Below are 89,255 nucleotides of genomic sequence, written 5' to 3'. Positions count from 1 at the left end.
AACGCGGGCCTCGTCGAGGCCCTGTGGGAGCTGGTCTGGGCCGGGCTCGTCACGAACGACACCCTGGCGCCGCCGGTCGAGCCGACGAGGGTGCGCAGCGGCGCCAGGGTGTCGTTCGTGACGAGCCCGGCCCAGACCAGCTCCCACAGGGCCTCGACGAGGCCCGCGTCGTCGGTGGAGCCGACCGCGTCGGAGAGCTGGCGGAAGAAGTAGCCGCCGCCCGAGCCGAGCACGCCGACGATCTCCTGCTGGAGCTCGGTCAGGGTCACGGACTCGGCGGCGGGGACGGGGAGGGTCAGCCCTGCCGTGTCGGCGAGGTGGAGGCTCACCCAGCCGTCGTTGCCGGGCAGGGTGCCCGCGCCGGCCCAGAGGACCTCGCCGGTCGCGGTGAGCTCGTCGAGCATCGCGGGGGAGTAGTCGCGCACCCGGGCGGGCAGGATCAGCGACTCCCAGGCGGACGCGGGGATGGGCGCGCCGGCCAGCTGGTCGATCACGGAGGCCACGCCGTCGATGCCGCGGAGCGAGCCGCCGACGTGCTGCCAGGCGGGGAGGAAGCGGGCGTACGCGGCCGCGTCCACCGGCTCCACCTCCTTGCGGAGCGCGGCGAGAGAGCGGCTGCGCAGGCGGCGCAGCACCTCGGCATCGCACCACTCGGTCCCGGTGCCGGTGGGGCGGAACTCGCCCTCCGAGACGCGGCGCTCGCCCGCGAGGCGGCGCAGGGTGTCGGTGACGACCGCGACGCCGAGGCCCAGGCGGGTGGCGACGGCGGCGGCGGTGAAGGGGCCGTGGGTGCGCGCGTAGCGGGCGACGAGGTCGCCGAGCGGATCGCGGACGGGGTCGATGAAGGCGACGGGGACGCCGATCGGCAGGGGCACGCCGAGAGCGTCGCGGAGCCGGGAGGCGTCCTCCATCGCGGCGTACCGCTGCTCGCCGCCGAGCCCGACGGGCAGGACACGCTTCGCTTTCACGAGCGCGGCGACGTCGGCCTCGAGCACCGCACGCTCGATCGCGGGCGCCTTCGCGACGTCCGCCGAGGCGACCGACTCGTCGACCAGGCGCGCCCCGAGCTCATCGAGCGTCAGCGGGCCGAGCAGCCGGAGCAGGTCGGCGGCGCCCTCGAGCCCGCGGAGGCGGCGCTCGGGCTCGACGCGCTGCAGCTCGCGCTCGATCTGCGCGAGGACGGCCGGGTCGAGCAGCTCGCGCAGCTCCGCCCGGCCGAGCAGCTCGCCGAGGAGCGTCGCGTCGACCGAGAGCGCCGCCGCGCGGCGCTCGGCGAGCGGGCTGTCGCCCTCGTACATGAAGGCAGCGACGTAGCCGAAGAGCATGGACCGCGCGAACGGACTGGCGGTCGGCGTCTCGACCTCGAGGATCCGCAGCTCGCGCCCGTCCAGCCGTGCGGCGAGCCGGAGCAGCGCGGGCAGGTCGTAGACGTCCTGGAGGCACTCGCGGACGGTCTCGAGGATGATCGGGAAGGTCGGGTAGGTGCGGGCGACGTCGAGGAGCTGCGCCGCCCGCTGCCGCTGCTGCCAGAGCGGGGAGCGCTTGCCCGGGTTGTACCTCGGGAGCAGGAGCGCCCGCGCCGCGCACTCCCGGAACCGGGCGGCGAAGAGGGCGGAGCCGCCGACCTCGCTCGTGACCAGCTGCTCCAGCTCCTCGCGCTCGAACAGGAACAGCTCGGAGCCCGGCGGCTCAGACTCGGTGTCGGGGATCCGCACGACGATGCCGTCGTCCCCGGCCATCGCCGCTCCGTCGACGCCGTGCCGCTCGCGGACGCGAGCGCCGATGGCGAGCGCCCACGGCGAGTGCACCTGCATCCCGTACGGGGAGTGCAGCACCAGCCGCCAGTCGCCCAGCTCATCGCGGAAGCGCTCGAGCACGAGGGTGCGGTCGTCCGGGATCTGCCCGGTGGCCAGGCGCTGCTCGTCCAGGAAGGAGAGGAGGTTGCTGGTCGCGTACTCGTCGAGCCCGGCCGCCGTGCAGCGCTCGCGGGCCGTCTCGGGGGCGGCGGCGCCCACCTCGCGGGTGAACGCCCCGATCGCCTCGCCGAGCTCGGCGGGGCGCCCCTGCGAGTCGCCCTTCCAGAACGGGAGGCGCCCGGGCTCGCCGAACGCCGGCGTCACGATCACGCGGTCGTAGGTGATCTCCTGGATGCGCCAGCTGGTGGCTCCGAGCGCGAAGACGTCGCCGACGCGGGACTCGTAGACCATCTCCTCGTCGAGCTCTCCGACGCGGTTGCCGGTCGAGCCCGGCTCGCCGACCATGAACACGCCGAAGAGCCCGCGGTCGGGGATGGTGCCGCCGCTGGTGACGGCGAGGCGCTGGGCGCCGGGCCGGCCGGTGAGCGTGTTCGCGTCGCGGTCCCAGACGAGGCGCGGCCGCAGCTCCGCGAACTGGTCGGAGGGGTAGCGGCCCGAGAGGAGGTCGAGGGTCGCCTCGTAGGCGGAGCGGGGCAGGGACACGAAGGGGGCGCTGCGGCGGACGGTGTCGAACCAGTCATCCACGTCGAGGCTCTCGAGAGCGGTCGCGGCGACGGTCTGTTGCGCGAGGATGTCGAGCGGGTTCGCGGGTACGGCGATCGCCTCGATCAGGCCCGAGCGCATCCGCTCCGTCGTCACGGCGGAGTGGAGAAGGTCGGCCCGGTGCTTGGGGTAGAAGGACCCGCGCGAGACCTCGCCGACCTGGTGGCCGGCTCGACCCACGCGCTGCAGGGCGCTCGCGACCGAGGGCGGCGTCTCGACCTGGACGACGAGGTCGACCGCGCCCATGTCGATCCCCAGCTCGAGGCTCGAGGTCGCGACCACGCAGCGCAGGCGGCCGGACTTCAGGTCGTCCTCGATGATCGCGCGCTGCTCCTTGCTCACCGAGCCGTGGTGGGCGCGGGCGAGCAGCGGCTCCTCGTCGGGCGCGGACTGCCCGCTGCCGCTCGTGCCCCCGGCCGCTCCCATCGCCTCGGCCGGGGAGCGGCGGACGGAGGAGGAGGCCGCCTCGGCGAGCAGGGCCCCGACGGCGACGGGCTCGCCCGCCTCGCGCGCCCGCTCCGCGGCGAGCTCGCGGCGCTCGGCGTAGATCTCGTTGAGCCGGGCGGTCAGCCGCTCGGCGAGACGGCGGGAGTTCGCGAAGACGATGGAGGAGGTGTGCGCGAGGACCCGGTCGACGATCGACTCCTCGACGTGCGGCCAGATCGACCCGCTCTGCGGACCGGTGGCCCCCATCGTCGATCCGTCCTGCGGAGCCGCCGTCCCCAGCTCGGACATGTCCTCGACCGGGACGACGACGCTGAGGTCCCACTGCTTCTCGGACGCCGGAGCCACGATCGCGACCGGGGAGCGGCCGGCGAGGAACCGGGCCACCTCCTCGCGCGGGCGCACCGTCGCCGAGAGGCCGATGCGCTGCACCGGCTTCGGGAGCAGGGCGTCGAGCCGCTCGAGGGAGACGGCGAGGTGCGCCCCGCGCTTGGTCGACGCGACCGCGTGGACCTCGTCGACGATGACCGTCTCGACGCCGCGGAGCGACTCGCGCGCCGCCGAGGTGAGCATGAGGTAGAGCGACTCGGGGGTCGTGATCAGGATGTCCGGCGGCGTCTTCTGCAGCACGCGCCGCTCGGCGGCGGGCGTGTCTCCCGACCGCACCCCGACGGTGACCGTGGCCGGCGCGCTGCCGATGCCCTCGGCGCTCAGCCGCAGCGCCGTCTGGGTGACGCCGACGAGCGGCGAGCGGAGGTTGCGCTCGACGTCGACGCCGAGAGCCTTCAGCGGCGAGACGTAGAGCACGCGCGTGCGGTGCTGCGGATCCTCCGGCGGCGGGCCCTGCACGAGCCGGTCGATCGCCCAGAGGAAGGCCGAGAGCGTCTTGCCGGAGCCGGTGGGAGCGACCACGAGGGCATGCGCTCCACTCGAGATGGCCGACCAGGCGCCCTCCTGGGCGGCGGTCGGCGCCGGGAACGCGCCCTCGAACCACGCGCGCGTGGCGGGGGAGAAGCGCTCGAGGACGTCCGGCATGCACCCATCCTCCCTGCCACCTCCGACATTGCCGGGGCCGCGGCCCGGGGGCGAGCCCTTGACGCGGGGGAGTCCGCCCGTCAGGCGAAGCCGAGACGCACGAACGTGCCGATGTCGGCGAGCTCGGCCTGCCCGACTCCGTGGGCGACGCCCTCGTAGACCCGGGCGTCGAGCGCCGTGTGCTCCGGGAACCAGGCCGCTGCGTCCCGCACGAGCTCCTCCGGGATCACCGTGTCGAGCGTCCCGCGGCCCCAGAACACCGGCGGACGCTCGCGGGCGAGCCGCTCGTCCGCGTCGTCGCCCTCGGCGAGCGGGACCACGAACCCGGACAGGGCGACCGCGAAGGCGAAGCGGCCAGGCGCGCGCCGCAGCAGCTGCACCGCCAGCGCGGCGCCCTGGGAGAAGCCCAGCAGCCCCACCGGGCCCGGGTGCTCCAGACCGTCGAGCCACTCGATCACACCGGCCGCCGCCGCCTCGACGGCCTCGGGATCGGCCCGCGGCTCGTCCGGCACCAGCGGGACACGGAGGGGCCACCACGCGTTCGCCCCGCCGCCCAGGGCGAGAGGCGCCCGGAGGGACGCGAGGACCGGCTCCAGCGGCAGGTAGGCGCCGAGCGAGAACAGGTCCCCCTCGTGCGAGCCGTAGCCGTGCAGCAGCACCAGGAGGGGCCTGCCGACGCGGTCGCGCTCGGAGGAGGACCACAGGACCGCGTTCGCGTCGATTCCCATCGCACCATCATCCCCCTGAGTGCGGGATCGCCGCCGCCGGTCGGAACACCAGCCGCGAAGGGTGAGAATGGCTGCATGAGCGTGCGCACCCCTGACCCGAACTCCGGGTGGCTGTCCGACGACGAACTCGCCGAGATCCGCCGGCGGCTCCCGCTGCTGTACGTGGAGGCCGTGCCCGTCCGGGTCGACGGGCTCGGGCAGGTCACCGAGGTCGGCGTGCTCCTGCGTGCGACCTCCTCCGGCCAGATCACCCGCACGATCGTGTCGGGCCGCGTGATGTACGGCGAGACGCTGCGCGACGCGCTGTTCCGCCACCTCGAGAAGGATCTCGGCCCGATGGCCTTCCCCCTCCTCCCGGCGAGCCCGCTCCCCTTCCACGTCGCCGAGTACTTCCCGATGCCCGGCATGGGACCGTTCACCGACGACCGCCAGCACGCGGTCTCCCTCGCCTACGTCGTCCCCGTCACCGGCACCTGCGACCCCCGCCAGGACGCCCTCGAGCTCACCTGGATGACCCCCGACGAGGCCTGCTCCGACGCGATCTCCGCCGAGATGGAGGGCGGGCGGGGCGCGCTGATCCGCGCCGCGCTCGCTTCCGTCGGCCGCCTGTCCTAGCGGCGCGGATCGGCCGCGGTGCTTCCTGCGCCGATAGCGGCGCGCCGCGGTCGGCTCGCAGGGACAGCAGGCCGGCTGGAGCATCGTGCGTCCGCCTGGACCGATCCGCCGGCACGCGACTCGGCCGTTCGGCTCGTGGATCCGGCATCCACGGGACCTCTGTGACCGGGCGAGGAGAGGCGGCGCCCCTGCCCGAGGACGGCGCAGCAGGGGATCGCCTGATCAGGACGCGGTGAGGACTTCCGGAGCTCCCTGCGCGGGACTCCGCTCGAAGAGGTGAAGCGTGAACGACGAAGGGCCGGGGCCCGCGACCAGTAGTCGCGGGCCCCGGCCCTTCGTGATGTCGGCGTCCTGATCAGGACGAGCGCTGAGGTGCGATCACCGAACGCTCAGCCCCCGGACCAGCCGCTCCCCGCGAGGCGAACGGTCGATCCGCGTGTGAGCGGATCGGCCCAGCCGGTCGCGACACGCTCTGCGCGTCGCGACCGTGCTTGAAGCCGACCGCGGTGCGCCGCTCAGCGGCTGCCCACGAGGCGAACGGTCGATCCGCGTGTGAGCGGATCGGACCTAGCCGGTCGCGACACGCTCTGCGCGCCGCGACCGTCCTTGAAGTCGACCGCGGTGCGCCGCTACGCGGCGCACAAGACGGTTCAGCCCTGCGCGCGCCGGCCGCCGCGGCGGGCGCCGCCGCCGGCGGACTCGCGGGCGGGAGCGGCCGAGGCTGCTCCGCCGGTCGCGGTGCTGTAGAACGAGCGCGATCCGCCCGAGGTGGAGGGGGCGCCGGCGGCCGAGCGGCTGCGGCCGCCGCGGGCGCCGCCGCGGGCGGGTCCCTCGGCGGCGGTGCGGTCGCGGCGGGGGCGGTCGCCTCCGCCGGTCGCGGCACCCGTCGAGCGTCCACCGCGGGGTGCGGCGGTGCCCTCGGTGCGGGCCGCGCGCTTGCGCTGCGCGTTGGCGCCCTGCGAGCGTCCGCCCTGCGACTGGCCGCGGACGGGCTCGACGACGGCGCTGGGGGTGACGTACGGAGCGACGTCGCCGACGAGCTTCGCGACGGCGGCCGAGTCGGCCGTCACCTGCTGGGGCGCGACCTGGATCGCGGCCTTGCGGAGGAGGGTCTTCACGTCGCTGCGCTGCGTGGGCAGGACGACGGTGACGACGTCTCCCTCGCTGCCGGCGCGGGCGGTGCGGCCCGAGCGGTGCAGGTACGCCTTGTGCTCCATCGGCGGGTCGACGTGGATGACGAGCTCGACGTCGTCGACGTGCACACCGCGGGCGGCGACGTCGGTGGCGACGAGGACCTTGACGGTGCCGGCGCCGAACGCGGCGAGGTTCCGGTCGCGGGCGACCTGCGAGAGGTTGCCGTGCAGGTCGACCGCGGGGATGCCCTGGCCGGTGAGCTGCTTGGCGAGCTTCTTCGCGTGGTGCTTGGTGCGCGTGAAGAGGATGCGGCGGCCGGTGCCGGACGCGAGCGTCTTCACGAGCGCGTTCTTGGCGTCGAGGCCGTCGACCTCGAACACGTGGTGGGTCATCAGCGCGACGGGCGAGTTGGCCTCGTCGACCGAGTGGAGCACCTCGTTCTGGAGGTACTTCTTGACCAGCTTGTCCACGCCGTTGTCGAGCGTCGCGGAGAACAGCAGGCGCTGCCCGCCGCGGGGGGTCTTGTCGAGGATGCGCGTGACGACCGGCAGGAAGCCGAGGTCGGCCATGTGGTCGGCCTCGTCGAGCACGGTGATCTCGACGGCGTCGAGGTTCACGAAGCCCTGCTTCATCAGGTCCTCGAGGCGGCCCGGGCAGGCCACGACGATGTCGACGCCCTGCTTGAGCGCGGCGACCTGGCGCTGCTGCGAGACGCCTCCGAAGATCGTGGTGGTGACGATGCCGTAGGCGTCGGCAAGGGGCTGCATCGCGGCGGTGATCTGCGTGGCGAGCTCGCGGGTCGGCGCGAGGACGAGTCCGAGCGGGCGGCCGGGGCGGCGGCGTCCGCCGGCGAGCGAGCCGCCGAGGCGGGCGATCATCGGGATGGAGAAGGCGAGGGTCTTGCCGGAGCCGGTCTTGCCGCGGCCGAGGACGTCGCGTCCGCCGAGGGTGTCGGGCAGCGTGTCGACCTGGATCGGGAAGGGCTCGGTGATGCCGCTCGCGGTGAGCGCGGCCACGAGGGGGGCCGGCACGCCGAGGGCGCTGAAGGAGAGGGGGGTGTTCGACATGGAGTGGTGCCTTTCGGGGGCATCATGCCGATCGAGGACGCGCGGGCGGTGGCCGGGGCGCGGGTGATCGGCGTTCGGGCGAAGGTGACGGTGGTCACATCCGTTCGCCGTACGATTCGGTGCGCGCGGCCGGGGGCCTCATGCACGTGCGCCAGATGGTCGGGACGGATCCTCGACGGTCAGAGTCCTAGGGGACAAGGGGCGTTCTACGACGCGGGGGAGCGCAGTCGCTGCGCTCGCACCATCCCACTCTAGTGGATGCCGATCCATCCGCGCATCGCGGCCTGCACGCGGGAGCCGTCGCGGTCGCTCAGCTTGGTCCCGACGAAGTCGCCGGCCCAGTCCGAGGTCTGCACGCGGAAGGCCGGCTCCGGGTCGCGCAGGGTCTTCAGGATGACGGCGGCGACGTCGGACGGGTCCTGCGCGTGGGTCGAGGAGAAGGACGACGCGGCGCGGTCGAGGTAGGCGCCGAGCGCCGGCGCGTAGGGGCCGGCCTGCGCGAGCATCGCCGCCGCGTCGATGCCGACGTTCTCGACGAAGCTGCTGCGGACCGCTCCCGGCTCGATCAGCGACACGTGGACGCCGACGGAGGCGGCGACGGGGGCGAGCGCCTCGAAGAACCCCTCGACCGCGAACTTCGCCGCGCAGTAGTCCTCGTTGAACGGCTGCCCGATCGCGCCGCCGACGCTCGAGACGGTGACGATGCGGCCGCGGGACGAGCGCAGCATCGGCATCGCGGCGCGGGTGACCGCGACGGTGCCGAAGAAGTTGACCTCCATCACGCGGCGCAGCTCCTCCGGATCCTCCAGCTCGAGGGTGCCGAGGTGGCCGGCTCCGGCGTTGTTCACGAGGGCGTCGAGACCGCCGAGCTCCTCCTCCACGGCGCGGAGGCAGCCGGCGACGGAGTCCGCGTCGGTCACGTCGAGCGCCCGCAGGTCGAGCTCGACGCGGGCCTCGGCGGCGGCGGCGCGCAGGCCCTCCGCCCGCTCCGGATCCCGCACGGTGGCGACCACCCGCCAGCCCGCGCGCGCGGCCTCGATCGCGGTGGCGCGGCCGATGCCGGTGGAGGTTCCGGTGACGAGGAGGACGGGACGGGGCATGCGGCTTTCCTGCTTTCCGGCGCACGACGGCGCCGCCCGGAGGCTATCGGCCGCCCCTCCGAGAACGTCCAGGGTCGGCGTCAGCCCCGGTAGCGCTCGCCGACCGGCACCTCGACCGGCAGCCGGTTGCCCGCCTGGGCGAGCGGGCAGGCCCAGGCCGGGTCGTAGGCGCAGGAGGGGTTGTAGGCGAAGTTGAAGTCGAGGACCAGCGTCCCCGGGGCGGAGCCCGGACCGAGGTCGGCGCCCTTCACGGTGTCCAGGAGGTAGCGGCCGCCGCCGTAGGTGCCGCCGGGTGTCCCCGCGAGGGCGTCCTTGACCGGCAGGAACAGGCCTCCGCCGTAGGACGCGAGGCGCCAGACGTCGAGGCTGCCGGCGTCCGGCACCTCGACCGTGCCGATCAGCTCGAAGGGGACGGTGCCGTCGGTGCCGGTCTCCACGTCCATCCGCCGCGCCTCCTCGGCCGGGGCCACCTCGAGCTCGAAGCGCCAGGCCGCGTCGTAGGGCGCGATCGGCAGCGAGCGGAAGTGCGCGCGGTCGGCCGGGAGGAGGGGGGTGGAGGGGTGCTGCGCGAAGAGCGCGTTGCGCCCGCGGATCCAGGACGCGTGCGCGGCGAGCAGGTCCACGTTCGAGAGCCGGCGCACCTCCGCGTAGAGGGCCTGGACGTGGCGGCGCCAGTCCGACACCTCGACCGCGGTCGTGAGGCGGCGGCGGGGCGAGACGCCGTCGTCGTCCTGCTCCTCCTCGTCGGCGGAGGGCCACTGGAGGCGCAGGAGCTCCGAGCGCGACAGCTCGGTCTCCTCCTCGGCGACGCCGTCGGGGCTCATGCGGCGGACTCCCCGCGCGGGCGGGTGTCGGCACCGAGATCGTGGCGCCAGGACGGGGCGAGGGAGCGGATGCGGATGCCGCGCCACTGCCAGAACGCCCACATCGACGGCCAGAGCGCGGCCGAGGCGAGGCCCGCCGAGAACTCGAGGCGGTCGCGGAAGAGCGTGCGCCCGTCGGGGAGCGGGGCGACGGCCATGCGGTGGTCCCACGCGGTGATCAGGCGGAGGGAGCCGGTGAGGGGCCCGCCGCTGTCGCGCAGGATCCGCACGTCGGGCATCGAGGGGACGCGGCGGTAGGAGAGGTCGATCTCCTGCGCGCCCATCGGCACGATCCCGAGGGCGTCCATCGCGACCTCGTGGGAGCCGAGCCCCCAGGTCGGGCGGAAGCCGCCCTCGTCCAGCGACGCGGCGGTCAGGAGCGGGGACATCACCTCCCGGAACACGGCCGGACTCTGCAGGGCGCGCCAGGCGGAGTCGGCGTCGGTGTCGAGCACGTGCTTGAGCATCACCTTCACGAGGGACATCCTCCTCCGCCCGCCCCTGCGCGGGAACCGGGTGCGCGCGGAGCCCCGGACGTGTATGCGCCTCCGGTGCTCGCTACCGTGTCAGGGTGACCGCTCCCGCCGCCTCCGTCGACCAGTCGACCTACCAGATCCGCTTCGAGTGGGGCGCCCGCGCTCTCCGCGTGCTCGCTCCCGCCCACGTCACGGTGCTCGTCGACGCTCTGCCCGGAGGCGAGGGCCCCGACCTCGGGGGTGTGGAGGGCCGCGTCGTCCGCGCGGGCCTGGCCGACCGCTCGGCCGTCGCCCGCTGGATCCTGGAGCGCCAGCACGAGAACGGCGGGCGCACCAGCGTCAACGTGATCGCCCTCGGCGACATCGATGACAGCGGAGCGGCGCGGTTCGCGATGGAGGACCAGCTGGCGGCCGGCGCCGTCGTCGACGCGCTCATCGGACTGGGCATCGACCACGTCTCGCCCGAGGCCGCGGTGGCCTGCGCGTCCTACGAGGGCCTGCGCCGGGCGTGCGCGCACCTGCTCACCGCGTCCGAGTCCGGCCGCCTGCTCGCCGCCGAGGGGCGGGCGGACGAGGTCCGCGCCGCCGCCCGGGTCGACACCGTCGACGAGGTGGCGGTCCTTCGCTGACCCGCCGCTCCGGCGGGCGCGGCCTCCGAGCGGTGCAGGGCGTCCGCGGAGCGCACAAGCCCCTGCGGATCCGAGCCGCCGCCTCGACCACTCGCCCGCCCCCGGCGTAGCGTTCGGCGGAGGCGGTCCCTCCGCCCCCCGCCCCGACCGAAAGCTGGCCCGCATGAAAGCCGTCCTCAACGACGTCGTCCTCGCCGACGCCCCCGACTCCGACCTGATCTCGATCGAGGGCAACTGGTACTTCCCGCCGTCGAGCATCGCCGAGGGCGTGCTCGTCGAGAGCCCCACGCCCTACACCTGCCCGTGGAAGGGCGAGTGCCAGTACTTCTCGGTGCAGACCGGCGACGGCCTGCAGAAGGACAAGGCCTGGTCGTACCCGCACCCCTACCCGACGGCGTTCGACCGCGTCGGCAAGGACTTCTCGGGCTACGTCGCCTTCGACCGCTCGGTCCGCGTCTCCGACTGACCCGTCCCGCCGCGGCGCCGCTCCCGGTGCCGCGGCGGTGCGTCAGCCGCGCGGGGTTGCGGCGCGCGCCCGATAGGCCCGGACCTTCGACCGGTTCCCGCAGCGCTGCATCGAGCACCAGCGGCGCGAGCCGGCGCGGGACGTGTCGAGGTAGAGCATCCGGCACTCCGGATCCGCGCAGCGCCGCAGCCGTCCGGTCGCGGCCGGGCCCAGCAGCGCCACGGCCTCGCGGGCGATGGACGCGAGCGCCTGCCTGCCCGCCGCATGGAGCCGTCCTGCCTGCCGCGACCCGCCGCTCAGCACCGGTGGGATGTCGGGCATCGCCGCGACCAGGTTGACCACGTCGACGTCGCGCGGGTCGAGCGCGGTGCCGGCCTCGGCCGCGACGGCCAGCCGGGCGATCGCGCCCCGGAGCATCAGCGCGTCGTCGAGGCGCGCGTCCCGGCTCTCGGGGCCGACCGCCTCGAAGCGCTCGGCGAGCCAGCCGGCCAGGGCGGCATCGGAGTCGAGGTGCTCGGCCGCTCCCGGAGGCAGTGCTCCCGTCGTGGCGAAGTCGAGTGCGAGGCTTCCGGAGTCGAACCACCAGCGCCGGCCGTCGGCCTCGGGGAGCCACTGCCCGGTGACCGGCGTGCGCCCGCCGTGCGGGGCCTCGTCCGCGGTCACGGCGCCGGGACCGGTCGGCGCCGCCACTGGATCGCGTTCGCGGGCTCGAACCGGCGCGCGCAGCGGCCGCAGGCCAGGGGCCGGGTGGGCCGGCGATGGCGGTAGAAGAGGTGTCCGCCCGGGCAGGTGCCGACCCACGGCGCGAGCTCGTCCGCGGTCGGGTTGCTGTGGGTGCGCGATCCCGTGTAGCCGAGCCGCGCCGCGATCCGCCGCCACTGCGGTCCGTGCCCGGCGTCGGGCCCCGCGAGCGCGTGAGCGACCTCGTGCAGGAGGGTCTGCCGGACCTCCTCGTCGCCCCAGCGGGCTGCGAGGTGGCGCGAGACCGTGATCCGGCGGCGCGTCCAGTGGCAGGCGCCGCCGCGGGTGCGCGCGTGGTCGAGCGCGAAGGACCAGGAGGGGTCGAGGTGCTCCTCGATCAGCGCGTCGGCCCAGCGGGCCACGTCCTCGAGGTCGGCCACCGGTGGCGCTGCCTAGGACTCGTCGCCGTCGGCGCGGCGGCGGCCGCGGGCGGTGCCGTCGGTGCGGGCTTCGCGGTCGGTCCCGTCCTGGAACTCGGAGGCGGCGGCGTAGCCCAGGCGCGCGACCTCGAGCTCCTCCTCGGGGACCCCGACGCGCTCGCCGAGGGCGGTCGCGGCGTCGAAGTCGCGCATCGCCCGGCCGTACTCGCCCAGCTCGAAGAAGGTGAGGCCGCGGTGCTTGAGCGCGAAGGAGTGCTCGAGGTGCCACTCGTGCGTGCGCGCCTCCTCGACGCAGAGCGCGAGCTCCGAGAGGGCCTCGTCGGTGCGGCCCCGCAGCTGCATGAGGCGGGCGCGGCGGACACGGGCGGTGAGCAGCTCGGCGCGGTCGCCGGAGAAGCGGGTGCGGCGGACGGCCTCGTTCGCGAGGTCCCACGCCTCGTCGACGCGCCCGAGCAGGCGCAGCAGCTCCGCCTTCTCGGTGAGCGCGGCGAGGCTGCGCAGCGCGCCGATCTCCTCCAGGCGCTCCTGGGCGGCGTCGACGTCGATCTCCTCGTGGAGGGTCGCGGGGTCGTGGCGGATGATGATGCTCAGGGCGATGCTTCCTCGTGGAGTGCGGATCCGGATCGTCGCGCGCGGCGGACGAGAGGACGGTCGGGGTCGCTGACCCCGGCGTCGAGTGTACCGGCGGGTCCCCGGACGGCGCCCCGACGCGCGGCCCGGGTCAGCCCCGTCGCACCTGGAAGACGCTCCGCGCCGGCAGCGGCGACGGGGTGGCGGTCTCGTCCGTGACGACGAGGGCGCCGGCGATGAAGTTCTCGAGCTCCCGCCCCTGCACCAGCTTGGAGGGCGCGGGGTCGGAGGCGAGGCGCCGCGGCAGGCCGTCGAGCGGCAGCGGATCGGCCGAGGCGAGCATCACCACGTTCCCGAAGCGCTTGGCCTTGAGCATCTGGGTGTCGGTCATGATCGCGGTGTGCGCGAAGACGGAGGCGAGCGTCGCGGCCTGGGCGCGGGCGAAGGCGAGCGCGCCGCCGTCGGCCACGTTCACCGCGACCAGGCCGCCGGGGGCGAGCAGCGGCGCGATCGCCCCGTAGAACTCGGCGCTGGTCACGTGCGCGGGAGTGCGCGCGCCCGAGAAGATGTCGACGACGACCACGTCGACCGTGCCGCGCAGCCCGGGCGGCAGCTTGCCGAGCACCTCGCGGGCGTCGCCCTGGCGGATGCGGATCTGCGCCCCGCGGGGGAGCGGGAGCGCCTCGCGCACCAGCTCGACCAGAGCGCCCTCGATCTCGACGACCTGCTGGCGCGAGCCCGGCCGGGTCGCGGCGACGTAGCGGGGGAGGGTCAGCGCTCCGGCGCCCAGGTGGAGCGCCGTGACGCTCTCGCCCTCGGGGGCGACGAGGTCGATCGCGTGGCCGATCCGGCGGACGTACTCGAACGAGAGGTGCGTCGGATCCGCGAGGTCGACGTGCGACTGCGGAGTGCCGTCGACGACCAGGGTCGCCGCCTCGGGCGAGTGGCGGTCGGGCTCGATCCGCGCGGTGTACCCGCTGGCGAGCACGGCGCGGGGGTGCTCGGAGTCGTCTCCGCGTCGGCGGCCGGTGCGTTCCTGCATCCGACCAGTCTGCCGCGGCGGCGGGACGGCGGGGCTCCGCGCCCGGCCCGGTCGGATCGATCCGGCAGGCCGTGGCCTCGTATACCGGACCCCGCGGGGCGGCGCAAGCATCCGCACTTGCGCGGCGTGGCGCGATGCGGCTATATTCGTACTTTGCGCTCCCGAGTACCCATGCCCTCATATCGCGGTCGGCAGGTCACCGGAACCCGGCATCAGATGGTGGATGCCGTTGCCACACTCTAGCCCCGCCCCCAAGACCGAGTCGCCTCGGTCCGCACGGCGTGCAGGCAGGGGTGGCGGCCCGTCCGGCGGGAGCCCACTCCACACATCCCACAGATTGAGACCCGCGAGGGTCTACGGAGGTTCCTTCCTTGGCTGCTGCGTCCACCGCGACCACCACCTCACCCAAGAACGGACGCGGAGCTTCGCGTCTCTCGTTCGCCAAGATCAGCGACACCCTGACCGTTCCGGATCTGCTCGCGCTGCAGACCGAGAGCTTCGACTGGCTCGTCGGCTCGGAGGCGTGGAAGACCCGCGTCGCCGAGGCGAAGGCCGCCGGCCGGGAGGACCTCCCCGCCAACTCCGGCCTCGACGAGATCTTCGAGGAGATCTCCCCGATCGAGGACCTCAGCGAGACGATGCAGCTGAGCTTCACGAACCCGTACCTCGAGCCCGAGAAGTACACGATCGAGGAGTGCAAGGAGCGCGGCAAGACCTACGCCGCTCCGCTGTACGTCGAGGCCGAGTTCATGAACCACCTCACGGGTGAGATCAAGACCCAGACGGTCTTCATGGGCGACTTCCCGCTGATGACCGAGAAGGGCACGTTCATCATCAACGGCACCGAGCGTGTCGTCGTGTCCCAGCTCGTGCGCAGCCCCGGCGTCTACTTCGAGCGCCAGCAGGAGAAGACGTCCGACAAGGACATCTACTCCGCCCGCGTCATCCCGAGCCGCGGCGCCTGGCTCGAGTTCGAGATCGACAAGCGCGACCAGGTCGGCGTGCGCATCGACCGCAAGCGCAAGCAGTCGGTCACCGTGTTCCTCAAGGCCCTCGGCCTGACGAGCGAGGAGATCCTCGAGCAGTTCGCCGGCTACGAGTCGATCGAGCTGACCCTCGAGAAGGACAACATCCTCACCAAGGAGGACGCCCTCCGCGACATCTACCGCAAGCTCCGTCCGGGCGAGCAGGTCGCCGCCGAGGCCGCCCGCGCGCTGCTGGACAACTTCTACTTCAACTCCAAGCGCTACGACCTCGCGAAGGTCGGCCGCTACAAGATCAACCGCAAGCTCGGCATCGACAAGGCGCTGTCCGACTCGGTGCTCACGGTCGAGGACATCATCGCGACCATCAAGTACCTGGTCGCCCTGCACGACGGCCGCACCGCCCTCCCCGGCGTGCGCGACGGCGAGCCGGTCGAGCTGCGTCTCGACGTCGACGACATCGACCACTTCGGCAACCGCCGCATCCGCGCGGTCGGCGAGCTGATCCAGAACCAGGTCCGCACCGGACTGTCCCGCATGGAGCGCGTCGTCCGCGAGCGCATGACCACGCAGGACATCGAGGCGATCACCCCGCAGACCCTGATCAACGTGCGCCCCGTCGTCGCCGCGATCAAGGAGTTCTTCGGGACCAGCCAGCTGTCGCAGTTCATGGACCAGAACAACCCGCTCGCGGGTCTGACCCACAAGCGCCGCCTGTCGGCGCTCGGCCCCGGCGGACTCTCCCGTGAGCGCGCCGGCGTCGAGGTCCGCGACGTCCACCCCTCGCACTACGGCCGCATGTGCCCGATCGAGACCCCGGAAGGCCCGAACATCGGCCTGATCGGATCGCTCGCGTCCTTCGCGCGCATCAACTCCTTCGGATTCATCGAGACCCCGTACCGCAAGGTCGTCGACGGCACCGTCACCTCGCAGATCGACTACCTCACCGCGTCCGAGGAGGACGAGTACCTGGTCGCCCAGGCGAACGCCCCCCTCACGAAGGACTTCCGCTTCGCGGAGGGCAAGGTCCTCGTCCGCCCCAAGGGCGGAGAGGTCGAGCTCGTCGACGCCGAGCGCGTCCACTACATGGACGTCTCGCCGCGCCAGATGGTCTCGGTCGCGACCTCGCTGATCCCGTTCCTCGAGCACGACGACGCGAACCGCGCGCTCATGGGCGCGAACATGCAGCGTCAGGCCGTCCCGCTGCTGCGCAGCGAGTCGCCCGTCGTCGGAACCGGCATGGAGGGCTTCGCGGCCATCGACGCCGGCGACGTCATCACCGCCGACAAGGCCGGTGTCGTCCAGGAGGTCTCCGCCGACTCCGTCACCGTCCAGCTGGACGAGGGCGGCATGCAGACCTACTTCCTCCGCAAGTTCGACCGCTCCAACCAGGGCACCTCGTACAACAACCGCGTGGTCGTCTCGGCCGGCGAGCGCATCGAGGTCGGCGAGGTCGTCGCCGACGGCCCCGCCACCGAGAACGGCGAGCTCGCGCTGGGCAAGAACCTGCTCGTCGCGTTCATGCCGTGGGAGGGCCACAACTTCGAGGACGCGATCATCCTCAGCCAGAACCTGGTGAAGGACGACGTCCTCTCCTCGATCCACATCGAGGAGTACGAGGTCGACGCCCGCGACACCAAGCTCGGCAAGGAGGAGATCACCCGCGACCTCCCCAACGTCAGCCCGGAGCTCCTGGCCGACCTGGACGAGCGCGGCATCATCCGCATCGGCGCCGAGGTCCGCCCCGGCGACATCCTCGTCGGCAAGGTCACGCCCAAGGGCGAGACCGAGCTCTCGGCCGAGGAGCGCCTGCTCCGCGCGATCTTCAACGAGAAGAGCCGCGAGGTCCGCGACACGTCGCTGAAGGTGCCCCACGGCGAGCAGGGCACGATCATCGGCGTCAAGGTGTTCGACGCGCAGGACGGCGACGACGAGCTCGGCTCGGGCGTCAACCAGCGCGTGGTCGTCTACATCGCCCAGAAGCGCAAGATCACCGAGGGCGACAAGCTCGCCGGCCGCCACGGCAACAAGGGCGTCATCTCGAAGATCCTGCCGGTCGAGGACATGCCGTTCCTCGCCGACGGCACCCCGGTCGACATCGTCCTCAACCCGCTCGGCGTCCCCGGCCGCATGAACTTCGGCCAGGTCCTCGAGATCCACCTCGGGTGGATCGCGAAGCAGGGCTGGAAGGTCGAGGGCCAGCCGGAGTGGGCCGCGCGCCTGCCCGAGCACGCCCGCGAGGCGGCGCCCGGCACCAAGGTCGCGACCCCCGTCTTCGACGGTGCGGCGGAGGAGGAGCTCGCAGGGCTCCTCGACTCCACCACCCCGACGCGCGACGGAGAGCGCCTGATCGGCTCGTCCGGCAAGACGCAGCTGTTCGACGGCCGCTCCGGGGAGCCCTTCCCGGACCCGGTCTCGGTCGGCTACATGTACATCCTGAAGCTGCACCACCTCGTCGACGACAAGATCCACGCGCGCTCGACGGGCCCGTACTCGATGATCACCCAGCAGCCGCTCGGTGGTAAGGCGCAGTTCGGCGGACAGCGCTTCGGCGAGATGGAGGTGTGGGCCCTCGAGGCCTACGGCGCCGCCTACGCCCTCCAGGAGCTCCTCACCATCAAGTCGGACGACATCCTCGGCCGCGTGAAGGTGTACGAGGCCATCGTCAAGGGCGAGAACATCCAGGAGCCCGGCATCCCGGAGTCCTTCAAGGTCCTCATCAAGGAGATGCAGTCCCTGTGCCTGAACGTCGAGGTCCTCTCGGCCGACGGCACCGCGGTCAGCCTGCGCGACACGGATGACGAGGTCTACCGCGCCGCGGAAGAGCTCGGCATCAACATCTCCTCCCGGTTCGAGTCGTCCTCCGTCGACGACATCTGATCCGCGCCAGCATCTGACGACCTCCCGTCTCTGACGAGACACCCTGTTTTCCGACAAGGAGAAAACATTGCTCGACGTAACCACTTTCGATGAGCTGCGCATCGGCCTCGCAACGGCCGATGACATCCGTCGCTGGTCGCACGGTGAAGTGAAGAAGCCCGAGACCATCAACTACCGCACCCTGAAGCCCGAGAAGGACGGCCTGTTCGGCGAGCAGATCTTCGGACCCTCTCGCGACTGGGAGTGCTCCTGCGGCAAGTACAAGCGAGTCCGCTTCAAGGGCATCGTCTGCGAGCGCTGCGGCGTCGAGGTCACCAAGTCCTCGGTCCGCCGCGAGCGGATGGGCCACATCGAGCTCGCCGCCCCCGTCACCCACATCTGGTACTTCAAGGGCGTCCCCTCGCGCCTCGGATACCTGCTGGACATGGCGCCGAAGGACCTCGAGAAGGTCATCTACTTCGCGGCGTACATGATCATCGACGTGGACGACGACGGCCGTCACGCCGACATGCCCGGCCTCGAGAACGAGCTCCGGCTCGAGATCAAGACCCTCTCGGACCAGCGCGACTCCCGCATCGCGGACCGTCTGGCGCGCCTGGAGACCGACCTCGCCGCCCTGGAGGCGGAGGGCGCCAAGAGCGACCAGAAGCGCCGCACCAAGGACGGCGCCGAGAAGGAGATGGGCCAGATCCGCAAGTCCTTCGACGAGGACATCGCGCGGCTCGAGAGCGTGTGGGAGCAGTTCCGCACCCTCAAGGTCGGCGACCTCAAGCCCGAGGACGCGGTCTTCAACGAGCTCGTCGACCGGTACGGCGTCTACTTCGAGGCCTACATGGGCGCCGAGGCGATCAAGAAGCGCCTCGAGCAGTTCGACCTCCAGGCCGAGGCCGAGACGCTGCACCTGCAGATCGCCGAGGGCAAGGGTCAGAAGAAGATCCGCGCCATCAAGCGCCTGCGCGTCGTCAACTCGTTCCTCGCCACCGGCAACTCGCCGGCCGCGATGGTCCTCGACGTCGTCCCGGTCATCCCGCCGGAGCTGCGCCCGATGGTGCAGCTCGACGGAGGCCGGTTCGCGACCAGCGACCTGAACGACCTCTACCGTCGCGTGATCAACCGCAACAACCGACTCCGCCGCCTGCTCGACCTCGGTGCCCCCGAGATCATCGTGAACAACGAGAAGCGCATGCTCCAGGAGGCGGTCGACGCCCTCTTCGACAACGGCCGCCGCGGCCGCCCCGTCACCGGAACCGGCAACCGCGCCCTCAAGTCCCTGAGCGACATGCTCAAGGGAAAGCAGGGTCGCTTCCGCCAGAACCTGCTGGGCAAGCGCGTCGACTACTCGGGACGCTCGGTCATCATCGTCGGCCCGCAGCTCAAGCTGCACCAGTGCGGTCTGCCCAAGCAGATGGCGCTGGAGCTGTTCAAGCCGTTCGTGATCAAGCGCCTGATCGACCTGTCGCACGCGCAGAACATCAAGGCCGCCAAGCGCATGGTGGAGCGCTCGCGCCCGCAGGTGTGGGACGTGCTCGAGGAGATCATCCGCGAGCGCCCCGTCCTGCTGAACCGTGCGCCCACGCTGCACCGTCTCGGCATCCAGGCCTTCGAGCCCCAGCTGGTCGAGGGCAAGGCGATCCAGCTGCACCCGCTCGTCTGCGCCGCGTTCAACGCGGACTTCGACGGCGACCAGATGGCCGTCCACCTGCCGCTGTCCGTCGAGGCCCAGGCCGAGGCGCGCATCCTGATGCTCGCGTCGAACAACATCCTCAAGCCCTCGGACGGCCGTCCGGTCACCCTGCCCACGCAGGACATGATCATCGGCCTCCACCACCTGACGACGATCCGCGAGGGCGCCGCCGGCGAGGGCCGCGCGTTCTCCTCCGTCTCGGAGGCGATCCTCGCGAAGGACCAGGGCTCGCTGCACTTGAACTCGAAGGTCAGGATCCGCATGTCGGACGTGTACTTCGCGCAGGGTCAGGCACCCGAGGGCGTCGAGATCGACGAGAACGGCAAGGTCACCGCGCCGGTCCTTCTCGAGACCACGCTCGGCCGCGCCCTCTTCAACGAGGCGCTGCCGGTCGACTACCCCTACTTCGAGCAGGTCGCCGACAAGACGACCATCTCCGGGATCGTCAACGACCTCGCGGAGCGCTACCCGAAGGTGGAGGTCGCCGCCTCCCTCGACCGGATCAAGGACGCCGGCTTCTACTGGGCCACCCGCTCGGGTGTCACCGTGGCGCTGTCCGACATCCTCACGCCTCCGTCGAAGCCCGAGATCATCGCGGGCTACGAGAAGAAGGCCGCGAAGGTCGAGTCCGAGTACGACAAGGGTCTGACCACTCAGGCCGAGCGCCGCCAGGAGCTCGTGAAGATCTGGACCGAGGCGACCGACGAGGTCGCCAAGGCCATGCGCGCGAACTTCCCGACGGACAACACCATCAACCGCATGGTCACCTCCGGTGCCCGAGGCAACTGGCTGCAGGTGCGCAACATCGCCGGCATGCGAGGCCTGGTGAACAACCCGAAGGGCGAGATCATCGCCCGACCGATCATCTCCTCGTACCGCGAGGGCCTGTCGGTCGCCGAGTACTTCATCGCCACGCACGGTGCCCGCAAGGGCCTGGCCGACACCGCGCTCCGCACCGCGGACTCGGGCTACCTGACGCGTCGACTCGTCGACGTCTCGCAGGACGTCATCATCCGCGAGGAGGACTGCGGCACCTCGAAGGGCCTCGACCTGCCGATCATGCTCCAGGACGCCACCGGCGCCTGGATCAAGGACTCCAACGTCGAGAACTCCGTCTACGCCCGTTCGCTCGCCACCCCGGCGTCGAACGAGGCCGGCGAGCTCGTCGCCGAGGCCGGCGAGGACGTGGGCGACGTGCTCATCGAGAAGCTGGTCGGAGCGGGCGTGCGCCACATCAAGGTGCGCTCCGTCCTGACCTGCGAGTCCGCCGTCGGCGTCTGCGCGGCCTGCTACGGCCGCTCGCTCGCCACCGGCAAGCTCGTCGACATCGGAGAGGCCGTCGGCATCATCGCGGCCCAGTCGATCGGCGAGCCCGGCACGCAGCTCACGATGCGCACCTTCCACACCGGTGGATCGGCCTCGGCCGACGACATCACGCAGGGTCTTCCCCGCGTGCAGGAGCTCTTCGAGGCCCGCACCCCCAAGGGCGCGTCGCCGATCGCGGAGGCCGCCGGCCGGATCACCATCGAGGACACCGACCGTGCCCGCCGCGTCATCCTCCAGCCGGACAACGGCGACGAGGCGGTCATCTACCCGGTGCTCAAGCGCTCGCAGCTCCTCATCGAGGACGGCCAGCACGTCGAGCTCGGGCAGCAGCTGCACGTCGGAACGGTCGACCCCAAGGAGGTCCTGCGCGTGCTGGGCGTCCGCGAGGTCCAGAAGCACCTGGTGGGCGGCGTCCAGGGCGTCTACCGCTCGCAGGGTGTGCCGATCCACGACAAGCACATCGAGGTCATCGTGCGTCAGATGCTCCGCAAGGTCACCGTGGTCGACCACGGCGACACGGAGCTGCTGCCGGGCGAGCTCGTCGACCGCTCGCGCTACAGCGAGGTCAACCGTGCGGCTCTGACCGAGGGCAAGCGGACCGCGTCCGCCCGCCAGGAGGTCATGGGCATCACCAAGGCCTCGCTCGCGACCGAGTCGTGGCTGTCGGCCGCGTCCTTCCAGGAGACCACCCGCGTCCTCACGCAGGCGGCCATGGAGGGCAAGCGCGACCCGCTGATGGGCCTGAAGGAGAACGTGATCATCGGAAAGCTGATCCCGGCGGGAACCGGTCTGCCCAAGTACCGGAACGTGTCGGTCGAGGCGACCGAGGAGGCGAAGGCCGAGCGGTACCCCAACCGCATCTTCGCCGACGACGCCGCGTTCAGCGACGCCGACCTCTCGTTCGTCGACTTCGACTCGTTCTCGAGCGACGGCTACGAGCCGGGCAACTACAGCTGATCCAGGTGAGCTGAACGATCGAAGGCCCCGTCGGGACACCGGCGGGGCCTTCGTCGTCCCCGGCCCGCGGTCACCCGCACGGGGGGCCGCCCGTTCGCGACGAGCGGCCCTCCCCGCAGGAGCGGGGTGATTGACTCGATGAGTGCTCGTCGGGTCGAGCCTGTACCCGTTCCCCGTCCTGGTCGCGGCACGTGAGGAAACGCGCGGATGAGACTCGTGATCGTCGTGCTGGCCGCACTGCTCGTGGTGGTCGGCGTCGTCATGGTGCCCGCGGGGCGGGCGGAGGCGGCCGAGGCGGTCGCTCCCTCGTCCTGCGGCGTCGCGGAGCTGGCTCCCGTGCTCGCGGGCGACGACGTCCGGCCGCGCTCCGCCGCCGCGCTGGTCCCCATCGTGATGCTGCACGGCTGGCTGGGCACGGCGACGCACGACGCCGACCGCACAGGGGCCTTCTCCCATCTCGTGGACATGGTGTCGTCGGAGTCGGCGACCGCTCCGCTCGACGCTCCCGCGCCGTCCCTCCTCGGCCGGCTGCAGCAGATCGACGGCGCCGCGGTCTACACCTTCGACTACCGCCGGCTCGCTGCGCGCTGGGTCACCGACCCGGGCATCAGCGACGCGCTCGCCTCCTCGATCGCCTGCCTCGTCTCCGCGACCGGGCACCGCGCCGTCGTCGTCGCGCACTCGATGGGAGGGCTCGCCGCCCGCCAGGCGCTGAGCGGCTCGGTCGACGGGACCGCCGTCGCCTCGATGGTCTCGTCCGTCCTCACCTTCGGCACCCCGAACACGGGATCCGACGTCGCGGAGCGCCTCGGACGGATGGTCGACGACTCCGGTCAGGTCAGCCCCGCGGTGATCGCAGGACTGGACCCGCAGAGCCGGCTGAGCGTCTCGGCGATGCTCGCCTCCTGCGGGGACGCCGTCTCGGAGGACGCCGAGCACGCGGGGGAGTGCACGGGAGTGCCGATGATCGACGCCCTCGCCTCGGCGGCGGGCAAGGGACTGCGGACGGGGTCGACCGAGCTCGGCTCCCTGCCGCACTGGCCCGCCGGTGTCCACGTGACGGCGCTGGTGGGTGACATCCAGGTGACCGCCGCGGTGGCGCTCGGCCTGGCCAGCGCCCCGGTCGACCTCGGCGACATCATGGTCGCGACCGGATCGGCGACGGCCGGAGTCGACGACTACGTGGTCTCGACCTGCCGCTACACCTACCTCGCCGCAGCGGACGTGCCGTCCCTCGTCGCCGAGCTCTCGCCGTTCGCGCGGCTCGGCGACGCTCTGCGCTTCGCGAAGCTCGTGGTCGACGTCGACGCGAGCCCGTGCCACCACGCGCGGCTGACCCGGAACGTCGACCTCGTCGAGCACGCCACCGGCGTCGTGTCGGACGTCGTCGCGGGCGAGCTGTCCGCTCCGCACGCCTCTCGAGCGCAGACCGCGGCGAGGCCGCTCCCGGCGGCGGAGGAGTCGCGGAGGCGGTCCTCGTGACCGGTCGGCGGACACCGCCGAGGAGACATCATGTCGCGTCAGTTGACGGACGTCTGTCGGGAAGCATACGGTCGGACCGGCCCATGGGGAGGCCGCCTGGGGGACAGGCAGCGCGGCCCGCGCGGCACCCGAGCCGCATGCGCGGGCCGCGCCCGTCTCCGATCTCCTCTCACGTTCCGCGCTCCCTCCGGGTACGCTCGGCTGGACAGCAGATGTCGGAGACGTCCTCCGTGCATCCCGGCGCCGGAGGCCTGATGAGCGACGACCCCCTCGATGCGGAGGAGTCGGCGCGTCCTCCCCGCCTGACCCGCGAGCAGGTCCGCACCCGCCTGCTGGACGCCGCTCTCGCGGTCGTCCGCGCCGAGGGCCTGCGCGTCGGAGTCGCCCACCTGCCCCTCGAGGACGTCATTCGCTCGGCGGGTGTTCCGCGCAGCACCGTGTACCGGATCTGGCCCACCCGCCAGTCGTTCTACGACGAGCTGATCGCCGCGATCCCGGAGCGGGTCCTCGCCACCCGCCTCGACCAGCCGTCCCTGCGGGCCGGGAACTCCCACCTCCACCGCAGCCTCGACCCCGAGCCGACCCCGGCGCAGCGCCGCGAGGCCCTGATCGCCTCCGTCCGGGTCGCCGTCGACGCGAACGTCGACAACGTCTTCTCGTCGCAGCACTGGCGCAACTTCATCGCTCTCGCCGGCGCGGTCGGCTCGCACGAGGAGCCGGCGCGGACCGCCATCGGATCCGCTCTGCGCGCCCGCCAGCTGCACTTCATCGACAACATGGCGAAGTACTACGAGCACACCCTCGCCGAGGCGGGGCTCCGGTTGCGCCCGGACCGCGGCTCCGCCGCTCTCGCCTCCGCCGTCTCGGCCCTGATCGAGGGGCTGTGCATCGCGCGGATCGCGGCACCGGAGCTGGTGACCGGCCCGCTCGACCCGGCCGATCCCGAGGGGCCGTCACTGGCGGTGGTGTCGGTGCTGCTGCTGATCGACGGGTTCACCGAACCGGACGAGTGATCCGGGTCGCGAGGTCCGCTCAGTCCTCCGCGACCGGCTCCAGCATCCCGTCGACGATCGAGCGGATCGTCCAGGCCGCCAGGGTCCACTCGACCGGCTCGCCGTCGAGGCCGGGGGCGGTCACCGGAGCGTCGAGGTCGTCGTCGAGGAGCCGGCCGCGGTGGGCGAGCCCGTCGATCACGATCGCGGTGAGGTGGGCGAGCTGGAGCGTCGTGAATCCCGGGCGCATCGTCCCGCCGAAGACCTGCAGCGTCTCCTCGTAGAAGTCGCGCATCCGGCGCGTGAGCATGCCCTCGATCCGCTTCGCCGTGGCGCGCACGGCGTCGCGTGCAGGCCCCTCCTCCATCGAGAAGGTGCAGGCGAGCAGCGCGTTGTACGACGACCAGTCGGCGGAGCGGCGGAGCGACTCGGCATTGGCCCGCGCGCCGATGCGGATGGTCTCCCAGGCGACCCGGCGGCGGCCGGCGGCCGTGGAGAGCAGATCGGTGGAGCGCTCGTAGACCTCGCGCATCTCCTGCTGGGCCTCGGGATCGGCGCCCTCCGCGTACCGGTCCCGCACGAAGACCTCGCCGACCAGGTCGGCCACGAACTCCTCACGCGTGCTCCAGATCCGGTAGACGGAGCTGCGCGGCACGCCGGCCAGGCGGATGTACTCCTCCATGGGCAGGTGCGCGAAGCTCACCGTGAGGCCGTGGTTCGAGACGACGTCGCGCGCCGTGGCGATCATGCGGCTGCGGACCTGCTCCGCGGGGATCCTCCGGGCCCGCCGGGAGCCCTCTGCGCTGTCGTCCATGGAGAGGGACACTAGCCGGAGACGGTGCCGCGGGTGGTCCTCCACGCGCTCCGTGAGCCGATCCGGAGCGCTCTGGGGGCGTCCTCCCACTGAGACGGAATGTCCCATCACGTGCACGACGACGTCGCGGACCGCTACGGTGCAGCCGGGGCGGACCCGAACCTGCCCCTGCTAGGGGACCCCCGTGACCGGATTCGATCGGTTCACGCTGGCCGTCGTCGACGGACCAGCGATCGAGCGCGCCGCGCTGCAGGCGCTGCTCGCGCAGCTGCTGCCGCAGTTCTCGCACGACGAGGAGGGCGTCGACCGCATCGCGGTCCTCGACCTGGACGGCGTGCCCGGCGAGGAGGTGGCCGACACCCTCGAGCGTGCGGCGGCCCGGACCGTCGGCCTCGTCGTGCTCTCCTCCTCCGACTCCCTGGAGCCGGTGCGGGCCGTGCTGCGACGGGAGAGGGCGGCCTACGTCTGGAAGGGCGACGACCCCAGCGAGCTCGCGGCGGCGGTCGTCTCGGTCGCCTCCGGCCGGACCTGGATCTCGGACACCGCCCGCCACCGGCTCGTGCACGGGCGCGAGGAGCGCCGCCCGGTGCTGAGCCCGCAGGAGAGCCGTGTGATGCGCGCCTACGGAGCGGGTGCCGCGGTCCGCACCGTCGCGGTCGACCTCAGCGTCGCCGAGCACACCGTCCGCACCTACATCAAGCGGATCCGCGCCAAGTACCTCGAGACCGGCGTCACCCTCGACTCACGGGTCGACTTCTACCGCCACCTCGGCGACCACGACGTCGCCATCCGCCGCGGCGGAGACCGGGTGCGGGCCGGCGCGCAGCAGGCGGCCGGCGACGTGGTCGGCGAGCGCCGAGCCTGAGGCGAGCAGGATCGCGTTCCCGCCGGTGCGCCCCTCGACGAAGGCCGTCGATCCGACCGCTGCGGTGACCGGGAGCAGCTCCCGGACGACCCCGCGCAGGCGGTCCAGCCTCCGGTGGTCGGCGTCGTCGGCGACGTTGACCGCGAGGAGCCCGTCGGCGCCGACGCGGGCGGCGAGCGGAGCGAGGACGGACGCGCGGTAGAACGCCTCCGGGATCTCGGCCCCGTCGTAGACGTCGAGCACGACGAGGTCGGCGCTCCAGGGCGGCAGGGGCCCTGCGGCGTCGGCCGTGAGGAACCGGACGCGCGCGCCGCGGGGGAGCGGCGCGTGCTCGAGCACGAACTCCACGAGTCCCGCCGCGCTCTCCACCGCGAGCTGCTCGGAGCCCGGCCGGGTCGCGGCGACATACCGGGCCAGGGCCAGGGCTCCGGCTCCGAGGTGCAGCACGCGCAGCGGCTCACCGGGAGGGGCGGCGGCGTCGACCACCGCGCCGAGGCGCGCGAGGTACTCGAGGTGCAGAGCCCGGGGATCACCCGGATCGATCAGCGACTGCTCCGCGCCGTCGACCGTGAGCAGCAGCGCCTCCGGCCGCACGGGATCCGGCCCCAGCGCGGCTGTGCGGCCTCCCGGCAGCAGGAGGGACGGAGGCATCCCGTCACGCTAGCGCTCCTCGCGCGATCCGCCCCGCCGCCGCTACGGTGACAGGCATGGCCGCCCTGATCCTGCTCGACGTCGACGGCGTCCTGAACCCCTCCGTCCGCAGCGATCGCGCCTCGGGCTCGCACCGCCTGGAGCTCGAGCCGGAGCGGGCGGCGCTCGTCGCCCGCCTGGCCGCGGTCGGCACGATCGTGTGGGCCACGACCTGGCCGCCGCGCTTGACGCGGGTCCTCGCCCAGGACCTCGGGCTGCCGGCGGGCACGGAGGCGATCGTCTTCGACGGCGGCCTCCCGCGCGACCCGCGGTTCCCGGGCCGGACGGGCAAGCTCCAGCCCGTCGCGGTGTGGCTGGAGGCGGCCGCCGAGCGCGGCGCGATCGACGCCGTGGTGTGGATCGACGACAACCTCCACGAGGACGCCTACGACTGGGCCCGCGAGCAGAGCACCCCCTTCCACCTGGTGCGTCCGGAGTCGGCGGCGGGCCTCACGAGCGACGAGGTCGCCGGTGCCGAGCACTTCCTGGCCGGACTCCCGGCGTCACACGGCGACATCCGGGAATAGGGCCGCCCCCTCCACTGGTTATCGTCACTCCGGGCGGTTCCGCCGAGCAGCGGTCCGCCCCGGGACGACCCGTCCCCTCGTCGATCCCCGCGCCGCATCCGGCGCAGCGGGACCGCCACGACTCCGTGATGCACCGAAGGACAACACCGTGACCCTCTCCGCCCGCACCTCCCTGCGCGTCCTGCTCGGCACGACCGCCGCCGCCGCCGCCCTGGTCCTCGCCGGCTGCGCGCCCGCCTCGACCGACGACGTGGTCTCCGGCTCGAGCGGCGAGGGCACCGCCTCCGCGAGCTCGGGCCTGACCCTGGCCGAGGTCGAGGAGTCGGGGAAGCTCACCATCGGCACCGAGGGCACCTACCCGCCCTTCTCCTTCCACGCCGACGGCGGGACCGGAGCTCTCACCGGCTACGACGTCGACGTGATCACCGCCGTGGCCGAGAAGCTGGGCGTCGAGCCCGACTTCCAGGAGACGCAGTGGGACGCCATGTTCGCGGGCCTGGACGGAGCGCGCTTCGACGTGATCGCGAACCAGGTCTCGATCAACGACGAGCGCGAGGCGAAGTACGACTTCTCGGAGCCGTACTCGGTCAGCCCCGGCGTCGTGATCGTCCCCTCGAGCGACACCTCGATCACCGACCTCGCCGGCCTCTCCGGCAAGACCACCGCGCAGTCGCTCTCGAGCAACTGGTACACCGTCGCGCAGGAGAACGGCGCCGAGGTCGAGGGCGTCGAGGGCTGGGCGCAGGCCATCGCCCTCGTCGAGCAGGGCCGCGTCGACGCGACCGTGAACGACCGCCTCACCTGGCTCGACTGGTCCACGACCTACCCCGACCAGGCCGCGGGCCTCAAGGTCGCCGTCACCACCGACGACACCTCCGAGAGCGCCTTCACCTTCCCGAAGGGCTCGGACGACCTCGTCGAGGCCGTCGACTCCGCCCTCGACGAGCTGCGCGAGGACGGCACCCTCGCCTCCATCTCCGAGCGCTACTTCGGAGCCGACGTCTCCCAGTAGCCCCACCCCGAGACGGCTCCTCCCCTTCCGGGAGGGGCCGTCTCGTGCGTGAGCGGTCCCGTCGCGGGGGAGCGGCGGAGCGGCTCAGGCCGCGGGTCCGCCTGCAAGGGCGCCCGCCCCGGCGCGAAGCGTGCCAGCATTCCCCAGGAGGCGGACACGATCCGCCCCCGACGCCACCACCCGATCGAGCCGACCGCGGATCCTCCCGCGAAGGCGGGAGAACACAATGGACCTCGTCCTCCGGTCGTTCTGGCCGATCCTCTCCGGGGGCATCGTCGGGACGATCCCGCTCGCGCTGGCGAGCTTCGCCATCGGGCTCGTGCTCGCGCTGGCGGTCGCCCTGATGCGGCTCTCGCGGGTGCGGATCCTCTCCTGGATCGCGCGCGCCTACATCTCCGTCATCCGGGGCACGCCGCTCCTGGTGCAGCTGTTCGTGATCTTCTACGGGCTGCCGAGCCTCGGACTGAAGATCGACCCCTGGCCCAGCGCCACCATCGCGTTCGCCCTCAACGTGGGCGGCTACGCGGCGGAGGTGATCCGCGCGGCGATCCTCAGCGTCCCGAAGGGGCAGTGGGAGGCGGCGCACACGATCGGCATGAGCCGCTCGCTCTCGCTGCGGCGCATCATCCTCCCGCAGGCCGCGCGCGTCTCCGTCCCGCCGCTGTCGAACACCTTCATCTCGCTGGTGAAGGACACCTCGCTGGCCTCCCTCATCCTGGTGACCGAGCTCTTCCGGCAGGCGCAGAAGATCGCCACCGCGTCGAGCGAGTTCATGCTCCTCTACCTCGAGGCCGCTCTGATCTACTGGCTCATCTGCCTGGTGCTCTCCAGCGGCCAGGGCCTGCTCGAGAAGCGATTGGACCGCTATGTCGCCCGCTGACACTCCGACCGACGCGCGGCCCGTGCTCACGGCCCGCGGCCTCCGCAAGTCGTTCGGCGGGGTGGAGGTGCTGCGCGGCATCGACCTGGAGATCCGCCGCGGCGAGGTCGTCGCCCTGATCGGGCCCTCGGGCTCGGGCAAGACCACCGTCCTGCGCTCGCTGAACAGCCTCGAGGTGCCGGACGGCGGGGTGGTCGAGCTCGCCGACGGCAGCGTCCTCGACTTCGACCGCGGCGTCGGACGGAAGGCGCTGACCGGGCTGCGCGACCACTCCGCGATGGTCTTCCAGCACTTCAACCTCTTCCCGCACCTGACCGTCCTCCAGAACGTGACGGAGGGGCCGCTGCGAGTGCAGCGCCGTCCCGCGTCCGAGGTGGTCCCGGAGGCGGAGCGCCTGCTCGAGCGCGTCGGCCTCGGCGGCCGGGGGAGCGCCTACCCCTTCGAGCTCTCCGGCGGTCAGCAGCAGCGCGTGGGCATCGTCCGGGCGCTCGCGCTGCGGCCCGATCTGCTCCTCTTCGACGAGCCCACCTCGGCGCTGGACCCGGAGCTGGTCGGCGACGTGCTCTCGCTGATGCGGGAGCTGGCGGGGGAGGGCTGGACCATGCTCGTCGTGACGCACGAGCTCGAGTTCGCCCGGCAGGTGGCCTCGGAGGTCGTCTTCATGGCCGACGGCGTGGTCGTCGAGCGGGGCGCCCCTGCGCAGATCCTCCGGGAGCCGCGGGAGCCGCGCACCCGGCAGTTCCTGCACCGCCTCCTCCACCCGCTCGAGTAGACGGTCGGCGCTGTCCCCCGTCGACGGGGAGCCGCGCGGCGCACCGGGCGCGGCGGAAGGCGTGCCTATGCTGTCCGGGTGACCTGGAGCAGCGACGCCGAGACCACGCGGATCCCCTCCGCGACCGAGACGTCCGGCGGAACCGGACCCCAGCCGACCCGGGAGTACGTCTGGCCCGAACCCGTGACGGGCCGGCAGCCGACCGTCGAGCCCGCCGCCCCGGCCGTCGCGGCGTCCGCCCCCAGCGCCCTCGGGCCGGTCGAGGCCGAGCCCGAGCCGGTCCGGCGCTCCGGCAACCGTCTCGCGGGCCTCGCGCTCGCCCTCCTGACGACCGCGGTCTTCGCCGTCCTGTACCTCGTCGCCCTGACGGCGATCCGCCTCCTCGTCGACCGCGTCGGCGGCGACCCGGTCGCCCTCGCGCTGGACGCGGCACCGACCGCGCTCTTCCTCGCCCCGGTGGCCGCGTTCCTGGTCGGCCTGGCGCTGATCGTGCTGGTCGTGAACCGCGCGGGCTGGTGGGCCTACGTCCTCGGCGGCTTCCTCGTCGCCCTCCTCACGGCCGCGGCCACGCTGGTCGGCGGCTGGAGCGCCGTCGGACCGCTCGCCCTGCCGATCGACCGCTCCCTCGCGCTCGACTACGTCCGCGATCCCGCCGTCCTCGCCGCGGTCCTCGCCGCCGGCGTCCTCGGCCGGGAGGTGAGCGTCTGGGGCGGCGCCGCGATCGCGGGCCGCGCCCGGGGCGTCAAGCGCCGCAACGCCGAGCGCGAAGCGGCCGCGCAGTCGTGACTCCGGAGGGGCAGGGGCAGGGCCGCGGAGCCGGCCTGGGCTACGGCCTCGCGCTGGCCGGCTTCGCCGCGTTCCTCTACCTCGCCCTGGTCGTCTGCGCGTTCGGGGTCCTCAGCCTCCTGCTGGACCAGGACGTCGTGCCCGAGCGCGACGCCGGCCCGCTGCTGGGGCCGGTGTCGATGGCGGTCTGCGTCGTCGCCGTGCTGGTCGCGATGGTGACCCTCGCCGCCCGTCCCGCCGTCCACCGCGTCCTCGGCCCGTCGCTGCTGACCGGGGTCGTCGTCTACCTGCTCTTCCTCGTCACGGGCGGAGCGCTCTACGGGCTCGGCCGCCAGGAGCCGGGGGAGATCCTCGGCTGGATCCTCGACCACGCCCCCACTGTCTTCGCGATCGCGACCGGCGTGCTCGCGGCCGCCGTCCAGCTCGTGTTCCTCCTGCTCCTGGCCCGTCGCGACGCCGGCGGCCGCAGCCCCCACTGGGGCTGGGAGGGCGACGAGCGGGAGTGACGCCGGAGTCCCGGCGCGGCTCGTCGCGGCGCTGCGGCATCTCCCAGGGCGAACGCCGCTCGGTTGACCGGCCCCGTCACTCCCCGTAACATTCTTCGGGTGTGCGCTTTGCCGTGCGCTTGTGTCGTGCCTCCGGGTCGATGCGGTCGCCGCACTTCGCTCTACCGGGTCCGCGAGGATCCGCGGGTTCGTCCGATCGGGCGGCCCCCACGGCATACCCCTCACCCTCCCGGTCCCGCTCGCGGGGCCGCGGGGTGCGTCGGGTCCAGATGAACTCGACCGTTCCCGGAGACGGGAGGGCCGAATGTCGACCATCGATCCGCTGTCACCGTGCAGCATTCAAGGAGCAAAACCAGTGCCAACGATTCAGCAGTTGGTCCGCAAGGGACGCACGCCGAAGGTCACCAAGACCAAGGCGCCCGCCCTGAAGGCCAACCCCCAGCAGCGCGGCGTGTGCACGCGCGTCTACACGACCACGCCCAAGAAGCCGAACTCGGCCCTCCGCAAGGTGGCCCGCGTGAAGCTCTCCAACGGCACCGAGGTCACCGCCTACATCCCCGGCGAGGGCCACAACCTGCAGGAGCACTCGATGGTGCTCGTGCGCGGCGGTCGCGTCAAGGACCTCCCCGGTGTCCGCTACAAGATCGTTCGCGGCGCCCTGGACACCCAGGCCGTCAAGAACCGCAAGCAGGCTCGCAGCCGGTACGGCGCGAAGATGGAGAAGAAGTAATGCCTCGTAAGGGCCCCGCTCCCAAGCGCCCCGTCGTCGCAGACCCCGTCTACGGCGCCCCCATCGTCAGCCAGCTCGTCAACAAGATCCTCCTGGACGGCAAGAAGGGCCTCGCCGAGCGCATCGTCTACGGTGCCCTCGAGGGCGTCGCCGGCAAGAACGGCCAGGACGCGGTCGTCACCCTCAAGAAGGCGCTCGACAACGTCCGCCCGACCCTCGAGGTCCGCAGCCGCCGCGTCGGCGGTTCGACCTACCAGGTCCCGGTCGAGGTCAAGCCCCACCGCGCCAACACCCTCGCGCTCCGCTGGCTCACCAGCTACGCGAAGGCCCGTCGCGAGAAGACGATGACCGAGCGTCTCATGAACGAGATCCTCGACGCGTCGAACGGTCTGGGCGCCGCTGTCAAGCGTCGCGAGGACACCCACAAGATGGCCGAGTCGAACAAGGCCTTCGCGCACTACCGCTGGTAGCGCACCCCGCGGCCGCCCCCGGGCGACCGCGACCACCGGGCCCGCGGCGTCACCGCTGCGGGCCCGGTCCCGGCGGCGGATCGCCCGATCCCCGCGACCGGGCGACCGCCACCACCAGAATCCCAGCCATTCGGCCATGAACCCGGTGCGCTGGCTCCATCACCTATCGGAGGAACTCCGTGGCACAAGATGTGCTCACCGACCTGAACAAGGTCCGCAACATCGGCATCATGGCCCACATCGATGCCGGCAAGACCACCACCACCGAGCGCATCCTGTTCTACACGGGTATCACGCACAAGATCGGCGAGGTCCACGACGGCGCCGCGACGATGGACTGGATGGCGCAGGAGCAGGAGCGCGGCATCACGATCACGTCCGCCGCGACGACCTGCTTCTGGAACAAGAACCAGATCAACATCATCGACACCCCCGGTCACGTCGACTTCACGGTCGAGGTCGAGCGCTCGCTCCGCGTCCTCGACGGCGCCGTCGCCGTCTTCGACGGCAAGGAGGGCGTCGAGCCCCAGTCCGAGACCGTCTGGCGTCAGGCCGACAAGTACGACGTCCCGCGCATCTGCTTCGTCAACAAGATGGACAAGCTCGGCGCCGACTTCTACTACACGGTCGACACGATCATCAAGCGCCTCGGCGCGAAGCCGCTGGTCATCCAGCTGCCCATCGGCGCGGAGTCCTCCTTCGAGGGCGTCGTCGACCTGGTCGAGATGCGCGCGCTCACGTGGCGCGGCGACTCGAAGGGCGACGTCGCGCTCGGCGCGAAGTACGAGATCGAGGAGATCCCGGCCGACCTCGCCGACAAGGCGGCGGAGTACCGCGAGAAGCTCCTCGAGACCGTCGCGGAGACCTCCGACGAGCTGCTCGAGAAGTACTTCGGCGGCGAGGAGCTCACCGTCGCGGAGATCAAGGGCGCCATCCGCAAGATGACCGTCAACTCCGAGATCTACCCGGTGCTCTGCGGCTCGGCGTTCAAGAACCGCGGCGTCCAGCCGATGCTCGACGCTGTCGTGGACTACCTCCCCTCCCCGCTCGACGTCCCCGCCATCGAGGCGCACGACGTCCGCGACGAGGAGAAGGTCATCATGCGCCACGCGGACTCGACCGAGCCCTTCTCGGCGCTCGCGTTCAAGGTCGCCGTGCACCCGTTCTTCGGTCGCCTGACCTACGTCCGCGTCTACTCGGGCAAGCTCGACTCCGGTGCCCAGGTCATCAACTCGACCAAGGGCAAGAAGGAGCGCATCGGCAAGATCTTCCAGATGCACTCCAACAAGGAGAACCCGGTCGACTCGGTCACCGCCGGCCACATCTACGCCGTCATCGGCCTCAAGGACACCACCACCGGTGACACCCTGAGCGACCCGGCCGCGCAGGTCGTGCTCGAGTCGATGACCTTCCCGGAGCCCGTCATCGAGGTCGCCATCGAGCCCAAGACGAAGGCGGACCAGGAGAAGCTCGGCACCGCGATCCAGAAGCTCGCGGAGGAGGACCCCACCTTCCGCACCGAGCAGAACCAGGAGACCGGTCAGACGGTCATCAAGGGAATGGGCGAGCTGCACCTCGACATCCTGGTCGACCGCATGAAGCGCGAGTTCAACGTCGAGGCCAACGTGGGCAAGCCCCAGGTCGCGTACCGCGAGACGATCCGCCGCACGGTCGAGAAGTACGACTACACCCACAAGAAGCAGACGGGTGGCTCCGGCCAGTTCGCGAAGGTCCAGATCACCATCGAGCCGATGGAGGTCGAGGCCGACAAGACCTACGAGTTCGTCAACGGCGTCACCGGTGGCCGCGTCCCGCGCGAGTACATCCCCTCCGTCGACGCGGGCATCCGCGACGCCATGCAGGTCGGCGTGCTCGCCGGCTACCCCATGGTCGGCGTGAAGGCGACCCTGGTCGACGGAGCGGCGCACGACGTCGACTCCTCCGAGATGGCGTTCAAGATCGCCGGCTCGATCGCGTTCAAGGAGGCCTCGCGCAAGGCGCAGCCGGTCCTCCTCGAGCCTCTCATGGCCGTCGAGGTCCGCACTCCCGAGGAGTACATGGGCGACGTCATCGGCGACATCAACTCGCGTCGCGGGATGATCCAGTCGATGGAGGACGCCACCGGCATCAAGGTCATCCGGGCCAACGTCCCGCTGTCCGAGATGTTCGGCTACATCGGAGACCTGCGCTCGAAGACCTCGGGCCGCGCCGTCTACTCGATGACGTTCGAGACCTACGCCGAGGTCCCCAAGGCCGTGGCCGAGGAGATCGTCCAGAAGAACAAGGGCGAGTAGCTCCGCCCCTGGGCCGTCGCCGTTCCCCGGAACGGCGGCGGCCTGGTAGTGTCGTGCGGGTTTGCTGCCGAGTGCAGCGCGCCCCCTGTCGCAGCGGGACGGCCGCACGACCACTGCCGGTAACATACGTACACAAAACCCCCGCAAGTCCTCCTGTCCTCGTGCCGCCCCGTGCGGCCGCCCGGATGCGGATGCTTGCACCTAAGTCCTGAGGAGGACCCACAGTGGCTAAGGCCAAGTTCGAGCGGACCAAGCCGCACGTCAACATCGGAACCATCGGTCACGTCGACCACGGAAAGACCACGCTCACCGCGGCGATCTCGAAGGTTCTGGCGGACAAGTTCCCGTCCGCGACCAACGTCCAGCGTGACTTCGCGTCGATCGACTCCGCTCCCGAGGAGCGCCAGCGCGGCATCACGATCAACATCTCGCACGTCGAGTACGAGACGCCGAAGCGCCACTACGCGCACGTCGACGCCCCGGGTCACGCCGACTACATCAAGAACATGATCACCGGCGCGGCCCAGATGGACGGCGCGATCCTCGTGGTCGCCGCCACCGACGGCCCGATGGCTCAGACCCGTGAGCACGTCCTCCTCGCCAAGCAGGTCGGCGTCCCCTACCTCCTCGTCGCGCTGAACAAGGCCGACATGGTGGACGACGAGGAGATCCTGGAGCTCGTCGAGCTCGAGGTCCGCGAGCTCCTCTCGTCGCAGGGCTTCCCCGGCGACGACGCCCCCGTCGTGCGCGTCTCCGGCCTCAAGGCCCTCGAGGGCGACGACACCTGGACCCAGTCGATCCTCGACCTGATGGACGCGGTCGACGAGTCCATCCCGGACCCGGTGCGCGACAAGGACAAGCCGTTCCTCATGCCGATCGAGGACGTCTTCACGATCACCGGTCGTGGAACCGTCGTCACCGGCCGTGCGGAGCGTGGAACCCTCGCTCTGAACTCCGAGGTCGAGATCGTCGGCATCCGCCCGACGCAGAAGACCACGGTCACCGGAATCGAGATGTTCCACAAGCAGCTCGACGAGGCCTGGGCCGGCGAGAACTGCGGTCTGCTCCTCCGCGGCACCAAGCGCGAGGACGTCGAGCGCGGCCAGGTCGTCGTCAAGCCGGGTTCGGTCACGCCGCACACGGACTTCGAGGGCACCGCGTACATCCTGTCCAAGGATGAGGGTGGGCGTCACAACCCGTTCTACGCGAACTACCGTCCGCAGTTCTACTTCCGCACCACCGACGTCACCGGCGTCATCACGCTGCCCGAGGGCACCGAGATGGTCATGCCCGGCGACACCACCGACATGACGGTCGCGCTGATCCAGCCGATCGCCATGGAGGAGGGCCTCGGCTTCGCCATCCGTGAGGGTGGACGCACCGTGGGTGCCGGTACGGTCACCAAGATCATCAAGTAGGTCCGTCCTACCGATCTCTCGAGAGGGGTCGTCCGCTTCGGCGGGCGGCCCCTCTCGTCGTTCCCGGGGACGCCCGGCTAGTGTGCGGCATGCCCTTCGTGAAGAGCGACCCCCGTGCCCTCCCGCAGTTCTTCGAGTGGGAGGCGGCCGGCCTGGACTGGCTGCGCGAGGCGGACGGCGGTGCGCGCTGTGTCGGGGTGGAGAGGGTGTCGCCCGGGCGCATCGAGCTGGAGGAGATCCGCTCCGTGCGTCCCTCGGCCGAGTCGGCTCGCGCTCTCGGCGCCGCGCTCGCCCGGACGCACGACGCCGGAGCCGCGGCGTTCGGAGCGCCGCCCCCGGGATGGACCGGCCCCGCCTACATCGGCCGCCGCGGGATGCCGTGCCGCCCGGACGACTCGTGGGGGCGCTTCTACGCGGAGCAGCGGGTGCGGCCGTTCCTCGGCCCCGCCGTGGAGGCGGGCAACCTCACGGCAGCCGAGTCGCGGCTCGTCGAGCAGGCTCTGGGCCGGGTGGCGGCCGGAGCCTTCGACGACGGTGCGGGGCCCGCCCGGATCCACGGGGACCTCTGGACCGGCAACGTGCTCTGGACGGCGGACGGCGCCGTCCTGATCGACCCCGCCGCTCACGGGGGACACCGCGAGACCGATCTGGCGATGCTGGCCCTCTTCGGTGCTCCGCACCTCGACGCCGTCCTCGAGGGCTACCGCGAGCAGCATCCGCTGGGGGCCGGCTACGAGGAGCGGGTGCCACTCCACCAGCTGCACCCGCTCGCCGTTCACGCCGCCGGTCACGGTCCCTCCTACGGCCGCGCCCTGGCAGACGCAGCGGAGCAGGTGATCGCACTGGCCGGCTGACCGGCGCGCCCGCACCGTTCCCCCAGCCGGGAGCGCCACACTGAGGCACGCGCCGCCCTGTGCGCGTTTACAAGGAGGCATCATCGTGGATCTCGGGAAGCTCGGACGCCAGGCCGGCGAACTGCTCAACAGCCGGAAGGCCCAGGACGCGCTGCGGAGCGAGAAGGCCGAGCAGGTCTCCGACCAGACCCTCGAGAAGGCGGGCGAGATCGCCAGCCGCCTCACCAACGGCAAGTACGACGACCGCATCGAGGACCTGAAGCGCCAGGCCGACAAGCGGATCGGCAACGAGTAGCGGCTGCCGTCCGACTGCTCCTCCCCGCCGTCAAGCGGGTGCGGGCCTCCGATCCGCCGTCCTATCGTCGGAGCGATGGCTGACACTCGCGCGCAACGACTCCGCAGGACCGATTCGAGCGGGCGCGGCTACACCCGGGTGCGCGCGGGCTCCGGCTTCAGCTACCGCGACCCGAAGGGCGCGACCGTCGCCGACAAGGAGCTGCGCGCGCGGTTCGACCATCTCGGCATCCCGCCGGCCTGGACGGACGTCTGGATCGCCCCGTATCCCAACGGGCACATCCAGGCCACCGGCGTCGACTCCGCCGGCCGCCGCCAGTACATCTACCATCCGACCTGGCGCGAGCAGAAGGACCGGATCAAGTTCGACCGGGCGCTGCGGCTCGCGGAGGCCCTGCCCGGGGCGCGCCGGGCCGTGACCATCGCCCTCCGCTCGGACGGACCCAGCCGCGAGCGCGCGCTGGCCACCGCCTTCCGGATGCTCGACACCGGATCGCTCCGCGTCGGCAGCGAGAGGTACGCGAAGGAGCACGGCAGCATCGGCCTCTCGACGCTCCTGTGCGCGCACGCCACGACCCACGGGGACCGGGTCGCCCTCGCCTTCCCCGGGAAGAGCCATCAGGCGTGGACGAGCGAGATCCTCGACCACGACCTCTCGCGCGTCGTCCGTGCTCTCAAGCGTCGCGGGCCGAACGCCCGCCTGCTCGCCTGGAAGGACGGGCGGGAGTGGCGGCCGATCTCGGCGCCCGAGATCAACGACTACGTGCGCGAGCGCGCCGGCGACGACTTCACGGCGAAGGACTTCCGCACTCTGCACGGCACGGTCGCGGCCGCGCTGAGCCTGGCGAAGTCGGGCCCGCAGGCCACGCAGCGCGCTCGGAACTCCGCGATCGCCCAGGCGATGCGCGACGCCTCGGACGTGCTCGGGAACACGCCGACGGTCGCCCGCGCCAGCTACGTCGACCCGCGGCTGCTGGACCACTTCCGCGCCGGCGAGACCATCGACGCGTCGCGCCCCGCGTCGGCCGAGACCGCCGTCCGGGCGCTGCTCTTCGAGTAGCGGGGGAGGCGCTCCGACCCGCGCTGCTGCTCGGAACGACCGGCTCCCCAGGGCCGTCACGACGTGCTCGCGGAGGAGCCCTCCGGCGCGACACGCCCGGGTTGCAGGGGTGGGGCATCTGTGGGAGACTCTTCTAGTTCAAAATTTCCTCTCGGGCGGCGTGCTGCTCGGAGGGGGACACTGCCAGGCAGTGCCGAGACGGCATCGCGGAGGCTCGACCCGAGAGGGCGGCCACGCGGATGCGACGTCGAGGCGGCGGGTAGCAGAACGACAACAACCGACATCTCAACGGGTTCTCCGTGCGTCGTGCGTTCTGCACGCCGATCGGAGCGCCCCAGGGGTGCGGTGCTTTTGACAGAAGAACACTGGTTGCACTTTTCCGGGTCACCGGAGTTCCTTCGCGAGCGCGTCCAATGCGAGACGAGTCCGGCTCCGGCCGGGGGAGTCGCGTACGACGCAATAACAAGAGAGTGAGAGATCACACATGGCGGGACAGAAGATCCGCATCCGACTGAAGTCGTACGACCACGAGGTCATCGACACGTCGGCGCGCAAGATCGTCGACACGGTCACCCGTGCCGGTGCAACGGTGGTCGGCCCCGTGCCGCTGCCGACCGAGAAGAACGTGGTCTGCGTGATCCGTTCTCCCCACAAGTACAAGGACAGCCGCGAGCACTTCGAGATGCGCACCCACAAGCGCCTCATCGACATCATCGACCCGACGCCCAAGGCCGTCGACTCGCTCATGCGCCTCGACCTGCCGGCCGACGTCAACATCGAGATCAAGCTCTAAGGAGGAGTGCCACCATGTCTGTCACTGTTTCCCCCACGCTGAAGACCAGCAAGGGCCTCCTCGGCACCAAGCTCGGAATGACCCAGGTCTGGGATGAGAACAACAAGCTCGTGCCGGTCACCGTCATCGAGATCAGCCCCAACGTCGTGACCCAGGTCCGCACGGAGGAGAAGGACGGCTACACCGCCGTCCAGCTCGCCGCCGGTGCGATCGACCCGCGCAAGGTGAACAAGCCCGCCGCCGGTCACTTCGACGCCGCGGGCGTCACCCCCCGCCGCCACCTCACCGAGGTCCGCACCTCCGACGCCGCCGACTACTCGGCAGGCCAGGAGCTGACCGTGGACGCCGTCTTCGAGGCCGGCACCAAGGTCGACGTCGTCGGCACCAGCAAGGGCAAGGGCTTCGCCGGTGTCATGAAGCGTCACAACTTCAAGGGCGTCTCGGCTTCGCACGGTTCGCACCGCAACCACCGCAAGCCCGGCTCCATCGGCGCCTCCTCGACCCCCAGCCGTGTCTTCAAGGGCATGCGCATGGCCGGTCGCATGGGTGGCGAGCGCGTCACCGTGCTCAACCTCAAGGTGCACTCCGTCGACGCCGAGAAGGGCCTGCTGCTCGTCAAGGGCGCCGTCCCCGGTGCCCGCGGTCGCCTCGTGTTCGTTCGCAACGCCGTGAAGGGAGCGTAGTTCCATGGCTACCTCTGTCGACATCATCGACGTCAAGGGCCAGAAGGCGGGCTCGGTCGAGCTCCCCGCCGCGCTCTTCGACGTCCAGACCAACATCCCCCTCATCCACCAGGTCGTCGTGGCCCAGCTCGCCGCGGCGCGCCAGGGAACCCACAAGACGAAGAACCGCGGTGAGGTCTCCGGAGCCGGTCGCAAGCCGTTCAAGCAGAAGGGAACCGGTCGCGCTCGTCAGGGCTCGATCCGCGCCCCGCACATGACCGGTGGTGGCGTGGTCCACGGACCGACCCCCCGCAGCTACGCGCAGCGCACCCCCAAGAAGATGATCGCCGCGGCTCTGCTCGGTGCTCTCTCGGACCGCGCCCGCGGTGCCCGCATCCACGTGGTCGAGTCCCTCGCCCTCGGCGACACCCCCCGGACCAAGGACGTCCTCGTCCTGCTCGACGCCCTCTCGGTGTCGCGCAACGTCCTCGTGGTGCTCGAGCGCGACGACTACATCGCCGAGCTCTCGCTCCGCAACGTGCCGTTCGTGCACATCCTGCCGGCCGACCAGCTCAACGCGTACGACGTGCTCGTCTCCGACGACATCGTGTTCTCGAAGGGCGCGCTCGACGCGTTCATCGCGGCCAAGTCGGGCGTCGAGTCCAACAAGGAAGAGGTGAACGCATGAGCCAGTCCGCCGCGTTCAACAAGGACCCCCGCGACGTCATCATCTCCCCGGTGGTCTCGGAGAAGTCCTACGGCCTGATCGACGAGGGCAAGTACACCTTCGTGGTCGACCCGCGTTCGAACAAGACCGAGATCAAGCTCGCCATCGAGAAGATCTTCGGCGTCGAGGTCGCGTCGATCAACACGCTGAACCGCCAGGGCAAGACCCGCCGCACGAAGTTCGGCACCGGCAAGCGCAAGGACACCAAGCGCGCGATCGTCACGCTGAAGTCCGGCTCCATCGACATCTTCACGAGCGTCGGCTGAGCCGAAGAAGCGTAGAGGAAACAGACAATGGCTATTCGTAAGTACAAGCCCACGACCCCCGGTCGCCGCGGCTCCAGCGTTGCCGACTTCGCCGAGATCACCCGCTCGACGCCTGAGAAGTCGCTCCTGCGCCCGCTGTCCAAGACCGGTGGCCGCAACAACTCCGGCCGCATCACGACGCGTCACATCGGTGGTGGCCACAAGCGCCAGTACCGTCTGATCGACTTCCGTCGCAACGACAAGGACGGCGTCAACGCCAAGGTCGCTCACATCGAGTACGACCCCAACCGCACGGCGCGCATCGCGCTGCTCCACTTCGTGGACGGCACCAAGCGCTACATCCTGGCCCCGAACAAGCTCTCGCAGGGCGACGTCGTGGAGTCGGGCGCCGGCGCCGACATCAAGCCCGGCAACAACCTGCCGCTGCGCAACATCCCGACCGGTACGGTCATCCACGCCATCGAGATCAAGCCGGGAGGCGGCGCCAAGCTCGCCCGCTCGGCCGGCACCTCGGTCCGCCTCGTCGCCAAGGACGGCCCCTACGCGCAGCTCCGCCTGCCGTCGGGCGAGATCCGCAACGTCGATGCGCGCTGCCGCGCCACGATCGGCGAGGTCGGCAACGCCGAGCAGTCGAACATCAACTGGGGCAAGGCCGGCCGCATGCGCTGGAAGGGCGTCCGCCCGACCGTCCGCGGTGTCGCGATGAACCCGGTCGACCACCCGCACGGTGGTGGAGAGGGCAAGACCTCCGGTGGACGCCACCCGGTCAGCCCGTGGGGTCAGTCCGAGGGACGCACCCGTCGCCCCAACAAGGAGAGCGACAAGCTCATCGTTCGCCGCCGCACCGCCGGTAAGAAGCGCAAGTAGGAGTTGTAGAAGATGCCTCGCAGTCTCAAGAAGGGCCCCTTCGTTGACGACCACCTGCTCCGCAAGGTGTTCACGGCCAACGAAGCCGGCAACAAGAACGTCATCAAGACCTGGTCGCGCCGTTCGATGATCATCCCGGCGATGCTGGGTCACACCATCGCGGTCCACGACGGTCGCAAGCACATCCCCGTGTTCGTGACCGAGACCATGGTCGGCCACAAGCTCGGCGAGTTCGCCCCCACTCGGACCTTCCGCGGTCACGAGAAGGACGACAAGAAGGGCCGTCGCCGCTGACGCGGCGACGAGAAGGAGGAGAGAAATGGTGGAGTCGATCGCACGCGTGCGACACATCCGCGTCACCCCCCAGAAGGCTCGCCGTGTCGTGAACCTGATCCGCGGGAAGCAGGCTCAGGAGGCACTGGCCATCCTGAAGTTCGCGCCGCAGGGTGCGTCCGAGCCCGTCTACAAGCTCGTCGCCTCGGCGATGGCCAACGCTCGCGTCAAGGCCGATGCCTCGAACGAGTACCTCGACGACCAGGACCTGATCGTGTCCCGCGCCTTCGTCGATGAGGGAACCACCCTCAAGCGATTCCAGCCCCGTGCTCAGGGTCGTGCCTTCCGCATCAACAAGCGCACCAGCCACATCACCGTCGTGCTGGCCACTCCTGAGGAGGGGACCAAGTAATGGGTCAGAAAGTAAACCCCTACGGTTTCCGTCTGGGAATCACCACCGACCACGTGTCGCGCTGGTTCTCCGACAGCACCAAGAAGGGCCAGCGGTACAGCGACTACCTCGCTGAGGACGTCAAGATCCGCCGACTCCTCGCCACGCAGCTCGACCGTGCGGGCGTCGCCCGCATCGAGATCGAGCGCACCCGTGACCGCGTCCGCGTCGACATCCACACCGCCCGCCCGGGCATCGTGATCGGCCGCCGCGGCGCCGAGGCCGAGCGCATCCGCGCCGACCTCGAGAAGCTCACGGGAAAGCAGATCCAGCTGAACATCCTCGAGGTCAAGAACCCCGAGGCCGAGGCGCAGCTGGTCGCCCAGGGCATCGCCGAGCAGCTCTCCGCCCGCGTGGCCTTCCGCCGCGCGATGCGCAAGGGCCTGCAGGGTGCTCAGCGCGCCGGCGCCAAGGGCGTCCGCATCCAGGTCTCCGGCCGCCTCGGCGGCGCCGAGATGAGCCGCTCGGAGTTCTACCGCGAGGGACGCGTGCCGCTGCACACCCTCCGCGCGAACATCGACTACGGCTTCTACGAGGCGAAGACCACCTTCGGCCGCATCGGCGTGAAGGTCTGGATCTACAAGGGCGACATCACCAACAAGGAGCTCGCCCGCGAGCAGGCGAACAGCAAGTCGTCGCGCCCCGAGCGTAGCGACCGTCCGCGCCGTGCACCCCGCCAGCAGAGCGAGGCGCCCGTCGCAGCAGGAGTTGAGGCATAACCATGTTGATTCCGCGTCGAGTCAAGCACCGCAAGCAGCACCACCCGGGCCGGTCCGGCCAGGCCACCGGTGGCACCAAGGTGTCGTTCGGTGAGTTCGGCATCCAGGCCCTCACCCCCGCCTACGTGACCAACCGTCAGATCGAGTCCGCTCGTATCGCGATGACGCGTCACATCAAGCGTGGCGGAAAGGTGTGGATCAACATCTACCCCGACCGTCCGCTCACCAAGAAGCCCGCCGAGACCCGCATGGGTTCCGGTAAGGGCTCGCCGGAGTGGTGGGTCGCGAACGTCAAGCCGGGTCGCGTCCTCTTCGAGGTCGCCGGCGTCGACGAGCAGCTCGCTCGTGAGGCCATGACCCGTGCCATCCACAAGCTGCCCCTCAAGGCACGCATCATCAAGCGCGAGGAGGGAGACGCGTAATGGCGATCGGATCCAAGGAGCTCGCCCCCGCCGAGCTCGACACCTACGAGGACGAGCGTCTCGTCACCGAGCTGAAGAAGGCCAAGGAGGAGCTGTTCAACCTCCGCTTCCAGTCGGCCACCGGTCAGCTGGACACCAACGGCCGCCTGCGTGCCGTCAAGCGCGACATCGCCCGCATCTACACGGTCATCCGTGAGCGCGAGCTGGGCATCCGCGCCACCCCCGCACCCGTCGAGGCCCCGGCCAAGGCGGAGAAGAAGCCCAAGACCAAGAAGGCCGCCAAGGCCGAGGTCGAGGCGACCGAGTCGAACGAGGAGGCCAAGTAATGGCAACCGTCAATGACAGCGCCGGCCACGAGTCGGCCGCCCACGACGTGAAGGAGGCGGGCGCTCGCGGATACCGCAAGACCCGTCGCGGCTACGTCACCAGCGACAAGATGGACAAGACCATCGTCGTCGAGGTCGAGGACCGGGTGAAGCACCCGCTGTACGGCAAGGTCATCCGCCGTACGTCCAAGGTCAAGGTCCACGACGAGCTGAACTCCGCCGGCATCGGCGACTCCGTCGTCATCAGCGAGACCCGTCCCCTCAGCGCCACCAAGCGCTGGCGCCTGGTCGAGATCCTCGAGAAGGCCAAGTAGGCCGCGGCCTACTTGAGTTAGCAGGAGAGACACATGCTTCAGCAAGAATCCCGAGTCAAGGTCGCCGACAACACCGGCGCCAAGATGCTCCTCACCATCCGCGTCCTCGGAGGCTCCGGCCGCCGCTACGCGGGCCTCGGTGACATCATCGTCGCCACCGTCAAGGACGCGATCCCCGGTGGCAACGTGAAGAAGGGCGACGTGGTCAAGGCCGTCATCGTCCGCACCATCAAGCAGACCCGTCGCGCCGACGGCTCGTACATCAAGTTCGACGAGAACGCCGCCGTCATCCTCAAGAACGACGGGGACCCCCGTGGCACCCGCATCTTCGGACCGGTCGGTCGCGAGCTCCGCGACAAGAAGTTCATGAAGATCGTCTCGCTGGCACCGGAGGTTATCTAGTCATGGCCAAGATCAAGAAGGGTGACCTCGTCCAGGTCATCTCGGGCGCTACCCAGGCCCGCGGTGGAGACCGCGGCAAGCAGGGCAAGGTCCTCGAGGTGCTGGTCGAGCGCAACCGCGTCGTCGTCGAGGGCGTGAACTTCGTCAAGAAGCACGTCCGCGTCGGCCAGACGCAGCGCGGCTCGAAGGAGGGCGGCATCGAGACCGTCGAGGCCTCGATCCACATCTCCAACGTCGCGCTCGTCGACCCGAAGACCAAGAAGCCGACCCGGGTCGGCCACCGCAACGTGGCCGTCACCAAGGACGGCGTGACCAAGACCGTTCGCGTGCGCTACGCGAAGGCGTCGGGTGAGGAACTGTAATGACTGACACCACCGCAGTGGCTGCGAAGGTTCAGCCGCGGCTCAAGGCCAAGTACCAGGCCGACATCATCCCCGCTCTCAAGGAGCAGTTCGGCTTCGGCAACGTCCACCAGGTCCCCGGCCTGGTCAAGGTCGTCGTCAACACCGGTGTCGGTGAGGCCGCCCGCGACGGCAAGATCATCGACGGCGCGGTCAAGGACCTCACCGCCATCACCGGTCAGAAGCCGCAGGTCACCAAGGCCCGGAAGTCCATCGCGCAGTTCAAGCTGCGCGAGGGCCAGGCCATCGGCGCTCACGTCACCCTCCGGGGCGACCGCGCCTGGGAGTTCCTGGACCGCCTGCTCTCGGTGGCGCTGCCCCGCATCCGCGACTTCCGCGGTCTGTCGGACCGCCAGTTCGACGGCAACGGCAACTACACCTTCGGCATCACGGAGCAGTCGATCTTCCACGAGATCGACCAGGACCGCATCGACCGCGTCCGCGGCTTCGACGTGACCGTCGTGACCACCGCCAAGACCGACGACGAGGGTCGCGCGCTGCTCAAGCAGCTCGGCTTCCCGTTCAAGTCGTCGGACAACTCTTAAGCAGTAAGCCTCGAGGCCGGGGGACGGTGAGAACCGCCCTCCGGCCTCGTCGTGTGTCCGCCGCCGGACCGGTCCGTCCGGAGCCGGCGGCGGGCGCCACGCGGCACCCCCGGGTCGCGTGCACGATCGGCCCTCGACCGCAGGACCTCGGCCATGTAGCATGGCTCGTTGGCCTGCGTTCGCGCGGCCGCATGGGCGTCGACGTCGTCGGCGCCGTCCCACACCACAGGTCGTCACTCTTGTAAAGGGTGCCGAAACCAGGCGAGAAAGGCACCATCAGCCATGACCATGACTGATCCGGTCGCAGATCTGCTGACCAGAATCCGTAACGCGAACTCCGCGCACCACGACTCCATCACCCTCCCGGGCTCGAAGCTCAAGGCGAACATCGCCGAGATCCTCAAGACCGAGGGCTACATCGCCGACTGGAAGGTCGAGGAGGCGCGCGTCGGCACGACGCTCTCCATCTCCCTCAAGTACGGCCCGAACCGCGAGCGCTCGATCGCCGGCATCAAGCGGGTCTCGAAGCCCGGACTCCGCGTGTACGCGAAGTCGGCCGAGATCCCCACCGTGCTCGGCGGCCTCGGCGTCGCCATCCTGTCCACCTCGAGCGGTCTCCTGACCGACCGCCAGGCCGAGAAGAAGGGCGTGGGTGGGGAAGTCCTCGCCTACGTGTGGTAATCCCTCATGTCGCGTATTGGAAGACTCCCCATCGAGATCCCGGCGGGCGTCGACGTCTCCGTCGCCGGATCCGCTGTGACCGTCAAGGGCCCCAAGGGCGAGCTGACCGTCTCGGTCGCCAGCCCCATCCAGGTGTCCGTCGAGAACGGCCAGGTGCTGGTCTCGCGTCCCGATGACGAGCGCGAGTCGCGCTCGCTCCACGGCCTCACCCGCACGCTCATCGCGAACGACATCATCGGTGTCACGCAGGGCTACTCCAAGGGCCTCGAGGTCGTCGGAACCGGTTACCGCGTGCTGGCGAAGGGCTCGGACATCGAGTTCGCGCTCGGCTTCTCGCACCCGGTCGTCGTCACCCCGCCCGCGGGCATCTCGTTCACGGTCGAGGGCAACAACAAGCTCACCGTGCACGGCATCTCGAAGCAGGCCGTCGGTGAGGTGGCCGCCAACATTCGTAAGATCCGCAAGCCCGAGCCCTACAAGGGCAAGGGCGTGCGCTACGCCGGCGAGGTCGTTCGCCGCAAGGCCGGAAAGAGCGGTAAGTGATCATGGGACTCGGAACCAGAGGAAAGAGCAAGTCCGCTGCGCGCGGTCGTCGTCACGACCGTCTGCGCAAGAAGGTCGTCGGATCCGCCGAGCGCCCCCGCCTCGTCGTCAACCGCTCGGCCCGCCACGTCTTCGTGCAGGTCGTCGACGACGCTCAGGGCCGCACCCTCGCGTCGGCGTCGACCCTCGAGGCCGACCTGCGCGTGTTCGACGGCGACAAGACCGCCAAGGCCCGCAAGGTCGGCGAGCTCGTCGCCGAGCGCGCCAAGAACGCCGGTGTCGAGGCGGTCGTCTTCGACCGCGGAGGCAACAAGTACGCCGGTCGCGTCGCCGCGATCGCCGATGGAGCACGAGAGGCAGGGCTCAACCTGTGAGCGCCGCAGAGAACAAGGAACCCGAGGTCGCCGCTGTGTCGGAGGCCCCCGTCGAGACCGCTGCGTCCACGCAGCCGCAGCAGGAGGCTCGTGAGCCCCGCCGCGGCGGCCGCGACCGCAACCAGGGTGGCCGCGACCGCGGTGGCCGTGACGCCGAGAAGAGCCAGTTCCTCGAGCGCGTCGTGACCATCAACCGCGTGTCGAAGGTAGTCAAGGGCGGTCGTCGCTTCAGCTTCACCGCGCTCGTGGTCGTCGGAGACGGCAACGGACTGGTGGGCGTCGGCTACGGCAAGGCCCGCGAGGTCCCGACCGCCATCTCCAAGGGCGTCGAGGAGGCGAAGAAGAACTTCTTCCGCGTCCCCCGCGTCGCCTCGACCATCCCGCACCCCGTCCAGGGTGAGGCCGCCGCCGGTGTGGTGCTCCTGCGCCCCGCCGCCGCGGGTACCGGTGTCATCGCCGGCGGTCCCGTCCGCGCCGTCCTCGAGTGCGCCGGCATCCACGACGTCCTGAGCAAGTCGCTCGGCTCGTCGAACACCATCAACATCGTCCACGCGACCGTCGAGGCTCTGAAGCAGCTCGAGGAGCCGCGCGCCGTCGCCGCTCGTCGTGGTCTCGACTTCGACCAGGTCGCGCCGGCACGTCTCGTCCGTGCCGAGGCCGACGCCCTCGCCGCCGCGTCCAACGCGAAGGCAGGTGCCTGATGGCCCAGCTCAAGGTGACCCAGATCAAGTCGAAGGTCAGCGAGAAGCAGTACCAGCGCGACACGCTGCGCTCGCTCGGCCTCAGGAAGATCGGTCAGAGCGTCGTCCGCGAGGACAACGCCCAGAACCGCGGATACGTGAAGACCGTCGCCCACCTGGTGAAGGTCGAGGAGATTGACTAATGGCTGAGACGAAGAAGGCCGCCGCCGCGGAGTCCACGACTCCCGCGCAGGCGACCACCACGAAGGGCGCGGCGGCGCCGGCGACCAAGGAGCACGTGCTCAAGGTCCACCACCTCCGCCCCGCTGCCGGAGCCAAGAAGGCCAAGACCCGCGTGGGTCGCGGTGAGGGCTCCAAGGGAAAGACCGCCGGTCGCGGCACCAAGGGCACCAAGGCCCGCTACCAGGTGCGCGTCGGCTTCGAGGGCGGGCAGATGCCGCTGCACATGCGCACCCCGAAGCTCCGCGGTTTCAAGAACCCGTTCCGGGTCGAGTACCAGGTCGTGAACCTGTCCGCTCTCGCGGAGCTCTACCCCCAGGGCGGCGACGTCACCATCGGCGACCTGGTCGCCAAGGGTGCTGTCCGCAAGAACGAGAAGGTCAAAGTCCTCGGGGACGGCGACATTGCGGTTAAGCTGAACGTCGCGGTCGACAAGGTCTCCAGCTCTGCCGAGCAGAAGATCGTCGCTGCGGGCGGATCCATCAAGTAGCACCAGCAGCTTGTCGGTCGAGCTTGCCACGCCGACTCCCTCCGGGAGCGCGTGGCAAGCTCGACCTGTATCCCGCACCACAGAATTGAGCAGGAGACCTTAGGTAGTGTTTGGCGCCGTTGCGCGGATCTTCCGCACCCCCGACCTCCGCCGCAAGATCGGCTTCACCCTCGCGATCGTGGCGATCTTCCGGCTGGGATCCTTCATCCCTGCTCCGTTCGTCGACTTCAGCGCCGTGCAGGCCTGTCTCGCCGGCAACCAGGGCACCTCGGGTCTCTACGAGCTCGTGAACCTCTTCAGCGGTGGAGCACTGCTCCAGCTGTCGATCTTCGCGCTCGGGATCATGCCGTACATCACGGCGTCGATCATCGTGCAGCTGCTGCGCGTGGTCATCCCTCACTTCGAGACGCTGTACAAGGAGGGGCAGTCCGGTCAGGGCAAGCTCACCCAGTACACGCGGTACCTCACCATCGCGCTCGGCGTCCTCCAGTCGACGACGCTGATCACCGTCGCCCGCTCGGGCGCCCTCTTCGGCAACTCCGGCGTCCCGGAGTGCTCGGCGCTCATCATCACCGACGAGTGGTACTCCATCCTCCTCATGGTCATCACCATGACCGCGGGCACCGGGATCATCATGTGGATGGGCGAGCTCATCACCGAGCGCGGCATCGGCAACGGCATGTCGCTGCTGATCTTCACCTCGATCGCCGCCCAGTTCCCCACCTCCCTGTGGTCGATCGCGCAGTCGCGCGGCTTCGAGACCTTCCTCCTCGTCCTCGGCGTGGGCCTCGTGCTCGTGGTCGCCGTGGTCTTCGTGGAGCAGTCGCAGCGGCGGATCCCCGTGCAGTACGCCAAGCGGATGGTCGGCCGCCGCACCTACGGCGGCAACAACACCTACATCCCGATCAAGGTCAACATGGCCGGCGTCGTGCCCGTCATCTTCGCCTCGTCGCTGCTGTACCTGCCCGCGCTCATCGCGCAGTTCAACCAGCCCGCCGCTGGCCAGGAGGCCCCGGTCTGGGTCACCTGGATCACGAACTACCTCACCAAGGGCGATCACCCGCTCTACATGGCGCTGTACTTCCTCCTGATCGTGGGCTTCACCTACTTCTACGTCGCGATCACCTTCAACCCGGACGAGGTCGCCGACAACATGAAGCGCTACGGCGGCTTCATCCCCGGCATCCGCGCCGGCCGCCCGACCGCCGAGTACCTCAACTACGTGCTCACCCGGGTGACGCTGCCCGGATCGGTCTACCTCGGCCTCATCGCGCTCGTGCCCCTCGTGGCCCTCGCGCTGGTCGGTGCGAACCAGAACTTCCCCTTCGGCGGCACGTCCATCCTGATCATCGTCGGAGTCGGCCTGGAGACGGTGAAGCAGATCGACTCCCAGCTGCAGCAGCGCCACTACGAAGGACTCCTCCGATGACGTCGCATCCGATCGGCTTCCGTCTCCTGCTGATCGGCCCTCCCGGCGCAGGCAAGGGGACCCAGGCCGCTCGGCTGAGCGACATCCTCCGGGTGCCCGCCATCTCGACCGGGGACATCTTCCGCGCGAACGTCGCTAACGAGACCGAGCTCGGTCTTCAGGCGAAGGCCTACCTCGACAACGGGCGCTACGTGCCGGACGAGCTGACCAACGCGATCGTGCACGACCGCCTCCAGGAGGCGGACGCGTCGACCGGGTTCCTGCTCGACGGCTACCCGCGCACCACGGAGCAGGTCGACGAGCTCGACCGCATCCTCGCCGCGGACGACAACCGGCTCGACGCGGTCGTCCAGCTGACGGCCGATCCCGACGAGGTCGTCGGCCGCCTGCTCAAGCGCTCGCTCGAGCAGGGGCGCAGCGACGACACCGAGGACGTCATCCGGCGCCGACTCGCGCTCTACGAGGAGCAGACGGCTCCGCTCATCGACGTCTACGCGGCCCGCGGGCTCGTGGTCGTGGTCGACGGCCTCGGGCCGGTCGACGAGGTGACCGAGCGGATCGTCGTCGCCCTCGAGGGCCACCGCGTGGGCCGCCTCGACACCCCGGCCGCCTGAGCCGTGGCGTTCCGCTCCTCGCTCTACAAGACGCCCGCGCAGCTGCGGGCGATGCTCGCTCCGGGCCTCGCCACGGCCGCCTCGCTCGACGCGGTCCGCACCGCGATCCGGCCGGGCGTCACCACGCTCGAGCTCGACGCGATCGCCGAGGCGGCGATCGTCGCGCTCGGCGGCCACTCGAACTTCCAGCTCGTCCCGGGCTACCGGCACACGATCTGCGCCTCGGTCAACGACGAGGTGGTCCACGGCATCCCCGGCGGGCGGGTGCTCGAGCCGGGCGACCTGGTCTCCATCGACAGCGGCGCCGAGATCGACGGCTGGAACGGCGACTCCGCGATGACGGTGGTCCTGCCCGATCCCTCCCGCCCGGAGGAGGTCGCGGCACGCGCCGAGCTCTCGCGGGTGACGGAGGGATCCCTCTGGCGGGGGATCGCCGCCCTCGCCTCCGCCCGCCACCTCAACGAGGTCGGCGCGGCGATCGAGGAGTACATCGAGGACGAGGCCGAGCGCTCGGGCCGCGTCTACGGCATCCTCACCGACTACATCGGCCACGGCATCGGGCGCACCATGCACGAGGCCCCGCCGGTCTTCAACTACCGGGTGCGCCAGCGCGGCCCCGAGGTGAAGCCGGGACTCGTCGTCGCGATCGAGCCGATGGTCACCGCGGGCAGCGCCGAGACCTTCGTCCGCGAGGACGAGTGGACGGTCGCGACCGAGGACAGCAGCATGGCCGCCCACTGGGAGCACTCCGTCGCCGTGCACCACGACGGCATCTGGGTCACCACGCTCGCCGACGGCGGCGCGGCCGGCCTCGCCCCCTACGGGATCGTGCCGACGCCCTTCGCCTAGAGGCCCCAACGCGGAGCTCCTCCGATCCGATGCGGAGGAGGCTCCTCGTGGCCTCTCGCGCCCGGCGGGGGTCTGTCGGGCGCCCACGAAGCGCGGGAGCGGGAGGACGACAGCGCCCTCCGGCTCCACCCGGAGTGCGGGAGGCGGCTAGCTGTCGATCACCCGCACCAGCTCCTCGATGAAGCCGCCGAAGTCCGTGGAGCGCCGGATGAGGCGCTGCACCTCCGCCCGGTCGGCGAACACCTCGACGAACTGGTCGAACACCGACTGGAAGGTGCTGCGGCCGGCCGAGGCGAACGCGATCATCGCGATCACGTTCACCCGCTGCTCGCCCCACTCCATCGCCGTGTCGTTCACGACGATCGCGATCGAGGTGCGGCGCGCGCTCATCGCCATCGCGTGCGGGACCGCGAGGTTGTCGGTGAACGCCGTGGAGCTCATCCGCTCGCGCTCGATGGCGCCGTCGACGTAGTCCTCGTCGATGATGCCGCCGGCGATCATCCGCTCGCCCAGCATCCGGATCATCGCCGCCTCGTCGCGCGCGTGCACGTTGCGGAAGAACAGCTCCTCGTCGAAGAACTGCAGCAGCTCGTCCTTGATCTGCGCGCGGCGGCGGTGCCGGCGGACGCGGGCGATCGCCCGGCGCACCGTCTCGACGTCGTGGTCGGTGAGGAACGGCTGCACGACCACGACGTCGTCGGACGCGGGGCGCTCGTCGATCGTGGTGATGACGAGGTCGGCGGTGAGCCGGTCCCAGTCGACGTCGCTCCGCGTGATCAGCGAGCGCACCTCCACCTCGGTGCCGAGGGAGCGCTCGACGCGCAGGCGCAGCATGTGAGCGAGGTCGTAGTAGTTGGGGCAGACGATCACGCAGGACAGACGCTCCTCCCGCCGGGACACCCGCTCGAGGAAGGAGCCGACGTGGAGGGCGATGTAGGCGATCTCGTCCTCGTTGACCACGACGCCCCGCCGGCGCTGCAGCCCGCTCGCCAGGAACACCGCGATCTCGTACGTCATCGGGTAGCTGGTCTTGATCGAGCGGGTGAGCGGGTTGCGGGAGTAGCCGCCCTCGGCGGCCCGGGCGATCAGGTTGCGCACGTGCAGGGCGAGGCGGACGATGAAGCCCTCGTCGTCGAGGTCGACCAGGTACTCGCGGTTGACGTCGGCGACGAGCTCGCGGACGACGGCGAGGTCCTCCGGGTCGAGGTAGTTCTCGACCACGGCGGCGACCGGCTCGTTCTGCCCGGGCGTCGCCACCCGCGTCGTCATCAGGATCGCGAGCTGGGCGAGCTCGGCGTCGGTCAGGCGCGTCGCGAAGTGCCGCTCCACCAGTTCCGCCAGCAGGGCCGCGAGCTCGCCGTGGATCGCGGGGGAGGGGCGGGAGCCGGAGGGGTCCCCGACGCCGCGGGCGACGCGGTCGACGGCGATCGCGATGTGGAGGAGGACGCTGTTCACGCCGTAGTCGTTGATGTAGTAGCCGCGGGTCTCGAGCTCAGCCAGCAGCTCGGTCTTGAAGGCGCCGAGGCCGGGGGAGGCGAACTCGCGCTGGACGTCGTCGAGGGTGAAGACGCCCTGCGCGCTCTCGTCGCGGAACATCCGGGAGATCAGGCGGCGGCGGGCCTCCTCGCTGCCCTCGAGGCGCACCGACGGGCCGCGCCGGACCAGCCCGAGGCCGGCCTCGTCGGCGAGGGCCTTCACCCGGCGCAGGTCGGCGTCGACGGTCGACTCGCTCACCGACAGCGCGTCGGCCAGGGCGAAGACGTCCAGGCCCTCGTCGGAGTCGACCAGGCGGCGGACGATGCTGTACAGCCGGTCGCGCGGGGTGTCGGGCTCGACGTCGCGGCTGCGCTGCGCCTCCAGATAGGCCGCGTACGCCTCGCGCGCGAGCCGGTAGCCGTTCGCGGAGGACTCGACCGGCTCCAGCGGGGCGGCCTGCGCCTTCACCGCGGTGACGTAGCTCCGGACGCTGCGGGTGGTGACTCCGAGCCTGTCGGCGAGCTCGTGCGCCGTCACCCAGCCCTCGGCGCGGGAGAGGTACTCCAGCAGTCGTTCGCGGTTGTCAGGCATCAGGCTCCAGGCGTGCGGTCGGGGCGGGCGCCGGGAGCGCCACGACCCTGCCGCGGGCCCGCAGGACGCGGGCGGCGAGTCGTACGTTCCGTCAGTCAATCACCCCGGCGACGCGCCCGGGAGCCCCCGCGCCGCGGGCGGAAGGGGCCGTCTTCCGCCCCCGCGGAAGATTGTCTGCTGGAGGGTGCCGCCCCTCCGAGGGGATGCTTGGATGAATCACGACCCGGACGCGAGGAGGCGAACGAGGTGCGGAAGATCCTGATCGTCTGCGGTGCAGGCGCGTCGAGCACGTTCCTGGCCCACCGGCTGCGAGCGGGCGCGAAGGAGCGCGGCATGGATGCCGTGTTCCACTCCGAGACCCTCACCGGTCTCGACCACTCCCTCCCCGAGGCAGACGTCCTCCTCGTGGGGCCGCACCTCGAGTCGCAGTTCGACGGACTCCGCCACCGTGCGGAGCTCGTGGGAGCCGCGGCCGCCCTCCTCCCGCCCGATGTCTTCGGAGCGCACGGTGCCGATGCCGTGCTCGAGACCCTGCCCGTCCTCTTCGCCGCTCGCGCGGTCGTCGCAGGCGCGGACGGGGACTCCTCCACCCGCCCGGTCCGTCCGGGCGAGCCCGACTCCGGGCACCACTGATGCAGTCGCGACTGCAGGATCAAGGAGAAACGTTCATGGTCGAGCGCACCGTGCAGGTTGCATCGTCGAAGGGCCTCCACGCCCGCCCCGCCTCGCTCTTCAGCCAGGCCGCGGCGAAGTCGGGTCAGAAGGTCCTCGTCGCCAAGGGCGACGCGACCCCGGTCAACGCCGCGTCGATCCTCGGGATCATCTCGCTCGGCATCGAGCACGGCGACGAGCTCACCGTCAGCGTCGAGGGCGACAACGAGCAGGCCGTGCTCGAGGAGCTCGCGACCTTCCTCACCACCGACCACGACGCGTGACGCGGAGCGTCACGCAAGGCGGCCGGCCCCGGCGCCCACGGCGCCGGTAGCCGCGGCAGCCCCTGGAGCGTGACGGCGACCCTCACCGGGTCGCATCAGGCGCCTGCGAGACCCGGCCCCGCCCTCTGCCGGCCCCACGCCGCCGCCCCCGCATCCACTTCTCCCGCCCGCACTCCGCACGACAGGAACGAGCACCCATGACGCTGTCCACTCCTCAGACCGCCTACGCCTCCGCCAAGCTCCAGGGCACCGGAGTGGGACGCGGGCTGGCCCTCGGGCCGGTCCTGCGCATGCCGGAGCCGCTGCCCGAGCCCGAGGACACCGCCAGCACCCGCAGCGTCGCCCAGGAGGAGGAGCGCGCCGTCTCGTCGCTGTCCGCCACCGCCGCGACGATCCGCCACCGAGGCGAGCGGGCCGGCGGCTCGGCGAAGGACGTCCTCGACGCCCAGGCCCTGATGGCCGAGGACCCGTCCCTCGCGGACGACGTCAAGGCGCGGATCGCCGGGGGCAAGACCGCGGAGCGCGCCGTGCACGAGGCCTTCGCCGGCTTCCGCGACCTGCTCGTGGCGATGGGCGGCTACATGGCCGAGCGCGCGACCGACCTCGACGACGTCTCGCAGCGCGTCGTGGCGCACCTGCGCGGCGTCGCCGCTCCCGGCGTCCCCGAGTCGGACGAGCCGTTCGTGCTCGTCGCCCGCGACCTCGCTCCGGCCGACACGGCGCTGCTCGACCTCGAGAAGGTCCTCGGCCTGATCACCAGCGACGGAGGACCGACCTCGCACACGGCGATCCTCGCCCGGGAGAAGTCGATCACCGCCATCGTCGGCACCACCGGCGCCCTCGACCTGCGGGACGGCCAGCTCGTCATCCTCGACGCCACCTCCGGCGTCGTGACGGTGAACCCCTCGGACGCCGAGATCGGCGCCGCGAAGTCCTCGATCGCCGAGCGCGCCGAGATGCTCGCCGCACCGGTCGTCCCCGGCGCGCTGGCCGACGGCCACGCCGTGCCGCTGCTCGCGAACCTCGGCTCGGCCGACGGCGCTGCGAACGCGGTCGAGCTCGGCGCCGAGGGAGTGGGGCTGTTCCGCACCGAGTTCCTCTTCCTCGACGCGAAGGAGGCGCCCTCGGTCGCCGAGCAGGCGGAGCAGTACACGCGCCTGCTCGCTGCGTTCCCCGGCCGCAAGGTCGTCGTCCGCGCGCTCGACGCCGGCGCCGACAAGCCGCTGAGCTTCCTCAACGACGACCACGAGGAGAACCCGGCCCTCGGTCTCCGCGGACTGCGCGCCCTCCGCGCCAGCGAGCAGATCCTCCGCGACCAGCTCACCGCCCTCGCCCAGGCCGACGCCGCCACCGACGCCGACCTCTGGGTCATGGCGCCGATGGTCGCGACCGTGGACGAGACCCGCTACTTCACCTCGATGGCGCGGGAGCTCGGCATCCGCACCGCCGGAGTGATGGTGGAGGTCCCCTCCTCCGCCCTGCTCGCCGACCGCATCCTCGGAGTCGCGGACTTCGCCTCGATCGGCACCAACGACCTGACCCAGTACACGCTCGCCGCCGACCGCATGCTCGGCACGGTCTCGGCGTTCCAGGACCCGTGGCACCCGGCCGTGCTCCGCCTCGTCGGCGAGGTCGGCCGCGCGGGAGCGGCGCTGGGCAAGCCCGTCGGGATCTGCGGAGAAGCCGCCGCCGACCCGCTGCTCGCCGTGGTCCTCGTCGGCCTCGGCGCCACCACCCTCTCGATGTCGCCGTCGGCTCTCGCCGACGTCCGCGCCGAGCTGGCCGAGCACACCCTCGACGATGCCAAGCGGTACGCGGAGCTCGCTCTCGCCGCCGACAGCGCCGCCGATGCCCGCTCCGCGGTCACCGAGGCGATCGCCGCCTCCTGATCCCGGATCACCAGCCCCACCCCCCTGCACCACCCCGCCACTCGGGAGCCGGGACGCCTCAGGAGCGTCCCGCCCGCCCGCCCCTAGAAATCGGAGAACACACCACATGACAACGACGTCAGCGACGTCGACGCGCGGTGGAGCGCGCGTCCACGTCCAGCGCTTCGGCACCTTCCTCTCGGGAATGGTCATGCCGAACATCGCGGCCTTCATCGCCTGGGGCTTCATCACGGCCCTCTTCATCCAGACCGGATGGCTCCCGCTCCTCGGCATCGACGCCACCTGGGTCCAGCAGTTCGGCGGCTGGAGCACGGATCCCGACGTGGTCAACACCGGCCTCGTCGCCCCGATGATCACCTACCTCCTCCCGCTCCTCATCGCGAACACCGGCGGCCGCATGGTCTACGGCGCCCGCGGAGGCGTGGTCGGCACCATCGCGACCATGGGCGTCATCGTCGGCGCCGGCATCCCGATGTTCATCGGCGCCATGATCATGGGCCCGCTGTCGGCGTGGCTCATGAAGAAGGTCGACTCGATCTGGGACGGCAAGATCAAGCCCGGCTTCGAGATGCTGGTCAACAACTTCTCCGCCGGAATCCTCGGCCTCCTCCTCGCGCTCCTCGCCTTCGCGGGCGTCGCGCCGCTCGTGGTCGGTCTCTCGACCGCCCTCGGTGCGGGCGTGGAGTTCCTGGTCAACGCGGGCCTGCTCCCGCTGACCTCGCTCTTCATCGAGCCGGCGAAGATCCTCTTCCTCAACAACGCCATCAACCACGGCATCCTCACGCCGCTGGGCGTGCAGCAGGCGGAGGAGGCAGGCAAGTCCTACCTCTTCCTCCTCGAGGCCAACCCCGGCCCCGGCATGGGCGTGCTCCTGGCCTTCGCGTTCTTCGGCGTCGGCGCGGCCCGCGCCTCGGCTCCCGGCGCGGCGATCATCCACTTCATCGGCGGCATCCACGAGATCTACTTCCCGTACGTGCTGATGAAGCCGGCGCTCCTCGCGGCCGTCATCCTCGGCGGTGCGACCGGTGTCGCGACGAACGTCGCGTTCAACTCCGGCCTCCGCGCCCCCGCCTCGCCCGGCTCGATCATCGCGGTGCTCCTGCAGACCGCGAACGACAGCTTCCTCGGCGTCATCCTCTCGGTGATCCTCGCGACCGCCGTGTCGTTCCTGGTGGCCTCGGTCATCATCCGGTCCGGCCGCAAGCGCGACCTGGCCGCGGAGCAGGAGGGCGACGACAAGCTCGCCGCCGCCGTCGCCGCCAACGAGGCGAACAAGGGCAAGGAGAGCGCCGTCGGCTCGCTCATCAACGCCCGCGGCGCCAACGCTCCGCAGGACTCGGCCGGCGCCTCGACCGCGGGGGCCACGGCAACCGCGACCCAGGTCCGGAACATCGTCTTCGCCTGCGACGCCGGCATGGGCTCGTCCGCGATGGGCGCCTCGGTGCTGCGGAACAAGATGAAGAAGGCGGGCTTCGAGGACGTCACGGTCACCAACAAGGCGATCGCCGCTCTCGAGGACGACGTGGACCTGGTCATCACCCAGGCCGAGCTCACGGAGCGCGCCCGCCAGCGCACCCCGGGCGCCATCCACGTCTCCGTGGACAACTTCATGAACAGCCCGAAGTACGACGAGGTCGTCTCGCTGGTCGCGGAGCAGCACGGCAAGTAGTACGCCAACCATTCGGAGGGAACCCGTAGGGTGCGACAGAGCGGACACGCTCCGCTCGCCCCTGCGGGTTCCCTCGCTGTCAGCACCTCCACGGAAGGACGCACCCCATGAGCGACGTGCTCACCATCGGACAGATCGACGCCTCCGGCACCGCCACCACGAAGGAGGCCGCCATCAAGGAGGCCGCCGACATGCTGGTCGGCGTCGGCGCGGTCACCCCCGCCTACTACGAGGCCATGCTCGCCCGCGAGGCGACCGTCTCGACCTACATGGGCAACCTGCTCGCCATCCCGCACGGCACCAACGACGCGAAGGACGAGATCCGCTCCTCCGCCCTCTCGTTCGTGCGCTATGCGCAGCCGATCGACTGGGACGGCAACGAGGTGCGCTTCGTCGTCGGCATCGCCGGCGTCGACAACGAGCACCTCGAGATCCTCTCCAAGATCGCGATCATCTTCTCGGAGGAGGACGAGGTGCAGAAGCTCCTCGACGCCCCGGACGCGCAGTCGCTCTACAGCCTGCTGGGCGAGGTCAACTCCTGATGCCCACCGCCGTCCACTTCGGCGCCGGCAACATCGGCCGCGGCTTCGTCGGCCTGATCCTGCACGGCGCAGGCTACGAGCTCGTCTTCGCCGACGTCAACTCCGAGCTGATCGGCCGCCTCGCCGCCGCCGACAGCTACGAGGTGCACGAGGTGGGGGAGGAGGCGGCCACGCACGTCGTCGACCGCTTCCGCGCGATCGACTCGGCCGCCGACGAGGAGGCGCTCGTCCGCGAGATCGCCGCCGCCGACATCGTCACCACGGCCGTCGGCCCGAACATCCTGCGCTTCGTCGCCCCCGTGATCGCGAAGGGCCTCGCCGCCCGCGACGAGTCGGCGCCGCGTCTGGCGGTCATGGCCTGCGAGAACGCGATCAACGCCACGCGCCTCCTGCAGACCGAGGTCGCCGCGAACCTCGGCGCGGACGAGTGGGAGCGCCTGCGCACCCGTGCCGTCTTCGCCGACACCGCGGTGGACCGCATCGTCCCGAACCAGGACCCGGGCCAGGGCCTGGACGTGACGGTGGAGAGCTTCTTCGAGTGGGTCGTCGACCGCACTCCGTTCGAGGGCACCGAGCCGGAGATCCCGGGCGCGACCTGGGTCGACGACCTCGAGCCGTTCATCGAGCGGAAGCTCTTCACCGTGAACACCGGCCACGCGACGGCCGCCTACACCGGCTTCGCGACCGGAGCGCACAAGCTCTCCGACGCGCTGGCGATGCCCGAGGTGCACGACGCGGTCAAGGCCGCGCTCGAGGACACCAAGGCGCTCATCGTGGCCAAGCACGGCTTCAGCGACGAGGAGCAGCAGGCCTACCTCGAGAAGACGCTGAAGCGCTTCGCCAACCCGTACCTGACCGACACGGTCGACCGGGTCGGACGCCAGCCGTTGCGGAAGCTGTCGCGGCACGAGCGCTTCATCGGACCGGCGGCCGAGCTCGCCGAGCGCGGGCGCACGCCGGAGGGCCTGCTCGCCGCGATCGGCGCCGCGCTGCGCTTCGACGTGCCCGAGGATCCCCAGAGCGTGGAGCTCCACGAGAAGCTGGCCGCGCTCACCCCGGAGGAGTTCGTGGCGGAGGTCACCGGCCTCACGGCCGAGCACCCGCTCTTCGACCGGGTCGTGGCGGTCGTCCGCGGCTAGTCCCGTGGCCGCACGGCGGTGAACGACGACGAGGTCCCCTGCTTCCCGCGGGGGACCTCGTCGTCGTCTGCGGCGGCTCGGGCGGAGCGCTAGAACAGCCGCCAGCGCGTGAGCGGCCAGGCCACGGCGAAGACGCGTCCGGTGACCCTGTCGATCGGCACGGTCTTCACGCACGTGTCGATCGGCCCGCCGGCGCCGCGGCACTCGCCGAGCGAGTCGTTGGAGTTCGACCGGTGGTCGCCCAGGACGAAGAGGGAGCCCTCGGGGACGGTGTACTCGTCGAAGCAGCGGAGGGACGCGGGGCTCGTCGTGCAGTCGAGGGTCCCGGGGGTGAAGGGGAAGTCCTCGAACACGTAGGACTCGTCCAGCGGCTTCCCGTCGACCAGCACGTGCCCCTCGGCGTCGCAGCAGGAGACGGTGTGGCCCCCCTCGGCGATCAGCCTCTTGACGAGGAACTCCTCGTGGGAGGGGCCGATGCTGGTGACGTCGCCGAACGTCTTCACGATCTCGGAGAGGGAGCTGCCGGCCTCGTCGCTCGCGCCCCAGTCGGCGTCGCGCGAGAAGACGACGATCTGGCCCTCCTCCGGCCCGCCCTGGAGGGCGAGGGTGCGGTCGACCAGGATGCGGTCGCCGAAGAATCCGCCGCCCTGAAGGGTGTTCTCCATCGAGCCGGTCGGCACCGTGTACACCTTCACGAAGAAGGTCTGCACCAGGGCGATGACCGCGATCGCCGCCAGGATCGTCACCACCGGGTGCGAGTACCAGCTCCGCCTCGCGGTCGCGGACCTCGTCGTGCGCGCCATGTGCTCTCCCTCCGGCTCGACGGAGCCAGCCTAGGCGGCGGCGGACGCGGGGCCCGGCAGGGGGCGCGCGTCGGGCGCGGAGGCGGAGGAGGGGCGACACGCCCGAGGTGGCGGAACGGCCGCGATTCGCGTAGCATCGACCCTTGGTGTTTTGCGCGTGCTCCGGCATGCCCGCGAACCCCGATCCGGGCTCTCGCCCGGTGGTGGCTCGTCGCGGAAACATTCGCACGACCAGTACACACACTACTTCCGAACGACAGTGAGGCTATGGCCAAAAAAGACGGTGTCATCGAAATCGAAGGTGCGGTTGTCGAGGCGCTCCCCAACGCGATGTTCCGCGTGGAGCTGACCAACGGACACAAAGTTCTCGCCCATATCTCGGGCAAGATGCGTCAGCACTACATCCGGATCCTCCCCGAGGACCGGGTGATCGTGGAGCTGAGCCCCTACGACCTGACCCGCGGCCGGATCGTCTACCGCTACAAGTAGACGTTCGCTCCGCTGACGTTCGCGACGTGCGTGTCCTGTAAGGAACGGCCCCGGCATCCGCCGGGAGCACGACGCCAGCGAAAACAAGGACAAGAACAATGAAGGTCAACCCCAGCGTCAAGCGCATCTGCGACCACTGCAAGATCATCCGCCGCCACGGCAACGTGATGGTCATCTGCAGCAGCAACCCCCGCCACAAGCAGCGCCAGGGCTAGTCCCGCTGCTTCCGCGAGGGAGCGCAGGGGCGGCGTGCCGCCCCACTGCACAACTGAACACACCCGCAGCACCAGAAATCGCGCAGCACCCCGGCGACCCCGGGGTGGACGGCGAGGACACCTTCGGTCGGAGGCCGAGGCACCGGTGCTGCTTCACACCTCCACTCACTCACAGGAGAAGCCACAATGGCACGTCTGGCAGGAGTAGACATCCCGCGCGAGAAGCGCGTGGAGGTCGCACTGACCTACATCTACGGTGTCGGCCGCACTCGCGCGCTCAAGACCCTGAGCGACACCGGGATCGACGGCAACATCCGCGTCAAGGACCTCAGCGACGACCAGCTCGTCTCGCTCCGCGACTACATCGAGGGCAACTACAAGGTGGAGGGCGACCTCCGCCGCGAGGTCGCCGCCGACATCCGCCGCAAGGTCGAGATCGGCTCGTACGAGGGCCTCCGCCACCGTCGCGGCCTCCCGGTCCGTGGACAGCGCACCAAGACGAACGCGCGCACCCGCAAGGGACCCAAGCGCACCGTCGCCGGCAAGAAGAAGGCCGGCCGCAAGTAACGCGGGCGACACGGACCTAGAGGAGATACAGAATTGGCTACCCCCAAGTCGGCCGCGCGCAAGCCGCGCCGCAAGGAGAAGAAGAACATCGCTGTGGGCCAGGCCCACATCAAGTCGACGTTCAACAACACCATCGTCTCGATCACCGACCCCTCCGGGGCCGTCATCAGCTGGGCCTCGTCCGGTGGAGTCGGCTTCAAGGGCTCGCGCAAGTCGACGCCGTTCGCCGCCCAGCTCGCCGCCGAGTCGGCCGCGCGCCAGGCTCAGGAGCACGGCATGAAGAAGGTGGACGTCTTCGTGAAGGGCCCCGGCTCGGGTCGTGAGACCGCGATCCGCTCGCTCCAGGCCGCAGGCCTCGAGGTCGGCTCGATCAACGACGTCACCCCGCAGGCGCACAACGGCTGCCGCCCGCCCAAGCGTCGTCGCGTCTAAGCAGCACTCGCAGCCGTCGGCCGGCCGCACGAACCGCCTCCGGGCGGGGAGTGCGGCCGGCCGGCGGATCGCGCATTTCTTTCACAACTCCACACCTCGCAAACGCACGTGTCATATAGCGGACACGTGATCGAAAGGAATCATCAGTGCTTATCGCACAGCGTCCGACGCTCACCGAGGAGAACATCTCGGAGTTCCGTTCCCGCTTCGTCATCGAGCCCCTCGAGCCCGGCTTCGGCTACACGCTCGGCAACTCGCTGCGTCGCACCCTGCTGTCCTCCATCCCCGGCGCCGCTGTCACCAGCATCCGGATCGACGGAGTCCTGCACGAGTTCACGACCGTCCCGGGCGTCCGCGAGGACGTCACCGAGATCATCCTGAACATCAAGGGACTCGTCGTCTCCTCCGAGCACGACGAGCCGATCACCGCCTACCTGCGCAAGCAGGGAGCCGGCCAGGTCACCGCCGCGGACATCTCGGCTCCGGCCGGTGTCGAGATCCACAACCCGGAGCTCGTCATCGCCACGCTGAACGACAAGGCGAAGTTCGAGCTCGAGCTCACGATCGAGCGCGGCCGCGGCTACGTCTCGGCGACCCAGAACCGCAGCGAGTTCTCCGAGGCCGGCCAGATCCCGGTCGACTCGATCTACTCGCCCGTGCTGAAGGTCACCTACCGCGTCGAGGCCACCCGTGCCGGCGAGCGCACCGACTTCGACCGCCTGGTCGTGGACGTGGAGACGAAGGCCGCGATCTCGCCGCGCGACGCCATCGCCTCCGCCGGACGCACGCTGACCGAGCTGTTCGGTCTCGCCCGCGAGCTGAACAACGCGGCCGAGGGCATCGAGATCGGCCCCGCGCCGGTCGACGCGGTCCTCTCGACCGAGCTGTCCATGCCCATCGAGGACCTCGACCTCTCGGTGCGCAGCTACAACTGCCTCAAGCGCGAGGGCATCAACAACGTCAATGAGCTCGTCGCCCTCTCGGAGACGCAGCTCATGAACATCCGCAACTTCGGTCAGAAGTCGGTGGATGAGGTCAAGGAGAAGCTGACGGAGCTCGGCCTGTCGCTCAAGGACTCGGTCCCCGGGTTCGACGGCGCCCACTTCTACAGCTACGACGACGAGAGCATCTAGGTCCTCCGCTCCGGAGCCCCGGCTCCTCGCGTCCGACCTGCTGACACCCCTTTAGTACTGGAGTAAACCCATGCCCAAGCCCACCAAGGGCCCCCGCCTCGGAGGCGGACCCGCACACGAGCGCCTGCTGCTGGCGAACCTGGCCGCGGCCCTGTTCACGCACAAGAGCATCAAGACGACCGAGACCAAGGCCAAGCGCCTTCGTCCGCTCGCCGAGCGCCTGGTGACCTTCGCCAAGCGCGGCGACCTGCACGCCCGCCGTCGCGTCCTCGCGACGATCGGCGACAAGTCGGTCGTCCACGAGCTCTTCACCGAGATCGCTCCGCTCGTCGCCGAGCGCGAGGGCGGCTACACCCGCATCACCAAGATCGGCCCCCGCAAGGGAGACAACGCGCCCATGGCCGTGATCGAGCTCGTCCTCGAGCCCGTCACGCCCAAGGCGAAGAAGTCGCGCACCGCCACGGCGCCCGTGTCCGCTCCGGTGGACGAGGCCCCCGCCGAGGAGCCCACTGCCGAGGAGACCCCCGTCGAGGAGGCGCCCGTGCAGGACGCTCCCGTCGAGGACGCCGCGCAGGACGCTCCTGTCGAGGAGACCGGCGCGACCAAGTAGTCACGCCCCCTCTGCCGAGAGCCCTCCGTCCCCTCCGGGGCGGGGGGCTCTCGGCGTTCCACGGGGCCGAGTGGCGCGAATCGTCGCTTACGATGGCACGGCTGCGCTCGTCGGGTGCGGCCGCGTCACGACCGGCGCTCCCGGGGTCCGCCCCGACGATCCTCGGAGGACTCCTGTGCGACTGCGCTCCTCGGCCGCTGCGGCGCTCCTCGCCCTGGCACTCGCGGCCGGAGTGAGCGGCTGCGTCTCCGGCGAGGTGATCGACGTGCCGGAGTCGGCGGGTCTCGCGAGCACGCCCCCGGTGCCGTCGCCCGCACCGACCGTGCCCTCCGTGCCGTCCGTGCCGTCGAGCGAGGGCGTGGACTGCGCGACCGCTCTCCCCGCCTCCCTCGTCGAGCAGGAGGCCGGCTCGACGGCGGGCACCGTGTCGATCACCGCCGCGGGAGACACGTGCTCCTACGCCGTCGACGGCGGCGATCCGGTCGTCGTGCTGACGCTGCACCGCGGGCCCCTCGTCGAGACCTTCACCGGTGCGGGCGAGGCGCTCGGCGCCGTGCCGGTCTCGCTGGGCACGGCCGCCTACTGGGTGCAGGGCATCGCCTCCGCTCCCTCCGAGCTGGCCGTGCTCGCAGGCGGCTGGGAGGCGCGGATCGTCTCCTCGGTCGGCGAGCAGTCGACGCTGGTCGGCTGGGCGGTCTCGGCCCTGGCGACCGTCGACGTCCCGCTCGCGGTCGCCTGAGCCGCGACCACGGCGCGCTCTAGACTCGTCTGATGCTCCACCGCGTCCGCCTCGACCTGGCCTACGACGGCTCGCACTTCTCCGGCTGGGCCAAGCAGCCCGGCCTCCGCACCGTGCAGGGGGTGCTCGAGGAGTCGCTCGCCCTGGTGCTGCGCTCCGAGCAGCACCCGACCGTGACGGTCGCCGGGCGCACCGACGTCGGCGTGCACGCCAGCGCCCAGGTCGCCCACGTCGACCTCACCCCCGAGCAGTGGGGCCGCATCAGCAGCGGCAGGCGCCGACCGGGGGAGGAGCCGTTCCCGCCCGCGTCGATCCTGGAGCGGCGGCTCCGCGGGATCCTCGGGCAGTACACCGACGTCTCGGTGCACCGGGTGACGGAGGCGCCGGAGGGGTTCGACGCGCGGTTCTCGGCGCGCTGGCGGCGGTACGAGTACCGGCTGGCCGACGCCTCCTCGATGCGCCACCCGCTCGACCGCACGTACACCACCTGGATCACCGACTCCCTCGACCTCGACGCGATGACGGCCGCGGCCCGCTCGCTCCTGGGCCTTCACGACTACGCGTCGTTCTGCCGTGCCCGCGCAGGGGCCACCACCATCCGGAGCCTGCTCGACTTCACCTGGGAGCGCGACGCCGACGGAGTCCTGCACGCCCACCTGCGCGCGGACGCCTTCTGCCACAGCATGGTGCGGGCCCTCGTGGGTGCGTGCGTGGCGGTCGGCGCCGGGAAGCTCGAGGCGGGGGCGGTCCCGCTGCTCCGGGACGCCGCCCGACGGACCAACGCGTTCGCGGTGATGCCGGCCCGCGGCCTCATCCTCCGCGAGGTCGACTACCCCGAGGACGACGCACTCGCCGAGCGGGCCCTGCTCACCCGGGCGAAGCGCACCGTGCGGACCGAGGGGCCGGACCCGGAGGACTCGGAGTGAGGCGAGGGCGCGCGACCGCGCCCCGCGACCCGTGGCGGCCCGGGCCGCACCTCCCGCCGCCGGAGCCCCTGCCGCCACGATCCGTGCTTGGCCGCACGGGGGCTTTGCTGTAATGTCGACCCTTGGTGTTTTCGGCCGTGTGCCGAGCGCCCGAAGTTGAGCCCTCCACCGGATCGGTTCGGCCCCTCGCGGGTCGAACGGCCACGGAGCGGGATCCACGAACACCTCACTCCGACCAGAAAGCAGCACTCACGTGACTCGCACTTTTTCTCCGAAGCCGGCTGACGTCCAGCACGACTGGATCGTCATCGACGCGTCCGACGTCGTGCTCGGCCGTCTCGCCACCCACGCCGCGGCGCTCCTGCGCGGCAAGCACAAGGCCACCTTCGCGCCGCACATGGACATGGGCGACTTCGTCATCATCGTCAACGCGGAGAAGGTCGCCCTCACCGGCCAGAAGCTCCTCCAGAAGAAGGCCTACCGCCACTCCGGCTACCCGGGCGGCCTCTCGGCCACCACGTACGCCGAGCTCCTCGAGAAGAACCCGGTCCGCGCCGTCGAGAAGGCCATCCGCGGCATGCTCCCCAAGAACTCCCTCGGCCGCGCCCAGCTGCGCAAGCTGAAGGTCTACACGGGATCCGAGCACCCCCACGCGGCCCAGCAGCCGCAGGCGTACGCCTTCACCCAGGTCGCCCAGTAGGCTCCGGCCCTCCCCGACATCCCAGACTTCGAAGACAAAGGATCACCTACACCGTGGCGAAGATCGCAGACCAGATCGACGTGGCTCCCGAGAGCTACTCCACCGAAAGCCCGGCCACCGAGGCGTCCACGACGCCCCGCGCCGTCCTCAACGTCTCCGGCGCAGCCGTGGGCCGACGCAAGCAGGCCATCGCCCGCGTGCGCCTCGTCCCCGGCAACGGCGGCATGACCGTCAACGCCCGCGAGTTCGCGGAGTACTTCCCCAACAAGCTGCACCAGCAGCTGATCACCGACCCCTTCAAGGTGCTCGACCTGATCGGCTCCTACGACGTGGTCGCCAAGATCACCGGCGGCGGCCCCTCCGGTCAGGCCGGCGCACTGCGCCTCGCCATCGCCCGTGCACTCAACGAGATCGACCGCGAGAACAACCGCGCGATCCTGAAGAAGGCGGGCTTCCTGACCCGCGACGCCCGCGTCATCGAGCGCAAGAAGGCCGGTCTCAAGAAGGCCCGCAAGGCGTCCCAGTTCTCGAAGCGCTAGTCGACGCGGCCTGACGGCCGCACGACCAGCAGCTCGAGAAGGGACTGCGCACCATGCCGCGCCTGTTCGGAACAGACGGCGTCCGTGGCCTCGCGAATCGCGAGGTCACGGCCGACCTGGCTCTCGGCCTCGCCCAGGCGGCCGCCCGTGTACTCGGAGCGGCCGCCCGGGCCGAGGGCCGTCGGCCCGTCGCCGTGCTCGCCCGCGACCCCCGCATCTCCGGTCAGTTCATCGGAGCCGCGGTCGCGGCGGGTCTCGCGAGCGCGGGAGTCGACGTGCTCGATGCGGGCGTCATCCCGACGCCCGCCACCGCCTACCTCATCGCCGACGAGAACGCCGACTTCGGCGTGATGATCTCGGCCTCGCACAACCCCGCCGCCGACAACGGCATCAAGTTCTTCGCCGCCGGCGGACGCAAGCTCCCGGACGAGCTCGAGAACCGCATCGAAGCGGCCCTCGGAGTGCCCCCGCTCACGCCGACCGGAGCCGACGTCGGCCGCATCACCCGCTTCTCCGACGCGGAGGACCGCTACGTCCTCCACCTGCTCGGATCCCTCGAGGGCACCCGTCTCGACGGCCTGCACGTGGTCATCGACTGCGCGCACGGCGCCGCCGCCGGCATCTCGCCCCAGGTGTTCACCGACGCCGGAGCGACCGTCACCGTCATCGGCAACGACCCCGACGGCCTCAACATCAACGACGGAGTGGGCTCCACCCACCTCGACAACGTCGCCGACGCCGTCCGCGCGGCCGGCGCCGACATCGGCATCGCCCACGACGGCGACGCCGACCGCTGCCTCGCGGTGGACGCCGAGGGCCGCATCGTCGACGGCGACCAGATCATGGCGATCCTCGCGACAGCCATGGCCCGCCGCGGCGCCCTCCGCGACGACGTCCTCGTGGCCACCGTCATGAGCAACCTCGGCCTCAAGCTCGCCATGCGCGACGCCGGCATCCGCGTCATCGAGACCGCGGTCGGCGACCGCTACGTCCTCGAGGCGATGAACGACGGCGGCTACTCGCTCGGCGGGGAGCAGTCCGGCCACGTCATCATGAGCCGCTACGCCACCACCGGCGACGGCGTGCTCACCGGCCTCCAGCTCGCGGCCGAGATGGCCCGGACCGGACGCACGATCGCCGACCTGGCCGCCGTCATGTCCGTCTTCCCGCAGACCCTCCTCAACGTGCGCGGCGTCGACCGCGAGGGCGTCCGCGACGACGAGGTCATCGCCTCCGCCGTCGCCGACGCCACCGCCGAGCTCGGCAGCGACGGCCGCGTGCTCCTGCGCCCCTCCGGCACGGAGCCGATGGTGCGCGTCATGGTCGAGGCGAAGACGCAGGAGACGGCCGACCGCCTCGCCGAATCGCTCGCCGCGGTCGTGCTCGAGCGGCTGCGTTCTTAAGGAGCCGCTCCCTGCGCGGCTCCTCGCGGTCGGCTTGGGGAGGTGGTTGCGATGGGTGGAGCGGGGCGCGTTCGCCGCGGGTGAATCGCTTGGCACGCGGCTGTGTTCGTTGCGGGGCCGCTCCCTGCGCGGCCCCTCGCGGTCGGCTTCGCGAGGTGGTTGCGATGGGTGGAGCGGGGCGCGTTCGCCGCGGGTGAATCGCTTGGCACGCGGCGGTGTTCGTTGCGGGGCCGCTCCTTGCGCGGCCCCTCGCGGTCGGCTTCGCGAGGTGGTTGCGATGGGTGGAGCGGGGCGCGTTCGCCGCGCGTGAATCGCTTGGCACGCGATTCCCGCTGACGGCTGTGTTCGTTGCGGGGCCGCTCCCTGCGCGGCCCCTCGCGGTCGGCTTGTGGAGGTGGTCGCGCTGGGTGGAGCGGGTCGCGATCGCCGCGCGTGAATCGCTTGGCACGCGATTCCCGCCGACGGCTCGTGGGTGGTCCCGAGCCTGCACCGATCCTGCGGTGGAGGGGTTCGAGGAGGTCGGTGGCTGCGCGGTGCGCGCGGCGGCGAACAACGACCGGGGGCGCGGTCAGATCTTGCGGAGGAGGACCGAGGAGACGGTGTGGTCGGCCTGCTTGCGGAGGACCAGGCTCGCGCGGGAGCGGGTGGGGCGCACGTTCTGCAGCAGGTTCGGCTCGTTGATCGCGGCCCAGATGCTCCGCGCGCGCTCGCGGGCCTCATCCGGGCTGAGCGCCGCGTATCGGTGGAAGTAGGAGTTCGGATTCGCGAACGCGCCCTGCTGCAGGGTGAGGAAGCGCTCCTCGTACCAGCGCGCGATGTCGCTGGTCCGGGCGTCGACGTAGACGGTGAAGTCGAACAGGTCGCTCACCGCCAGGCCGTGACCGGGTACCGGCGGCTGCAGCACGTTCAGGCCCTCGACGATCAGCACGTCCGGCCGCCGCACGACGATCTCGGCGTCGGGGACGATGTCGTAGGAGAGGTGCGAGTAGAACGGCGCGCGCACCTCCGCGGCCCCGCCCTTCACCTCCGAGACGAAGCGGAGCAGCGCCCGCCGGTCGTACGACTCGGGGAAGCCCTTGCGGCTCATCAGACCGCGGCGCTCCAGCTCGCGGTTGGGCAGCAGGAAGCCGTCGGTGGTCACCAGCTCGACGCGGGGCGTGTCCTCCCAGCGGGCGAGCAGCTCCCGAAGCAGGCGCGCGATCGTCGACTTGCCCACCGCGACCGACCCCGCGACGCCGATCACGAACGGAGTCGGCTGCGCGCGCTCCCCGAGGAACGTGCTCGTCGCGCGGTGCAGGTGCCGCGCGCCACCGGCGTACAGGCTCAGCAGGCGCGAGAGCGGCAGGTAGACCTCCGCGACCTCGGTGAGGCTCAGCCGGTCGCCCAGCCCCCGCAGCTGCACGACCTCGGTCTCCGACAGCGGCAGCTCCGTGGTGCGGGCGAGCTCGGCCCAGTCGGAGCGGACGATCTCGACGAAGGGGGAGGGGTGCGCGTCGCGCGCGGGATCGCGAGGAGACGACGGCATGGGGACCGATCCTAGCGTCCGCCCCGCCGGGTGCCCGACGCCGCGGGAGGCGCCTCCGCGCCGCTTAGAATCGAGCGCATGTGTGGAATCGTTGGATACGTCGGTGAGCGCGACAGCCTGGCCGTGCTGCTCGGGGGCCTGAAGCGTCTGGAGTACCGCGGCTACGACTCGGCCGGCGTGGCCGTGATCGACGCCGACGGGCAGCTCGACAGCCGCAAGCGCTCGGGCAAGCTCAGCGTCCTCGTCGACGACCTCGAAGCGCACCCGCTGGCCGAGGGCACCACGGGCATCGGCCACACCCGCTGGGCGACGCACGGCGGCCCGACCGACCGCAACGCCCACCCCCACCTCGCGGACGAGGGCAGGCTCGCCGTCATCCACAACGGCATCATCGAGAACTTCCAGCCGCTCAAGGAGCAGCTGCTCGCCGAGGGCGCCGTCTTCGAGAGCGAGACCGACACCGAGGTCGCCGCGCACCTGATCGCCCGCGAGTACCGCCGCACCGGCGACCTCGTGCTCGCCTTCCAGGCCGTCGTCGCGCACCTCGAGGGCGCGTTCACCCTGCTCGCCCTGCACCAGGACCAGCCCGGCGTGGTCGTCGGCGCGCGCCGCAACTCGCCGCTCGTGATCGGCCTGGGCGACGGGGAGAACTTCCTCGGCTCCGACGTCGCGGCGTTCGTCGAGTTCACCCGCCGCGCGGTCGCCATCGGCCAGGACCAGATCGTCACGATCACCCCGGAGCTCGTCACGGTGACCGACTTCTTCGGCAACCCCGTCGAGACCGAGCCGTTCGAGATCGCCTGGGACGCGTCGGCGTCCGAGAAGGGCGGCTGGTCGAGCTTCATGGCGAAGGAGATCACCGAGGGCCCCGAGGCCGTCGCGAACACGCTCCGCGGCCGCATCCACGAGGGCGCGATCACGCTGCCCGAGCTCGACGCGCTCGGTCCGGTGCTGACGGAGATCGACCGCATCACGATCATCGCCTGCGGCACGGCCGCCTACTCGGGCATGGTCGCCAAGTACGCGATCGAGAAATGGGCGCGCGTCCCCGTCGAGGTCGAGCTCAGCCACGAGTTCCGCTACCGCGACCCGGTGCTCACCCCGCGCACCCTCGTCGTCTCGATCAGCCAGTCCGGTGAGACGATGGACACGCTGATGGCGGTCAAGTACGCCCGCGAGCACGGCGCCAAGACGCTCTCGGTCTGCAACACCCAGGGCGCGACGATCCCACGCGAGTCGGACGCCGTGCTCTACACGCACGCGGGCCCGGAGGTGGCGGTCGCCTCGACCAAGGCCTTCGTCGCCCAGATCGCGGCGCTCTACCTCTTCGGGCTGCACCTGGCCGCGGTGCGCGGTGCCGCCTCCACCGAGCTCGTCGCCTCGCAGGCGGCCCAGCTCGCCGCGATCCCGGAGAAGCTCTCCCGCGTGCTCGACGCCTCCGACGACATCGCCCAGCTGGCCGGCTGGATGGCCGACACCCGTGCGGTGCTGTTCCTCGGCCGCCACGTCGGCTACCCGGTGGCGCTCGAGGGCGCGCTGAAGCTCAAGGAGCTCGCCTACATCCACGCCGAGGGCTTCGCGGCGGGCGAGCTCAAGCACGGCCCGATCGCGCTGATCGAGCCGGGCCAGGTCGTGTTCGTGATCGTGCCGAGCCCGAGCGAGTCGTACGAGCTGCAGCGCAAGGTGATCTCGAACATCCAGGAGATCAAGGCCCGCGGCGCCCGCGTCATCGCGATCGCGGAGCAGGGCGATACGGCCGCGATCCAGATCGCCGACGAGGTCGTGCCGATCCCGCTCGCCGACCCGCTGTTCGAGCCGCTGCTCGCCGTCACCCCGCTGCAGATGTTCGCGATGGAGCTCGCCGCCGCCAAGGGCCTCGACGTCGACCAGCCGCGCAATCTCGCCAAGTCGGTCACGGTCGAGTGATCGAGCCGTGATCGTGGGGATCGGGGTGGACGTCGTGGACCTCGCGCGCTTCGAGCGCTCGCTGACGCGCACGCCCCGGCTCCGCGACCGGCTGTTCGCCGAGAGCGAACGCTCGCTCCCCGTCGCCTCACTGGCGGGCCGCTTCGCCGCCAAGGAGGCGCTGATCAAGGCGCTCGGCGACTCCGTGGGCGCCGGGTGGCACGACATGGTCGTCGAGCGGGATGAGCACGGGAATCCGTCCTTCGCGCTGCACGGCCCGGCCCGGGCGGCCGCGGAGGCGCGCGGGATCACGCGCGTGCACCTCTCGATGACGCACGACGCGGGCGTGGCCTGCGCGTTCGTGGTGGCAGAGTCGTGAGTGTCCCCGCGTCGTACCGCGAGGCGGTGATCGACGTCGACGCGATGGTGGCGAACGCCGCGCGTCTGCGCGAGCTCACCGGCGCCCGCCGGCTGATGGCCGTCGTCAAGGCCAACGGCTACGGGCACGGCGCCCTGGCCGCGGCGCAGGCGGCGCTCGACGGCGGCGCGGACGCCCTCGGCACCGCGGAGCTGCGGGAGGCCGTGGCCCTGCGCGAGGCAGGCGTCGTCGCTCCGATCCTCTGCTGGCTGCACGACCCCGGCGAGGACTTCGACGCGGCGCTCGAGCACTCGATCGACGTCGCCGTCTCCTCGGTCGACCAGCTCGACACGCTCGCGCAGTCGGCGGAGGACCGCGGCGTGCGCGCGGCCGTGCAGCTCAAGGTCGACACGGGCCTCAGCCGCAACGGCGCCGCGGAGGAGGAGTGGCCGCACCTGGCGGAGTCGCTCGCCCGTCACAGCGCTCGCGGCACCGTCCACCTCACCGGGCTCTTCTCGCACCTGTCCAACACCTCGCGCGAGGACGACCTCGCCCAGCTCGCGCTCCTCCGCCGCGCCGAGGCCGTGCTGGCCGCGCACGGGGTGCAGGCGCCGGTCCTGCACCTCGCGGCGACGGCGGCGGCGCTGCGCCTTCCGGAGGCACGCCTCGACATGGTGCGCAGCGGCATCGCCCTCTACGGACTCTCGCCGTTCGAGGACGAGACCTCTCTCCAGCTCGGGCTCGTCCCGGCGATGACGCTCCAGGGCCGCGTCGCCGGCGTCCGCCGGGTGCCCCACGGGACCGGCGTGAGCTACGACTACACCTGGCGGGCCGAGGGCGGGACGACCCTCGCGCTCGTGCCGTTCGGCTACGCGGACGGCATCCCGCGGAGCGCCTCCGGTGTCGCGGAGGTCTCGATCGGCGGCCGCCGCCACCGGATCGCCGGGCGGGTCGCGATGGACCAGTTCGTCGTCGACGTGGGGGATGCGGGCGTCGCGACGGGCGACCCGGTGACGCTCTGGGGCGACCCGACGACCGGCGTCCCCTCGGTCGACGAGTGGGCGCGGTGGTGCGGCACCATCAACTACGAGCTGGTCACCCGGCTCGGGCCGCGCGTCCAGCGGCGGCTGCTGAGCGCGGCGGACGGCCGTGCCTGAGCGCTCCTGGTTCGCGGACCGCGTCGTCGAGGTCGCTGATCCGGAGGCCATGGCGGAGCTCGGCCGCGAGCTCGGCCGAGTGCTGCGCGCCGGCGACCTGCTGGTGCTGACGGGGCCGCTCGGCGCGGGCAAGACGACCTTCACGCGCGGGCTCGGCGAGGGCCTCGACGTGCGGGGTCCCGTGACGAGCCCCACCTTCGTGATCGCGCGGACGCACCCGCCGCTGCACGACGGGCCGCCGCTCGTGCACGTCGACGCCTACCGCGTGGGCTCGCCGGTCGAGCTCGACGACCTCGACCTCGATCCGGCGCGCTCGGTGGTCGTCGTGGAGTGGGGGGCCGGGATGCTGGACGGCGTCGCGGAGTCCTGGCTCGACGTGGTCATCGAGCGGCCGACCGCCGGCTCCGACGCCGAGGAGGGCGAGGAGCCGATCGAGCCGCGGACCGTCCGCTTCCGCGGCACCGGCTGGAGCTGAGCCCGCGGGTACCCTGGACGCGTGCTCCTCGCGATCGACACCTCCTCCGGAACCTCCGTCGCCGTCGTCGACTCCGCGGGCGCCGTGCGCTCGGAGCGCACCGAGACCGACACCATGCGCCACGCGGAGGTGGTCGGCCGGCTGATCCAGGAGGCGCTCGAGGCGGCCGACGTGGTTCCCGGAGGCATCGAGGCGGTCGCCGTGGGCATGGGCCCCGGCCCCTTCACCGGCCTCCGGGTCGGGATCGCCGCTGCCCGGGCCTTCGCGCTCGGCCGCGGCGTCCCCACCCTCCCCGTTGTCTCGCACGACGCGATCGCGCTCGCCGCGCTGCGGCACGGGCGCGCCGCCGGCTTCCTCGTCGTCACCGACGCCCGCCGCCGCGAGCTGTACTGGAGCGCCTACGACGGGCTCGACGATCAGGGACTCCCCGTCCGCCTCGCCGGCCCGGGCCTGGACAAGCCGCCGGCCCTCCCGCATCCGGAGCTCCCGCGCCTGGAGGCCGAGTCGGTCTCCGCCGGCGAGCTCGGAGTCGTGGCCGCCCGCCTGCGCGCGGCCGGCCGGCCCGGTGCCGCGGACGAGCCCCTCTACCTCCGCTCGCCCGACGTCACGCTGTCGGCCGGCCCCAAGCGGGTGACCGCATGAGCGAGGCCGTGCTCCGCGACGCGCAGGCGGACGACCTCGACGCCGTCATGGCGATAGAGGAGTCCGAGTTCGCCGGCGACGCCTGGTCGCGGGGGATGATGGCGGAGGAGATCCGGAGCCGTCACACCCGGTACCTGGTCGCCGAGCAGGACGGCGAGGTGGTCGGCTACGCCGGGCTCCTCTGCCCCGTCGGCGCTCACGAGGGCGACGTGCAGACGATCGCGGTCGTCGCCCGGGTCCGCCGCACCGGCCTCGGCCGCCGACTGCTGCGCGCGCTCCTCGAGGCGGCCCGCGAGCGAGGCGCCCGCGAGGTCTTCCTCGAGGTCCGCGCCGACAACCCCGCCGCGCAGACCCTCTACCGCTCGGAGGGCTTCGAGGAGATCGGCGTCCGCCCCGCCTACTACCAGCCCGACGGAGTGGACGCGATCGTGATGCGCCTGCCGCCGACCCCGACCCAGGAGACCCCGTGAGCACCGGACCCCTCGTCCTCGGCATCGAGACCAGCTGCGACGAGACGGGGATCGGCATCGTCCGCGGCACGACGCTGCTCTCGAACACCATCGCCTCCTCGATGGAGGAGCACGCCCGCTACGGCGGCGTCGTGCCCGAGGTGGCCGCCCGGGCGCACCTGGAGGCGCTCGAGCCCGCCCTGCACGCGGCGCTCTCCGAGGCCGGTGTCGCGCTCGGCGACCTGGACGCGATCGCGGTCACCAGCGGACCGGGGCTCTCGGGCGCACTCATGGTCGGCGTCGGAGCGGCGAAGGCGCTCGCCGTCTCGCTCGGCCTGCCGCTCTACGCCGTGAACCACCTCGTCGGACATGTGGGAGCCGACGTCCTCCGGGCCGACGGCAGCGAGGGCAGCCCCGTCGAGGTGCCGACGATCGCGCTGCTGGTCTCGGGCGGGCACACCTCGCTCCTGCACGTGCGCGATCTGGTGTCGGACGTCGAGCTGCTCGGCGAGACCATCGACGACGCCGCCGGCGAGGCCTTCGACAAGGTGGCGCGCGTCCTGGGCCTGCCCTATCCCGGCGGACCGCAGATCGACCGGGTGGCGGCGGACGGGGACCCGAAGGCGATCCGCTTCCCCCGCGGGCTCAGCCTGCCGAAGGACCTCGAGCGCCACCGCTACGACTTCTCGTTCTCAGGGCTGAAGACCGCGGTCGCCCGCTGGGTCGAGAAGCGCCAGGACGCGGGGGAGGAGGTGCCCGTGGCCGACGTCGCGGCGAGCTTCCGCGAGGCGGTCGCCGACGTCCTGCTCACGAAGGCGCTCGCCGCCTGCCGCGACCGGGGCGTGCCGCGCCTCCTGCTCGGGGGCGGCGTGGTCGCCAACGCCCGGGTGCGCGCTCTGGCGGAGGAGCGGTGCGCGGCCGCGGGAGTGACCCTGCGGATCCCGGCGCTCTCGCTCTGCACCGACAACGGCGCGATGATCGCCGCACTGGCGGCGCAGCTGATCGAGGCGGGGCATCCGCCGTCGGGGCTCGGCTTCGGGGCCGACTCGACCCTCCCGGTCACCGAGATCCAGGTCCGCTGAGGCCTCTACCGGGCGGCGGCCGGGGCGCGCAAGCGCCGTCCAGCTTTTTGACAGGCGGATCGTGCCACTGCCACTCTTGGCCGCATCCGCTCGTTCCTGACCCTGGGGGATTCCATGACCACTCCGTACACGCCCGCGTCCGACCGCTACAACATCCTGGCGATCATCGGCTTCATCGCCTCGTTCTTCGTCTCCATCGTGGGCATCGTGCTGGGCTTCATCGCCCTGTCGCAGATCAAGCGCACGGGGGAGAAGGGCCGCGGCCTCGCCCTCGCCGCCGTCATCATCGGCTTCGTCGCGATCATCATCACCATCATCTCGTTCGTCGCGCTCTTCTCGATCGCGGCGACCATGCCCACGACCGGGTACTGATCGACACGCCTCCGAGGCTCGGGGGCGCCCGCACCACCAGGAGGACACCGTGACCGACGACACCGCGCCCGGACCGCAGACCGGACCGGCGCCCGCGCCGTTCGCCCCTCCGCTCGGCGAGCCGTCGGCGGCCTACCCGCCGCCGACGGCCGCCGCCGATCCCTACCCCGGTCTCCCGCCCCGCCGCCCGCCGATGAACCCGCTCGCGGTCGCGGCTCTGGTGTGCGGACTGCTGGGGCTGGCGCCCGCCGCCATCGTCCTCGGCCACATCGGCTTCGCCCAGGCCCGGCGCTCCGGACAGCGCGGCCGCGGTCTCGCGGTCGCCGGCTTCGTGCTGGGCTACCTCGCGATCGTCCTCGCGGTGATCGCGTACCTCGCCTGGACGGCCTTCGTCGGCGACCTGCGCGACGGCGGGTACCTGCCCGCGTGAGCGGACGGAACCCCTCCGCCGCCGCCCGGGTGCTGGCTAGACTCGCGCCATGAGCGACGACAGCACCCGTCCCGGCCCCGGCTCCGACGAGCAGCACGGCTCCGTCCCGGTCCCGCCGGCCCCGCCCGTCCCCCCGGCTCCGCCCGCTCCGCCCTCGGCCGCGTCGCAGCCGTCGGTGCCGCTCGCCGACTCCGCACCGCCGGCCTACGGGTCGCCGCCGCCGCCGCCGCCCGCGTACCCCTCGGCGCCCGCCTACTCCTCCGCGCCCGGCCACCCCGCCGCCTACGCGGCCGCTCCGGCGCCCGTCGTCCCGCGCACGCTGAGCCTCGTCGGGATGATCCTCGGCATCGTCGGCCTGGTCATCACGCTCTTCGCCGCCGGCTTCGGCTTCCTGCTGTCGGCTCCGGCCGTCGTGCTCGGCTTCCTCGGACGCCGGCGCGAGCCGGCCGCGCGCGGCTTCGCGCTGACCGCGATCATCACCGGGTTCGCCGGCATCGCCGTGTCGCTGATCTACCTGGCGGTCTTCCTCGTCTTCGTCGTGGTGGCCCTCGCCGCCGGCACCTCCGGCTACTGAGCCGGCGCGGGCCGCTCGACGCGCTCCGCGAGCAGCGCGCGGTGGCGCCCGGCGATCCGCGTCAGGATCAGCACCGCGCTGCCGGTGCCGGAGAGGCCCAGCCGCTTGCGGAAGCGGGCGGGGTCGACGTCCACCCCGCGCTTCTTGATCTCGAGCACGCCGATGCCGCGGGTGCGCAGCTCCTTCGCCAGCGTGCGCTCGTCCAGCGGCAGCTCGGCGAGGACCCGGAAGCTGCGGAGGAAGGGCGAGGCGGCCGCATCGTCGCCCGTCAGGTAGGCGATGCCGGGCGAGAGCATCCGCGAGCCGCTGGAGCGCGCGAGCTCGCCCAGGAGGCGCGCGCGGATCGCGGAGCCGTCCGGCTCGTGCACGAACGCGCCGAGGGGGCCGACCTCCTCGTCCTCGCTGTCGCCCGCCGCGGTGAGCTCGGAGGAGCCGGTCGCGCCGAGCAGCAGAGCGGAGCGGCGCACGCCCGGGCGAGCCAGAGAACCGAACCAGAGCCCGGTCTCGACCAGCTCCCCGTCGACCGAGACCCACTGCGCCTCGGCGTCCCGCGGCAGGCGCTCGCGGTCGAAGCCGGGACCCACCTTCACGCCCACGGGACGCTGCTCGGCCAGGCCGAACGCGAAGTCGAGCGAGGGGGAGTAGTCGTCCGGATCGTCGAGCCGGCGGGTCTCGCGGTGGCCCGCCGTGCGGCGTGCCGGGTCCAGGTAGACGGCGTCGAAGCCGTCGAGGTCGAAGGCCTCGGCCGTCGAGTGCACGGCGCTCGCCGCGGGGAACGGGGCGAGGTTGAAGCTGGCCAGGGTCGCGGTGACCTCGTCGGCCTCGACGGCGGTGACCGCCAGGTCGATCGCGGCCATCGCGAGGGCGTCGCCGCCGATCCCGCTGCCGAGGTCGGCGACGCGCGCCGCTCCCGCAGCCGCGAACCGGCCGGCGTGCAGGGCGGCGACGCGCAGCCGCGTCGCCTGCTCGAGTCCCGCGTCCGTGAAGAGCATCGAGCGGGCGAACTCTCCGAACTTCGCCTCCGCCTTCTGCCGGAGCCTCGCCTGGGTGAGCACCGCGGCGACGAGGACGGGGGAGTGGCCGGCGGCCCGGAGGCGTGCCACGGCCCGCACCAGGTCGTCGGACCGGTAGCCGTCGAGGGAGTCGAGGAGCCGGAGGCCCTCGGGGGAGAGGAGCTCGACCAGCTCGTCGCGTCGCATCCGGCCATGGTAGGCCACGGCCTCCCGGCGGGTCCGCCGCCCCGCTTGGCACTCTGATTGCACGAGTGCCAGCAGAGCCCCTACGATGGATCTAGCACTCTCGGAGCGTGTGTGCCAGAACCGCGTTCCGCCCACATCGTCGTCAAGAAAGAGGTCAACCGTGTCGGTGTCCATCAAGCCGCTCGAAGATCGCATCGTCATCAAGCAGGTCGAGGCGGAGCAGGTGACCGCTTCCGGTCTCGTCATCCCCGATACCGCCAAGGAGAAGCCGCAGGAGGGCGAGGTCGTCGCCGTCGGACCCGGTCGCATCGACGACAACGGCAACCGCGTGCCGCTCGACGTCGCCGTCGGCGACAAGGTGATCTACTCCAAGTACGGCGGAACCGAGGTCAAGTTCGGTGGCGAGGACCTGCTGGTCCTCTCCGCTCGCGACGTCCTCGCGGTCGTCGTCCGCTAGGCAGCATCCCTCGGAAGGGCCCGTCGACCTCGGTCGGCGGGCCTTTCCGTCGTTCCCGGTCCTCCTCGCGACCAGTGGCCTGATCCGCCCGCTACGGGGCCGTCCTCCCACCCCGCGCCTGCGTAGCATCGGGGGAGTGACCAGCTCCCGCACCCCTGCCGAGTCCGTCTCGCCGTCCCCTTCGGACGTGCCCGTCGGCGAAGGAGTGGAGGCGCTCGGAGCGGCGGGACGCCCGGGCGGGATGTCCGGCACGGGGCTGCTGTTCGCGTTCTCGGCCTACCTGCTCTGGGGTGCGATGCCCCTCTACTTCATCGCGATGGCGCCGGCCTCGCCGTTCGAGATCGTCGCGTTCCGAGTGCTCTTCTCGCTCGTCTTCTGCGTGATCCTGCTCACGGTCCTCCGAGGCTGGCGCTCCTTCGGCGCGCTGCTGCGCCGCCCCCGCCTGCTCGGAGTGATGGCGATCGCGGGCGTGCTCATCTACGTCAACTGGCAGGTCTACGTGATCGCCACGACCACGGGCCACGTCATCGAGGCGGCCCTGGGCTACTTCATGAACCCGCTGGTCACGGTGCTGCTGGGCGTCCTGGTGCTGCGCGAGCGCCTCCGGCCCCTGCAGTGGGCCGCGATGGGCGTCAGCGCGGTCGCGGTGCTGGTCATCGCGGTGGGCTACGGATCCTTCCCGTGGATCTCGCTCGCCCTCGCCTTCTCGTTCGGCCTCTACGGCCTGGTGAAGAGCCGCGTCGGCGGCACGGTGGACGCGGTCGGCGGGCTGACGCTCGAGACGCTCTGGCTGACGCCGCTCGCCGTCGTGCAGCTGGCGGTCGTCGGCTCCACGGTGGGGCTGACCCTGACGACGGAGGGGACGGGGCACGCCCTCATCCTCGCCTCGGCCGGGATCGTCACGGCCGTCCCGCTGCTCCTGTTCGCGGGCGCCGCCCGGCGCCTCCCGCTGTCGATCGTCGGCTTCGTGCAGTACCTGACGCCGTTCCTGCAGTTCCTCGTCGGGGCCTTCGTGCTGCATGAGGAGATGCCGCTCGAGCGCTGGATCGGCTTCGCGCTGGTGTGGGCCGCCCTGGCGATCTTCTCAGGCGACCTCGTCGCCGCGGAGCGCAGACGGCGCCGATCGTCCGTCTGATCTGCGGAACGCGTCGTCCTGACGCGGCGCGACAGCGGAATGGTAACGATCCGGTCGCGAAACGTATTGGTAACACCCCTGTATTGTTCACGGCTGCTTCGGAGGTTAGGTTGGCCGAGCGGTTGCCACCGGCGCCGCTCCCACTGACACACACCTCTCAAGGAGCAACATGGGCGTTTACGCGAAGGCCGGCACGGCCCGCGCGCGGTCCCTCCGGGCAACCCTCGGCGGCGTCGCCATTCTGGGCGCCAGCGCTCTCGTCCTCGCCGGCTGCGCCGGCGGCGGCGACAGCGGATCGGGCGGCGACAGCGGCTCGGGCGACCTGTCCCTCAAGATCGGCACGATCCTCCCGCAGACCGGCACCCTCGCCGTCCTCGGCCCGCCCGAGATCGCGGGCGTCGACCAGGCGGTCGTCGACATCAACGACGCCAAGGCCGGCATCACGATCGACGTGGAGCAGAAGGACTCGGGCGACACCACGACCGACATCGCGACGCAGTCGGCCACGTCCCTCATCGCCGACAACGTCTCCGCCATCATCGGTGCGGCGTCCTCGGGCGTCTCGAAGACCTTCATCGACCAGGTGACCCAGGCGGGCGTCGTCCAGATCTCGCCGGCCAACACCTCGCCGGACTTCACGACCTACGACGACGACGGCTACTACTGGCGCACCGCTCCCTCGGACGTGCTCCAGGGCCGCATCCTCGGCAACAAGATCCTCGGCGACGGCAAGACCAACGTCTCGATCCTGTACATGAACGACGCGTACGGCACCGGCCTCGAGAAGAACATCAAGGAGACCCTCGAGGCGGGCGGAGCATCCGTCGCGGCCGAGGAGATCTTCGAGCCGGCCTCGACCGACTTCAACTCGGCGCTGACCTCGGTCCTCGCCCCGAACCCCGACGCGCTGGTCGTCATCTCGTTCGACGAGATCAAGACCATCGCGGAGCAGCTCTCGGCCAAGGGCTTCGACTTCTCGAAGCTCTACGGCACGGACGGCAACTACGGCGTCATCGGCGAGTCCGACACCAACGTCGACATCGCCGGCGCCCAGTTCACCAACCCGGGCGTCCAGGCGTCCGAGGACTTCCAGGGCAAGCTGCAGTCGCTCGTCGAGTCGCAGGGCAACGACGCGCTGACTGTGTTCAGCTACGCGCCGGAGTCGTACGACGCCACGGTCCTGACCGCTCTCGCCGCGCTCCAGGGCAAGGCGACGGACGGTGCGACCATCCGCGACAACCTCATGTCGGTCTCGGAGGGCGGCACCAAGTGCACGACCTTCGCCGACTGCGCGAAGCTCATCGCCGACGGAGAGGACGTCGACTACGACGGCCTCTCCGGCCCGATCTCGTTCGACGAGAACGGCGATACCAGCGAGGCCTCGGTCTCGATCTACAAGTACGGCACGGGCAACACCACCTCCTTCGAGGAGACCGTCGAGGGTTCGCTGAACTGACGACCCGGTGACGCGGCTCCTGCCGCATCCCTGAGGGGCTCGGTCTTCGGACCGGGCCCCTTCGCCGTCCCCGGAGCGCAGAGCCGGAGACGCGTCGTCGCGCGGACGCAGAGAGGCGCGGCGGTCGTCCGCGAGGGCGACCGCTGCCGGGTGCGGGAGGACGGCTCCGCGGCGTCCTGGGCCTCGCGTCGCGTCGAGGAGCCACTCCGGGGAGGAGCGGCTCGGACGGCCTGTACGCGCCTCCGAGCGCCTCTCCCGGCCTCGAGGGCGCCCTGCCGGACCGCGGGCGGGAGCGACGACGTCGAGCGGGAACGCAGAAGCGCGCGCCCTCCGGGGGGAGGACGCGCGCTCGTGGTGTGCGGATGGCCTAAGAGGCGCGGAGCAGCTCCGCCTCCTGCGCCAGGCGGTACGTGACGAAGGAACGGCTGTAGTTGCGGCGCTTGCCGCCGGTGGTCTCGGCGATGACCACCTGGGCGTAGACGCCGACGACGCGCCAGCGCTCGTAGTCGCCGATCGCACCGGTGCCGAAGCCGGCTCCGAGTTCCACAGGGGCGGGGGTGTAGCTCTTCATGGTCGGCTCCTTCGAGGCGGACGACGCGGCGCTCGAGGCGCTGCGGGGAGGGGAGGAGATCGGCGACCGATCGCGGTCCCTACCGGGGGAGAGGGGAGCGGGACGTCCCCCTGCAGGGCTGTCCCGTGTCCCCAAAACTACGGCAGGAAGGGCGATATCCTGTCCCCCTCGTGGGGGTCGCCGAAGCGGAGAGACTCTCGCTGTCCTGCCCTCGTCCCGCGGACAGGAGACCGAGGGTCCGGCCCGCCGTTCCGCCGACTTCCCGGGCGTTCGGCGGGCATCGCGGAGAGACCGGTGAAGGCCTGTCCGCGCCGGGAGAGCGGCCCCCCCCGCCTCCCTTCTGCGGCACCCCGTGCCGGCGCGTCTCCGGGCACCGAGCCGCCTGCCTTCCCGCCCTGCTCGGAGTGGTCTCCGAGCCGCCCGGCGCCCTGGGCGAGCGGCCCCGCCTCCGCCCCGGAGCCGCACCGGCCCCTCGGCCCCGCTCGCGCCCGCTCCGCTCCCCGGCGACGACGAAGGGCCCGCCGTCCGGAGACGACGGGCCCTTCGCAGCGGGGGTCAGCCGCCGACGGTCGGGGTGCTCGTGGTGACCTCGTTGGTCGTCGCGAGCGTGCCCAGGTAGAGCTCGATGACCTTGGGGTCGTTCATCAGCTCCCGGCCCGCGCCCTCGTAGGCGTCGCGGCCCTGGTCGAGGACGTAGCCGCGGTCGCAGATCTGCAGCGCCCGCCGCGCGTTCTGCTCGACGATCATGATCGAGACGCCCGCGCGGTTGATCCGCTGCACGTTGACGAACGTCTCGTCCTGCCGCATCGGGGACAGGCCGGCGCTGGGCTCGTCGAGCAGCAGCATCGACGGGTCCATCATCAGAGCCCGCGACATCGCCACCATCTGGCGCTCACCGCCCGAGAGCGACCCCGAGCGCTGCTTGAGCCGCTTGCTGAGCTCCGGGAAGAGCTCGGTGACGAACTCGAGCCGCTCCCTGTACAGCTTCGGCTTCTGGTACATGCCCATCTCGAGGTTCTCCTCGATGGTGAGCGACGGGAAGACGTTGTTGTTCTGCGGCACGAAGCCCACGCCCTTGGAGACCAGCTTGTCGGCCTTGAGGCCGGTGATGTCCTCGCCGTTCAGCAGGACGGTGCCCTGGCGGATGTTGACCAGGCCGAACATCGCCTTCAGCAGCGTCGACTTGCCGGCGCCGTTCGGGCCGATGATCCCGACGAGCTCGCCGCGCTTCACGTAGACGTTCGAGCCGTTGAGGATGTTGACCCCCGGCACGTAGCCCGCGTGCAGGTCGTGCGTCTCGAGGGTGTTCGGAGTCGTCGTGTCGGCGGTCATCTCTCGTCCTTCTCGAATTCGACGGCCGGGGCGTCGGTCGTCGGGGCGACGCTCGTCGGCGCGGAGGCCGACGGGGACGCCGTTCCGGCGGCCGGAGCGTCGTGGCCGGGCGTCGGGATGCCGGCCTGCTCCGCCTGCCGCTCCACGTCCTCGCGGACGAGGTCGGAGTCCATCTCCTCGGCGATCTCGAGCTGACCCTCGATCGTGCCCAGGTCGGTGTCGTGGTGCGCGCCCAGGTACGCGTCGATGACGGCCGGGTCGTTCATCACGGTCGAGGGCGGGCCCTCGGCGACGACCTTGCCCTCGGCCATCACGATCACCCAGTCGGCGATCGTGTTGACCATGTGCATGTCGTGCTCGACGAAGAGCACGGTCATGCCCTCGTCCTTCAGGTTCACGATGTGACCCAGGAGCGACTGCGTCAGCGCCGGGTTCACGCCGGCCATCGGCTCGTCGAGCATGACGAGCTCGGGCTCCGACATCAGCGCCCGCGCCATCTCGAGCAGCTTCTTCTGGCCGCCCGACAGGCTCGACGCGTAGTCGTCCCGCTTGGTGTCCAGCTTGAACTTCTCGAGCAGGCGGATCGCGCGCTGCTCGATCGAGTCCTCCTCCTTCGACCACAGCGGGCGGATGAGCGAGGTGAAGATGTTCTCGCCCTTCTGCCCCTTCGCGCCGAGCAGCATGTTCTCGAGCACCGTCATGCCGCCGAGCGCCTTGGTGAGCTGGAACGTGCGCACCATGCCCATCCGCGACACCCGGTAGGCCGGGACGTTGGCGAGGTTCTTGCCCTTGAAGTTCCACTTGCCGGTGTTGGGCTTGTCGAAGCCCGTCAGCAGGTTGAAGAACGTGGTCTTGCCGGCCCCGTTCGGGCCGATCAGGGCGGTGATGGATCCGCGGGGGATCTCGAGGTGCTCGACGTCGACCGCGGTCAGGCCGCCGAAGCGGCGGCTGACGTTGTCGGCGACGACGATGGGGTCCTTCTTCCTGACCCCGGGGACGATTGCTTCCTCGGTGATGTCCGAGACCGGCGTCTTAGGCAAAGTGCAGATCCTTCTTCTTGCCGAAGATCCCCTGGGGTCTGAAGATCACCAGGAGCATGAGGGCTACCCCCACCACGATGAACCGGATGGGTCCGGTCTGCACGGTGGTGAGGCGGATGAGGTCGTTGTTGAGGACCCCGGTGTCGATCCCGAGCGTGAGCAGTCCGTCGGTCAGACCGAGGACGACCCAGAAGATGATCGAGCCGACGACGGGTCCGAAGACCGTCGCGGCGCCGCCCAGCAGCATGATCGTGTAGAGGAAGAACGTGAGCTGGGTGCCGTAGTTGTCGGGCTGGAGCGAGCGGGGGAGGATGAACAGCGCTCCTGCGAGGCCTCCGAGCACGCCGCCCAGGATGAGCGCCTGGATCTTGTACGAGAAGACGTTCTTGCCGAGCGAGCGCACGGCGTCCTCGTCCTCGCGGATGCCCTTGATGACGCGGCCCCAGGGGCTGCGCATCAGGAGGAACACCAGGAGGCAGGCCAGGAGCACGAGGCCCCAGCCGACGATCCGCACCCACCACTGGTCCTGGCTGTAGGTGAGGACGCCGATGCCCCAGCGGCCCTCGGGGAGCGGGTTGAGGTCGTTGAACGCCTTCGCCGCGCCGTTGATGCCCTCCGAGCCGCCGGTGATCGCCGAGAACTCGGGGGTCTTGACCGAGAGCCGGATGATCTCGGCCGCCGCGATCGTCACGATCGAGAGGTAGTCGGCCCGCAGCCGGAGCGTCGGGATGCCCAGGATGAGCGCGAAGACGGTCGCCGCGACGATCGTCGCGAGGAAGGAGCCCCAGACGGGCCACTCGAACTTGACCGAGGTGATGGCGAAGGCGTAGCCGCCCACCGCCATGAAGCCGGCCTGTCCGAAGTTGAGCAGCCCCGTGAATCCGAAGTGGATGACCAGGCCGATGGTCGCCAGCGCGTACGCGGCGACTGTGGGATCGACGATCTGCCCGATCGCCAGCCAGATGAAGTTGAGGTTCATGGTGTCCTAGCCGATCCGTTCCTTGCGGCCCAGGATTCCCTGCGGCCTGACCAGGAGGATGATGATCATGAGAACGAGCGGAGCCACGTACTTGAGGTTCTCCGGGATCCAGATCGTCGAGATGTTCATCATCAGTCCGATGATGAGCGAGCCGACCAGCGCGCCGTAGGCGGACCCGAGTCCGCCGAGCGTGATCGCCGCGAAGATCAGCAGCAGGATCGACGCTCCCGTGTCCCAGCGCAGCGACTGGTAGTAGCCGATGTAGACGCCCGCCAGCGCGGCGAGAGCGCCCGACATCACCCAGACGACGCGGATGACGCGCTCGACGTTGATGCCCGAGGCGGAGGCGAGGGCCCGGTTGTCCGAGACCGCCCGCATCGCCTTGCCGATCTTCGTCTTCGTGAGGACGTAGGCCACGGCGACGATGCAGACGACGCCGACGACGGCGCCGACGATGTCGGTGAACTTCAGGCTGATCCCGAGCTCCGGCACCGTGAAGAACGGAGCAGTGCTGTTGGGGAGCGAGAGGCGGTCGGCTCCGAAGAAGAAGACGAACACGTAGCGCAGTGCCAGCGAGAGGCCGATCGTCACGATCATCAGCGGGATGAGCTGGATGCCCTTCTTCCGCAACGGCTTCCAGAGCAGCCCGTCCTGGACGAAGCCGAAGGCCCCGCCGAGGATCACCGCGATCGGGATGGCCAGCAGCGCCGGGAGTCCGAAGACCCCGGAGAAGAGGTACGCCATCAGCGCGCCGAAGGTGACCAGCTCGCCGTGGGCGAAGTTGTTCAGACCGGTCACGCCGTAGATCAGCGAGGCGCCGATCGCCGCGAGGGCGATCAGGAGCCCGAAGATCAGGCCGGTGACGACCTTCGGCCAGAAGATGATCCAGAACGTGTCGGCCGACACCGGCTGGTTCACCGCGTTGGACGTGCCGTCGGGGTTCGTCGCGTCGTTGCCGGTCGTGCCCTCGGTCGCGGGGCTGGTCGGAGCCGCGGAGTCCGTCGGGACCGGGACGGTCGCTCCGGAGCCCTTCGGGTTGGCCGTCGAGACGATGAAGTTCACGATCTGGTTCTGCGAGGCGACGATCTTCACCTGCTTCGGGTTCTGACCCGCGGCGGGGTAGCCCTTGTCGGCGGGCAGGGACTCCTCGTCGACGGTCACCGTGTAGGTGCCCGCGGCGTCGAGGGGGAACGTGGCCCGGCCGTCCTCGCCGGTGGTCACGGTCGCGGAGGCGTCGCCTCCGATCTCGACGGTCACCCCCGTCAGGTTCTCGTTCGTCCCCTGCACGCGGACCCAGGCGATGATCGACTGGTCGGCGGTGGTGGCGGCGAGTGCGGCGGGGGCCGCCGCGGCGATCCCGGTGAGGGTCGCGGCGAGCAGACCCAGGGCCAGGAGCCGGTCTCGGAGCCTCGGGCGTCTCCTATCCACGGGGCGCCTCCCGGTCCGTCGGATGCAGGGTCGTCGAGCGCTGGCGGCGCATCGAACGGCTGGCTGTGAGCAAGACGTCTACCTCTCGTCAGGGTGCACAGACGGATGGGGTCTCCGGGCACGCCCGAATCGCCGTCGTCAAACAACGTTGGTTGACCATACGTTCCGCATGTGTCGGCGGTGTTTCACCGTCCGCACTTACGCGTGACGACATTATGAGGGAGAGGAGAGCGCTCCAGCGCCCATCCGCGGCCCGGCGGCCGCGCCGTCGAGGAATACCGCGAGCCTCACGGCGCTTAAGATCGAACAACCGTGGCGCTCGTGAGCGGACTCCTCCCGTCCTCTCCGGGCTCCCGCACTCGACCTGCTAAGGGGCATTGATGGACCAGCCGGATCCCTTCGGATTCCTCGGACTCACCTACGACGACGTCATGCTCCTCCCGGGGCACACCGACGTCATCCCGAGCGAGGCCGACACGGCCTCCCGTCTCACCAAGCGCATCAGCGTGGCGACCCCGCTGCTCTCCGCGGCGATGGACACCGTCACCGAGGCGCGCATGGCGATCGCGATGGCCCGCCAGGGCGGCCTCGGCGTCCTGCACCGCAACCTCTCGATCGCCGACCAGGCCGACCAGGTCGACCGGGTGAAGCGGAGCGAGTCGGGCATGGTCTCGAACCCCGTCACCACCACCCCGGACGCCACAGTCGCCCAGGTCGACGACCTCTGCGGCCAGTACCGGATCAGCGGCCTCCCCGTCGTCGACTCCACCGGCGTGCTCGTGGGCATCATCACCAACCGCGACATGCGCTTCGTCTCGCCGTTCGAGAAGGCGACCACGCTCGTCCGCGACGTGATGACCAGCACCGGCTTGATCACAGGCCGCGTCGGGATCCCCGACAGCGAGGTCATCGCCCTCTTCGCGCAGCACAAGATCGAGAAGCTGCCGCTGGTCGACGCACAGGGCAAGCTCGCCGGCCTCATCACGGTCAAGGACTTCGACAAGTCGGAGCAGTACCCCAACGCCACGAAGGACGACGAGGGCCGCCTCCGGGTCGGCGCCGCGATCGGCTTCTTCGGCGACGCCTGGCAGCGCGCCACCGCCCTGCTCGACGCGGGCGTCGACGTGATCGTCGTCGACACCGCCAACGGCGACTCCGCCGGCGTGCTCGACATCATCCGCCGCCTGAAGTCCGACTCCGCGTTCGCCGGCGTCGACGTCATCGGCGGCAACGTCGCGACCCGCTCCGGGGCGCAGGCACTCGTCGACGCGGGCGCCGACGCCATCAAGGTCGGCGTCGGCCCCGGCTCGATCTGCACCACCCGCGTCGTCGCCGGCGTCGGAGTCCCGCAGGTCACCGCGGTCTACGAGGCGTCCCTCGCCGCGCGCGAGTCCGGCGTGCCGGTGATCGCCGACGGCGGCCTCCAGTACTCCGGCGACATCGCCAAGGCGCTCGTCGCCGGCGCCGACACCGTGATGCTCGGCTCGCTCCTCGCGGGCTGCGAGGAGAGCCCCGGCGACCTCGTGTTCCAGAACGGCAAGCAGTTCAAGACCTACCGCGGCATGGGCTCCCTCGGCGCCCTGCAGACCCGCGGCGAGCGGACCTCCTACTCGAAGGACCGCTACTTCCAGTCCGACGTGCCCACCGACGACAAGCTGATCGCCGAGGGCATCGAGGGCCAGGTGCCCTACCGCGGCCCGCTCGCCAACGTGGCGTACCAGCTCGCCGGCGGGCTCCGCCAGTCGATGTTCTACGTCGGAGCGCGCACCATCCCCGAGCTGAAGGAGCGCGGGAAGTTCGTGCGCATCACGGCGGCCGGGCTGAAGGAGTCGCACCCGCACGATGTGCAGATGGTGGTAGAGGCGCCGAACTACCGGCGCTGAGGGGTCTGGTGGGGGCCGGCGGCGGATCGGGATCGCGGCCCCTCTGCCCGATGGGCCTGCGGCCCATACGCCCACCACGCCGGAGGGGCTGCGATCCCGATCCGCCGCCTCCCTCCGGGAGACGAGCACCGGTCCTCGGCTGAGGGGCGGGGGACGCAGCGCGAGCGGCGCGAGGCGCCGCCGCGACTGCGGGGGAGGGCTTCCGTCTTTCCGCATGCGGGGAGTGGTCGTGCCTCACCGCGTGAGCGCGACGGAGTGGGGACTGGCGTCCCGTGTCCCAGCAAGTCGTCGTCGCGGCCGCGCAGGCTTCACCTGCTGGTGGAGTGCGCCCGCTCGCGTCGATCGCGGCCCGGTGAGGAGCCCGGTAGGAGCGGTAGCCGACGATCGTTCCGCCGGATCGTCGAGGCGCGGGCGTACGCCTCTGCGGAACGTGGCCACCTGCCCGGGCCGACCGCGGGCAAGCGATCAGGGTCTCCCGTGCAAGGTGGGAGAGGTAACCGGCGATCCGCGTTCCAGCGGATCGGCGTAGCGCGGACGCAGGACGCTCTGCGGAACGCGACCGCCCGCTCGGGCCGACCGCGGGCGAGCGGAGCGAGGAGCGAGCCACAGCTGACACCGCTCAGCGGTAGCCGGCGATCCGCGTTCCAGCGGATCGGCGTAGCGCGGACGCGGGACGCTCTGCGGAACGCGACCGCCCGCTCGGGCCGACCGCGGGCGAGCGGCGAGCGGATCGAGGAGCGAGCCACGGCTGACACCGCTCAGCGGTGACCGGCGGTCCGCGTGCGAGCGGATCGGCGTAGCGCGGACGCGGGACGCTCTGCGGAACGCGATCGCCCGTTCGGGCCGACCGCGGGCG

General features: G+C 71.1%; 95 protein-coding genes. 75 read left to right on the top strand and 20 right to left on the bottom strand.

All coding sequences use genetic code 11. From position 1 onward, the window contains the following. Both C5C39_RS01720 and C5C39_RS01715 read right to left on the bottom strand, forming a co-directional pair. Nucleotides 1–3,998: ATP-dependent helicase (locus C5C39_RS01720; RefSeq protein ID WP_104352479.1), on the bottom strand; the 3,998-nt coding region annotated here is incomplete at its 3' end. A gap of 80 nt (nt 3,999–4,078) precedes the next feature. Beyond that, nucleotides 4,079–4,726: an alpha/beta hydrolase gene (locus tag C5C39_RS01715; protein ID WP_104260904.1), complete on the bottom strand. Its 648-nt coding sequence runs from the start codon at nt 4,724–4,726 to the stop codon at nt 4,079–4,081. A gap of 75 nt (nt 4,727–4,801) precedes the next feature. Here C5C39_RS01715 and C5C39_RS01710 point away from each other — a divergent pair, with 75 nt between their 5' ends. Then, the gene (locus tag C5C39_RS01710) at nt 4,802–5,341 is read left to right on the top strand and encodes an NUDIX hydrolase family protein (RefSeq protein ID WP_104313760.1); all 540 of its coding nucleotides are present in this window, start codon (nt 4,802–4,804) and stop codon (nt 5,339–5,341) included. 650 nt (nt 5,342–5,991) lie between these two features. Here C5C39_RS01710 and C5C39_RS01705 read toward each other — a convergent pair. From C5C39_RS01705 to C5C39_RS01690, 4 genes are all read right to left on the bottom strand, one after another. Then, nucleotides 5,992–7,542 (bottom strand): DEAD/DEAH box helicase, encoded by a 1,551-nt coding sequence (locus C5C39_RS01705; protein WP_104352478.1) that lies wholly within the window; start codon nt 7,540–7,542, stop codon nt 5,992–5,994. 251 nt (nt 7,543–7,793) lie between these two features. Continuing rightward, a complete protein-coding gene (locus C5C39_RS01700) occupies nt 7,794–8,642 on the bottom strand; it encodes an SDR family oxidoreductase (RefSeq protein ID WP_104269391.1) in 849 nt (282 codons plus the stop codon). A gap of 80 nt (nt 8,643–8,722) precedes the next feature. After that, nucleotides 8,723–9,466 carry a DUF1684 domain-containing protein gene (locus C5C39_RS01695; protein ID WP_104260906.1) on the bottom strand — a complete coding sequence of 248 codons (744 nt, stop codon included), beginning with the start codon at nt 9,464–9,466 and terminating at the stop codon, nt 8,723–8,725. After that, the gene (locus C5C39_RS01690; RefSeq protein WP_244248113.1) at nt 9,463–9,990 is read right to left on the bottom strand and encodes a hypothetical protein; all 528 of its coding nucleotides are present in this window, start codon (nt 9,988–9,990) and stop codon (nt 9,463–9,465) included. The genes C5C39_RS01695 and C5C39_RS01690 overlap by 4 nt, the downstream gene beginning before the upstream one ends. Nucleotides 9,991–10,076: 86 nt before the next feature. Between C5C39_RS01690 and C5C39_RS01685 the strand changes: the two genes are divergently transcribed. Continuing rightward, the gene (locus C5C39_RS01685; protein ID WP_104352477.1) at nt 10,077–10,610 is read left to right on the top strand and encodes a 2-phosphosulfolactate phosphatase; all 534 of its coding nucleotides are present in this window, start codon (nt 10,077–10,079) and stop codon (nt 10,608–10,610) included. Nucleotides 10,611–10,773: 163 nt separating this feature from the next. Further along, nucleotides 10,774–11,076, top strand: coding sequence for a DUF427 domain-containing protein (locus tag C5C39_RS01680; protein ID WP_104224584.1), 303 nt, complete (start codon nt 10,774–10,776; stop codon nt 11,074–11,076). Between the two features lie 42 nt (nt 11,077–11,118). On the opposite strand, the gene C5C39_RS01675 is transcribed toward C5C39_RS01680, so the two are convergent. The 4 genes from C5C39_RS01675 to C5C39_RS01660 form a co-directional block, all read right to left on the bottom strand. Beyond that, nucleotides 11,119–11,739 (bottom strand): CGNR zinc finger domain-containing protein, encoded by a 621-nt coding sequence (locus C5C39_RS01675; RefSeq protein ID WP_104352490.1) that lies wholly within the window; start codon nt 11,737–11,739, stop codon nt 11,119–11,121. Next, a complete protein-coding gene (locus C5C39_RS01670; protein ID WP_104352476.1) occupies nt 11,736–12,197 on the bottom strand; it encodes a SprT-like domain-containing protein in 462 nt (153 codons plus the stop codon). The genes C5C39_RS01675 and C5C39_RS01670 overlap by 4 nt, the downstream gene beginning before the upstream one ends. A 12-nt stretch (nt 12,198–12,209) precedes the next feature. Continuing rightward, nucleotides 12,210–12,539 carry a hypothetical protein gene (locus C5C39_RS17355; RefSeq protein WP_181027192.1) on the bottom strand — a complete coding sequence of 110 codons (330 nt, stop codon included), beginning with the start codon at nt 12,537–12,539 and terminating at the stop codon, nt 12,210–12,212. A gap of 379 nt (nt 12,540–12,918) precedes the next feature. Beyond that, nucleotides 12,919–13,809 (bottom strand): spermidine synthase, encoded by an 891-nt coding sequence (locus tag C5C39_RS01660; protein WP_104238078.1) that lies wholly within the window; start codon nt 13,807–13,809, stop codon nt 12,919–12,921. Between the two features lie 371 nt (nt 13,810–14,180). On the opposite strand from C5C39_RS01660, the gene rpoB reads away from it, so the two are divergent. From rpoB to C5C39_RS01640, 4 genes are all read left to right on the top strand, one after another. Further along, a complete protein-coding gene (gene rpoB / locus C5C39_RS01655; RefSeq protein ID WP_104352475.1) occupies nt 14,181–17,672 on the top strand; it encodes a DNA-directed RNA polymerase subunit beta in 3,492 nt (1,163 codons plus the stop codon). A 67-nt stretch (nt 17,673–17,739) separates the two neighbouring features. Beyond that, entirely contained in the window at nt 17,740–21,639 is a 3,900-nt protein-coding gene (locus C5C39_RS01650) for a DNA-directed RNA polymerase subunit beta' (protein WP_104224580.1), read from the top strand. 207 nt (nt 21,640–21,846) lie between these two features. Beyond that, nucleotides 21,847–23,121, top strand: a complete 1,275-nt coding sequence (locus tag C5C39_RS01645; RefSeq protein ID WP_104352474.1) for a triacylglycerol lipase — start codon at nt 21,847–21,849, stop codon at nt 23,119–23,121. A gap of 254 nt (nt 23,122–23,375) precedes the next feature. Beyond that, the gene (locus C5C39_RS01640) at nt 23,376–24,134 is read left to right on the top strand and encodes a TetR/AcrR family transcriptional regulator (protein ID WP_146082149.1); all 759 of its coding nucleotides are present in this window, start codon (nt 23,376–23,378) and stop codon (nt 24,132–24,134) included. 19 nt (nt 24,135–24,153) lie between these two features. Here the strand turns inward: C5C39_RS01640 and C5C39_RS01635 are convergent, their stop codons facing one another. Beyond that, entirely contained in the window at nt 24,154–24,927 is a 774-nt protein-coding gene (locus tag C5C39_RS01635) for a hypothetical protein (RefSeq protein WP_146076607.1), read from the bottom strand. Nucleotides 24,928–25,111: 184 nt separating this feature from the next. Here C5C39_RS01635 and C5C39_RS01630 point away from each other — a divergent pair, with 184 nt between their 5' ends. The 37 genes from C5C39_RS01630 to map all read left to right on the top strand — a co-directional run bounded on the left by C5C39_RS01630 (nt 25,112) and on the right by map (nt 51,153). Then, nucleotides 25,112–25,792: a LuxR C-terminal-related transcriptional regulator gene (locus tag C5C39_RS01630; RefSeq protein ID WP_104255699.1), complete on the top strand. Its 681-nt coding sequence runs from the start codon at nt 25,112–25,114 to the stop codon at nt 25,790–25,792. Nucleotides 25,793–26,499: 707 nt separating this feature from the next. Beyond that, nucleotides 26,500–27,009 carry an HAD domain-containing protein gene (locus C5C39_RS01625; protein WP_104233923.1) on the top strand — a complete coding sequence of 170 codons (510 nt, stop codon included), beginning with the start codon at nt 26,500–26,502 and terminating at the stop codon, nt 27,007–27,009. Between the two features lie 148 nt (nt 27,010–27,157). Then, entirely contained in the window at nt 27,158–28,021 is an 864-nt protein-coding gene (locus C5C39_RS01620) for an amino acid ABC transporter substrate-binding protein (RefSeq protein WP_374953606.1), read from the top strand. A 226-nt stretch (nt 28,022–28,247) separates the two neighbouring features. Further along, entirely contained in the window at nt 28,248–28,901 is a 654-nt protein-coding gene (locus C5C39_RS01615) for an amino acid ABC transporter permease (protein ID WP_104224574.1), read from the top strand. Beyond that, nucleotides 28,888–29,673, top strand: a complete 786-nt coding sequence (locus C5C39_RS01610) for an amino acid ABC transporter ATP-binding protein (RefSeq protein ID WP_104226760.1) — start codon at nt 28,888–28,890, stop codon at nt 29,671–29,673. The genes C5C39_RS01615 and C5C39_RS01610 overlap by 14 nt, the downstream gene beginning before the upstream one ends. Nucleotides 29,674–29,751: 78 nt before the next feature. Continuing rightward, a complete protein-coding gene (locus C5C39_RS01605) occupies nt 29,752–30,459 on the top strand; it encodes a hypothetical protein (protein WP_104352472.1) in 708 nt (235 codons plus the stop codon). Beyond that, a complete protein-coding gene (locus tag C5C39_RS01600; RefSeq protein ID WP_104352471.1) occupies nt 30,456–30,965 on the top strand; it encodes a DUF6121 family protein in 510 nt (169 codons plus the stop codon). Before C5C39_RS01605 ends, C5C39_RS01600 begins: the two co-directional genes overlap by 4 nt. A 355-nt stretch (nt 30,966–31,320) precedes the next feature. Next, entirely contained in the window at nt 31,321–31,695 is a 375-nt protein-coding gene (gene rpsL, locus C5C39_RS01595) for a 30S ribosomal protein S12 (RefSeq protein ID WP_011186743.1), read from the top strand. Then, nucleotides 31,695–32,165 (top strand): 30S ribosomal protein S7, encoded by a 471-nt coding sequence (rpsG, locus tag C5C39_RS01590; protein WP_068251443.1) that lies wholly within the window; start codon nt 31,695–31,697, stop codon nt 32,163–32,165. The genes rpsL and rpsG overlap by 1 nt, the downstream gene beginning before the upstream one ends. Nucleotides 32,166–32,344: 179 nt before the next feature. Further along, nucleotides 32,345–34,459 (top strand): elongation factor G, encoded by a 2,115-nt coding sequence (gene fusA, locus C5C39_RS01585; RefSeq protein WP_104224571.1) that lies wholly within the window; start codon nt 32,345–32,347, stop codon nt 34,457–34,459. Nucleotides 34,460–34,683: 224 nt separating this feature from the next. Then, nucleotides 34,684–35,877 carry an elongation factor Tu gene (gene tuf, locus C5C39_RS01580; protein ID WP_104224570.1) on the top strand — a complete coding sequence of 398 codons (1,194 nt, stop codon included), beginning with the start codon at nt 34,684–34,686 and terminating at the stop codon, nt 35,875–35,877. An 89-nt stretch (nt 35,878–35,966) separates the two neighbouring features. Next, nucleotides 35,967–36,731, top strand: coding sequence for a fructosamine kinase family protein (locus C5C39_RS01575; RefSeq protein ID WP_104274337.1), 765 nt, complete (start codon nt 35,967–35,969; stop codon nt 36,729–36,731). 85 nt (nt 36,732–36,816) lie between these two features. Beyond that, complete coding sequence (locus C5C39_RS01570; protein WP_159939075.1) at nt 36,817–37,026, top strand: antitoxin; 210 nt, start codon at nt 36,817–36,819, stop codon at nt 37,024–37,026. A 75-nt stretch (nt 37,027–37,101) separates the two neighbouring features. Continuing rightward, nucleotides 37,102–38,085 carry a DNA topoisomerase IB gene (locus tag C5C39_RS01565; RefSeq protein WP_104224567.1) on the top strand — a complete coding sequence of 328 codons (984 nt, stop codon included), beginning with the start codon at nt 37,102–37,104 and terminating at the stop codon, nt 38,083–38,085. Nucleotides 38,086–38,569: 484 nt separating this feature from the next. Then, nucleotides 38,570–38,878: a 30S ribosomal protein S10 gene (rpsJ, locus tag C5C39_RS01560; RefSeq protein WP_005050520.1), complete on the top strand. Its 309-nt coding sequence runs from the start codon at nt 38,570–38,572 to the stop codon at nt 38,876–38,878. Nucleotides 38,879–38,892: 14 nt separating this feature from the next. Continuing rightward, on the top strand, nt 38,893–39,561 hold the full coding sequence (gene rplC / locus C5C39_RS01555) for a 50S ribosomal protein L3 (protein WP_104224566.1): 669 nt from the start codon (nt 38,893–38,895) through the stop codon (nt 39,559–39,561). Nucleotides 39,562–39,565: 4 nt separating this feature from the next. Continuing rightward, the gene (rplD, locus tag C5C39_RS01550) at nt 39,566–40,228 is read left to right on the top strand and encodes a 50S ribosomal protein L4 (RefSeq protein WP_104224565.1); all 663 of its coding nucleotides are present in this window, start codon (nt 39,566–39,568) and stop codon (nt 40,226–40,228) included. Next, entirely contained in the window at nt 40,225–40,533 is a 309-nt protein-coding gene (gene rplW / locus C5C39_RS01545; RefSeq protein ID WP_068209445.1) for a 50S ribosomal protein L23, read from the top strand. Before rplD ends, rplW begins: the two co-directional genes overlap by 4 nt. 27 nt (nt 40,534–40,560) lie before the next feature. Next, nucleotides 40,561–41,400, top strand: coding sequence for a 50S ribosomal protein L2 (gene rplB, locus C5C39_RS01540; RefSeq protein WP_068251462.1), 840 nt, complete (start codon nt 40,561–40,563; stop codon nt 41,398–41,400). A gap of 12 nt (nt 41,401–41,412) precedes the next feature. Continuing rightward, nucleotides 41,413–41,694 (top strand): 30S ribosomal protein S19, encoded by a 282-nt coding sequence (gene rpsS, locus C5C39_RS01535; protein ID WP_055787078.1) that lies wholly within the window; start codon nt 41,413–41,415, stop codon nt 41,692–41,694. Nucleotides 41,695–41,719: 25 nt separating this feature from the next. Next, nucleotides 41,720–42,085: a 50S ribosomal protein L22 gene (gene rplV / locus C5C39_RS01530; protein WP_077221988.1), complete on the top strand. Its 366-nt coding sequence runs from the start codon at nt 41,720–41,722 to the stop codon at nt 42,083–42,085. After that, the gene (rpsC, locus tag C5C39_RS01525; RefSeq protein WP_068209439.1) at nt 42,085–42,843 is read left to right on the top strand and encodes a 30S ribosomal protein S3; all 759 of its coding nucleotides are present in this window, start codon (nt 42,085–42,087) and stop codon (nt 42,841–42,843) included. Before rplV ends, rpsC begins: the two co-directional genes overlap by 1 nt. A 2-nt stretch (nt 42,844–42,845) precedes the next feature. Beyond that, the gene (gene rplP / locus C5C39_RS01520; RefSeq protein ID WP_068209436.1) at nt 42,846–43,265 is read left to right on the top strand and encodes a 50S ribosomal protein L16; all 420 of its coding nucleotides are present in this window, start codon (nt 42,846–42,848) and stop codon (nt 43,263–43,265) included. Further along, nucleotides 43,265–43,591: a 50S ribosomal protein L29 gene (gene rpmC, locus C5C39_RS01515; RefSeq protein ID WP_104224564.1), complete on the top strand. Its 327-nt coding sequence runs from the start codon at nt 43,265–43,267 to the stop codon at nt 43,589–43,591. Before rplP ends, rpmC begins: the two co-directional genes overlap by 1 nt. Beyond that, a complete protein-coding gene (gene rpsQ / locus C5C39_RS01510; RefSeq protein WP_104224563.1) occupies nt 43,591–43,905 on the top strand; it encodes a 30S ribosomal protein S17 in 315 nt (104 codons plus the stop codon). Before rpmC ends, rpsQ begins: the two co-directional genes overlap by 1 nt. A 33-nt stretch (nt 43,906–43,938) precedes the next feature. Further along, nucleotides 43,939–44,307 (top strand): 50S ribosomal protein L14, encoded by a 369-nt coding sequence (gene rplN / locus C5C39_RS01505; protein WP_104224562.1) that lies wholly within the window; start codon nt 43,939–43,941, stop codon nt 44,305–44,307. Nucleotides 44,308–44,309: 2 nt separating this feature from the next. Beyond that, nucleotides 44,310–44,669 carry a 50S ribosomal protein L24 gene (gene rplX, locus C5C39_RS01500; RefSeq protein ID WP_104224561.1) on the top strand — a complete coding sequence of 120 codons (360 nt, stop codon included), beginning with the start codon at nt 44,310–44,312 and terminating at the stop codon, nt 44,667–44,669. Beyond that, a complete protein-coding gene (gene rplE, locus C5C39_RS01495; protein ID WP_104352470.1) occupies nt 44,669–45,253 on the top strand; it encodes a 50S ribosomal protein L5 in 585 nt (194 codons plus the stop codon). The genes rplX and rplE overlap by 1 nt, the downstream gene beginning before the upstream one ends. 282 nt (nt 45,254–45,535) lie before the next feature. Then, a complete protein-coding gene (gene rpsH, locus C5C39_RS01490) occupies nt 45,536–45,934 on the top strand; it encodes a 30S ribosomal protein S8 (protein ID WP_068209423.1) in 399 nt (132 codons plus the stop codon). Between the two features lie 6 nt (nt 45,935–45,940). Beyond that, the gene (rplF, locus tag C5C39_RS01485; protein WP_104224560.1) at nt 45,941–46,477 is read left to right on the top strand and encodes a 50S ribosomal protein L6; all 537 of its coding nucleotides are present in this window, start codon (nt 45,941–45,943) and stop codon (nt 46,475–46,477) included. A 2-nt stretch (nt 46,478–46,479) separates the two neighbouring features. Further along, entirely contained in the window at nt 46,480–46,851 is a 372-nt protein-coding gene (gene rplR / locus C5C39_RS01480) for a 50S ribosomal protein L18 (RefSeq protein WP_056037296.1), read from the top strand. Then, nucleotides 46,848–47,552 carry a 30S ribosomal protein S5 gene (gene rpsE, locus C5C39_RS01475; RefSeq protein ID WP_104224559.1) on the top strand — a complete coding sequence of 235 codons (705 nt, stop codon included), beginning with the start codon at nt 46,848–46,850 and terminating at the stop codon, nt 47,550–47,552. Before rplR ends, rpsE begins: the two co-directional genes overlap by 4 nt. Then, complete coding sequence (gene rpmD, locus C5C39_RS01470; RefSeq protein ID WP_181024623.1) at nt 47,552–47,734, top strand: 50S ribosomal protein L30; 183 nt, start codon at nt 47,552–47,554, stop codon at nt 47,732–47,734. Before rpsE ends, rpmD begins: the two co-directional genes overlap by 1 nt. Then, the gene (gene rplO, locus C5C39_RS01465) at nt 47,734–48,261 is read left to right on the top strand and encodes a 50S ribosomal protein L15 (RefSeq protein ID WP_104226755.1); all 528 of its coding nucleotides are present in this window, start codon (nt 47,734–47,736) and stop codon (nt 48,259–48,261) included. Before rpmD ends, rplO begins: the two co-directional genes overlap by 1 nt. Nucleotides 48,262–48,367: 106 nt before the next feature. Then, nucleotides 48,368–49,690, top strand: a complete 1,323-nt coding sequence (secY, locus tag C5C39_RS01460; RefSeq protein WP_104224557.1) for a preprotein translocase subunit SecY — start codon at nt 48,368–48,370, stop codon at nt 49,688–49,690. Then, nucleotides 49,687–50,304, top strand: coding sequence for an adenylate kinase (locus C5C39_RS01455; protein ID WP_181028829.1), 618 nt, complete (start codon nt 49,687–49,689; stop codon nt 50,302–50,304). Before secY ends, C5C39_RS01455 begins: the two co-directional genes overlap by 4 nt. Nucleotides 50,305–50,307: 3 nt before the next feature. Then, nucleotides 50,308–51,153 (top strand): type I methionyl aminopeptidase, encoded by an 846-nt coding sequence (map, locus tag C5C39_RS01450; RefSeq protein WP_104352469.1) that lies wholly within the window; start codon nt 50,308–50,310, stop codon nt 51,151–51,153. A gap of 147 nt (nt 51,154–51,300) precedes the next feature. Here map and C5C39_RS01445 read toward each other — a convergent pair whose 3' ends face one another. Beyond that, complete coding sequence (locus tag C5C39_RS01445) at nt 51,301–53,220, bottom strand: BglG family transcription antiterminator (RefSeq protein ID WP_104352468.1); 1,920 nt, start codon at nt 53,218–53,220, stop codon at nt 51,301–51,303. Between the two features lie 207 nt (nt 53,221–53,427). On the opposite strand from C5C39_RS01445, the gene C5C39_RS01440 reads away from it, so the two are divergent. The 6 genes from C5C39_RS01440 to C5C39_RS01415 all read left to right on the top strand — a co-directional run bounded on the left by C5C39_RS01440 (nt 53,428) and on the right by C5C39_RS01415 (nt 59,394). Next, complete coding sequence (locus C5C39_RS01440) at nt 53,428–53,853, top strand: PTS sugar transporter subunit IIB (RefSeq protein ID WP_181125660.1); 426 nt, start codon at nt 53,428–53,430, stop codon at nt 53,851–53,853. 35 nt (nt 53,854–53,888) lie between these two features. Continuing rightward, complete coding sequence (locus C5C39_RS01435; RefSeq protein ID WP_104224553.1) at nt 53,889–54,155, top strand: HPr family phosphocarrier protein; 267 nt, start codon at nt 53,889–53,891, stop codon at nt 54,153–54,155. Nucleotides 54,156–54,445: 290 nt separating this feature from the next. Beyond that, the gene (gene ptsP, locus C5C39_RS01430) at nt 54,446–56,044 is read left to right on the top strand and encodes a phosphoenolpyruvate--protein phosphotransferase (RefSeq protein ID WP_244229676.1); all 1,599 of its coding nucleotides are present in this window, start codon (nt 54,446–54,448) and stop codon (nt 56,042–56,044) included. A gap of 106 nt (nt 56,045–56,150) precedes the next feature. Then, nucleotides 56,151–57,713 (top strand): PTS mannitol transporter subunit IICB, encoded by a 1,563-nt coding sequence (locus C5C39_RS01425; RefSeq protein WP_104224995.1) that lies wholly within the window; start codon nt 56,151–56,153, stop codon nt 57,711–57,713. 107 nt (nt 57,714–57,820) lie between these two features. Continuing rightward, complete coding sequence (locus tag C5C39_RS01420) at nt 57,821–58,255, top strand: PTS sugar transporter subunit IIA (RefSeq protein WP_104224996.1); 435 nt, start codon at nt 57,821–57,823, stop codon at nt 58,253–58,255. Next, nucleotides 58,255–59,394, top strand: coding sequence for a mannitol-1-phosphate 5-dehydrogenase (locus C5C39_RS01415; RefSeq protein WP_104352467.1), 1,140 nt, complete (start codon nt 58,255–58,257; stop codon nt 59,392–59,394). The genes C5C39_RS01420 and C5C39_RS01415 overlap by 1 nt, the downstream gene beginning before the upstream one ends. Nucleotides 59,395–59,483: 89 nt before the next feature. Here the strand turns inward: C5C39_RS01415 and lepB are convergent, their stop codons facing one another. Then, complete coding sequence (gene lepB / locus C5C39_RS01410) at nt 59,484–60,197, bottom strand: signal peptidase I (RefSeq protein ID WP_104352466.1); 714 nt, start codon at nt 60,195–60,197, stop codon at nt 59,484–59,486. Between the two features lie 267 nt (nt 60,198–60,464). Here lepB and infA point away from each other — a divergent pair, with 267 nt between their 5' ends. From infA to glmM, 11 genes are all read left to right on the top strand, one after another. Further along, on the top strand, nt 60,465–60,686 hold the full coding sequence (infA, locus tag C5C39_RS01405; protein ID WP_022883252.1) for a translation initiation factor IF-1: 222 nt from the start codon (nt 60,465–60,467) through the stop codon (nt 60,684–60,686). A gap of 98 nt (nt 60,687–60,784) precedes the next feature. Further along, nucleotides 60,785–60,901, top strand: a complete 117-nt coding sequence (gene rpmJ / locus C5C39_RS01400; RefSeq protein ID WP_055787164.1) for a 50S ribosomal protein L36 — start codon at nt 60,785–60,787, stop codon at nt 60,899–60,901. Between the two features lie 186 nt (nt 60,902–61,087). Continuing rightward, entirely contained in the window at nt 61,088–61,468 is a 381-nt protein-coding gene (rpsM, locus tag C5C39_RS01395) for a 30S ribosomal protein S13 (protein ID WP_068251511.1), read from the top strand. A 33-nt stretch (nt 61,469–61,501) separates the two neighbouring features. Beyond that, nucleotides 61,502–61,900: a 30S ribosomal protein S11 gene (gene rpsK, locus C5C39_RS01390; RefSeq protein ID WP_055787170.1), complete on the top strand. Its 399-nt coding sequence runs from the start codon at nt 61,502–61,504 to the stop codon at nt 61,898–61,900. A 146-nt stretch (nt 61,901–62,046) separates the two neighbouring features. Then, nucleotides 62,047–63,033: a DNA-directed RNA polymerase subunit alpha gene (locus tag C5C39_RS01385; RefSeq protein ID WP_104224999.1), complete on the top strand. Its 987-nt coding sequence runs from the start codon at nt 62,047–62,049 to the stop codon at nt 63,031–63,033. Nucleotides 63,034–63,103: 70 nt separating this feature from the next. After that, the gene (rplQ, locus tag C5C39_RS01380) at nt 63,104–63,643 is read left to right on the top strand and encodes a 50S ribosomal protein L17 (RefSeq protein WP_104251133.1); all 540 of its coding nucleotides are present in this window, start codon (nt 63,104–63,106) and stop codon (nt 63,641–63,643) included. Nucleotides 63,644–63,818: 175 nt separating this feature from the next. Then, nucleotides 63,819–64,382 (top strand): hypothetical protein, encoded by a 564-nt coding sequence (locus C5C39_RS01375; protein ID WP_104352465.1) that lies wholly within the window; start codon nt 63,819–63,821, stop codon nt 64,380–64,382. Nucleotides 64,383–64,414: 32 nt separating this feature from the next. Next, nucleotides 64,415–65,308 carry a tRNA pseudouridine(38-40) synthase TruA gene (locus C5C39_RS01370; protein WP_104238770.1) on the top strand — a complete coding sequence of 298 codons (894 nt, stop codon included), beginning with the start codon at nt 64,415–64,417 and terminating at the stop codon, nt 65,306–65,308. Between the two features lie 253 nt (nt 65,309–65,561). Beyond that, nucleotides 65,562–66,008: a 50S ribosomal protein L13 gene (gene rplM / locus C5C39_RS01365; protein ID WP_104225003.1), complete on the top strand. Its 447-nt coding sequence runs from the start codon at nt 65,562–65,564 to the stop codon at nt 66,006–66,008. A 53-nt stretch (nt 66,009–66,061) separates the two neighbouring features. Then, nucleotides 66,062–66,547, top strand: a complete 486-nt coding sequence (gene rpsI / locus C5C39_RS01360) for a 30S ribosomal protein S9 (RefSeq protein ID WP_104225004.1) — start codon at nt 66,062–66,064, stop codon at nt 66,545–66,547. Nucleotides 66,548–66,600: 53 nt separating this feature from the next. Beyond that, the gene (gene glmM, locus C5C39_RS01355) at nt 66,601–67,950 is read left to right on the top strand and encodes a phosphoglucosamine mutase (RefSeq protein WP_104251130.1); all 1,350 of its coding nucleotides are present in this window, start codon (nt 66,601–66,603) and stop codon (nt 67,948–67,950) included. Between the two features lie 568 nt (nt 67,951–68,518). Here the strand turns inward: glmM and coaA are convergent. Beyond that, on the bottom strand, nt 68,519–69,475 hold the full coding sequence (gene coaA, locus C5C39_RS01350; RefSeq protein WP_104234153.1) for a type I pantothenate kinase: 957 nt from the start codon (nt 69,473–69,475) through the stop codon (nt 68,519–68,521). 78 nt (nt 69,476–69,553) lie between these two features. Here coaA and glmS point away from each other — a divergent pair, with 78 nt between their 5' ends. From glmS to C5C39_RS01300, 10 genes are all read left to right on the top strand, one after another. Beyond that, on the top strand, nt 69,554–71,401 hold the full coding sequence (gene glmS / locus C5C39_RS01345) for a glutamine--fructose-6-phosphate transaminase (isomerizing) (RefSeq protein WP_104227413.1): 1,848 nt from the start codon (nt 69,554–69,556) through the stop codon (nt 71,399–71,401). Nucleotides 71,402–71,408: 7 nt separating this feature from the next. Then, a complete protein-coding gene (locus C5C39_RS01340) occupies nt 71,409–71,759 on the top strand; it encodes a holo-ACP synthase (RefSeq protein WP_104256578.1) in 351 nt (116 codons plus the stop codon). Then, nucleotides 71,756–72,895 (top strand): alanine racemase, encoded by a 1,140-nt coding sequence (gene alr / locus C5C39_RS01335; RefSeq protein ID WP_104352464.1) that lies wholly within the window; start codon nt 71,756–71,758, stop codon nt 72,893–72,895. The genes C5C39_RS01340 and alr overlap by 4 nt, the downstream gene beginning before the upstream one ends. A gap of 49 nt (nt 72,896–72,944) precedes the next feature. Further along, nucleotides 72,945–73,370, top strand: coding sequence for a tRNA (adenosine(37)-N6)-threonylcarbamoyltransferase complex ATPase subunit type 1 TsaE (gene tsaE, locus C5C39_RS01330; protein ID WP_104225016.1), 426 nt, complete (start codon nt 72,945–72,947; stop codon nt 73,368–73,370). 21 nt (nt 73,371–73,391) lie between these two features. After that, nucleotides 73,392–74,012: a tRNA (adenosine(37)-N6)-threonylcarbamoyltransferase complex dimerization subunit type 1 TsaB gene (gene tsaB / locus C5C39_RS01325; RefSeq protein ID WP_104352463.1), complete on the top strand. Its 621-nt coding sequence runs from the start codon at nt 73,392–73,394 to the stop codon at nt 74,010–74,012. Beyond that, on the top strand, nt 74,009–74,482 hold the full coding sequence (gene rimI, locus C5C39_RS01320) for a ribosomal protein S18-alanine N-acetyltransferase (protein WP_104234156.1): 474 nt from the start codon (nt 74,009–74,011) through the stop codon (nt 74,480–74,482). Before tsaB ends, rimI begins: the two co-directional genes overlap by 4 nt. Beyond that, nucleotides 74,479–75,543, top strand: coding sequence for a tRNA (adenosine(37)-N6)-threonylcarbamoyltransferase complex transferase subunit TsaD (gene tsaD, locus C5C39_RS01315; protein ID WP_104225013.1), 1,065 nt, complete (start codon nt 74,479–74,481; stop codon nt 75,541–75,543). The genes rimI and tsaD overlap by 4 nt, the downstream gene beginning before the upstream one ends. Before the next feature lie 114 nt (nt 75,544–75,657). Then, complete coding sequence (locus C5C39_RS01310; RefSeq protein WP_104234158.1) at nt 75,658–75,915, top strand: DUF4190 domain-containing protein; 258 nt, start codon at nt 75,658–75,660, stop codon at nt 75,913–75,915. Nucleotides 75,916–75,964: 49 nt separating this feature from the next. Continuing rightward, the gene (locus C5C39_RS01305; protein ID WP_104234159.1) at nt 75,965–76,345 is read left to right on the top strand and encodes a DUF4190 domain-containing protein; all 381 of its coding nucleotides are present in this window, start codon (nt 75,965–75,967) and stop codon (nt 76,343–76,345) included. Nucleotides 76,346–76,394: 49 nt separating this feature from the next. Continuing rightward, nucleotides 76,395–76,919 carry a DUF4190 domain-containing protein gene (locus C5C39_RS01300; protein ID WP_104352462.1) on the top strand — a complete coding sequence of 175 codons (525 nt, stop codon included), beginning with the start codon at nt 76,395–76,397 and terminating at the stop codon, nt 76,917–76,919. On the opposite strand, the gene C5C39_RS01295 is transcribed toward C5C39_RS01300, so the two are convergent. Beyond that, nucleotides 76,913–78,118 carry an SAM-dependent methyltransferase gene (locus C5C39_RS01295; protein ID WP_104256105.1) on the bottom strand — a complete coding sequence of 402 codons (1,206 nt, stop codon included), beginning with the start codon at nt 78,116–78,118 and terminating at the stop codon, nt 76,913–76,915. The genes C5C39_RS01300 and C5C39_RS01295 overlap by 7 nt on opposite strands. A gap of 160 nt (nt 78,119–78,278) precedes the next feature. Between C5C39_RS01295 and groES the strand changes: the two genes are divergently transcribed. The 3 genes from groES to C5C39_RS01280 all read left to right on the top strand — a co-directional run bounded on the left by groES (nt 78,279) and on the right by C5C39_RS01280 (nt 81,166). Then, nucleotides 78,279–78,575 carry a co-chaperone GroES gene (gene groES, locus C5C39_RS01290; RefSeq protein WP_097167691.1) on the top strand — a complete coding sequence of 99 codons (297 nt, stop codon included), beginning with the start codon at nt 78,279–78,281 and terminating at the stop codon, nt 78,573–78,575. Between the two features lie 241 nt (nt 78,576–78,816). Next, the gene (rarD, locus tag C5C39_RS01285) at nt 78,817–79,710 is read left to right on the top strand and encodes an EamA family transporter RarD (protein WP_104224726.1); all 894 of its coding nucleotides are present in this window, start codon (nt 78,817–78,819) and stop codon (nt 79,708–79,710) included. Nucleotides 79,711–79,879: 169 nt separating this feature from the next. Then, on the top strand, nt 79,880–81,166 hold the full coding sequence (locus tag C5C39_RS01280) for an ABC transporter substrate-binding protein (protein WP_104352461.1): 1,287 nt from the start codon (nt 79,880–79,882) through the stop codon (nt 81,164–81,166). 367 nt (nt 81,167–81,533) lie between these two features. Here C5C39_RS01280 and C5C39_RS01275 read toward each other — a convergent pair whose 3' ends face one another. The 5 genes from C5C39_RS01275 to C5C39_RS01255 all read right to left on the bottom strand — a co-directional run bounded on the left by C5C39_RS01275 (nt 81,534) and on the right by C5C39_RS01255 (nt 86,516). Next, nucleotides 81,534–81,737, bottom strand: a complete 204-nt coding sequence (locus tag C5C39_RS01275; RefSeq protein WP_104234164.1) for a hypothetical protein — start codon at nt 81,735–81,737, stop codon at nt 81,534–81,536. Between the two features lie 555 nt (nt 81,738–82,292). Continuing rightward, nucleotides 82,293–83,069 carry an ABC transporter ATP-binding protein gene (locus tag C5C39_RS01270; RefSeq protein WP_104238458.1) on the bottom strand — a complete coding sequence of 259 codons (777 nt, stop codon included), beginning with the start codon at nt 83,067–83,069 and terminating at the stop codon, nt 82,293–82,295. Beyond that, entirely contained in the window at nt 83,066–84,109 is a 1,044-nt protein-coding gene (locus C5C39_RS01265) for an ABC transporter ATP-binding protein (RefSeq protein ID WP_104251056.1), read from the bottom strand. Before C5C39_RS01265 ends, C5C39_RS01270 begins: the two co-directional genes overlap by 4 nt. Beyond that, nucleotides 84,102–85,088 (bottom strand): branched-chain amino acid ABC transporter permease, encoded by a 987-nt coding sequence (locus C5C39_RS01260; protein ID WP_104224731.1) that lies wholly within the window; start codon nt 85,086–85,088, stop codon nt 84,102–84,104. The genes C5C39_RS01265 and C5C39_RS01260 overlap by 8 nt, the downstream gene beginning before the upstream one ends. Before the next feature lie 6 nt (nt 85,089–85,094). Further along, nucleotides 85,095–86,516, bottom strand: a complete 1,422-nt coding sequence (locus C5C39_RS01255; protein WP_104224732.1) for a branched-chain amino acid ABC transporter permease — start codon at nt 86,514–86,516, stop codon at nt 85,095–85,097. 380 nt (nt 86,517–86,896) lie between these two features. On the opposite strand from C5C39_RS01255, the gene guaB reads away from it, so the two are divergent. After that, the gene (guaB, locus tag C5C39_RS01250; protein WP_104224733.1) at nt 86,897–88,399 is read left to right on the top strand and encodes an IMP dehydrogenase; all 1,503 of its coding nucleotides are present in this window, start codon (nt 86,897–86,899) and stop codon (nt 88,397–88,399) included. The last annotated feature ends 856 nt before the right edge of the window (nt 88,400–89,255 follow it).

The sequence above is a fragment of the Rathayibacter sp. AY1F3 genome (assembly GCF_002931975.1).
GTDB lineage: Bacteria > Actinomycetota > Actinomycetes > Actinomycetales > Microbacteriaceae > Rathayibacter.
The sequence above is the reverse complement of the archived record's forward strand: the minus strand, read 5'-3'. Positions and strand labels throughout refer to the sequence as shown.

Coding starts and splice junctions, on each gene's coding strand:
- rplB (WP_068251462.1), top strand. CDS start 40,561: ATGGCTATTCGTAAGTACAAGCCCACGACCCCCGGTCGCCGCGGCTCC.
- rpsQ (WP_104224563.1), top strand. CDS start 43,591: ATGGCAACCGTCAATGACAGCGCCGGCCACGAGTCGGCCGCCCACGAC.
- coaA (WP_104234153.1), bottom strand. CDS start 69,475: ATGCCGTCGTCTCCTCGCGATCCCGCGCGCGACGCGCACCCCTCCCCC.
- rplN (WP_104224562.1), top strand. CDS start 43,939: ATGCTTCAGCAAGAATCCCGAGTCAAGGTCGCCGACAACACCGGCGCC.
- rimI (WP_104234156.1), top strand. CDS start 74,009: ATGAGCGAGGCCGTGCTCCGCGACGCGCAGGCGGACGACCTCGACGCC.
- rplF (WP_104224560.1), top strand. CDS start 45,941: ATGTCGCGTATTGGAAGACTCCCCATCGAGATCCCGGCGGGCGTCGAC.
- rpsJ (WP_005050520.1), top strand. CDS start 38,570: ATGGCGGGACAGAAGATCCGCATCCGACTGAAGTCGTACGACCACGAG.
- C5C39_RS01700 (WP_104269391.1), bottom strand. CDS start 8,642: ATGCCCCGTCCCGTCCTCCTCGTCACCGGAACCTCCACCGGCATCGGC.
- rplX (WP_104224561.1), top strand. CDS start 44,310: ATGGCCAAGATCAAGAAGGGTGACCTCGTCCAGGTCATCTCGGGCGCT.
- infA (WP_022883252.1), top strand. CDS start 60,465: ATGGCCAAAAAAGACGGTGTCATCGAAATCGAAGGTGCGGTTGTCGAG.
- rpsM (WP_068251511.1), top strand. CDS start 61,088: ATGGCACGTCTGGCAGGAGTAGACATCCCGCGCGAGAAGCGCGTGGAG.
- C5C39_RS01660 (WP_104238078.1), bottom strand. CDS start 13,809: ATGCAGGAACGCACCGGCCGCCGACGCGGAGACGACTCCGAGCACCCC.
- rpsG (WP_068251443.1), top strand. CDS start 31,695: ATGCCTCGTAAGGGCCCCGCTCCCAAGCGCCCCGTCGTCGCAGACCCC.
- C5C39_RS01435 (WP_104224553.1), top strand. CDS start 53,889: ATGGTCGAGCGCACCGTGCAGGTTGCATCGTCGAAGGGCCTCCACGCC.
- C5C39_RS01300 (WP_104352462.1), top strand. CDS start 76,395: ATGAGCGACGACAGCACCCGTCCCGGCCCCGGCTCCGACGAGCAGCAC.
- rplC (WP_104224566.1), top strand. CDS start 38,893: ATGTCTGTCACTGTTTCCCCCACGCTGAAGACCAGCAAGGGCCTCCTC.
- rplP (WP_068209436.1), top strand. CDS start 42,846: ATGTTGATTCCGCGTCGAGTCAAGCACCGCAAGCAGCACCACCCGGGC.
- C5C39_RS01260 (WP_104224731.1), bottom strand. CDS start 85,088: ATGAACCTCAACTTCATCTGGCTGGCGATCGGGCAGATCGTCGATCCC.
- rplE (WP_104352470.1), top strand. CDS start 44,669: ATGACTGACACCACCGCAGTGGCTGCGAAGGTTCAGCCGCGGCTCAAG.
- C5C39_RS01415 (WP_104352467.1), top strand. CDS start 58,255: ATGCCCACCGCCGTCCACTTCGGCGCCGGCAACATCGGCCGCGGCTTC.
- C5C39_RS01615 (WP_104224574.1), top strand. CDS start 28,248: ATGGACCTCGTCCTCCGGTCGTTCTGGCCGATCCTCTCCGGGGGCATC.
- C5C39_RS01310 (WP_104234158.1), top strand. CDS start 75,658: ATGACCACTCCGTACACGCCCGCGTCCGACCGCTACAACATCCTGGCG.
- C5C39_RS01270 (WP_104238458.1), bottom strand. CDS start 83,069: ATGACCGCCGACACGACGACTCCGAACACCCTCGAGACGCACGACCTG.
- rpmD (WP_181024623.1), top strand. CDS start 47,552: ATGGCCCAGCTCAAGGTGACCCAGATCAAGTCGAAGGTCAGCGAGAAG.
- rplD (WP_104224565.1), top strand. CDS start 39,566: ATGGCTACCTCTGTCGACATCATCGACGTCAAGGGCCAGAAGGCGGGC.
- C5C39_RS01370 (WP_104238770.1), top strand. CDS start 64,415: ATGCTCCACCGCGTCCGCCTCGACCTGGCCTACGACGGCTCGCACTTC.
- C5C39_RS01575 (WP_104274337.1), top strand. CDS start 35,967: ATGCCCTTCGTGAAGAGCGACCCCCGTGCCCTCCCGCAGTTCTTCGAG.
- C5C39_RS01565 (WP_104224567.1), top strand. CDS start 37,102: ATGGCTGACACTCGCGCGCAACGACTCCGCAGGACCGATTCGAGCGGG.
- C5C39_RS01445 (WP_104352468.1), bottom strand. CDS start 53,220: ATGCCTGACAACCGCGAACGACTGCTGGAGTACCTCTCCCGCGCCGAG.
- C5C39_RS01425 (WP_104224995.1), top strand. CDS start 56,151: ATGACAACGACGTCAGCGACGTCGACGCGCGGTGGAGCGCGCGTCCAC.
- C5C39_RS01705 (WP_104352478.1), bottom strand. CDS start 7,542: ATGTCGAACACCCCCCTCTCCTTCAGCGCCCTCGGCGTGCCGGCCCCC.
- lepB (WP_104352466.1), bottom strand. CDS start 60,197: ATGGCGCGCACGACGAGGTCCGCGACCGCGAGGCGGAGCTGGTACTCG.
- C5C39_RS01645 (WP_104352474.1), top strand. CDS start 21,847: ATGAGACTCGTGATCGTCGTGCTGGCCGCACTGCTCGTGGTGGTCGGC.
- glmM (WP_104251130.1), top strand. CDS start 66,601: ATGCCGCGCCTGTTCGGAACAGACGGCGTCCGTGGCCTCGCGAATCGC.
- rplO (WP_104226755.1), top strand. CDS start 47,734: ATGGCTGAGACGAAGAAGGCCGCCGCCGCGGAGTCCACGACTCCCGCG.
- rplV (WP_077221988.1), top strand. CDS start 41,720: ATGGTGGAGTCGATCGCACGCGTGCGACACATCCGCGTCACCCCCCAG.
- rpmJ (WP_055787164.1), top strand. CDS start 60,785: ATGAAGGTCAACCCCAGCGTCAAGCGCATCTGCGACCACTGCAAGATC.
- tsaE (WP_104225016.1), top strand. CDS start 72,945: ATGGCGGAGCTCGGCCGCGAGCTCGGCCGAGTGCTGCGCGCCGGCGAC.
- C5C39_RS01625 (WP_104233923.1), top strand. CDS start 26,500: ATGGCCGCCCTGATCCTGCTCGACGTCGACGGCGTCCTGAACCCCTCC.
- C5C39_RS01690 (WP_244248113.1), bottom strand. CDS start 9,990: ATGTCCCTCGTGAAGGTGATGCTCAAGCACGTGCTCGACACCGACGCC.
- C5C39_RS01420 (WP_104224996.1), top strand. CDS start 57,821: ATGAGCGACGTGCTCACCATCGGACAGATCGACGCCTCCGGCACCGCC.
- rpsS (WP_055787078.1), top strand. CDS start 41,413: ATGCCTCGCAGTCTCAAGAAGGGCCCCTTCGTTGACGACCACCTGCTC.
- C5C39_RS17355 (WP_181027192.1), bottom strand. CDS start 12,539: ATGCAGCTGCGGGGCCGCACCGACGAGGCCCTCTCGGAGCTCGCGCTC.
- glmS (WP_104227413.1), top strand. CDS start 69,554: ATGTGTGGAATCGTTGGATACGTCGGTGAGCGCGACAGCCTGGCCGTG.
- rplW (WP_068209445.1), top strand. CDS start 40,225: ATGAGCCAGTCCGCCGCGTTCAACAAGGACCCCCGCGACGTCATCATC.
- C5C39_RS01275 (WP_104234164.1), bottom strand. CDS start 81,737: ATGAAGAGCTACACCCCCGCCCCTGTGGAACTCGGAGCCGGCTTCGGC.
- C5C39_RS01455 (WP_181028829.1), top strand. CDS start 49,687: ATGACGTCGCATCCGATCGGCTTCCGTCTCCTGCTGATCGGCCCTCCC.
- rpsC (WP_068209439.1), top strand. CDS start 42,085: ATGGGTCAGAAAGTAAACCCCTACGGTTTCCGTCTGGGAATCACCACC.
- C5C39_RS01635 (WP_146076607.1), bottom strand. CDS start 24,927: ATGGACGACAGCGCAGAGGGCTCCCGGCGGGCCCGGAGGATCCCCGCG.
- rplR (WP_056037296.1), top strand. CDS start 46,480: ATGGGACTCGGAACCAGAGGAAAGAGCAAGTCCGCTGCGCGCGGTCGT.
- C5C39_RS01710 (WP_104313760.1), top strand. CDS start 4,802: ATGAGCGTGCGCACCCCTGACCCGAACTCCGGGTGGCTGTCCGACGAC.
- C5C39_RS01280 (WP_104352461.1), top strand. CDS start 79,880: ATGGGCGTTTACGCGAAGGCCGGCACGGCCCGCGCGCGGTCCCTCCGG.
- rplQ (WP_104251133.1), top strand. CDS start 63,104: ATGCCCAAGCCCACCAAGGGCCCCCGCCTCGGAGGCGGACCCGCACAC.
- C5C39_RS01610 (WP_104226760.1), top strand. CDS start 28,888: ATGTCGCCCGCTGACACTCCGACCGACGCGCGGCCCGTGCTCACGGCC.
- rarD (WP_104224726.1), top strand. CDS start 78,817: ATGTCCGGCACGGGGCTGCTGTTCGCGTTCTCGGCCTACCTGCTCTGG.
- C5C39_RS01715 (WP_104260904.1), bottom strand. CDS start 4,726: ATGGGAATCGACGCGAACGCGGTCCTGTGGTCCTCCTCCGAGCGCGAC.
- C5C39_RS01695 (WP_104260906.1), bottom strand. CDS start 9,466: ATGAGCCCCGACGGCGTCGCCGAGGAGGAGACCGAGCTGTCGCGCTCG.
- rpsH (WP_068209423.1), top strand. CDS start 45,536: ATGACCATGACTGATCCGGTCGCAGATCTGCTGACCAGAATCCGTAAC.
- ptsP (WP_244229676.1), top strand. CDS start 54,446: ATGCCGGAGCCGCTGCCCGAGCCCGAGGACACCGCCAGCACCCGCAGC.
- guaB (WP_104224733.1), top strand. CDS start 86,897: ATGGACCAGCCGGATCCCTTCGGATTCCTCGGACTCACCTACGACGAC.
- C5C39_RS01295 (WP_104256105.1), bottom strand. CDS start 78,118: ATGCGACGCGACGAGCTGGTCGAGCTCCTCTCCCCCGAGGGCCTCCGG.
- rpmC (WP_104224564.1), top strand. CDS start 43,265: ATGGCGATCGGATCCAAGGAGCTCGCCCCCGCCGAGCTCGACACCTAC.
- C5C39_RS01680 (WP_104224584.1), top strand. CDS start 10,774: ATGAAAGCCGTCCTCAACGACGTCGTCCTCGCCGACGCCCCCGACTCC.
- C5C39_RS01640 (WP_146082149.1), top strand. CDS start 23,376: ATGAGCGACGACCCCCTCGATGCGGAGGAGTCGGCGCGTCCTCCCCGC.